The sequence below is a fragment of the Gemelliphila sp. 1F1 genome (assembly GCF_056897515.1).
On the sequence record NZ_JBXHBE010000005.1, the window covers coordinates 57672 to 139975 of the forward strand.

Sequence of the window (82304 nt, forward strand, 5' to 3'; positions counted from 1 at the left end):
GAAGTAAACACAGCTAAAGATAACGGAAAAGAAGCAGTAAACAATATTGATACAAATTCAAAAGTCAAAGAAGCAGCAAAAGCGGAAATCGCCCAAGTAGCTAATGATAAAAAAGCGGAAATTGAGGCTTCAAATATGACAGACGAAGAAAAATCTAAGGCAAAAGAAGAGGTTAATAAAGAAGTAGACAAGGCAAAACAATCAATTGACCAGGCGACAACAGATTCGGAAGTTACTAACGCAAAAGATATTGGCAAAGCCTCAATCAATAACGTTAATACAAATTCAAAAGTTAAAGAAGCAGCAAAAGCGGAAATCGCCCAAGTAGCTAACAATAAAAAATCAGCAATTGACTCTTCAAATATGACAGTTGAAGAAAAAGACAAAGCTAAGTCAGAAGTTGAAAAAGAAGCAGATAAAGCAAAACAAGCAATCGACAATGCAACAACAGATGAAGCAGTCAATACAGCTAAAGATAACGGTAAAGAATTAATCAATAATATTGATGTCAAATCAACTATTAAAGAAGAAGCAAAAGCAGAAATCGCCCAAGCAGTTAAAGATAAAAAAGCAGAAATAGATGTTTCAAATATGACAGAAGAGGAAAAAGAAAAAGCCAAAGCCGAAGTTAATAAAGAAGCAGACAAGGCAAAACAATCGATTGACCAAGCGACAGCAGATGCTGAAGTTACTAACGCTAAAGATAGTGGAAAAGAATCAATCAACAATGTAGATACAACATCAACTACTAAAGAAAATGCCAAAGCAGAAATAGATAAAGTAGCTAACGATAAAAAAGCCGAAATCGATGCTTCAAATATGACAGCCGAGGAAAAAGCCAAAGCTAAGTCAGAAGTTGAAAAAGAAGCAGACAAGGTAAAACAGACAATTGACAATGCGACAACAGATGCAGAAGTTACTAACGCTAAAGATAGTGGTAAAGAAACAATCAATAATGTTAATACAACGTCTAAAGTCAAAGAAGCAGCAAAAGCGGAAATCGCCCAAGTAGCTAACAACAAAAAAGCCGAAATCAATGCGTCAAATATGACGGACGAGGAAAAAGCTAAGGCAAAAGAAGAGGTTAATAAAGAATCAGACAAGGCAAAACAAGCAATCGACAATGCGACAACAGATGCCGAAGTAAACACAGCTAAAGATAACGGAAAAGAAGCAGTAAACAATATTGATACAAATTCAAAAGTCAAAGAAGCAGCAAAAGCAGAAATCGCCCAAGTAGCTAACAACAAAAAAGCCGAAATCGATGCGTCAAATATGACGGACGAGGAAAAAGATAAAGCCAAAGCCGAAGTTGATAAAGAAGTAGACAAGGCAAAACAATCGATTGACCAAGCGACAACAGATGCAGAAGTTACTAACGCAAAAGATAGTGGCAAAGCCTCAATCAATAACGTTAATACAAATTCAAAAGTTAAAGAAGCAGCAAAAGCGGAAATCGCCCAAGTAGCTAACAATAAAAAATCAGCAATTGACTCTTCAAATATGACAGCCGAGGAAAAAGCTAAAGCAAAAGAAGAAGTTAATAAAGAAGCAGATAAGGCAAAACAATTGATTGATAATGAAAAAACAGATACCGAAGTTAATAACGCAAAAGACAACGAAAAAGACTCAATCAACAACGTTAATACAAATTCAAAAATCAAAGAAGAAGCAAAAGCAGAAATCGCCCAAGTAGCTAACGATAAAAAAGCCGAAATCGAGACTTCAAATATGACAGATGAAGAAAAAGAAAAAGCTAAGTCAGAAGTCGACAAAGAAGCAGGTAAGGCAAAACAAGAGATTGACCAAGCGACAACAGATTCGGAAGTTACTAACGCAAAAGATAGTGGAAAAGACTCAATCAATAACGTAGATACAACGTCAAAAGTCAAAGAAAATGCTAAATCCGAAATCGACCAAACAGCTAACAATAAAAAAGCAGAAATTGATGCTTCAAATATGACAGACGAAGAAAAAGCTAAGGCAAAAGAAGAAGTCGAAAAAGAAGCAACTGAAGCTAAAAACGCAATTGACAATGCGGCAACAGACGAAGCAGTCAATACAGCAAAAGATAACGGCAAAGAGTCAATTAATGATATTGATACGACATCAACTACTAAAGAAAAAGCGAAAGCAGAAATTGACCAAGTAGCTAACGACAAAAAAGCCGAAATCGATGCGTCAAATATGACGGACGAGGAAAAAGCTAAGGCAAAAGAAGAAGTCGAAAAAGAAGCAACTGAAGCTAAAAACGCAATCGACAATGCGACAACAGATTCTGAAGTTACTAACGCAAAAGACAACGGAAAAGACTCAATCAACAACGTTAATACAAATTCAAAAGTTAAAGAAGCAGCAAAAGCGGAAATCGCCCAAGTAGCTAACAATAAAAAATCAGCAATTGACTCTTCAAATATGACAGTTGAAGAAAAAGACAAAGCTAAGTCAGAAGTTGAAAAAGAAGCAGATAAAGCAAAACAAGCAATCGACAATGCAACAACAGATGAAGCAGTCAATACAGCTAAAGATAACGGTAAAGAATTAATCAATAATATTGATGTCAAATCAACTATTAAAGAAGAAGCAAAAGCAGAAATCGCCCAAGCAGCTAATGACAAAAAATCAGAAATCGATGCGTCAAATATGACAGCCGAGGAAAAAGCTAAAGCAAAAGAAGAAGTTAATAAAGAAGCAGATAAGGCAAAACAATTGATTGATAATGCAAAAACAGATACCGAAGTTAATAACGCAAAAGACAACGAAAAAGACTCAATCAACAACGTTAATACAAATTCAAAAATCAAAGAAGAAGCAAAAGCAGAAATCGCCCAAGTAGCTAACGATAAAAAAGCCGAAATCGATGCTTCAAATATGACGGATGAGGAAAAAGCTAAGGCAAAAGAAGAAGTTAATAAAGAAGCAGACAAGGCAAAACAAGCTATTGATAATGCGGCAACAGATTCGGAAGTTACTACTGTAAAAGATAACGGCAAAGAAACAATCAATAACATTAATACAAATTCAACAGTTAAAGAAGAAGCAAAAGCAGAAATCGATCAAGTAGCTAACGATAAAAAATCAGAAATCAACGCGTCAAATATGACTGCTGAAGAAAAAGCCAAAGCAAAAGCCGAAGTTGAAAAAGAAGCAAATAAGGCAAAACAAGCAATAGATAATGCGACAACAGATTCTGAAGTTAATACTGCGAAAGATAACGGAAAAGACTCAATCAATAACATAGATACAACATCAACTGCTAAAGAAAATGCTAAATCAAAAATCGACCAAGTAGCTAACAACAAAAAATCAGAAATCGATGCGTCAAATATGACAGAAGAAGAAAAAGCTAAGGCAAAAGAAGAAGTCGACAAAGAAGCAAACAAGGCAAAACAAGCAATAGATAACTCGACAACAGATTATGAAGTTAATACTGCGAAAGATAACGGAAAAAAATCAATCAATAATATTGATACAACATCAACTGCTAAAGAAAATGCTAAATCAGAAATCGACCAAGTAGCTAATGACAAAAAAGCGGAAATCGACGCTTCAAATATGACAGCTGAGGAAAAAGATGAAGCAAAATCAGAAGTCGACAAAGAAGCAAACAAGGCAAAACAAGCAATAGATAATGCGACAACAGATTCTGAAGTTAATACTGCGAAAGATAACGGAAAAGACTCAATCAATAACATAGATACAACATCAACTGCTAAAGAAAATGCTAAATCAAAAATCGACCAAGTAGCTAATAACAAAAAATCCGAAATTGATGCTTCAAATATGACGGCAGAAGAAAAAGAAAAAGCTAAGGCAGAAGTTGAAAAAGAAGCAAACAGGGCAAAACAAGCAATCGACAATGCAAAAACAGATGCCGAAGTTACTACTGTAAAAGATAACGGAAAAGGCTCAATAAACAATGTTGATACAAATTCTAAAGTTAAAGAAGAAGCCAAATCAGAAATCAACAAAGTAGCTGACGACAAAAAAGCAGAAATCGATGCTTCAAATATGACAGTTGAGGAAAAAGACAAAGCTAAGGCAGAAGTTGAAAAAGAAGCAACTGAAGCTAAAGACGCAATCGACAACTCTATGACAGATGTCGAAGTAAACACAGCAAAAGATAACGGAAAAGAATCAATCAATAACATTAATATAAATTCGACAGTTAAAGAAAAAGCCAAAGCCGAAATCGATCAAGCAGCTAATGACAAAAAAGCAGAAATTGATGCGTCAAATATGACAGATGAAGAAAAATCCAAAGCAAAAGCCGAAGTTGAAAAAGAATCAGATAAAGCAAAACAAGAAATTGACCAAGCAACGACAGACGAAGCAGTCAATATAGCCAAAGACAACGGAAAAGAAGCAATCAATAACATAGATACAACTTCAAAAGTGAAAAAACTAATTAACGATGAAGAATTAGTAAATTCTAGCATTAACAAAAATAATAAGTCTAAAGTTTTATCAAAAACAGGTCAAACAGAAAATTCTCTAGGTATCGTGGGAGTTTCGGCTCTCTTATTAGCAGGGCTAATAGCAAGTCGTCGCAGAAAAGAAAAATAAAGTTTCTAAAATCACCCTTATTCATTAGATATTATCTTTTGAATAAGGTGATTTTTTGTAAAAATGTGCTTAATTCATTACTCGCTTTACAATATTTATACTATATAGCCTAAGAAATATTGATTAAATAATAATTAGTAAATTAAATTAAGTTAATATTTAAATTTAGTTAAAATATTCTGAAAACTTACTTGACTTTTTTATTTTTTGATGTTAGAATATCTATAAATTATTTTAAAATCATTTAAATAATGTATTTTAAGTATTTAGGAGGAAAAGAATGAAAAAAAATAAATTTTTAAAAGTTTTTAGTTCGGCTATGGCTTTATCAATTGTTTTGGCTGGGTGTTCTTCTTCATCATCTAGCAATAAGTCTGATGGAACTAAGCCAGCAGTAGAATTTAAATCTACGGTAGATAATGGTGGTTCAGCAGTATCATCAACGTTAAAATATGGTATTTTGACAGCTGATTCATTTACAGGTCTGTTTAACCCTGTATTTTCTTTACAATATACTGATTCTACAGTAGCTGGTTTGTTTACTGGTAGAACATTTGCACAAGATGATTTATATCGTTACAAACAAAATGATAGCAGCGCGGCTGTATCTTTTAGCTTAGATAGAGATGCTAAGAAAGTAACATTAAAAATTAATGACAAACTTACTTGGAGTAACGGACAACCATTTACATCAAAAGATATCGTTGCTACTTATGAATTAATGGGTAACAAAGATTATACTGACAATGTTCGTTACGACGAAACTTATGAGAGAATAGAAGGAATGGCAGCGTACCACAAAGGTGAAGCTGATAAAATTTCTGGTATTAAAGCAGTAGATGACAAAACTGTTGAAATTCAATTTACAGAAGTAACACCTTCACTACTTTGGGGAGATGGATTTATAGGAGATGGATTCTTAAATGCTGATCAAGTAGCAGAAGCATCAAAAGACTTTACTAAATTTGCAGAAGCAGAATTAAATACAAAACCTTTATCTTATGGACCATACGTAATTGACCAAGTAGTAGCTGGAGAAAGTGTTCTATTAAAGGCTAATGAACACTACTTCAAAAAAGATGAAGTAAAAATAAAAACTGTAGAAGTTAAACGTGTAACACCAGCTCAAGCTAGTAACGTAATGAAAGCTGGAGATGTAGATGTTATGGGAGATTTAACAGCAGATATTTGGGAAAATACAAAAGATTTAAGTAATGGTACTATCTTAGGAAGACCAGCGTTTTACTTATCTTATGTAGGATTTAAATTAGGAAAACTTAACAAAGAAACAGGAATGGTAGAAGTAGACCCTAATGCAAAAGCTGCTGATGTAAAAGTGCGTGAAGCATTCGGTTACGCAGTAGATTGGGATCAAATCAATGCGAAAATCTACAAAGGAATTCGCTTTACACCAACAGCATCAGGATTCTATCCACCAGTAGTAGATTTTATCTACAACAAAGATAATACAGGATTTAAAGTTGATCAAGAAAAAGCGAAAAAACTTCTTGATGAAGCAGGTCTAAAAGACGTTGATGGAGACGGATTACGTGAAGACAAAAATGGACAAAAATTAACATTTAACTTCGCTATCCGTGACGTAGGTCAATCATTTGACCAAGCATTAGCAGATACATTTATTAAATCTTGGAAAGATGTAGGATTAGACGTTAAATTAGTAGATGGAAAACTAATGGCACCAAAAGAATTTAGTCAACGTGTTCAAGCTGATGATCCGGGAATTGATATCTTCCAAGGAGCTTGGGTATTAGGAACTAATCCAAACCCTAGTGCACTAGTAGGAGAGAAAGCACCACTTAACTTACAACGTTATACAAATGATACATTAAAAGCAGATTTAGCTAAAATTAACTCTAACGAAATGTTCGATGATGCTAAATTAAAAGCAGCTTATCAAGATTTCGACAAACACTTCGCAGAAGCTAGAGCGTGGTTACCATTTAGCTGGAATACAGATATGGTATGGGTAAACAAACGTGTTAAATCATTTGATTTTGATAAACTAAAGAAAAATCAAATAGGTATTGAAAGTATCGAATTAACAGCGGATAAAAGTGCTCAAGGATAATTAAATATTAGTAAGAGATTGATTTCTGGGAACAGAAGTCAATCTTTTTTGGTTATATTATTATTTTTATAATTTTACTTTAGTGTATATTTGCTAATAACTAGAATATTTAGAATAATTTTTGTCGTTATAAAATAAATATTAATACAAGAACTTCTATGAATATACTTCGTATGCTATAATAAAGATGAGTAGGTAATAGGAGGAAGTTATGCGTAGATATATATCAGAAATATTGTTATTAATAGCAACTACCATTTGGGGATTGGCGTTTGTTTGGCAGAGTATAGCTAGTAAAGAACTAGGTGCTTTGACAGTTGTCGGTGTTCGTTCTATTATAGCTGCTATTTTTTTGACATTTTTGGTAGTTTGTGTCCCGACAATCTATCGTAGTCAAGAACCAAAAATAAAATTAACGTCTAATAAGTATCAAGGATTATTTCTAGCATTGATTTGCGGAGTAGTCTTATTTTTTGCGATGTATGTTCAGCAAGTAGGTTTAGAGCACACTACTGCTAGTAAAACGGGTTTTATTTCTGTTCTATATATTTGTATTGTTCCATTAATAACAGTATGTTTTGGGCAGCGTCTTAATAAGTTCTTTTTGATAGGACTTGTTATATCTTTAGTAGGTCTTTATTTTTTGTCAATAAAAGGTGATTTTACATTAGAATATGGAGATTTAATAGTTTTGGCTAGTGCATTTCTATATGCTATTCATATTCTTGTTGTAGGATATTCGGCAGGTAGAGTTAATGCAATGTTCCTATCAATAGGACAACTTTTTGTCGTAAGTATTTTGAGTTTGACTACTGCATATTTTAGGGAAGGATTTAACTTAGTTAGTATAGCAAGTGTTATTATTCCATTATTAGCTCTAGGTATTTTGTCTAGTGGGGTCGGTTATACATTCCAAATTATTGCCCAAAGAGAAGTTCCGTCGCACACTGCTTCATTAATTATGAGTTTTGAATCTGTTGTTGCAGCAATAGGAGGAGTAATCATCTTAGGAGAGGTATTATCTCATAGAGAAATTATAGGAATGGTATTAGTTTTTGTTGGAATTATTTTATCCGAGAAGAAATAAAAAAATTCAAAAAATAGATGAATATCATTTGTAATTTTCATTTGAAAGCGTTATAATAGAATTAATAAAAAAGGAAATATAGTATAGTAAATTAACATAGTAAATGGAGAGAAAATTTTTAGTATATTTTTAATTTAAAAATATATAATTTTATAAATAAGGAGTAAAAACTATGTATAATTTTACTTATGAAGAAGAACAAGAGTTTGAGAAAATTTTAGAGGAATATAGGGATAAAATCGACCTAGCAATGTATAAATGTAATATAGCCAAGAAAAATTATGATGATTTTAGACATTATGCGTATATTGGGTTGCTGGATAGTTACAAAATTTTATTAAAAGGTGATATTACTAGAGAAGATTTTGATAGATTTGCTTTTGTAACTATGAAAAGGAAGATAATTGATGAACTTAGAAGACGAAATAGAGAAAAATATGTAACTGTTGAAAATCTTGAGAATTTAAAAATCTTTAAAAGTAATGACTCAAGCATAGAATACATTGACCTTGTAGAAAGTGTTAAGTTAGAATTATCTAAAGAAGAATTGATAGTATTTAATAGCTTGTTAAATTGTAAAAGTGTTAAACAAATTATGCTTGAATTAGATATTTCTAAAAGTAAGACATACTATTTAATCGCAAGTGTTAAAGATAAATGTAAAAAGATTATTTATAATTCTTGATTTTCATTTCTTAATGGACTACAATATAATAAATAATAAACTTAATTGTTAAGGAGTAATTAGATGAAAAATATTGATAGACTTTTGAGAATTCTTGTTATAACCGCAATAGGAATAGTTGTTTTTGTTGGAGCGGTTTTTGCGATATTGAATTTTACAGGATCGGACTCTGATTCTGCGAAGAAAAATAATACAACAACTAACTCTACAACAAAATCAAGTACAAGTAGTGAAAACAAAGATTCTTCAAAAAATAACAATAATGAAAATTCGAATAGCAGTACTAGCAATAGCAGCAGTAGTACGTCATCTACTTCAAGTAGTAACAGTAGTTCAAATGATAATAGTAATAAAACAAATAGTAACTCTAAATCAAGTACTAATTCGAACTCTAATTCGAATTCTAACTCAAATTCGACTTCAAACAATAACTCTTCAAGCCAAGGTAATAACAACGTTAAGAATGAAGCTGGAAATGTAGATACAAATGGTAAGAAATTAGCCACTCCTATAGGAAATACAGGAAAATTATTTAATAGCCAAAGTGAAGCTCACAACTACGGACGTTCAGAAGTTAAATCTTTAGTTGAATCAACTAAAAAATATACAGAATATGAAGTTAGAAGAGTTGATTATACTGACGGAACAGTTGCTGGCTGGACGATAAACATTTATCAAAACGAAAAATCAACTACAAATTAAATAATAGAACAAGAAAGTAGTTTCTTTCTTGTTCTTTTTTGTTCGGTTATCTATTGAAAAAAAAGTAAAAATACGATAGTATAGTATATTATAGATATTAATATTATAAAGAAAGAGAGAAATATAATGGGTCGTAAATGGAATAACATTAAAGAGAAAAAAGCAGCCAAAGATGCAAATACTAGTAAGATATATGCTAAATTTGGGCGTGAAATTTATCAAGCAGCGAAAAGTGGTGAGCCGGATCCAGAAAGTAATAGAAATTTAAAAGTTGTTTTGGAAAGAGCGAAGACATATAGAGTACCGAAAAATATAGTTGACAGAGCTATCGAAAAAGCAAAAGGTGGAGCAGAAGAAAACTATGACGAATTACGTTATGAAGGATTCGGTGTCAATGGAACTATGGTAATAATAGACACATTGACAAATAACGTTAATCGTACAGCGGCAGAGGTAAGAACTGCTTTAGGAAAAAATGGTGGTAATCTAGGAGTAACAGGTTCTGTAAATTATATGTTTGATAATACTGCTGTAATAGGTGTATTAAATAAGAGCGAGGACGAACTCTTAGAAATTCTTATGGAAGCAGATGTAGATGCTAGAGATATTTTGGTAGAAGATGATATGACTATAATATATGGAGAACCTGAAAACTTCCACGATATTCAAGAAGCACTAAAATCATCAGGTATTGAAGAATTTGAGATTGCAGAGATATCAATGATACCTCAAAATGAAGTTACACTTAACGAAGAAGATAAAGCTAAATTTGAAAAGATGTTATATATGCTTGATGATTGCGAAGATGTTCAACAAGTATATCATAATGTTGATTTAGAGGCTTAATATATTATGGCAAAAAAGTTAAAAAAAAGTAATTCTTACTCTTACGGAAGTAATGTTATAAAAAAAGAAATTGTAAATAGTGAAAAGAAAGAAGAAAAATTTTTTGTAGAAGCAAAAATTTCAAAAAGAGTATGGGCAACAATAATAGATGCTATAACATTTTATCCTTTTGCTTATGTTATGATATTAGCTATTAATATTTTTAGGACAAAAGGTATTGTTGAAGGAAATGCAGAAATGTTAAAAAATGCTAATTATTTAATGGGCTCTGTAATTTGTTTAGCATTAGTGCTTTTTGGTTTTTTACCAGACAGATTTGGTGGTCAAACTTTAGGAAAGAAAATTTTTAAAATTCAAGTTGTTGATAAAAATGGAAATAATCCTGGAATTTTGAAAAGCTTTTTGAGAGATTTTATTTTTAAATTTTTATTTGCTATGGTAACACTACCTTTGAGTATAATAACATCTATAATAGATAGTAGAAAATCAAACAAGGTAGTTATGAGCTGTATTTATGACAAAACATTGAAAACCAAAGTAGTCGAAAAATAGTAGGGAGGTTCTTGATATGAAAGTAGATAGGCATATGTATATTTTGAATGAGCTTAGTAAAAGACATTTAGTAAAGGTACATAATTTGGCTAGTGAACTTAATGTAACGGAGATGACTATTCGCCGTGATTTGCAAGAGTTGGAAGAGTACGGTCATCTTACTAGAATACATGGTGGTGCTAAGTCTAATCCAAAAAATTTTTTTCAAGAAGATAATTATAACAAGAAAATCTCTATTAATGTCGATGAAAAACGAGAAATTGCTCAGAAAGTAGCTAACATAATAAAAGAAAATGAAACTATTTTTATAGGGCCTGGGAGTACAACAAGTTATTTGCACGAGTATATAAAAAATAAGCATATAAATATAGTAACTAATTCTATAACTATTTTTGAACAATTTAAAGAATCTGAAACTATTGATTTGATTTTTGTAGGAGGACGTTATCGATCAAAAACAAAAGGATTTGTCGGTTATTTCACACAGGAAACTTTGAGTAAAATAAGTGTGAACAAAGCGTTTATAGGAGTTAATGGCATTGATATTGATAATGTAACTATTTCTGATGAAGAAGAAGGAAAGTGCAATGACATTATTTTGAACAATGCAACAGAAAAATATGTCTTAGCTGACAATACAAAATTTTTCACTCACGCTTTTTATTCGTTTTACAAACTTTACAATATTACAGGGATAATAACAGATTCAAAATTAGATGCTAATATAAAAGAACAGTACAAAAAAGTAGTAGAGATAATATAGTTTATAAAATAAGAAAGAGGTATGATTTTTCATACCTCTTTTTGTTGTTCTAATTATTCAATTTCTTATTTATTAGTTCTATTTTTCTTTTTTCGTTAATGTATGTAAGTGTATAGAATATAATATAAAGAATTGTAAATATTAGGAAAAACATTATCATTGATGTTTTAGAGAAGCTAAACCAATGCAAAATAATTCCTACAATCCATAGTGGTACTAATATTAAGAAAAAGTGAGCGATAGTTCTTGTTGAAAGAGAAAGATTTTCTTTTCTAAAGATATACGAAGAATATCCTTGTAATATCCCTAAGATTGCAAAAAGAAGTAATTGCACGCCTACTGCATTAGACAGATTATCGAATTTGTGTGCAAAACTTGGTACGGTAGGGTAGAAGCCTTTGTTTATTAAAATTGTAGTTATGTAATGAATTAAAGTTCCCCAGCCTACTCCGATAAAAGCATATTTAATAGTTGTTATTATATAATCTATTATTTTCATTTTATTCCTCCTATATTCCTAATTTATCTTTGAATGTTTTTAACGATCTCCTTGAAACAAATGATTTATCTCCGTTTTTGAATATTAACATTATTGTTCCTGTATAGCTAAAGTCTAGTTTCTTTATATATTTTATATTAGCTATTTCGCTTTGAGAAATTTTTATAAAATCATTTCCTAGGGAATTTTCTATTTCGTATAATCTTTTTTTGCTAGAGTAAATATCATCTACAGTTTTTATAAAGACTTTTTTATCTTCAATATATATTCTTATAATATTTGCTTCTTCAATTATAAACGCTTGATCGTTCTTAAAACCTATAATAGAATCTTGATTTTTGTTTAATAATGATATTATTTTCTGAACGTCATCGTTTATTTGCTTAGCAAAGATTTTTACTAGCAGTTCTTCTTCATTTGTATCAGTGATTATTTCTATTTTCATAGCTATCTACCTCCTTTTCTATATTTTATATTAAATTTTTGTATTATTCCATATATTGTATATATGTGGAAGAAAATATTATCTATTTGGTAATTATTAATTATTTTTTTACATTTTTTAAATTTTGTATGTTGTATTTATTATTTTTTAGCGTTAAAATATATCAGTGTATTATAAATTTTTGAAAGGAGAAGTTGTTAATGATAAAAAAAGAAGTGAAATCAGTCTTTAGAAATAAGAAGTTAGTTATTTCTCTAATAGCAATATTATTTTTACCGATGATATATGCAGGAATATTTGCTAAATCTATGTGGGATCCTTACGGAAGAACTGATAAAGTTCCGGTAGCCGTAGTCAATGAAGATTTAGGAGCAATGAGTGGTAGCGAAAGTATTAATATAGGAAATACTTTAGTTGATAAATTAAAAGATAGCAATGATTTTGAATGGCACTTTGTTAGTAGAGAAGATGCTGATAAAGGCGTTGAAGGAAATGGCTATTATATGGCTTTGTATATAAATAAAGATTTTACGGATAAGGCGTTAAATAAAGGTACGGAGACAATACCTTTAGAGTATAAAGTTAACCCTGCTAAAAATTATGCAGGATATATGATGACAAGAAGTGGAGCTAATGCTATAAGTTCAAATCTTAATAAGCAAATTACTGAAAAATATGTTACAGCAATCTCTGATAATCTAAATACTCTAAAAGGTAAACTAGGAGATGCTTCTTCAGGTACTGCTCAATTAGTCGATGGTAGTAGTAAATTAGGAGAAGGATTGACCTCTTTGAGTACAGGACTTATTACGTTAAATAATGGACAAACGACGATGATGTCCAAAGTTAATGATGCTTCTTTGCAATATGCCAAAATTAATGACGGTTTAGCAACTGTATCAAATAAAATTCCAGAATTATCTTCTGGACAAGTAACTTTAGCAGAAGGCTTGGGAACATTAGCAGAGGGGATTACCAAATTGGTAGAAAATGGCTCGTTGTTTCAAAATGGAATAAATGATTTGAGCAAAGGATTAATAACCCTTGATAGTAGTTTGCAAGCTAGCTTAGATAGAGCAACTGTACAAGAAAATCAAAATAAATTGCTACAATTACAAACTGGTAGTGCGTCAGTTCAAGAAGCCATAAATAAATTAAGTGCAGGAGCTAGTCAGCTAAATACTGGTATTCAATCTATGGATAGTAGTGTTCCTTCTTTGGAGCAATTAGCTATAATAAAACAAACTTTGCAAAATTCTGGAATAAGTTCACAAATAGATTTTTCAAAACTTGCTATTACAAGAGAACAAATGACGAATATTAACAATGTATATGCGCAAGCGTTGAGTAATAATCAAACATTTGCAAATTTATCACAAGCAGACCAAAATTCTATTTTGGCTACGATAAATGCAACAAATGCTCAAGTAATGACTACAACATTACAAGGATTAAAAAGAGAAATAGATCAAGCATTGATAAATGTTCAAAAACAAGCAGAGCAACAAAAAGCAGAAGTTCTTAAATTAGTAACAGGTCTAGAAAAAATTAGAAGCGGATTAGACAACGGTTTAGTAACTGGAATGGCGAGCTTAGATTCAGGGTTAAGTAGCCTAAACAATGGTTATCAACAAGTGAATTTAGGTACTAACCAATTAATAACAGCTACACAAAATAGTAAGAAGTCAATAATGACTATGGCAGAAGGTGTTAGTAAGTTGAAAGATGGTAGTACACAGTTAAGTGATAAATATATTGAATATAATAACGGTGTTGCAAAAGTAAATAATGGAGTACAGTCAGCATTTAGTGGAACACAGAAATTAGTTAATGGTGTTAATACTTTAGAGTCAGGGGTAAATGAATTAGCGTCGGGAAGTGATATGTTCAATAGTATGTTTTTCCCACAAATAAATGATGGATTATCACAATTAATTACAGGAAGTAACAAGTTAGTATCCGGTTCTGGAGAGTTATCTAATGGTAATAACAAGATTACAGATGGATTATCTACTTTGAACGACGGTATTATATCTGGAGTTTCTGCATTAGAACAAAATAATCTTTCAGAAAAAGTGCAATTTATAACCACGCCAACTAATACGGAAAAAACAGCAATAAATGATGTTGCTAATTATGGTATGATGTTTGCAGCTTATTTAATACCTTTAGGATTTTATATAGCAGCCATTGCATTTAATACAATATATTCTATGACATCATCTTCAGATTATAGTTTGAGTAGAAAACGTAAGTGGCACAGAGGTAAAATAGGAGTTATGCTTATTCAAGCATTTGTTCAAGCAATAATTACAGGGTTCTTGATGCAGAAGTTAGTAGGATTGCCAGTAGAAAATGTAACACATTATTATTTAATATTAATTATTATTTCATTAGCATATATGGCATTTATTACATTATTAACTATAACTATGGGTAATATAGGACGCTTTGTTTCTATTATATTGCTAGTTTTACAACTTGCTAGTGCAGGAGGGACTTTCCCAATAGAAACGTCAAATTCATTCTTTATGAAGTTACACGATATATTACCAATGACAAAAGCTTTACAAGGATTACAACACGCTATAGCAGGCGGATTAAACGATAACTATCGTTCGGCATTAGTTTATTTAACTATTATGTTTGTAATAATGTTACTTCTTATTAGATTATATTACTTGTACAATGAAACAAATAGAGAAAAATATAAAAAACTTTTAAATATATAGTAAAAGGACAATAGGAAATTAAAAATTAAATTTACGACCAGAGATGATATATCTCTGGTTTTTCTTTTAATATAACTTATATATATTTTAATTTTCTACATTTTGTAAGGGTTTGATATCTTAATTTTACTTTTTATTTTATCTTATTTATGATAAAATAGTTGACATACAATGTTTTTAGGAGTGTTTATGATTGAGTGAAATAAATTTTAAACAATTAAGACAAGGTATATTTATTTTATTAATAGGTTTAATACTTTGGATAATAGGTTTAGAAGCTGCTAAAAGTTTTTATTATTTTTCAGCATTAATATTCGTATTTTTATCGTTAAAATTTCTAATAAAATCATTAAGAGATAGAACAGGAAAAAATATTTTTTATTCCGTAATATATTTGATAATAGGTATTTTTTGGTTATATAATTACGGATTTGCAGCATTACTAACGGTAGTGTTTATCGGAATTTATCAATTATTTTTGGGGATAGTATGTATTTATAATTTTATTCTACAATATATGGATAAAGCAAAAGGTGCTATTTATATTTTATTTAGAGGTATTTTTCATTTAATAGTAGGATTGTCATTGTTTATTAATTTTAGGTATTCTTTTGAGAATAATATATATTATAAATTAGGTTTATACTTGGTATTATTAGGATTTATGTATATTTTTGATGCATTGAGCATATCAAAAAAATATAAAATTACTACTAAGCGTAAATTTAGAGTTAGATTACCCGTAGTATTTTCTGCATTGTTTCCTATGTATTCTTTGCGTAAAGATAATTCTCAGGCTGATACATATAACGCTGATTTTTTGAATAAGAAAAAGTTAGCAACTAGAAATAAAACCGTTGATTTGGAAGTATGGGTTCATACAGCAGAAAAAGGTGCCTCAATAGCAGGTCATGTAGATATTTCTTATAAGGGATATACATATTCTTATGGGCATTATGATGTAGATTCTCACAAACTTTTTGGTAGTAAAGGGGACGGTGTATTATATATCGTTAAAAGTGAGGATTACGGAAATTGGCTTAGTGATTATCATAGTTATAAAGGAGTTTATCGATATGGACTCCATTTAACTAATGAACAAAGATTGATTGTAGAATATCAAATTTCTGAACTTATGAGTAATGTTTATCGTTATGAATTAACATCTAAGGCTCAATTAGAGAGTTATTTGGGAGATTTATCACAAAAAATTCCAACGAGAATCTATAAATTTAACCGTTCAAGATTTAAAACTTATTTTGTACTAACTACTAACTGTGTTCTACTCGCGGACACAATAGTAGGTAAGACAGGTTTTGATATAGTAAGTGTATCTGGTATATCTTCGCCAGGATCTTATAAATTATATTTAGACAAAGAATATGCTAAACTATATTCTAATGTTATAACAAAAAAATTATATAGTAATAAATGTAAAGGAGAGAATTAATGAGTCAAGAAAAACTAATTAAAGATAAATTAGGAATAGAAGCAGAAAGTACCAAAGAACAAAAAATTATTCAATTCTTAGGTGGCAAATTAAGTGCATATGTTCTGTCAATGGTAATTTTAGTTTTTATAGCTATTTGGCTTTATAGACAAATTTACGGAGTATTAGAACCAATTAATATTATTGTAGATAGTATGATTACACCAGTATTAGTTGCTTATATATTCTTCTATGTTTTAAGACCGGTTAATAATCTTTTGGTTAAGAGATTTTCACTAAATCGTTCATTAGCTTCTATACTATCTATGGTTTTTGGAATTGTTGTTATAATTGCTATTTTTGTAGGAGCAATACCGGTAATAGTTGAACAAACTCAACATCTTATCGGAGCAATACCGGGATATGTTAATACGATAAAAGGTTACTTAGAATCAAATGCAGATAATGCAATAGTTAAAAGCATAACGGATTATATTAATAATAATTTGAATACGACGCAATTAAGTGCTAAAGCATTTGATATTTTTGGAAACTCGGTATCCGGAGTAGCTTCGGCATTCTCATCTACAGCGACTGTTCTTATGACTGCTCCTTTTGTTTTGTTTTACTTATTAAAAGATTCTACAAAATTCCAAAATTTTGTTATAAGTAAACTACCTAGCAAATTCCAGCAACCTGTAGAAGAAACATTAGACGAGATTGATAATAAATTAGGTGCATATATATCGGGACAAATGTTAGTTTCATTATGCATAGGTGTACTATTATTTATAGGTTATCAAATTATAGGATTATCTTATGCTGTTTCTTTAGCAACATTAGCAGCGATATTGAGTATTGTTCCTTACTTGGGGCCTATATTAGCTATAACTCCTGCAATGTTGGTAGCTTTTGCGACGGATTGGGTAATGGTAGTAAAAATGCTTATAGTATGGTTTGTTGTACAATTTTTGGAAGGGAACTTTATCTCTCCAAATATAATGGGAAGAAGTATGAATCAACATCCTCTAACAGTAATTTTTGTAATTATTATAGCGGCTAATATGATGGGAATTGTAGGTGCGATAATAGGAATACCTGTCTATGCAATTTTGAAGATATTATTTGAAAAAATATTATTCTTAATAAAAAGTAGATATAACAGAATTTATAAAGGAGAATAGCTTCTCCTTTTTATAATATAATTTTGTAAGGAGGTATATTATAAATATGTTATCAACTAAGCAGAAAATAGCAGAAGCTTTGAAAAATAAGATGATAACAAAACCTTTTGAAAAGATAAAAGTTAGTGATTTAATAAAGGATTGTAACATTACTAGACCAACATTTTATTACCATTTTACAGATATATATGATTTACTAAAATGGGTGGTAGAAACTGATATAGTTAATGTGTTAAAAGTAGGACTGAATAATGAAGAGTGGGAGAATAGCTTACTAGACCTAATTAATTATTTATATAATAATAAAGAAATATGTAGCTGTTTTTATACTATTTCTGATAGGGCACAGGTTCAAGATTTTTTATTTTCTGAAATTAGACCGATAGTCCTAAATTTTGTATTAGCGTACAATGATATGTCATATGAACAAGATGATAAATTAGATTTTATAATTGATTTTTATGTAGGAGCAATTATAAATACGTTAGAACGCTGGTCTATGGGGGGAATGAAAATTACTCCAGAAGAATTAGGAGAGTTGCTTATTATAACTATTGAAGGTAATATAAAAATCTCTTTGGATCGAATGAATGTTATTAATAAAATATAAATTATAAATTTAGTATGAGTTAATATAATTTTTGAAAATTCATACTAAATTTTTTTATTTTGCTATTTACAAACAAAAATGTTTCGTGTATAATATACACATGTTTTTTCTAAAAATACAATTAAAAGAAAGGAATGAAAAATATGAGTTTTTATAAAAAATTACCATTATTAGTTAAGTTAATTATAGCTTTAGTTCTGGGTGTCTTATTAGGTAAAGTCTTACCCGTATCTATTATAAAAATATTAGTAACATTTTCTAGTATATTTAGCTCATTTTTAGGATTTGCAATACCTTTAATAATTATTGGCTTTATAGTACCTGGGATTAGTCAAATTTCTGGAAATGCAGGAAAATTATTAGGAATGTCTACTTTACTTGCTTATGTGTCAACGCTAATTGCAGGAGGGCTTGCATATTTTGTAGCTCAAGGAGTATTACCTAATGTTCTAAAAGGATCATCATTACAAAGTTTAGAGAATCCAGAAGATTTATTACTTTCAGGATATATTAATATAGAGATGGCGCCAGTATTTAGTGTAACTACTGCCTTAATTTTATCATTTGTTGTTGGAATTGGTATTTCATCATTACAACTAGATTCTATGAAGAGAGCATTTGACGAATTTGGGAAGATAGTTGAATTATTATTAAATAAAGTAATCATACCATTATTACCATTCTACATCTTAGGTGTATTCTCTAATATAACTGTATCTGGAGAAGTATTTAAGATATTAAAAATATTCTTGTTAGTATTTGTTCTTATTTTGGTATTACATTTTGTAATTATTTGTATTCAATATTTAATAGGTGGAACACTAAATGGACGTAATCCATTTAAGATGATTTCTAAGATTTTACCAGCATATTTCACTGCGATAGGAACACAATCATCTGCAGCAACAATTCCAGTAACTTTGGATTGTACAAAGAAAATGGGAGTAAATCCATCGGTAGCTAATTTTACAGTTCCGTTATTTGCGACAATTCATTTATCAGGAAGTACAATTACACTGACAACTTGTGCAACTGCAGTATATTGGTTACAAAATGGTGGAGAGTTCCCATCGTTAGCATTAATGATTCAATTTATAATTATGCTAGGAGTTACAATGGTAGCAGCACCTGGAGTTCCTGGTGGAGCAGTAATGGCTGCATTAGGACTTTTACAATCTGTCCTAGGATTTAATGAAATTATGATTTCATTAATGATAGCATTATACATTGCTCAAGATAGTTTTGGAACTGCGTGTAATATTACTGGAGATGCAGCATTGTCTTCAATAGTAGATAAAATTAATCAAAAATTTTTCAAAAAAGCATAAAATAAAAAGCAACTGAAATTTTTTCAGTTGCTTTTTTGTATATCTATATATGAAAAAGAAATCTTAATTATTTATGAAATTTATAAACTCATCTATTTGATTATTTACTTCTTCTTTTTGGTCATCAGATAAAGTAAATTTGCCTGTTTGCCACGCTTCTGTTGGTATTTGAAGACCTACTCCCTCACCTGGCATAACATTAGTACGTATATATGCTAAAAGACCTAGTATTTGTGCGCGAACAAATTTTGCTTTAGTTGAACCTGCAGCAGCAGAGACTGTAGTTGGTAATGAATTTATTACAGTAGGTGTTTCAAAATCAAATGGTTTTGCTGGTCTTGATAACCAATCTAATAGATTTTTTACTAAAGCAGGATAAGATCCATTATATTCTGGTGATACTATCCAAAGTCCATCTAAATTCGCTACTTGTTCACGAACATCTGTTACTTCTTTTGGTGTAGGGTATTCAGTGTCTTGTTCTAAAATAGGTATGTTGCGATATTCTACAAATTCAGCATCTATTCCCTTGTTTTGTAAAGTTTCAAATATGTAATCTGCCAAATTTTTATTGAAAGATCCATTTCTAAAAGATCCTAATACTATTCCTATTTTTTATTAGCCATTATAATATTCCTCCGGTATTAATCTAAATTTTTGAATTTTTTGAGAATACTAATTAGTGTTTGTTTTTCTTCTTTTGAAAGAATTCCATAGACATTTTCTATTTCATTTCTATGTTCAGGTAATATTTGTTCAAAAAGCCTTTTACCTTCTTCTGTAAGACCTAGAACGAAGGCACGTTTGTCTTTTAAATCTTTGTGTCTATATATTAGACCGTCACGTTCCATATTTTTGAGAATTACCGTCATATTACCAGAAGTAGCTAGACTTTTGGCTATTAAATCACAGACACGCATTTCTCCTTTTGTATAAAGAACATCTAAAACTGAAAATTGAGGATTAGTTAATCCAAATTCGCGGATACTTTTCCCTATTTTATTATTTATAGTTCGTTCAGCTTTTTTAAAAACTATTTGAGCGTGTATTGATGAATTTCTTTCCCATGATGTATCCATAAAGACTTCCTCCAAATATTACTAATTAGTTATATTTGAATTTTATCACTAGTTATTACAAATGTCAATATTAAAATTTAAAAAATATATCTTCTTGCATAGAAAATAAATAAATATATAAACTGTTGATATAACTGTATTTATGACTTTGTGATTTTAAAAAAGTATACGAAATGTATACGATTATCACAAAGATATATATTTTTTGAATTTCTCTGCTAGTTCTTCTTTTTTATTTTTAGTAACGTGCGTATAAATATTCATAGTTGTTGTTATGTTATTATGCCCTAAACGAATTTGAACATCTTTTAAGTCTGCACCGGCTTCAAATAATAAGCTAGCGTGAGTATGTCTAAAACCATGAATTGTTATTATTCTTAATTTTGGATATTTATTATATATACGTTTCAATTCATCATTAGGAAACGTTAGGTAATGAAAATTTTGCCTTTTATCACAAAATAACACATTGTTTTCGGTTGTATTTTTGTATTTTTTTAATATGTTTTTTGTAAAATCATCAAGACTTATTATCCTATTACTATATTTATTTTTAGGAGTACTTATTATAGGTTTTCCGTTTGTTCTAGAAAGAGTTTTGTTTATCATTATTGTTTCGTTTTCAAAATCTACGTCTTGCCAAGTTAAAGCTAATATTTCGCCCTTTCTTGCCCCAGTAAAAGCAAGCAAGTAAAATAATGCCTGAGTTCTTATTGGTTCATCTTCTATCTTATTTAGAAACTCTTTTAACTCTTGTTTGGAGTAGAAGTTATCTTTATTTTCTAATTCTTCTTTTTTATTTATTATTTTAACATATGTTACAGGATTATAATTTAATACTCTAATTTCTATTGCATACTTTATTATCATTGATAGTATAGATTTAAACTTTTTTATTGTACTATTTTTATAGTTAGTGGTTAGACTGTTTATAAAATCCTGTACAATGGGAGTTGTGATATCTTTTATTTTTATGTTATTAAAGTGATTTGCTATAGTCTGTAACATTTTTGTATTTGATATAATAGTTGAATCTTTTACACTTTTTTTATAAACATCAAACCACATGTTATATATATCCACAAATTTAGGTTCTTTTGAACGTGCTATTAAATTATTTTCTTGAAATTCATTTTGCATTTTTGCTATATATAATTTAGCGTCTTTTTTAGTTTTAAAACCAGCTTTATTTTTTCTGATTTCTTTATTTGTTATTGGATCTAATCCTAAATATAGATTAACTACTTTGTAATGTTTTTTTCCTTTTTTTTCATACTCTTTTATATTCATAAAAAAAATACGCTCCTTTCAAAATTTGCATTATTAAGAAACGTATAGTATAATATTAGTTGGTTAGACTAGTGTATTTAACTATACGCTATATAGACTCTTCCACTTTTGGCGAAGTGGGGGAGGTTTTTTATTTTATTTTTAAATATTTATCATACTGGCCCGGATTTATTCTTTGAGAAAAGAACATGTATTCTATCCCTTTTATAGGTTTACCAGCAGAATAATTTAAGTAATATTCTATTTTATTGTAATTTTTGTACATATCGGATATTTCATTAACATTATCATAGGTTAGTATCCATATCTTATCACACAATGATTTTTTTATGGTGTTGGCCAAACTTTTATGATTATCATGTCTGTAGAAATTAACGTATAACTCAGGTCCTTTATTGTAATAAGGCGGATCTAAAAATGTTAAAGAGTTTTTAGTTTTAGTAACGTTTTGTTTAATAAAGTTTTCCGCATCTTTATTGTATAGTTTTATTCTATTTTTGTACTTGGCCACGTCTTTTATTTTTTTTATTATACTAGTTTTATTAAATCTACAATCTAGTTTATAATTACCTTCTTGATTTAATCCTCCGATAACACCTGCTTTAATTATACCCGATCTATTCGTTCTATTAAGAAATAGTGTAGAAAAACCTATTTCTAATAAATTATCATTTTGTTCTTTATTCTTATTTATTTCTTTTTGTCTATGCCATTCTTCTATTGTTATTTTAGTATGTTCTATAAGGTATACTAATTCTTCAGTATGATTTAATACAGAGTACCAAAAAGCATATATAGCTTTATCGTAATCATTTATTATAATTTTTTTTACGTCGTTATGGAGTAATAATTTTATGGCCACACTACCTCCGCCTACAAATGGTTCAATATATGTGATACATTTATTTATTTGTATTAAATTCTTTACATATTCATACGTTTTATTTTTACTACCAGGATATCTTAATGGAGACATATTTTTACTCATAGCTAATCACCTCTGTTTAATTATAGCAGATTAATTTACTATTGGCCAGTATTTAATAATTTTTAGATTTAATATATTTACTTGTTTTTTCTATGGCTTCTTTTGTATATGAATAAAATTTTTCCAGCTCTTCTATATTATGTTCATAATAGAAATTAAATAGCTGAGTTTCAGTAATAAGTTCTTTTAAATCTATTTGGGTTTCATTTTTAAAATTAGATATAATATCTTTTATATCATTGTTCGATGTATTCTCTGTAATATTAATTTTGTTCAAAAAATTGTTTTCTAATTTAGAAGATGTTAAAATATTAAAATTAGTATGACTTAAATTATTCCAATAATTTCTGTATTTTTTATTTTTACATATATCATTCAATAATAAGTATATGTATGATTCTGGTGCTAAGAACTTAGGCAAATATATGAAATTTTTATTAATCTTTTGAGATTGACAACCAATACTGTTATTATTAATATATTTGTGTAAAAAATTACATTTGTTTTAGTTCTGGAATCACCGTCTAGAACTATGATAACTTGTCCGAAATACGAGTCTTTCTTAGGGAGTTCCTTTAAATTATCACATCCTAAATGAATCGGTATTATTTCATATTTAGGAAAATCTTTTTTTAAAATATCTTTAACAGTTGCAGCTAATGTTTTAAATATAAAATATGTGAAATCATCCTCGCAATATATCTTTGGGAGAGGTTTATATACATTTATTTTATCAAATAAATCTGCTTTCAAACTTATATAATCGTTATACTTTTGAAATCTAGGGTTATTGTAATCGATTAGATACGCTAATCTATAATCATTAGAATTTTCATTTTCCATATCAATTATTTTTTTTAAAATAGTTAAAGAGTGTGTAGTGATGAAAATTTGTAAATTTAATTCATTAGATGCTTCTTTTAAAAGATCTAATATGTTAACCTGTGCACTGGGATTTAGAGAAGAATCTAACTCATCTATACAAAGAATTCCACCTTGATATCCCTTAGGATCAGATATTTTTAAGTTATAAAAATCTGTTAATGCAGTTACTATATTACCTAAACTATCTTGTCCGACCGATTGGGTTTCTTCGTTACCGAATTTTAAATCAGTATAAATATTATTTTTCTTTGTTACAGATTTCTCCATTAATTTTATACTTTCTGCTTTATAATCAATGGAATTAGGGAGTACAAAATTATAATATTCTATAAATTTATCTTTCACTTTAAGATTATTTTCTTTTCGCATAACTTTTTTAGTTATTGTTGTTTCACCAACAGGATATAACCTAGATAATGTAGAAATAATAGTAGGTATTGGTATTCTAGCATCTGGTCCTATATTGTATTTTTCTTTAATAAATTCATTAACTTCTTTTACAGTATATTCATCATTATAAAAATATGTAGAATTTCTAGGAATTAATCTTATTGCTCTATTTCCCTTAGTATCATTTTTAAAACTCTGTCTCTTACTTATTATAACATTAGAGTTATCATGACCTATTTCTAAATGTGTTTCATAGTCTTTATAACTTTCGTTTTCAGAGATAGTAAAAAAATCATCGAAGAGAGGGTGAAAATTTCCAGAAGAAAATCTTTTGGTTTTTGTTCCAAAGTTAGCTGCAATTAAAGCCATCATATTTGATTTTCCTATACTGTTTTGTCCGGATATTACATTTATTCTTCTCCCTAAAGTCAGTTCTTGATCTTCGATTTTTCTAAATTTTTTAATATATAATTTTTTAGCGAAAAAAGACATCATTTACTCCTTTTATTAAAAATTTATTTATGCTATAATAAAAGAGAGTTTTCATTAGAAAATTTTTCAATCTTAACCATTACACTATGTCGCCAAACAGGAGTGTAGTGGTTTTTATTTTTTTAACTATTATATTGATTGTATCAGGGATGTTATTTAACTGCACTTGTTTTTGGTAATGCTTTAGTAGATGTTTTCATATTATTAACTTTTTTATTTTCTACTTTAGATTTTTTGTTTTCTGATTTTGGTGCTACATTAGTTTTATCTTCGTTACTTATTTTGTTTGCATTAGCAGTACTGATATCGTTAGGGTTTGTTGAAGGGGTATCAGATGACGAGTTTATATTAGTGTTGTCATCAATAATACCGTTATTATTCATAGCTTCATTTAAATAAGCATCAAATATTTTATCTCCTTCATTTTCATAGTAATTTAATAATTTTGTAGACCATTGATTGTACAACGAACCTTCTTCAAGGTCTGCTACTGGATCGCCACTAACTAATGCCATTTCAAATACACCTTCAGTAGTTACTTCGGCTAAATCAAAAATTTTTTTGACAGCTAATTCAGCTTTTTCTTCTGTACTAGCATTAGGTTTTACTTCTTCTAAGTATTCTTTAACTAATACTTTAGCTTTTTCATGAACTTTATCAACATATCTGTTGTAAATATTCTCATAATCATTGCTTTGTACGGCAAATGCAGTTTTATCAACGCTAACATTAGAGTACAATGGGCTTGATAATAGCCCTAAAGATAAAGCTGTTCCTATAATTAATTTAGATTTTTTCATAATAAAATCTCCTTTAAATTTTTATTTTGGCGTTCTTTTGAACATAATAGATAGCTAGTGCTATCTTAAATACCTCATTCGTTCTTCACATATTCTATAATCTAAATTATAGTTAATTGCAATAGTAGGAATGTGGTTTATTTCTTTTAACTCATCATCACTAATTATAAAATAACTAGCGAATAAGTCAGCTTCATTTTCATATTTTTGTGTGTTGTAGTATGTGTTATGTTTTAAAAAATGAATATTATAATCGTTATGTAGCATATAATGTCCTAATTCGTGAGCACAAGCATATAATTGCTCGTGATAAGGTAACTCACTATTGATATGTATAAACTTAAAATTTCCAATAGTGTGATAGAAGCCAGCTACATTTAATAATTTTGAATATATGATTTTAATATTCAAAGCGTGTGCTATTTCAAAAGGATTACTTGTTTGATGTTCTTTGATTAATTCTTTAGCAAGTTTCAAATTAGTTACTCCTTTCTGTTATTTTAGTAAAAAAAAGACACCTATAAAAAAGGTGTCTATAAATATTCCGGATATATTTTATGCCGCTCTACGCCCGGCTACAAAACTATTATATCATTTTCACCTTATGTTTAGCAATATTCTTTATTTAATTCTTTTTTAATTTTGTTTTGATATTCTATTGGTAGTACAGTTGAATTAATAGGGTCTAATGAGTTTACTTTATCCAATATTCTTCTTTTATCAATACTTCTTATAGAATCTAATCTAACATACGATTGTTTATTATATTTTTTGTACCATTCCATAATTTCTCTATATTTTTTGTAGTCTTCATCAATCCAATTGTTAATTAATTCGCTATTAACTTTTATTAATAGCTTATTTTTTGACAATATGTATTTGTTTAATAGTTCATCATAAATAGGAATTATTTCTCCTATTTTATGATTTTTATCTAAAAAATAAATTAATCTTCTAAAAGCCATCATATTAAGAAAGTCCTCAAATACATTTGATATCAAAGAAGATATAACAGAATAACCAATGTACAAATGTTTTCCTTTTTTGTTCTTTGATGTTAAAGGAAGTACGGTTATGTTTTTTGAATTCGAGTTATCTTTTTTACCAACTGTTATGGCAAAATGTTTCCCTCTAAATTCATAACCTTTAGTATCTCCAAAATCTACCATTACTATAGTTCCATATTCATAAACTCCAGTCATTTTTATTCCCCCTTATCATCCTCCTGTTTCTCCCTAAGAGATAATTCAACAATTTTCATAGCTTGTTGCATTGACATTAAAACAGCTTCTTTTGTTTCATCATCTAAAAGTTGACCTTTAAACATTAACGCTTGTTTCTGTTCTGCCAGTTCAGACATCATTTTTTCTAATTGAATACTTATGTCGGATTCTTGGTTTGAGTTTTTTTCTTCTATTAAGTCGGACTTTTCTATGTTAAAATAATCTGCTAATGTTTGTATTTTCCCCATTCTTGGAATAGCAATTCCTTGTGTCCAAGTGTTGAACGTCTGAGGTGATACGCCTATTCTTTTTGCGATTTCATTTTGAGGTAGGTTGCTTCTCTCTACCAAACGTTTTAGATTGGAGCTAAAAATTTCTTTTTGTCTATTGTCTTTCATAATTATCACCTCTTCTATATATTATCAAAAAAAAATTTAAATATCAATACTAAAAATCAATTTTTTTTTGAAAAAAGTATTGACATCAAATTAAATTTGATTTATAATAAAGATACAAAGTTAAGAAAGGAGGATAGACTTGAAAGATAAAATAAAAAAACTCAAGCACATTAACGACCAGCTTGAGTTAATAGAATCAATCTTAACCAAAATATTAAAAATAATAATATTAATAAGATTGTTTGTTTATCTAGTTGTAGGAGTTTAACTCCTACCTAGATTATATATTAATTCAAGTCTTAAGTCAACATATGAAAAAAGAAAATAAACTTACTATAAATATAGTAGCCAAGTCAATTAGTATAGTGGCTTTAATTGTTGCTATTATTTACGTAATAATTAGCTTCTTTTAATCATAGAAAATATCTACGAGGAGGGTGGTATAATGACAAAAATAACATTAAAAGCAGCACGAGTTAATGCTAATTTAACACAAGATGTAGTAGCGAAACTTATGAAAATTAGTAAAAATACTCTTGTTAGTTGGGAAAAAAACGAAACAGAACCTAGTGTAAATCAAGCAAGACAATTGTCAGAAATATATAATTATCCTTTGGATAATATAATTTTTTTAGAAAATAAATCAAATTAAATTTGATAACAAAAAATAAATTTAAATTAAGGAGGTGAAATTTATGTGGTATTTTCAAGGAGAAGATGCTATTACGCACACTTATTTAAATGGAGATACAGAAAAAGAAATTATAAAAGAGGTATGTTTAGTTTTTCAAAAATATGACTTATCTCTTATAGATATGCAACGTATTATGAGTGTTTTACCGATATATATAAGAGATAATTGTAAATTAGAAGTTCCTGCGGAATAATTCAGCAGCAATTCTAGAAAGTATTTCAGGTAACTCTATACTTTTTGGCGGAACTGGAGTTGAGTGATTGTTTCTAGTATAAGATGCAAAATTTAAATTAGTTTGCTCTTTATATACTTTATCCATATATTCATATTCTATAGTGCAAATTACATTTTGCAGAGAAGTCTTATTACTAGATAAACTGCTTGTAAAAGATTGATTGGGAGCGATATATACGTTTTGGTAATTGCAAAAAGGTTGGTCTGATACCAATAAGTTATCTTCGATATCGGGGTAAAAAGATATGTTTTTTATAACAGCCCCACTCTTTCCAAAATTTTTAATTACTAGAAAATGAGTTGTGATTTTTGTAATCTCTACACGCTCGTAAAATATAGTTATGTAAGGTCTATTTGCATCTTCTATAGATTTCTTAGTTAGTCTTAAACTAGATAGTGCAATCCATAAACTAACTCCACTTAAAAGTAAACTAGATATTATAGATATTAAAGATAATATATTTTCTGTACTCACATTGTTAATCTCCTTTCTATAGATTCTAATATTTCTATTAGTAAGGATATTATAACAATTATTAATGCTAAAAAACAACACAAATTTAAACTAATGAGATGAGGAGTTGAAAATAAACCGCGATAGATTTATGAGTTTAGGAATTACACCGCTTGAGGAGGAAACTATGGAAGAAAAAATTGATAATTTAATTAAATATTTAATAGATGAAGCATTAAAAAATAGTAATACATATGATGAAGCAATGTGGTACCTTGATAAAAATATGCCGCTTGACTCTGTTGCAACTGAGATAAAAAAAGAGGCTCGAAAACAAATCACTAGACTTGCTTTGAGCCAAAAAATTTAAATTTTATATTTCTGTAATTTTTACTACGGATTGAACAGAATATACTATATCAGGATTTTCTATATCAAAAAAATATAGACCATTAGTTAACATTGTTAAAAAGCTAGGAATTAATCCTGATTCGGAATGGCTCCATAAAGTAAAAGCATCACCAAGAACAGCTTGTTTATTGTTGTAAATAATGGTTCTAAAAGCTTGTTCTTCGTGAAAAATAACCTCTGTACCGTCAGAGAATGTTACTTTTATTTTTGGCATTATAATTCACCTCCTTTGAGGTAATTATATCATATAGAAAGGATAGGTTATGAGAGATTTCACACATATTATTAATTATTTAAAAACGAGAAAAGCACGTTATGATGCTTACAATGAAGTTAATAAAAGGAGATGAGAACAATGAGCATTTCAGTTGTTCTAACTGAAGAATATAAACAACAAATTTTTGAAGAATTGTTAGAACTTAATAGAAAAGCAGTTCAACAAGTCAAAGAAGAACAAATGCCTTTTAAAAGGTACCTTAATCAAAATGAGCTTATGAAGTTTTTTAATACTCATATTAGAGAAATAGAGAAGTGGAGAATGCATGGTCTTAGGAGAGTCCGAAAAGGTGGGAGTTGGTTATATGACATTCAAGAAGTTTACGAAGTTTTGGAAAAGTTAAAGGAGGTATAGTAATGAAAAAATTAAAAAAACAGAAATTAAATGCGATTTATATTGCCATTTTAACAACTGTAGTTTGTGCAATATTATGGACTAGTGCGGGGTGGAAAGATATTGTTTCAATAGCAATCATACCGCTTATAGTAATAGCATCGTTGTTTGACGAAAGATACGGGAGGCTTTTTTAAATAGTGGAGAATAATTGGACTATTGAAGAAGATATCTATTTATATAAATGTTGGGAGTTTTACACAGTTAGCGAATTAGCTAAGAAATTGAATAAATCTAAAGAGGATGTCAAGCAACGGATATTTGACCTTAAATTAAGACAAAATCCTGATGGAGTTTTACCAGCATATATATTCTTATTCATCATCACGATGTGGCACGGATTTACAGATGAAGTTATAGATATTCTTAGTAGGAAATTTAACGTAACTCAACAAAATATTAAATCAAAAATAAGACATGGAAAGCGCGGTTATGTAGATTTTACAAATAAAATAAAAAGCAACTGAACAAGTCAGTCACTAAAATAAAAGATTAATTAAATTATATCACAAGGAGGAAATAAATGGAACCACTAACTCGAGTAAGAAAAGTACAATCAATAAATAATTTAGATGATGTGATTAATGAGCATATTGGAGAATTAGAAAGTCAAGGAAAAATAATAAAACATATAAAATTCATAGATGAATGTGTAGCATTTATTATATACGAAATTAGAATATTAGCTGAATCAATAAAACCGGAGGTAAGTAGTTAATGGGAAAATGCAACAACACTAAAGAAATAATATTTAGGAAAAATAAATGTAATAGTGTAGCTCCATTTACTAAATTGAAAGAGTTAAAAAATAAAAGGAGAAAATTATGGTAAAAATAGTAAGTTTTCAAGCAGAGAACGTCAAAAGGATAAAAGCTGTAGAAATAAATCCTAATGATAAAGGATTAACTATTGTTGGTGGTAGGAATGGGCAAGGTAAGACAAGTATACTAGACAGTATCGCTTGGGCATTAGGCGGAAACAAAATGAAACCATCTAAAGCTAAAAGAGATGGTAGTGTAATTCCACCTACTATTAATATTACTTTATCTAATGGATTGAAAGTGGAAAGAAAAGGCACTAATAGTACACTTAAAGTTACTGATTTAAATGGCAATAAACAAGGTCAAGCATTATTGGATAGTTTTATTGAAGAATTAGCCATTAATTTACCTAAATTTATTGAAAGTAAAGATAATGAAAAAGCTAAAATATTACTACAAATTATAGGCGTAGGAGAAGAGTTAGCTAGATTAGAAATTGAAGAAAAAGAATTATACAATGAACGTCAAGCAATCGGACGTATCGCAGACCAAAAGAAGAAATTTGCCGCAGAACAACCTTTTTATGATGATGTACCACAAGAGTATATTAACGCAAGTGATCTAATTAAAGCACAACAAGAAATACTTGCTAGAAACGGAGAAAATCAACGTAAAAGAGACAAAGTAGCACAATTAACAAAGGAAAGTATATTTTTATCTAATAAAATTAATAGTTTAAAAGAAGAACTAGAAAAAACGCAACTTGAATATGATAGGGTATTAGATGATTTAGATATTGCAAATACTGATATCAAAGATTTAGTTGATGAAAGCACAGAAGAACTTGAACTTAACTTAAAAAATACAGAAGAAATAAATAGGAAAGTTCGAGCGAATAAAGATAGAGAAAAAGCGGAAGAAGATGCGGATAAATATAAACAAGATTATGATGAACTTACTGAAAAAATAGAAGATGTTAGAAAAGCGAAAGTAGACTTACTTACTAATGCAGATTTACCTTTACCTGGATTGTCTGTTGAAGATGGTAATTTAATATACAACGGGCAACGTTGGGATAATATGAGCGGTAGTGAACAATTAAAAGTGTCTACTGCGATTGTTAGAAAACTAAAACCAGATTGTCAATTTGTGCTTATCGATAAACTAGAACAAATGGATAATGATACATTAAAAGAATTTAACGAGTGGCTAATTAAAGAAGATTTACAAGCAATCGCAACGAGAGTATCAACTGGCGATGAATGCTCAATTATTATTGAAGATGGATATGTTAAAGAATTTAAAAATCCAAGTGAAGAAATAGCAGAGGGAAAATTTTCGCCGTCTAAAGATCAAGAAAATAATTTTAATTGGGAAGGAGGATTTTAATTATGCAAATTATAAAAGGTAAAAGAGCAAGAGCTCAAAGAGTAGTATTGTATGGAGTAGAAGGTATAGGTAAATCTACTTTTGCTGCAAATTTTCCAGATCCTTTGTTTATAGACACAGAAGGGTCTACTGACAACATGGATGTATCAAGATTAGAAAAACCTACTAGCTATGAAATGTTAAAACAACAATTAATATGGGTTAAATCTAATCCAACATGTTGTAAGACGTTGATTATAGATACTATTGACTGGGCAGAAGCTTTAGTCATTGAAAATATTTGTGCAAAATATAAAAAAACAGGTATAGAAGAATTTGGATATGGAAAAGGATATACCTATCTAAAAGAGGAAATGGGAAAAGTTTTGAATTTACTACAAGACATAATAGAAGTAGGTATAAACGTTGTACTAACAGCACATTCACAAATTAAACGATTTGAACAACCTGATGAAATGGGCGCTTACGATAGATGGGAATTAAAGCTTGGAAAACAAACCTCTCCATTAATTAAGGAATGGGCGGATATGGTTTTGTTCGCTAATTATAAAACAATAATAGTATCTAGTGAAAATAAGAAGAAAGCACAAGGTGGAGAAAGAATGTTATATACAACACACCATCCATCTTGGGACGCAAAAAATCGTCACGGATTGCCTGATGTAATTAAATTAGATTATAACGAAATAGCACATATATTCAATAATAGTAATTCTGATAACGAACTAAAACAAAAAACGAAACAAAAGGTAGAAGAAGTTTTTGAAGATATTATTGTAGAAGATGTAGAAAATATGGTCAACCCTTTTACAGAAGAAGAAAAACCTAGCAATATGCCACAAGGTTTGTGGGACTTAATGCAAAAAGATAATGTTACTATTTTGGATATTCAAAAACTTACCGCAAGCAAAAATATTGCACCAGTGGAGATGCCGATTGAGAATTATCCAGATGAGTATTTAAAATATATGGAAGCAAATTGGAGTGTAGCACTTCAAGAAATTAAAAATTTATAAATTATAGATAGGAGAATAAAAAAATGACAAATATTAATGAAATAGAATTAGATTGGGATAGCGAAATTTTAGAAGATGGTAGTAGTTTTACTTTATTAGATCCAGGAGAGTACGATTTTACAGTCGAGAAGTTTGAAAGGAAACTTTCTAAAAATGGTAATAAAATGGCAAAACTTACATTAAAAGTTACTGATGGAAATGTATCAACAACTGTTTTCGATAATTTAACATTAGTTAAAAGTGCCGAATGGAAGTTATCTAGTTTCTTTGGAGCGTTAGGTCTTAAAAAGAAAAATGAATCATTAAAAATGGATTGGCAAGCTATTTATGGAAAGACAGGTCGTTGTAAGATAAAAATTGAAGAATATGACAAAAAAGATGGAAATATTGGAGAAACTAACAGAATAGACGCTTATATTTATAAAGAAGATGTAACAAATAATAACAATGATAATACTGAAAAAGTTGTGCAAGGTAGTTTCCCAGAAGAAAAATCAGGATTTAGTGGCGGTTTTAACTTTGGTGAGTTCAAAGGTAATTAATTATGAAACTTAGACCCTATCAAACAGAAGCAATGTTAGATGTATTTAGTGAATGGGACAAGGGAGTTCGTAAAACTCTCTTAGTCCTACCCACTGGGTGCGGTAAGACTATTGTTTTCTCAAAAATAATTGAAGAACTAGTAAAACAAGGTAAACGAGTTTTAGTATTAGCACATAGAGCAGAATTGCTTGAACAAGCGTCAGATAAGTTGTTGAAAGCAACTGGTATAGGTAGTGCATTAGAAAAAGCAGAAAGTACCGCAAAAGATAGTTGGTTTAGGGTAACGGTTGGTAGTGTGCAGACTTTGCAGAGAGAAAAACGTCTTAAACAATACGATAAAAACTATTATGACGTTATTGTTATAGATGAAGCACATCACGCAGTATCTAATGGATATACTCAAATATTAGATTATTTTGATGAAAGTAAAGTGCTAGGAGTTACCGCTACTGCAGATAGAGCAGATAAGAAAAACTTAGGTACTGTTTTTGAAACATTAGCATACCAATATACTATTATCAAGGCGATAAAAGAAGGGTATTTAAGTCCGATAAAAGCACTAACTATACCATTAACACTTGATTTGAGTAATGTATCAATGAGTGCAGGGGATTTTAAAGCAAGTGAAGTATCTAGTGCGTTAGACCCATATTTAGAACAAATAGCTGATGAAATGAAAAAGCATTGTTTAAATAGAAAAACAGTAGTATTCTTGCCGTTAGTTTCTACCAGCAAGAAGTTTAGAGATATTTTGATAAAAAAAGGATTTAAAGCTGCAGAAGTAAACGGCGAAAGTGAAGATAGATCAGAAATTTTAAAAGATTTTGATAATGGAAAATACAATGTATTGTGTAATTCTATGTTGCTAACAGAGGGTTGGGATTGCCCTAGTGTTGATTGTGTAATCGTGCTTAGACCTACTAAAAGTAGAGGACTATATACACAAATGGTAGGGCGTGGCACAAGATTAGCACATAATAAACAAGATTTATTATTGCTAGATTTTCTATGGCACGTCGAAAAACATGAATTATGCAGACCTGCTTATCTGGTTTCTGATTCTCCAGAAGTTACTAAAAAAATGACGGAAAGATTAGAAGAAGTAACTGATATGGCATTTGATATTCTTGACGAATTAGAAGTATCAGAAAAAGAAGTGATTAAAGATAGAGAAGAAAGTTTGAAAAAAGAACTTGAAAAAATGCGCAAGAAAAAACGTGCATTAGTAGACCCACTTCAATTCGAAATGAGTATTGATGCCGAAGATTTAACAGGATATGTGCCATCATTTGGATGGGAAATGCAACCCGCAAGTAAAAAACAGATAGATACATTAGAGAAATTTGGAATATTTGCCGAAGAAGTAAGTAATGCAGGGAAAGCTGCTTTATTATTGGATAGACTTAATAAGAGACAAAACGAAGGTCTTTGCCGACCTAAACAAATAAGATTACTAGAAAGATATGGATTTAAAAAAGTAGGTCTTTGGACTTTTGATAGTGCAAGCAATATGATTAGTAGAATTGCAGCAAATGGTTGGAGAGTTCCAAGAGGTGTTAATCCAAGTGAATATATACCAGAATAATTAAAAGGAGTGATTTTAGATGAATGAAAAATTAAAAAAAGGAGATAAAGTATGGGTTGTTTGTGACAATAACCCTAACTTATCCCCTCTTAATACACTTGCTGTATTTAAGACAAAGAAAAACGCACTTGAATTTGTTGGTAAGTACGTTTGTCAATTAAACAAATCTACATACACAGGATACATCAATATTGTAGAAATGTCAATAGGTGTGTATGAAGAAGATAAAAAAATTCTAGGAACGGAGATAATAAAAAATGGAGAATAAACAAGATTTAATTAATCTTCTTAAATATATTAATCCTTCACTTTTAGATTATCAAGAATGGGTAAATGTTGGTATGGCACTTAAAGAAGAAGGCTATACAGTGTCTGATTGGGACTTATGGTCGCAATCTGATAGTAGTAGATATGTTCCTGGAGAATGTGAACGCAAGTGGATTGGTTTTAATAAGAGTAATTTATCTAAAGTAACTGGAGGAACTATTTACCATTTAGCTTGTGAACATGGATATCAACCTGTTTCTAATTTAGAAGATGTTGAACTTGATTGGGATAGTACTATTACTTATGATGCAAATTATAAATTTGTCGATAAAACTTGGATACAAGGTAAAGAAATTACCGAACCTAAATCGTGGAATCCAACAAGTGAAATTGTTAGATATTTAGAAACGCTGTTCCAACCAAATGAATATGTTGGATATTTGATGGAGTTTTTCGAGTTTGAAGATAAATCAAAAGGGACTATTTATAGACCTAAGAACAAAGGTCAATTCAGTAGGACAGCGGGTAAGTTAATTGATGAATTAAATAAATATAAAAATGATATAGGTGCGGTATTAGGAGATTATAACCCAAATGCAGGTGCGTATATTAGATTTAATCCACTCGATGGTAAAGATGTAAATGATACAAATATTACTGATTATAGATATGCATTAGTTGAAAGTGATGGAATTTCTATCGAAAAACAAAATGCCATTATGCGTGAGTTAGAATTACCTATTGCTTGTTTAGTATACAGCGGAGGTAAAAGTATTCACGCGATCGTTAAAATCAATGCTACAAGTTATCAAGAGTACAAAAAAAGAGTGGAATATTTATATAATGTTTGCGACAAAAATGATTTAAAAGTTGATAGACAAAATAAAAATCCATCTAGGTTTAGTAGAATGCCTGGTGTTGTTAGAAACGGTAAAAAACAATTCATTATTGATACTAATATAGGTAAGGAGTCATTTGAAGAGTGGCAAGAATATATTGAAGAACTAAATGATAATTTACCAGATTTTGAAAGTTTAGCAACTTATAAAGATAATATACCTGATTTAGCGCCAGAACTTATAAAAGGAGTGTTAAGACAAGGACATAAAATGCTTATTGCTGGTCCTAGTAAGGCAGGGAAATCTTTTGCATTAATGGAGTTATGTGTAGCTATTGCAGAAGGTAGTAAATGGCTAGGATTTGACGTTGTTCAAGGTAAGGTATTGTATGTCAATTTAGAATTAGATCATAATTCTTGTATTAATAGATTTAGTGAAATATACAAATCAATGGGATTTGGTAATAGTAATTGGAATAATATTCAAATGTGGCCGCTAAGAGGTAGGACAGTTCCAATGGATAAGTTAGCTCCAAAATTGATTAGGCGAGCAGTTAAAGAGAAATTTGCAGCAATTATTATTGACCCTATATATAAGGTATTAACTGGAGATGAGAATAGTGCTGACCAAATGGCTCACTTTACTAATCAATTTGATAAAGTAGCTACTGAACTTGGATGTAGTGTTATTTATTGTCATCACCATTCTAAAGGTACTCAAAATGGTAAAAAGTCAATGGATAGGGCTAGTGGTAGTGGAGTATTTGCACGCGATCCAGACGCATTACTAGATTTAATTGAGCTAGAGATAACAGATGAACTTATGGAGCAACAAAGAAATGAAGAGTTAGCAAAAGTTTACTGTGCAACTTTAGAGAGATTTAACAATAAGTATTATACAAGTAAAGTAACTATTGATGATACTTACAGTGAAAGCAAAATGAAAAACCATTGTTCTATCGCTTTTAAAAATCAAGAAGATGCCAAAAGTATACTGATAGATAGAATAAAAGAAGTAGAAAATATGTTGACAAATAGGACTGCTTGGCGCGTTGAAAGTATTCTGCGTGAATTTCCTAAGTTCAAACCTATAAATTGTTGGTTTAATTACCCTATACATAGTGTTGATAATACTGGAATACTAGCAGATATTAAACTTGTAGACGATAAACCAAATTGGAAAAAAGCTCAAAACTCTAAAAAAACAAAAGAAGAATTAATCAAAGAACGCAACGAAAAATTAGAAACTGCTTATAGTGCGTTATTGATAGATGGGGTAGTTAAAACAGAAGATATAAGAAAATATTTAGGTGTTAAAAGTACTAAAACTGTAGAGAATTATATCAATGAACACGATAAATTTACCCACGAAAAAGGTATAGTTGTTAAGTTAGAAAATTAGGGAAAAAAAGAAAAGATAAGAAGTTTTTCTAGTTTTCCGAAAGAAAAAGTTATAAATTTTCCTTACTTTTTCCGAAAGAAAAGTTGTTTTTCCTTACTTTTTCTTTTCCGAAAAAGTTATACTTTTCCTTACTTTTTCCGAAAAGAAAAGCACTACATATACTACGTATATGTATATAGGGTTTTCTTTCTCAAGAAAAAGAGAAAAGGAAAAGGGGCTTATGAGCTTGCCCCTTTATCCTTTATCTCTACTTTTTCTAAAAGCACTGTTTCTCAAAAAATATAAATAATAATTATTTCGATTTAGGAAAAGGAGAATATTTATGGTATTAGAATTTTTCATTCCACTAAAAGAAATACCTACTGTGACTCATCAACAAAAAAGAGTTGGGGGTAAAAGTAAAAATGGCAAAACTATTTTTTACGAAGATGAAAGGTTGAGTGGAGCTAGAGAATTGTTTATGAGCAGACTTCATAATTTTAAGCCTAAAACCCCATTAACAGGTAATATCGAGCTAATAACTACTTGGTGTTTTTCAGAAACTAAAAATAAAAAACACGGAACACCTATGGTCGATACTCCAGATTTAGACAATATTCAAAAATTGTTTAATGACTGTCTTACTAAAAGTGGTTTTTGGAAGGACGATAAACAGGTGTTTAGGATGATACTTGAAAAATATCATAGTGAAGTAGTGGGGATTAGAATTAAGATAAGGGAGGTAGAATGACTAAAGAATTTAGTAAAATATCAAAAATTAGAAGATTAGAAAATCTATTAAAAGAAGCTATTGAAATACTAGAGGATTATACATTTTTTAAAAATGGAAAGATGATGGCTATTGTATTATCTTATGTTTTAGAGAAATTAAGAGAGGAGAACAAGAAATGAAACCTTGGGAAAAATTTGAAGATACTTATAAAACGATTAATGGATACATTTGTAAGATTAGGAAAAATGATTTTGATTGTTTGTGCGGATATGTATTTATCCCAAAAGAAAATAGAGCATATAATGAATTAGAACAGTATTCAGAAGATATTGAATGCCACGGCGGTATCACATACGATGAATTTGGAAAACTTGGAGATACAGAATATCGTGTAATTGGATTTGATTGTGCACATTCTTGTGATTATGTACCAGCCTTTGATAAAGATTCTCCTAAGCTTAACAAAGGAAAAGTATGGAGAGATGAAGAATATGTTGAAAATGAACTTGTTGAAATTATAGAGCAATTATCAGAAATAGATCCATATCCTGAGTATATTGCAAGATTATTGGGTAGGGATTAAAAATGTACTTAGGACAAGCAAGACCTACTGATAATGTTAAGCATCAGAATATATACACTAATTCAATATTAGATGAGTTAAAGGATAACATAAGAAACAGAACTTATCCTAATTACAAATTTAAGCAAGAGCATCTAAGAATGCTTAATAAGATTAAGAATGATTTGAGGAGGATGGAGGATTGAAGAATCATGCGGTAATAACTGGCGGTAAAGGTATCAGAGAAAGAGTTGAATATGACTTTTATGCGACACCAGAAAATGCAACTAGATTGTTTTTAAAAAACCATAAATTGAAAGGGACTAATTCAATATTAGAACCTGCTTGTGGACAAGGTCATATCTCAGAAGTATTAAAAGAACATTTCCCAAACGCAAATATTATATCAACAGATTTAGTCGATAGAGGATATGGGATTGGAGGAGTAGATTTTTTGAAAGATAGATTTGACAAAGTGGAAACTGTAATTACTAATCCGCCTTTCAAAATAGCTGTAGATTTTATTAAGAAAGCTTTGGAAATTGCGACAAAAGAAGTTGTAATGTTTGCTAAAATTCAATTTTTAGAAACAGAGAATAGAGCTAAATTATTTAGTGAAACACCTTTAAGATATGTATATGTTCATAGTAAAAGAGTAAGTCCTATGAGAAATGGCGAGCGAGTAAATGAGCAAGGAAAACCTTGGTCAAGTGCAATGTGTTTTGCCTGGTATGTTTTTGAAAAAGGTTATACAGGCGAGCCTATTGTGAGATTTTTAATATAAAAATTAGGAGAGGAGTGGAATAAGTGAAACGAGATGATGTTGCTTTATTTATGATCGTATTATTAAGTACATTACTAGTAGTCCTTTTTATTATAGGTATAAATTTACAAACTACTGTGGATGAATTAAAAAACGAAAATGAGAGATTAAAAATGGAAATTAGATTGTTACGCTTTAGGGATGACATCAACACTAAACACATTGAAAAATTGCATTTATTAGGTGGAGAAGAGCTTATGAAAAAAGTTTATGCAGAACACGCAAAGGAGGACAAATAATGGGTTATAATTTGCAAAAAGATAGAAATAGAAAAAGACAAAAGTTGAAAAAAGCTAGATACATTAATGGTTTAATTGAGTCAAATAATGAAGAGTTGAAGAAATTAAGGCTTATATCTGAAAGTGTTCGAGGGACTAATTATTTTAGTAAAGAATCAAAATCTTTAAATAGAGTAAAAGGTAGGGATTTTGAAGTAGTTGAAGATATTGTTTTGTTAGAAAATAAAATTCAAGAAGATAATAATAAGTTAATATCAGCTAAAAAAGAAGTAAAAGAGCTTATTGATACAGTAGTAGATTATGAATGTAAACTACTTTTACAGTATTACTATTTGAACTGTAAAGATTGGAGAGAAATAGAGCACTTATTCGGCCGTGGAAGAGATAGTTTGAATAAGATACATGCAAGAGGTATTGATATGATACGTATTTAGCATTTATTTACAGATTTTTACATAACTTTACACGTTTTTACATAACGATACATACAATTACATAGGGGTCTATGATATAATGGTATCATGTAGAAATTAAACACATTGCTACATTTTTCATAAAAGTATCCTTTTTATTAAATAATTTAGTTTTGAGGCAACCGAGAGGTTGTCTTTTTTAATGCAAAAATAGAGAAAGTAGGTGGTGGAAAATTGAATAAATTGACGTTAAAGCAACAACGTTTTGCAGATGAGTACATCATCTGTGGGAATGCTACGGCTGCTGCGATAAAGGCTGGATATAGTAAGAAAACAGCTGGCAGAATAGGCGAGCAAAACTTGAAAAAACTTGATATAAAAAACTATATAGCAGAACGACTCAAAAAGTTAGAATCCGAAAAAACTGCAACTCAAGACGAAGTACTGCAGTATTTAACATCTGTAATGAGAGGAGAACAAACAGAACAAATTCTTAGGGGAGAGGGTGAAGGGTATCAATCTATTATTGATATTGATGTAAGTGCTAAAGATCGGATAAAAGCAGCCGCTTTACTTGATAAGATATTAAGTTCAGGTAATCCAGCATCTAGTTCAAATAATGATATACAGATTGTTGATAGGTGGATAGATGGTTAAAATATTTGATGTTCAGAAAAATATCAACCCTAATTTTAAAAGTGTTTGGTTGACTGATAGACCATATAATGTATTAAAAGGCGGACGTAACTCATTTAAAAGTTCAGTTATTGCATTAAAACTTATTTATGATTTAGTACCTTTTTTGAATAAAACAGAGAAAGCGAATATTGTAGTAATTAGAAAGGTTGCTAATACTATTCGAGATAGTGTTTATAATAAAATGCAATGGGCTATTAATACGATAGGTTTATCAAATAGATTTAAGTCAACAGTAAGTCCGTTCAAAATAACCGACTTAGTAACGGGATCCTCTATATATTTTTACGGTCAAGACGATTTCCAAAAATTAAAATCTAATGATATAAATAACATAATAGCTGTTTGGTATGAGGAAGCTGCAGAATTTGATAGCTACGAAGAATTTGACCAAACGAATATTACTTTTATGAGACAGAAGCATAACTTAGTAGATTTTGTAAAATTTTATTGGAGTTATAACCCTCCTAGAAACCCTTATAATTGGATAAATGAGTGGGTGGAACTTGTAAAAGATGATGATAATTACTTAGTTCATGAGTCAAGTTATTTAGATGATGAATTAGGATTTGTAACCGAACAGATGCTAGCGGATATTGAGCGCATTAAGACAACGGATTTTGACTATTACCGTTATATTTATTTAGGAGAGCCGGTAGGTTTTGGTAACAATGTTTATAATATTAATACTTTCAAGAAAATTACCGAGTTGCCTGAAGATGATAAGATACTAGGTTTATGTTATGCGCTTGATACAGGGCACCAACAAAGTGCTACAGCTTGTCTGTGTATAGCAATAACAGCTAGAAAGAAAGCAATATTGTTAGATACCCTGTATTATGACCCTAGTAATAAAGCTAGAAAGAAAGCACCTAGCGAGTTATCTACGGATATACGTAATTTTGTATTAAGTAATACTAAAAAATATCAAAAGCCAACCTTAAAAAAGACCATTGATAGTGCAGAGGGTGCATTGCGTAATCAATATTTTTATGATTATGGTGTAAGGTGGCATCCTGTTGCAAAAAGAAAAAATCAAACTATGATAGATATGGTTACATCTTTACTAGCTAAAGGTGTTTTTTATTATTTAGATATAGACAACAATAAAATATTTATTGAAGAACATAAAACGTACAGATATGACGAGAAGTCTTTGAATACATCCGAGCCTAAAGTTGTAAAAGAGGACGATCATACTGTTGATGCTTTTAAATATTTTGTGCTAGATAACGCTAGTCTATTAGGATTAAAGGTGTAAAGATGAGAGTAATAGAGATAATTAAGAATTTTTTTAAAAGGAGTAGATACGCTATGACAAGCGATAATTTAACTAACATTTTAGATCACCCTAAAATACCTGTTACAAAAGATGAGTACAATAGAATTTTAGATAATTTAAAATACTTTAACAGTACGTTTAAAGATATACAATTCTTAAATTCAATGGGTGATACTAGAAGCAGAAAATTTAATCATCTACCTATCGCAAAAACGGCGTGTAAAAAGATTGCAAGTTTAATTTATAACGAACAAGCGGAAATAGTGGTAGATGATACTGTTACTAACGAATTTATTAATAACATATTGTTAAATGATAATTTTAATAAGAATTTTGAAAGATATTTAGAAAGTTGTTTAGCGCTGGGTGGAATAGCTATGCGACCTTACTTTAATGGTAAAGAGATTAAGATTGCATTTATCCAAGCACCAGTATTTTTCCCTTTGCAAAGCAATACTCAAGATGTATCTAATGCGGCAATAGTTACTAAGACTGTTAAGAGTGAAGGTAGAAATAATAAATACTACACGCTAATTGAATTTCATGAATGGCAAGGAGATAATTATATAATTACAAACGAGTTATATGTTTCTAGCAATTCAGAAACAATTGGAACTAGAACGCTATTAACTGATTTGTATGACGATTTAGAAGAGAATGTAGTTATAAGAGGGTTAAGTCGACCGCTATTTACGTATTTAAAACCTGCAGGTATGAATAATAAAGATATTAATAGTCCGTTGGGTTTGAGTATTTATGACAATGCAAAAACCACAATAGATTTTATAAATAGAACTTTTGATGAATTTATGTGGGAAATTAGAATGGGGCAACGCAGGGTGGCCGTTCCAGAAAATCTAACAGCTTTGAATGTTCATAAATTAAATGGCGAGGTAGTTTTAAAACCTAGATTTGAAACTGACCAGAATGTATTTGTCCAGATAACTACTGGAGATATGGACTCACAAAAAATTACGGATTTAACTACTCCTATAAGGGCTGATGATTATGTCAAGTCTATAAATAAAGGCTTAAGTTTATTTGAAATGCAAATAGGTGTATCTAGTGGGATGTTTAGCTTTGATGGTAAATCAATGAAAACCGCAACAGAGATAGTTAGCGAGAATAGTGATACATATCAAATGCGTAACAGTTTAGCATCACTTGTAGAACATAGTATAAAAGAATTAGTAGTTAGTATTTGTGAATTAGGTAAAGCAGTCAATATATATTATGGTAATATTCCTGAATTAGACGAAATAAGCGTAAATCTTGATGACGGGGTGTTTACTGACAGAAATGTTGAACTGGAATATTGGACTAAAGCGTTAGCTAGCGGAATTGTTAGTAAGCATTATGCTATTGAAAAAATTCTAGGCATTACAGAATCAGAAGCTTTTGAAATGTTAAATAAAATAAAAGAAGAACAACAACCTATTTTAGATAACACTGACCAAGATATATACGGAGATGATTAATATTGAAAAATAATGACGGTAAATACTTTTTAAAAGCAAAAGAAGTTGTTAATATATACGATCAGTTAGTGGTAGAACTATTTGAGAATATGATAAAAAGATTAAAAGCTCGAGGCAATCAAGACCTGATTGATAATCCGTATATTTGGCAATTAGAAAAATTAAACGATATGCATTTGCTTACAGAAGATAACGTGAAATTAATTGCTAAACGTTCTGGTATTGCAGAAGATATATTTAGAGATGTTATTGCTAACGAAGGATTTAAAATGTATAAAGATCTTCATGAGCAATTACAAAATGATTTAGGGATAGAACAAGAAATCAATTATAAAGTCCAACAATCATTAAATGCTTTAGTAGACCAAACTATGTTTGATATTAATAATCTTTTAAATACTACTTTACCTAATAGTGTGCAATCTTTGTATAAACGCATTGTTGAGCAGATATCCGCAAATGTTATAGCTGGTACAAAATCACAAGATAAAGCTATATCAGAAGCTATAATGCAAAGTTTTGAAAATGGATTTATTGGCTTTAGAGATAAAGCAGGTCGTAATTGGCGTGCTGACAGCTATATAAGAACCGTAATTAATACTACAACTAGACGAGTGTTTAGAGAGATTAGAGAGCAATCTGCAGAAGATTTAGGTATAGACACTTTTTATTACTCATTTAAAGCAGCAGCTAGGGAAATGTGCTTGCCTATTCAACACAGGATAGTTACCAAAGGGATAACAAGAAAAATAAACGGAGAAACTGTTTATAGTCTATCAGATTATGGATACGGAACTCCTGCCGGGTGTCTTGGTATTAACTGTGGACACTACTTAACTCCTTTTGTAGTAGGTGTAAATAAGAAACCTGATTTACCTGAGCATTTAGCTAAACTAACTGATGAAGACCTATTAAACAATGCTAAAGCACAAGCGAGGCAAAGGGCTTTTGAAAGAGAAATAAGAAAGTCGAAAGAGAAGATATATTTAGCAAAAGCTCTAGAAGATAAAGAGCTTATACAAAAACATACTCTTAGGTTAAAAAATTTAAAAGGTGGACTAAAAAAGCTTATAGAAGATAATCCTTTCTTATACAGAGATTATGCAAGAGAAAGAAATCATTTTAATAATAAAAGATTTGTAAAAGATAATAATAAGATATATAATAAATATATGAAAAATTACAATCTAGATTTAATGGCAAAATCAAAAGAATTTTCAACTAAAAATGCCGAAGGAGAAAGGGTTAGATTTAGCGCTAAAAAAGTTCAAGGCACATCATATGATATTTGGGTACAAGGTAGAAATAAGAAATACCGAGGTACTTTGGAGTTATTAAAAGCTGATTTGGATTATTTTAATAATGTCCCTAGAATAGTAGTAGTTGACGAAAATAAATTAAAAGGTTTTGCTGGATATAACTATAAGCAAGATGTACTTTATGTTAGCAATGCTCTTAATTCCTATGAGGTAGTTGAAGATTTATTATCAGACAGATTTTTTGCAGCCGAAAACTTCAAAGACGTGTTAACTCACGAACTGGCACATAAGAAACATTGGGACTCTGCCAAACGGCTTTACAAATCTAAGAAAAAAAGATATAATAGCATTGAAAAAGCTAAAAAAGTTTTAGATGAACGACTTGTTTCTTACGTAAATATGCAGGTATCACAAGATCCATTATATTTACATAGAATTAGCAATAATGCTTTAATTGCTTATCATAAAGGGAATATAAATGAATTAGTAGCAGATGTTGCTGTTCTGGATAATAAACTAGAGGACAAGGAATTATTAAATAAAGTGAAAGGAGTATTAAAATGGAAGTAATGGCACGCCCATCTAATGAAATTCTAATATTTTGTAATAATATTATGCCTTATGTGAAAGAGGTCATAGTTGGAAATAAACCTGTTGTTATTTTTAAAGATGATGCTCCTAATGAAATCATTTTAGAGTTTGAATCAATAAAAGAAAAAATAGGTTATGAAAGTTAAGAATATTTAAGTTTTAAATTAAATAAAAGATAAAGTCAATCAGTTAGTTTTGATTGGCTTTTTATATTTCTTTTGTCCTAGACATGACGTTAAAAGGTCTTTTTATTATGCCCTAAAACAAGGCGTAAAACTGTTAAATGATGTCTACCGGACGTAAAACAAGGAGAAACAATATGAGTTTAAAACGAGAGATGTTAATTGAGGCAGGTATAGAGAATAAAGGTGTTTTAGATAACATTATGCAAGCGTACGGTGCAGGGATTGAAAATGCTAAAACACAAACCAAGCAAGAATTAGAAGCCGAAAATACAACTCTAAAAGAGCGACTAGAAGCTCAAGAAACTAAAGTAGCAGAATTGTTAAGTGCTAATAAAGATAGTGAAGATGCTAAAAAAGCATTAGCTGATTTACAAGAAGAGTTCGCCAACTACAAGACTGATAGTGATAATAAGTTGGCAACTCTTCAAAAATGTAATGCTATAGCGTTAGCGTTGAAAGATACCAAAGCACATGACAGTGATGTTCTAATGAAATTGATTGATATAGATAGTATTGAACTAGATGATAAAGGAAATCCTAAATTGGAAGATACTATCAATCAATTAAAAGAAGAAAAGCCATTTTTATTTGAAAATGAGCAAAATACTCAACCAATTATTACAGTTGGGGGTAATCCAGAAGGAACGGGATCTAATGATAATGATCCATTCCAAGACATTATAAATAATTACAAGTAAGGAGAAAAATAATAATGACAAATCAAAATTTACCAGTAAGACAATATCAATCACAGTATAGACAAATGCTTTCAACGGTATTTGATGTTAAAAAAGCATTCTCAGGAGTTCTAGCTCCTATTCAGGTACTAGATGGAGTGGAAAATAATGCAAAAGCCTTTTTTGTTAAAACTAACGCAACTCCAGTAGTTATAGGAGAATATAACACTAATGCTAATACTGCATTTGGTACAGGAACTTCAAATTCAAGCCGTTTTGGAAACTTAACAGAAGTAATCTATCAAGATACACATGTTGATTACGACTACACATTGGCAATTCATGAAGGTATTGACAGATATACTGTTAATAATAATTTAAATGCAGCAATTGCTGACCGTATGAAGTTACAATCAGAGGCTCAAACACGTAGGATGAATAGAGAAATTGGGAAATTCTTATCTACTAATGCAGGTAAAACAGAAGCATTGGCGGATTTAACAGAAGCGAGTATAAGAACTCTATTTAATAAAATAAATACTTATGTTACAAATACAGAGATAAACGCTTCTATTACAGCTTATGTCAAAGCAGATGTTTATAATGCTATTATAGATATGGCAGCTAATACTAGCGCAAAAGGATCTAGCGTGTCAATTGATAATAACGGACTAGCTAAATATAAAAATGTTAAATTAGAAGTAACTCCAGACCAGTATTTCGATAATGGTGTAGTTGCTATATTTTCGCCAGACAACATAGTAATACCTTTTGTTGGTATTCAAACTGCGCGTACAATCGAAGCAATTGACTTTGACGGAGTGATATTCCAAGCGGCAGCTAAAGGTGGTACATATGTTTTAGAAGACAATAAAAAAGCTATTGTTAAAGTTACAGGGAACATAGCTTAGGGAGGTTAAAATGAAGTATAAAGTATTACAGGAATTTACTGACAAATATACAGGGAATGCTTGTAGTGTTGGAGATATCATTGATATTTCCGAAGATAGAGCAGAAGAAATCAATAGAAATATGAGTTATACAAATCAAACTACAGTAGAATTAGTAGTTGAGAAAAAAACTACTCGAAAAACTAAGGCGAGTGAGTAATATCCTTGCCTTTTGACAAGGAGGGATATTATGTATTTAACATCAAGTGATTTCGAAAATTTAGAGATGTTTGATGAAATAGATGATGAAGAGTTTGATAAGCTTTGTAAAATAGCGGAACTCAACGTTAATCTATACACTAAAAATTATTATAAATATAGAGATTTTAAAAGTGAAATAAAATTTAAAAAAGATATATTTAAATTAGCAGTTGCGTACCAAGTGGACTACCTAAATAGAAGTGGAGTTCTAACATCTGATGATAAAGTTAGTATGTCGAGTTTATCAATAGGAAGAACTAAAATAGATTATAATAATCACCAAAATAGTAATACTAGTGGTACAAAATATAATCTGTGTGTAGATACTATAAATTTATTGAATTCAATAGGTTTCAGTTACTCGGGGGTAGCGTATGATAGATAAAAGATTATTAACTGATTCTGTAAAAGTAGAATTAGTAGAAAGTAAAGATGAGTGGGGTGATAGAAAACATTCCGCTCCTATTACTTTGAATAATGTAAGGTTTGACAGAACTACTCAAATAAGAAACAATCAAAATTTAGGCAAGAATACTTTAAAGAATAAAGTTGGTACGATATTCATATATCCTAAAATCACAGAAATTGTCATAGATGATTCCTGGATAGGTGCTAAGGTAACTGATGAATATGGAGAATACAAAGTGCAAGGATATTCCGTGAATAAACTTAATGGGCAACTATTCTCAATTGAATTGGAGGTAATCTAATGAGTGTATCAGTTCAAATAGACATAAGTGAAATTGAAAAATTACTTACTGCTGAAAACGAAAAAAAAGCTAAAATCGCAGTGGCTAATCAAATGCTTATCGATATGGATAAATTTGTGCCTATGAGACACGGGACTTTGAGAGCTAGCGGTCATGTACAAAGCAGTGGAGATATAGGAGTTGTATATACTACGGTATATGCTAGAGCTCATTTTTACGGTACTAATGGAATTGTTAGGTTTAGAAAATATACAACAAGCGGTACTGGTAAGCGTTGGGATGAAAAAGCACAAAGTAGATACTCTGAACAGTGGGCAGAAGTAGCTAAGAAAGGATTAGGATTATGATTAATAATGATTTCCAAATAGTGTTATTAAAGTATATTAATAGCCTAGATTTACCAATAACTGCAAGAATGGATTACTTTACTCCAGATAATGATTTAGTTGTAAATGCTATCCCAGGGGGGAAAGTAGACCTAATATATATGGATGGTACTAAAGAAGTAAGTTTGCCTTTTGAAATAGCTGTAAAAAGTAAATATAATCAAAAAGCTAGCAATATAATATGGCAAATCAATACTGCACTATCTGAATTTGATATAGATTTACCGAGTATCAATGGTAGTTATAAATTTTTAGATCTAACTGTAGATAAGCCTTCTATAAATGGTAAAGATGAACAAGATTATTTTATTTACACTTTGGTAGTAACTGCAAAATTAGAAACAAATTAAAGGAGATGTAAACAAATGGCAAGATTAAAAAACGCATTGAGAAAACATTATGTAGCAGATTGGACGGATAACAACACAGAGCCAACAGCTAGTGATTATAAGTTATTAGCAAAATATATAAAAACTGTAAATGATGAGACAGATGAGAATACAAATGATGATGCTTTTTATGATGGAGATGGAACTCCAGAAACAACAATCGTAAGTGTTGCAGCAGGGTATGCCTTTGAAGGTCAGTACGATCCTGAAGATGATGCTCAAAAATTAATAGCTGGTAAAAAATATAGAACTGGTGATGATAGAAAAGTTTGGTTTAAAGTAGTATCATCAGACGGTAAAAAACAATGGACTGGTGTAGCTACAGTAACAGGTATAAAAGCAGGTGATGGTGATGCAGGAGAGTACGAAGGTTTTGAATGCACAATTAAGTGGAATACTTTACCTAAAGAATCACCGGTAGCTTAAAAATATTTAAAGGAGAATAAACATGGTAGTAATTAAAAAATACGCTAATATAATTCCTATAGATTTTGGAAGTTTTACTTTAGAATATAACGCAAATGATGATAGCATAAAAAAACTTCAAAGAATTCAAAAAACTTTTGAAACAGAGGTATCTAAAATTCAAGATTCTGATGATGAGTCAGCGTTAATAAGTTTAAATGAATTTTCTAAGAAATATTGGACAGAGTTATTTGATTTAGATACATTTGATAAAGTTTATGAATTTTCAGGGCAATCAACGTTAGCTACGGCTAATTACTTATTGCAGACTATTTTAGGTATAATCAATGAATTTGCTGAACGAAACAGTGAGGATAAGTTTTTGAAATACTTAGATAAGTAATATGATTGATTTAACTAGAAAATTAAAAGATGAATTAATTATTTCAGATAAGAGATATCCTCTTAACTTATCTTTTGACAATGTATTAAGGCTTTTAGAAATGTGGCAAGACGGAGATATTGAATCGTATATAAAACCGTATCTAGCATTAGGTATGTTGACAGGAGAAAGTTTTAAAGATTATTCTGTTGAAGATGTCGTAGAGATAAGTGAAGCTATATTCGACGAGCATATCAAAATAAAAACGCCAGCGGACTATGTAGTGGAATATGATTTAATGGGTAATATTATTCCTAAATTAGATCGTAAAAAAGGTGATGAAGATGAAGAAGACGAAATATATAACATTAAATATGATAGTGATTATATATTTTCGTCTTTTTTTCAAGCCTATAATATTGATTTAATCGAAGAACAAGGAAAGTTACACTGGCAAAAATTTAACGCATTATTAAACGGACTTCCTAAAAATACTAAATTTAGAGAAGTACTAGAAATTAGGAGCTGGAAACCGTCAAAAGGAGATAGTTCTGAATACAAAAGTGCTATGCGCAAATTACAAGAGGTTTATAAACTACCTTAAATATTAAAGAAAGGAGGTAAATTATGGCTCAAGGTAAAGTAAAAATTTCAGTGGACTGGACTGCGGATAAAGCGAAGCAAGGTATTAATGGTCTTAAACAAAATCTACAAAACTTAAAAGGTGCCGGTGAAAAAGTAGGCAGTACTTTTAAAAGTGTTTTAGGAGCTAATTTAGTTAGTAATGCTATAATTGGAACAGTTCGAAACATAACTAATAGCGTTAAAGATTTAGCTTCGGAAGTAAATAATAGCGCTAAAGCTTGGAAGACTTTTGAAGGTAATATGCGAATGTTGGGTAAAAGCGAAGAGGAGATAGGAGTAGCTAAAAAAGCAATGCAAGATTATGCTACTCAAACTATCTATTCTGCATCTGATATGGCTTCTACCTACTCACAATTAGCTGCAGTAGGTGTAAGTGAAGTAGACAAATTAGTAACAGGTTTTGGTGGATTAGCTGCTTCTGCAGAAAATCCAGCTCAAGCGATGAAAACATTAAGTGTTCAAGCTACTCAAATGGCAGCTAAACCGAAAGTAGCATGGCAAGATTTCAAGCTGATGTTAGAACAAGCACCTGCAGCAATGAGTGCTGTTGCGCAAGAAATGGGAATGGATATGCAAACCCTAGTTGCAAGAGTTCAAGATGGAGAAGTAGCTACTGAAGATTTCTTTAACGCAATTAAAAAAGTAGGTAATTCGGAAGCTTTCTCAAAAATGGCTACTGAATTTAAAACAATAGATCAAGCAGTAGATGGTCTTAGAGAAACAATAGCAGTAAAATTACAAGGTGCTTTTGAAAAATTTAATGTGTTCGGCATTAAAGTTATCACTAAAATAGCGGATGCATTTGAAAAAATTGACGTAGACGGACTTGCTGAAAGATTAGGTAATTTCTTAAATAGTATTGATATTGATAAAGTTTTTGAAAATATACTATCTGCAGTAAGAGGTGTTTGGGAAATATTAGTAAAAGCGCATAACGTAGCAAAAGATTTTATTGACGGATTTAAAGAAACAGGAGCGTTAGATACTTTTAGTAATTTAATCAAAGAGATAAAAGATAACATAAAAAAAGTGCTTGATGCTGCAAAAGAAAGTGGTTCGTTAAAAGATATTGGACATATTGCAGGTGATATATCTAAATTAATTTTACAGTTAGTCAGAGGCTTGAATAAACTATCAGGTGCCCTATTGCAACCATTTGTGATTAGAGGTATAACTGCTATTTGGTTAGCATTTAAAGGGTATAAAATTGTAACAATGGCTACAGGAGCCATTAAAGGTTTCACATCCGCATTTAAGAAAATTCCTAAAAAGTCTCTTAAATTACCTACTCTAGATGTACCTACTGATAAGCCGATTAAAAATGCAAGTAAGTTGGGAGCAGTTTTTAGTAAAGTTGGCTCGCTTATTAGTAGGGTGTTTAGTGGAATAAGCAGTGTGATATCAAGAGTGGCAAGTGCTACAGGAAGATTATTACAAAGTTTAGGGCGTAGTATAGCCACTGTTTTTAAAGGTTTAGGGCAAGGAATAAGTATAGCAGCAAAAGGTATAGGAACTGGACTTGCCACAGCTTTTAGAGGTTTAGGAATGGCAATAGCAATGGTACCGCCACCTACTTGGCTTGCGCTAGGAGCAGGTATAGCTATAGCAGCTGCAGGATTAGCGTTGCTTGCAACTCAAAGCGAAGGGGTAAGTGAAATATTATATGCTTTAGGTGATGTAATAAGTCAAATTATAGGCTCGATAACTGAATTTGCCGTAGCGGTATTGCCATTGCTTATACAAGCGCTGAGTACATTTGGCGATATAGTAGTCAACGTTATTGGTGCGCTAGGTGGATTAATCATAGATGTGGGTACTTCTATTAAAACAGTACTTGAAGGTATAGGTGTAGTTATAGAATCAGTTGGCGCTGCTATTCAATCTGTTCTTGAAGGATTAGGATCCACATTTGAAGGTTTTGGAAACGGAGTTCGCTTAGCATTAGAAGGTGTAGGTAGTGTAGTACAATCTGTAGGGTCTGCAATACAGTCAGCATTACAGGGTGTAGCGTCGGTAGTTGAGTCCGTAGGTAATGCTATTAAGTCAGTGCTTGAAGGAGTAGGTTCAGTAATAGAATCTGTGGGTACAGCAGTAAAAACAGTCCTAGAGGGTCTAGGTACTGCCTTTGAAAAATTTGGTAATGCAGTAAAAACTGTATGCGAAGGTGTATCAGGAATTATTGACTCTATAGGAGAAGCAATAAAGAATGTCCTTGACGGTGTAGCTAATATATTCCAATCGATAGGTGATGCTGCGTATGATGCAGGATATGGATTTAAATTATTTGCCGAAGGTATAGAAAAATTGACTAATTTAAATCTTGGGGATATGGTAGCAACTCTAGTAAGTCTAGGTGCAGCGATTGGAGATTTAACATATCATGCAGGCAGTTTATCGCTACTTGGTAATTCTATGGTTACGTTCGGTCAAGGATTTATGGGAGTTGCTCAAGCCAGCCAAATAGCTCAAGGATCTTTACAAACACTACCTAATATATTAAGTACTTTTAAAACAGCTATAGATAGTTTACCTACAAGTTTATCTAGTGTAGCTACTTCTATGTCTACATTTGTTTCGGGAGTTATGACATCCTTAGGAGGACTTGTAGGCGCTAATGCTTTAATATTTACGTTTAATGCGGCTTTGAATAGCATAAGTTCTATTGCGATAACAGTTGCTTCTGGTGTATCAATGTTTAGTTCGCAACTACTTGCTTTATCAGGTAATCTATCATCAGTAACATCTGTGATTAATTCATTGATAGGGGTTGCTTCATCATTAGCGAGTTCTTTTGACTCAATATCTTCAAGTGCAAATTCTACGGCTAATACAATATCTACTATGGCTAGTACAATAAATTCAAGTATGTCCAGTGCTTTAAGTACAATACAAAATATTTGTAATTCAATAACTTCAACCTTGCAACAATCAGCTAATAAGATGATTGAAGAAGGAAGAAGAGCAGGTAGAGAAGTAGTTCAATCTATAGTTGACGGACTTAGAAATGGAGAAGGTAGTGTTAGAAATGCCACTGAAAATATTTTTAATGCTATTAGGAGAATAGGAGAGTCTGCCCCTAGTATTATGCAAAATATAGGAGCACAAATATCAAATGGAGTGGCTAGTGGTATGTGGAGTGCAGTTGGTTCGGTAAGAGCTGCTGCAAATGCTATTGTAGCCGAAGTAGAACGAGCTATGAGAGCGAAAGCTCAAATCCATTCACCGTCAAGATTATTTGCTAATAGCGTAGGTAGGTATATTCCGGAAGGTATTGCTATGGGTATTGATAAAAATGCGCATGTGGTAGAAAATAGCTTAGATTTCATTAAAGGCGTTAAATATAGGGCGGAAAACGTACTGAATTTAGGAAAAAATTATGCCGTACCAACAATGCAATCTAGCAATAATAATGTAACAAACAATAAAACTAATAATTATGAGGCATTATTACATATTGAAAATTTTGAAAATAATGGAGATCAAGATATTAGAGACATATACGAACAAATTAAATTCTTAATAAAAGAAGAGGGGGATAGATTGTCATGATAACTAAATTCATAAAATATAATGGGATTACTTCAAAAGACTTAGGGTTGAGATTGATTGATGATATATCCTTCAATTCTCCTGAACACTCTTTAGATTTAATTGAAATAGACGGTGTAGACGGTGCAAAAATTAAAGATAATAAAAGGTTATCGTTAGTTGATATGAAGTTCCCCTTTGTGCTTTATCAAACAAACAACAGCACTGCTCAAAATCTTATCTCAACTATTCAAAATTGGTTATTATTAGGAAATCCTTCTTGGAAAGATTTTGAATTAAGTTGGGATGAGGAGTATCTTTATAAAGCTTTGTTTTATGAAACTTTTTCTGTTGAAGGTAGTATAAACGCTCGTAAGAGATGTATATTAAATTTTAAAGTGCACCCGATTAAATACTTAAAATCAGGATTTCAAAAGATATCAATTACTAAAGGTCAGGTGTTGAATAACCCTGAGAATAGAGCTAGTAAACCTATTATTAAGTTGATAGGTTCGGGTGATGTTACCCTAATAATAGGAACGCAAATATTTAAGTTGAAAGGGGTACAAGGTCATATTGTACTAGATTGTGAGACACAAAGCGCTCACTATGATAATAAAGAGCCACAATATGATAAAGTTTATTCATATCCTTTCCCTATTTTAAAACCTGGAACAAACTTAATTAATTGGAACAATGCAGATTTTAAAGTTGAAATAATACCTAGATGGGAGGCGATAGTGTGAGTTATCCTATTTTATATGCTCAAAACGAAACAAATTTTGAACATTTAGGAATGTCTGTTTTATCAGACGCGACAAAGTGTTTAGTTACTAAAGAGCGTAATGGTATATATATTCTTGAAATGGATTATCCCATTAATGGAAAAGATGTCAATCTTATTAAAGAGGGACTAATTTTAAAAGTTGATACTGGCTACAGGAGCAAAAATCAAAGGTTTATTATCTCTCAAATAACTAAAAAGAAAAATAAATCAATAAGTGTATATGCAAAACATATATCACAAGTGAAAACAACTATGAATGCAATAAAGCCGAATGTAACAGCTTCAGGTAGCGCATATTCTGCATTAGAGATGTGGCGTAGTAATTTGCTTATTGATAAAACAGAATTTAGTGTATGGTCTGACATCACAACTTATAACTCGACTACTTGGGATATAGAAAATATTGAAAATGCAAGAGAAGCATTAGGAGGTACTAAAGGTTCTATCTTAGATGTATGGGGCGGTGAATATGAGTTTGATAATTTAGATATAAAACTCCATAAACAAATGGGTAGAGATAGCTCCATAATAATCGCATATGGACGAAACTTGATTGATTTAGAACAAGAGAAAAGTATTTTAGAAACATATACCTCTATATATCCGTTTAAAAAATTATTAGATGGAGATAATGAAACTCTTATAACACTTCCAGAATATTTTGTTCATAGTGAGCATGTGAACTTATTTCAAAGTCCTAGAGTGTTAAAAATAGATTTTTCTAGTGATGAGAACATTAAAACAGTAGATCAACTTAGAAATGAAGCTATTAAATATATTAGGAACAACAGTGTTGGAGTTCCTAAGGTAAGTTTAAAGATAAAATATCAAGATTTATCTAAAGTAAAAGGTATATTTGACAATAATTCTTTAGAAGAGATAGATTTGTGCGATACCGCAAAGGTTTATTTTGAAGAATTAGGAATAATGAATGAAACTGCTAAAGTTTCTAAAATTGTCTGGGATGTTATCTTAGATGAGAATCATGAAATCGAAATAGGAGATACTAGAACAGGGTTAACTGATACTATTCTTGGAAATAGATTTGAAGAAGTAGATAATCAAGTAAAAAGATTTTACAATTCTATATCTGCTCAAATAGATCGTCAAGCAGAAGAACAGCATTTAATTTATGATCGTAAGTTTAAAGAAAAATCTAAGGAATTAGAGACTAGTATTAAGAACGGCATTGAACAACTCAAGGCAAAAAATGAAGAAAATGCTCATAAGTTGAAAACTGAAATAGAAAATACTCTATCAACTGAAATTCGAAATAATATTTCAAGTATTACTGAAAATTTTAATGCTAATTTAGATGCGACTAAGCGAGATTTATTGTCAGCAACTCATAATACTATTGCAGACTACAAACAGACTATTGACGGACAAGTCGCAATAATCAAAGGTATTGCAGATAACGGATTACGTAGAGTAGTTATGCTGAGTGAAGATTTGAACGGCCTTAGAAGTTCAGTATCATCATTAGATAATGATACACTAAAAAAGGCAGATGTTGATGTTACTGCTGACGGTATATTACTAGGGGCAGGTAAGGTAGTTGACGGCAATAAACTTGCTAGTTTAATTAGCGTTAAGCCAGAAGCTGTTAGCATACTTACCGATAAGATGATAATAACATCAGCCAATATGAATTTGGTTAAGTCTGAATTTAGAAACACATCGCACGCCAATAACGCAGCAATATCTATTGTATATACAGGTGAAGCAAGAGAATTTTTAATTAAAGGATATGTAGGATCAGGAATTGTATCAGGCAATCCATTTTTCATTGACGCCTATATTACACATACTGACGGTACTAAAAGATGGAGTAGCCGCTATAAAAATTTCGGTATAGGCGCAATACTAACTGGTACATTTGTTATAACTTCTGACAAACAAATACAATCAATACAATTCCATATGAATGTGACAGGAACTGGAAATTCAGCGTTTATTTCTAATCTTGAGATAATTCCTAAAACTAATGCGATTGTAATTGAAAATGGTTCAATCACAGGAGATCAGTTGAAATTCAATAGTGTAACTACTAGTCATATTCAAACGGGAAGTATAACGTCATCTCTTATTCAAACAGACGCTATTACATCCAACCATTTGAAAGTAGACCAAGCAATGATTAATAAGTTGATGGTTAATGATTTGTTGACTAACAGTCTGTTTGCGAGACAGGCTTTTATCAATAAGTTAAAAGCCATTGATATTGATGCAACTAGAATTACAACTGGATTGTTAAGGGCTAGGAATGGCAATATGACTATTAATATGTTGACGGGAGAAACTGAGTATAGTGGTAGCGCTAGTATTAGGTTTTACAGTTCAGGAAATACCTTACATTACCAAAACGGTACTTCAAGAGCGTTTTTGAATTTTAATGATGCAGAAAAAGGCGGAGCAGCTGCGGTTCTTGGGGTAAATTCTGGGGGTAATTTTAGAAGTGACGTTCCATATTTTGCTGGAATTAAAGTTTTTAGAAATAGTGCAACTCAAGCTGGAGGGTTGTTAGACCAAATCGATGTTGTAGCAGATACAATCACCATAAAAGGTGGTTATAACGAGAGAAACGGTATTTATATTGATACTACAAGGTTTAGTGGAATTAACCTATATGACGTTTTAAAAAGTTTTAGAGATAACATAAAACAACTTCACGACGTTAAGTCCACTGCGAAATCTTATGATTGGGAACTTTTAAATTTGTAGTAAAGGAGACAAAAATGCAAATAAAAATAAAAAATAAAGATTTAGAAACATTACACAGCGGTATATATTCACTAACTATCTCTACTATGAAAGCAAATCGTGGTAGGGTTAAATTTTTAAAGAAATTAGAAGAAAAGTACAGTGATTTTACAGAATTTAAAAAGACCATATTTGATGAATATTTGGTAAAAGAAAATGGGGAGTTTGTTGTTGTTAATGACGAATATGTTATTAAAGATGGCAAAAAAGAACAATTTAATAGTGATATTACTGAATTACTAAATGAAGAAGTGGTAATAACTGGTGGGGAATATTCCAATAGATTTACTGATTTTTTTGTAGCATTACAAAATTATGAAGGTAACATTGAAGTGCAGTACATATCAGTAATTGATGATATATTAGACCAATTTGAAGTACAACAGGAGGAGAAATAAAATGGCATTAGAAATTAAAAAATCAACACAATTAATAGGTAATTTTAAAATAGGAGATGAGATAGTAAAGACAGCTACTGTTAACGTTGATGATAAGGGGATATCAACTTATAGTGAATATATCTCACGTCCTGAACTTTATTCTGCAAATCGAAAAGAAATGAGATCGCAAGAAAAAGAGTTTAGGGAAAAGAGATATGAGCTAGAAGATAGTATTTTAAGCGAGTTAGGAGAAGAAGTATAATGGCAAAATTAATCAATAGTACTAACATTAAACAAGTTGACGGCGGTCAAGTAATAAAATCTGGAGACTTTGGTAGTAATTTTAAATTTAATTTATTGGATGAACGTAACAATTCTGTATCTGATATTAATGGAGAAAAAGCAACTGTTGTGTTATGTGATAGTCAAACGTCAGAAGTCTTTTACAACCGACAATCCGTTGTAGAAGACGGGGCAGTTGAATTTAAAATATTAGAAAGACTACCAGTAGGCAAGTATTACTTAGAAATCCACGCAGGGGGGTATATCTTTCCAAGCAACAATAAATTCAAGATAGTTGTTAATCAAAGTTCTAAATTCGAAAAACAATTCGAAAAAGAAGAAAAGAATTCTTATTTTGATATCGATACAGATAATATAGAAAAAGTAGTTGATACTTATTCTAAGATTAATTACGAAGAATTGCCTAAAATAATTGTCCACAGCTTAAAGTCTAAAGGTGTGTCAGTGGATGATTTAAGGCAAAATTTATCCAAAAAAATAAACGCTTTGTTGGAAGAAGAAGTTTATGATTTGGAGCAAAATATAAATATATCTAAGTTAGATTTTGCGAATTATGAAGAAATGTTAAAAATGCTTAAGGCTCTCGACGAATCAAAAATATCATATGGACAAATTATGGAGTTTATGACAATTCATAACGACGCCATTTTGTGTAATATCCGTTCTCAAGCAGAGCTTGATTCACTGGTACAGAGAGTTGAATCTGGTGTGTCTGAGATTAAATTTGACGCAAATCGTGAGTGTATTTACGAGCATAATACTGAGATTAGATTTAGCAATGACAATACTTATATTAATATTAATGTACCTGACTTGTCTGAGATTAGCGAATTATGTGCAACTTTTGATGTTGAATATCTAAAAGGTAGTACAGTTAGATTATTGGAACAAGGTCAAATTACATTTGAAAGCAATGATGCATTTGTACCTAATGTTTTTGATAAAGTGAGAGAGGTTATCTCCTTTAGCAAAACAGAAGATTTTAATAATATATACATTGGGTGTTACAACGAAGTAATTTTATCAAATTTAAAAATTTGGGGAATTAGGGGGTAGAGTATGACTGATGCATGGGTAGTAGGGATTAGCACGGGAGTTGCAGTTCCTCTTTTATTACCAATATTAAATTATTGGTTGCAAAAGAAAAACAAAAAAAATGATGATATACTTTCAGAATTAAAAGAAATGGGTATAAAAATTGAAGCAACTGCTGAAGGTACAAAAGCAATACTTCGCTACCGTCTAATAAAAAATATGTCGTACGATATCCATATAGGGTATACATCTTTTAAACATAAAGAAGAAATTGTGTTAATGTACAATGCTTATAAGAGTTTAGGTGGCAATTCAGTAGTTGATGATTTATTTTTGCAGTTTAAAAAATTAGAAATTAAGGAGAAGAAAAATGGATAATTTACAAGCATATATTAATTTAGAAATTGTAGCATTTTGCCTATTAGTTGGTAAAATTATCAAAGATAGCACGCCGATTAAAAATAATTTAATCCCAATAGTTTTAGGATTTATTGGAATTATTTTTTGTATTGGGCTTAAACAAGAACTATCATTTCAGGTAATTATTACTGGACTAGTGAGTGGATGGATGTCAACAGGTGTCCACTCAGTAGCTAAGGGTGTCAATGATTTAAGAAAATAGGAGGTAAAATTATGGTAACACAAACACAAGCAATTAATTGGGTTAAAAGTAAAGTAGGTGGAAGAGTAGATTGGGACGGATATTATGGCTCTCAATGTGTAGATTTGATAATGGGCTATGTAGGAGAACTTTGGAAAGGGAGAGTTAATGGAAATGCAATAAATTATGTAAGTAATGCATTGCCTGCAGGATTTAAAAGATATAAAAAAGGTCAAGTTCAAATTCAACCTGGAGATATAATTGTATGGAACATGACTTTACCATGGGGTCATATAGGAATATGTACCGCAGTTAATGGCAATTTACTTACTTGCGTTGAGCAAAATGTAGATGGCAATGCTGATGCATTAACTAGGGGTGGACCTGCTAGAGTAATAAATAGATATGACACATTAGTTGCAGCTATTATAAGACCACCATATACTGTTGATTCTACAAATAATAGAAATTGGACTAGAGTTCCAGAAAGTTGGCATTTTACAGTTGAAGTAGAGGACTTAAATGTAAGAGAAGAACCTAGTTTAAATAGTAAAGTTGTTGCAACTTATAAGAAAGGTGATGTAATAAACTATGATAGCTATACAATAGCAAACGGCTATGTATGGATAAGTTATATTGGGGGAAGCGGTAATAGACGTTATGTTGCAACTGGAAAATTTGTAGATAATAAAAATCAAATGGACTTTGGTCATTTTAGATAATTAATTTTTAAGGGAGTAACGATTTGTTACTCCCTTTTTTTATTGACAAAATAAAGGGGTTAATATATACTATATTATATACGATGAATATCATTGTTTTAGCGACCCTTGTGGTTGAGTTAAAATAAACATTTATGTAAATTGTCTGAAAAGACGCCCAAGCGGGCAAAGTTAAAGAGTAGCTTTATTGCTACTCTTATTTTTTATATAAACAATTCGTCATAAATATATGTATCGTCGTTATTTAAACTTTCGTAAACTAACTCCATGATTTCTTCTTTGTAAGATTTCCAATCTTCAAAATCAATTCTTTTGTTGTTTATTTCGATTTCAATACTGTGCGTTGCTGTCAAATTTTCTTCTATTTCAAATTCGACTTCTACCGTTGCGTAATCCACGCTACCCTGTTGCGTTGCATCAACTAACGCTACTACACTATAAGTAACATCCAGCTCGTTATACATTTCTTCTGCGGTTAAATTTGCATCTTCAAACTCTTTAATTTCATTTCCGTTCAAATACAATTTGTTGTTAATAGCATAAATTTTATCGTCAAAGCTTTTAGCAATTTTGATTAGTTTGCTTACAGTCCCAAAATCAGTATCTGTTAGGTTCTCCTTAATTCTATAAAACGACGGCTTATCTAATTTATTATTTCTAATAAACAGTTCTTCGTCTATACCTTTAATTTTAAATAAATCTGATACTTTCATTATTTTTTCCCCTTTAAATAATTTTTATTTTCTTCGAGCAGTTTCGCATATTTGTACAATTTCTCTGCTGTATCTAGTGTGAGATTCCCAACTTTTCTTGTACCTTTCTTCATCGCACGTATATTGTTTACTGATATACCTGTATTTTTGGAAATTTGGTACGCTGTTATCTCACTATTAATTAATTTGGTAATTGTTTCTTTCATTTTACCTCCTTGTGCACAAATAATAAATTACTATTATCAATATTAAATATCCTAATGCAGATAAAAGTAATTCTTTTTTAGTGGTTTTTTCTATTGAAATTTGTATAGTTTTACTAAAAATCTTGAATTTTTTTTTCATCGTTGCTATAATGGTTATAGGAGGAGAGTTATACATCCCCCACTATTTTGATTTTTAGCTTAAAAAATAAGAAATTTAATGTCAAGGTTATTTCTTTTATTTTTAAGCTTTTTTCTTTTTCAACCACTATCTCCTCACCTCCTTATATTTATATTATAACTCATATGAGTTATAAAGTCAATAGTTTTTTAAATTTTTTTTAAAATGTTATAGATTGATAAAAAATAAAACGTATGCTATAATAAAATTCTAAATCTACATAATAATTGAACTTATCTCAATTATTTTAAAGCCTGCAGCCCAGTGGGCTTTTTTTTGTGCCTGAAAAGTGCCTAGTATTTGTAAAAAGTATTTTTTAAAAAACTATACGAAAAAGTATACGAAATTTATTTTTTGATGTAGTTTTATACAACTAGACTGCAATAGAAAATGTTTATAATTAAAGATTTTAATTGTATATAATACTATGTATTTTATAGAAATTGTCTTGCATAGAAAATAAGTTCATAGTAAAATTAAGCTATTATCCTAAGGAGTTATTTAACCATGAACAAAATAGAGTTGTATAAAAAAATTTTTTTAAAATTTAATAAGATGGGGAATGAATCTGCTGTATTGGACGCTTTTAATTGTAATAGTTTGGAAACTCTTTATAACAATTTATTAGAGTTACCTACGTCAAATGAAGTTACGTTACTTTTGGAAGAAATAAGTGAAGATTTAATTATAAACTCTATATCAAAAGTTGAACGTAGTAGTATGAAACTAGGATTGCATCGAATGACAGAAATTTTGAAATTGTTTGGAAATCCAGAAAAAAAATTAAAAGTTATTCATATAGCCGGTACCAATGGCAAAGGTTCTGTAAGTTCTTATATTACAACTACTCTTTCTAAGAGATATAGAGTAGGTATGTATTCTAGTCCCGGTATAGTTAGCTTTAATGATAGAATAAGGATAAATAATCAATATATTAGTTACTACGAAATGTATAATTTATATCGAGAAGTAGAGGATTTATGGCAGCAAAATTTTCCAAACAGTAACGATAATTTATCTTTTTTTGAAATTCTTACGGTAGTTGCAATTAATTATTTTGCTAGAAATGATGTAGATTTTGTAGTTATGGAAGTAGGACTTGGAGGAAGATTTGATGGAACAAATGTATTTTCTAAGAAAGAATTGTCTATAATTACAAAAATAGGTTTGGATCATACAAACATTTTAGGGAATAGTATAGAAAAAATAGCTTTTGAAAAAGCAGGAATTATACAACGAAATGATAATGTTATTTTATATCCTAATTCACAAGAAGTTTGTACCGTTATAGAAGAAGTAGCATCTATTAACAATGTTAATTTGACACTTTTAGATAAAAATAGTGTAGTAGTAAAAGTAGTTACGGCAAAACATAGTATTTTTAATTTTTTGAAATATAAGGATATAAAAATAAAAATGTTGGGAGAACATCAAATATTTAATGCTAGTCTAGCCATATTAGCTTTAGAAAATTTACGTTTAAGAAATAAGATAGTGTTATCCGATGAAGAGATACGAACGGGTATTGAACAGACTGTTTGGGCAGGTAGACTAGAGTGGATAGCTGATAATATCTTGCTAGACGGAGCGCATAATATTGATGGTATTAATAGTTTGGTTCATTATATTGAACGAAGTAAGTTAAAGAATATTAAATTATTGGTAGGTATATTGTCTGATAAAGATTATAAAGATATGGCAAAAATACTTGAAAGCATAAGTAGTGAAATTTTTGTAGTTCCTGTCCCGATAAACATAAAAGAAAGTAGTGTTAATGATTTAGCAGAAGCTTTTACAAGTAATGTAGTAGTGTTTGATAATTATGAGGAAGCTTTGAATAAAATTACAAAAAATTTAAAAGATAATGAAACTTTAGTAGTAAGTGGTTCGCTATATTTAATATCAGCAGTTAGAAAAAAATTATTAGAGCAGAGGTAAAAATTTATGAACAAGTTGCAGAAACAATTAGAAGATAATAAATATTTGGTAATGGGAATTTTGAATTTTACTCCTGATTCTTTTTCTGATGGAGGAGATTTTTATAGTGAAGATAGTGCCATTTTACAAATAGAGAAAATGTTAGAAGATGGAGCGAATATTATTGATATAGGATGTGAGTCTACTAGACCAGAAGCAACTAAAGTTACAGTAGAAGAAGAAATATCAAGATTACAATCTATTTTGCCTACAATAAGAAAGAGATTTCCAGATGTATTGTTGAGTATTGATACTTATAAAAAAGATGTAGCAGAATTTGCATTAGATAATGGTGTGGATATTATTAATGACGTCTATGGTGCAAAGGGTAACGATATGGCAGAGGTAGCTGCTAAATATAATGTTCCTATTATCTTAATGCATAATGATACTGTAAGAGAAGGCAGAGAAATAGACGATGTTATATCTAGTCTTAAAGAAAGCATTGATATTTGTTTAAACGCTGGAGTATCTAGCAAAAATATTATACTAGATCCGGGAATAGGTTTTAATAAAAATGCCGAAAATAATATAGCTATAACTAAGAATTTAGAATATTTGACTGAATTAGGTTTTACTACTCTATATGCAGCCAGTAGAAAAAGAACAATAGATTATATTTTGGGTGGAAATAGCCTACCAAAAGATAGAGATGTAGTTAGTGCAGCCCTATCATTAGAAGCTATCAAAAAAGGAGCTAGCATTGTTAGAATGCATAATGTGAAAGTAATGAATGAGATGTTACTTTCACATAAAGTAATAAATAACTAATAATTTTTTGGTAATTATCTTTAAAGTGTGTTAACAATAAAAGAACCGTTGAAATTAATGTATTTCAACGTTTTTTTTATTAGATGTATCTAATCTGTAAAAAGAGTCTAATATAAGACCCTTTTTAATAGTATATTTTTTATAATTTTTTTATTATTTTTCCTATTATATTGAATATTAATATTAATATAGATATAGATACTATATCCATATGGTTTAATTTAGTTTCTATGTTTAATATTCTACCAAAGAATAAGTATATATATGCAGAAACTATGTAGATTATACTTGGAATGAATATTATATATTGTTTATTTTTTATTATTTCTGAACACTCTATTCTTAATATATTAATAGCGGATATTGAAAAATATGTTATAAGCATAGAACTAGCTATATTCTCTCTATTTATTATATAAAATTTAAAATATATATTTATTAAATTTACTATTATTGTTATTAATATAGCTAATTTTAATATAGTAAAATTGTGAAATTTTTTCAAACTATTCCTTCTTGATATTTCATCGCACATATTTCCCATATTTATACCTATCACTAAGATTAATAGTATTTTTGTAATCATAGTTATGTATCCTTATAATAAATTTTTGGTGTCTTACTACATTTTTAACTACATAAAAATTATAAATGCTTATTAATAAGCTACATTTTAACAATAACATAGAAAACTTTTGTAATCAATAAGAAAAACAGATGGTAAGATAAACATTGTTTATAAGATGTGTATAACAATAAAAAATCAAACTTACTCTTTTATATTGCGGAAGTATACAGAAAAAGAAATTATTAAGAAACAGAAGTAATAATACAAATGAAAAAACAGTTAAAAATTTCTGTTATCATATAGTATTTGTTATAAACTAAAAAGAATCAGATTTTAAACTATGTATTAATTATTACTTTATTTGTATGTACTAGATACTGTATTTTAGATTTAGATTTTTAAAGAAATATCTAGATTTTGAAAATTATTAAAATCCTATTATATCAGTATTTAGATAGGGAGATAGTTTTTCAATTTATATAATCTCTAACAAATTAGTTAAGTTTATAGTTTACTTTTTGGTCGATAAGTTATATACTAATTATTATAAATTTATTAGTAAATTTATAAGTTTACTTATTCTTGAAAGGAATTAAGCTATGAAGAAATATTACAAAATAATTGTAGCATCAATATTAGCTATACTCTTGTTAGGAGGATTATTCACGGGTAATTATTTTTATAATTTTGCTTTAAATCCAAATGTGGATAAATCTGCGGTTGCTTCACAAGATAGTGATGGTGTAGTAGATCCTAGAACAGAAGAGAATCAAAAATGGTTTGATAATAATAAAAAAGAATATGTTAGTACCTCGGTAACAGGAAACAAGATTGTTGGATATAGCTTTGTCCAAAGTGATGCAGAAAATAATAAGTGGGTAGTAGTTACTCATGGATTTACAACTAGTGCAAAGCAAATGTCAAATTATATTAAGTCTTTTTATGATAGAGGATATAACGTATTTGCTCCAGATTTAGTGGCTCACGGCAAGAGCGAGGGAAATGCGTACGCTATGGGAGGATATGATTCTGATGATCTTGTTAATTGGGTAAAAAAAATATCTAACGAGCATAACAATCCACCTATAATGTTATTTGGTATAAGTATGGGAGCAGCTACAACTATGAATTCTTTGAACAAGGGGTTACCTAGCAATGTAGTAGGATTTATCGAAGATAGTGGTTATATAAACTTAAAAGAGGAATTTGTTTATCAGTTAGATAAACTTTTTGGCTTGCCTGAGTTTCCTGTTATTCCGTTATCTAATTTAGTTACGAAAGTTAGAGCAGGTTATAACTTTGGAGATGTAGATGCAACAGAAGCTTTGAAGAGTACAAAACTTCCTGCTTTAATTTTACACGGAGATAAGGACGGATTTGTACCTTTGAGTAATAGTGAAACTGCATATAATTTATTGACGTCAGACAAAGAGATATATATTTTTAAAGGGGCAAAGCATTGCCAAGCAGAAAGGATATACAATGAGGAATATTGGACTTATATAGATAACTTTTTGGCAAAAACTTTTAAATAAATAGAAATAAAAATAACTATCCTTAAAAAATAGAGGATAGTTATTTTTTGTATTATTCTCCAATTATTACTAATTCTTTGTTTAGACTATTTAGATTTTCGTATCCATCTTCAGTTACCAAAATTAAGTCTTCAATTCTCACACCAAATTCTCCCGGTAGATAGATACCCGGTTCAATAGAGAATATCATACCCGGTTCACAAGGAGTTTCATTTATAGAAGATATATCTCCGTATTCATGGCATTCTAGTCCAATATGATGTCCTGTACGATGTGTAAAGAATTCGCCGTAGCCTTTTTCTGTTATGTAATCACGGCAGGCTGCATCGATATCGCAGAATCTAACTCCCGGTTTTACTATAGATACTGCACGTTTTTGAGCTTCTAATACTATATTGAATACTTCTTTTGCTTTTTCGCTAGGAGTTTTCCAAAAGACAGTACGTGTCATATCAGAGCAATAATTATTTTTGACGCCACCCATATCCACAATTATAGCATCTCCATCGTTTAGATATCTATTCCCTGGTTCTCCATGAGGGTTAGCTCCATTAGCTCCGTATCCTATAATTGGATCAAAAGATACTCCGTCAACACCTAATTTTTCGTGAATAGCCATTAAATCTTTTACTATATCTAATTCTGATTTTTCTGCTGATATGCTATTAATTACTAATTGACAGGCTTCATCATTAAGTTTTGAAGCTAGACGCATAGCATTTATTTCATCTTGGTCTTTAATCATACGAATTTTGTCTACGATAATAGAAATATCTGTAAATTTGTTTTCTTTCAAATTGTTTATTAATGGTAATAAAAATCTAGCAGGAAAAACTTTATCTATACCGATAGTAGCTCCGTTTTTAAGGTTATTAGCCAAAATTGATACAGAATCATCTGTGTCTGAGAAAATAACTTTTTCAATTCCTAAGTCTTGTTCTATTGGGAATAACGCATTGACAAAAAGTTTGTGGTCGCCGTTTTGATCTAGAAGTAAGCAAAATAATCTTTCACCCGGATGAAGCATTAAACCACTTAAGTAGAAGATTGACATAGGATCACTGATTATAGCCTGAGAAATATTTTCTTCGGCCATTTTTGTTAAAACTTTATTTACTCTTTCTTTTTTCATAGTAAACTCCTTTAAATTTTAATAATATTGTCATTATTTATTATAGCACTAACGTGTATAGTTTGACAATGTAACTATTGGAAATGTTTTAATTATTTTAAAAAATATTCTATTATTGTTATACCTAAGGCTTGCGGTTTAGTTTTTATTGTTAAATAATTATTTTTTGTAAATTAATAAATAATTGAAAGAACTTTCTAAAATATTAAATACATAGTATAATATTGTTATAAAATGTAAGAAAGGAGAGCTGTATGGAAAACAAGAGTTTAAATATGATAGTTTGTGGAGGTTGAAACTCTAAGATTGGGCCGGGAGCTCTTTCTGACTTGTTGAGTGATTTACCAAAAAAAGAAGATAGCAATTTAATAGTAGGATATGAGTCATCTGATGATGCAGCAGTATATAAAATATCAGATGATAAAGCGATAATCCAAACTTTAGATTTTTTTACGACGATGATTAATGACCCTTATCTTTTCGGGCAAATTGCAGCAACTAATGCGTTAAGTGATGTGTATGCAATGGGAGGAGAGGTTATTTCAGCATTAAATATAGTAGCTTTTCCTGAGAAAATGGATATGGAAATTTTGCATCAAATTTTGAAAGGTGGAGCGGAAAAAGTCCATGAAGCTGGAGGAGTACTGGCAGGAGGACATTCGATACATGACTCAACACCTAAATATGGATTATCGGTAACTGGAACTATTCATCCAGATAAGATACTTATGAATAATAATTGTAAGTTAGGAGATTTACTAATAGTAACAAAGCCTTTAGGTGTTAGTATTATTAATTCAGCACATATGTTAAAAGAGTGTAGTGAAGAAACATTTGCAGAGTGTGTTAAACAAATGACAACTCTTAATAAATATGCAGCAGAAGTAATGAAAGAATATCCTGTTAATAGTTGTACAGACATAACAGGTTTTGGATTTTTAGGACATTTAGTAGAAATGTTAGACGGTAAATACTCTGCGGAAATTTTTGCAAAAGATGTTCCGATGTTACCAGAGGCTTATGACTGTGCTAATAATTTTATAATAACAGCAGGAGGACAATTAAATAGAAATTATTTACAAGATAAAGTGGACTTTCGAGTAAATGACTTTGCTATTGAGGAAATATTATTTGATCCTCAAACTTCTGGAGGTTTATTAATAAGTGTTCCAGAGAAATATGCTTCGGAGATGTTAGACAAATTAAACAAGTTAGAAATAAAAAGTTCAATAGTAGGTAGAGTAATAAATCGCCAAGAAAAAGATGTAATAGTAAATTAATTTAATTAAGGAGTTACTAGTTATGGAAACAAAATTGGATGCTAGAGGTCTAACTTGTCCTCTACCAGTAGTAAAGACAAAAAAATTATTGAATGAATATGACAAAGTTGAAACTATTGTTGACAACTTTGTTGCAACACAAAATTTAGAAAAATTGGCAACGCAATTAGGTTACTACATAAATGTAGATAAAGTTTCTGATGAGGAATACAACGTTACTATCTCGAAAGAAAATATAGGCAATGTCGTAATAGATACATTAGCTGATAGTTGCGTAGTACCGGTTACTCAAGCACGTAGAGTATTAGAAACAGAAAATATAGTAGAAGTTCTTGTAAAAGATGAAAGTAACGTACAAAATTTAGAAAATTTTGCTACAAAAAATAATTATAATATAAATATCGAAAAAAAAGATGAACATTATAAAGTTACACTAGAAAAGGGAAATACTGTTTCTAATGAACAGCAAGAAAAAGTAGTTACCAAAGAGGATGACAGTTATATTGTGGTAATTAATAAAAAAATTATGGGTCATGGTAGCGAAGAATTAGGGACAAGACTTATAAAAGCATACATTTATGCTCTTACTGAACAAGAAGTTTTGCCGAAGAAAATAATATTTTATAATGATGGTTCTGTTCTTGTTGATAAAAAAAGAAGTCATGTATTAGCTGAATTGATAGAATTAGAAAATCAAGGTGTAGAGATAGTATGTTGCGGAGCGTGCATAGACTATCATAATATAGAACTTGCTGTGGGTAACCCAACTAATATGTACTTTATAGTAGAAGATATGAGAAAAGCGAACAGAATAATAAGACCTTAGGAGATTTTAATGATAGAAGAAGGATTAATAGTATTTAACAGTACACACGATTCTATAAAGGCAGATAATTTATGTTTAGAAAAGGCTGTTAATGCTAGTTTGATACCAACACATCCTAGTATATCGCTAGGCTGTGGCTTTATGATGAAAATAGAGTGGAACAATTTTGCAGATTTAATAAGGTTATTAGAAACAGAAAATATACCTTACAAAGCTCTATATTATTCAAAGAAAAAAGGAATTAAAAGAGAAGTAATATTATTATACGAAAATAAAAATTAGGAGAGAGGTTTGTTATGAACAATGTAATAATTGGAACGGCTGGTCATATTGATCACGGAAAAACAACTCTTATCAAAGCATTAAGTGGGATAGAAACTGATACTACTGTAGAAGAAAAAGAAAGAGGTATGTCGATAAATCTAGGTTTTGCGTATTTTGATTTACCTAGTGGTAAACGTTGTGGAGTGGTAGATGTTCCCGGACACGAAAAATTTATAAAGAATATGTTAGCAGGGGTAAGTGGAATTAATCTCGTATTGCTGTTAGTAGATGTTCGAGAAGGAATAATGCCTCAAACTAGAGAGCATATTGATATTTTGTCTCTACTAGGAATAGAAAATTATATAGTAGTAGTTACTAAAATAGATTTAGTAGACGATGAATATAGAGAGTTAGTAGTAGAGGATATTAAAGAATTTATAAAAGGAACAAAATTAGAAAACAGTCCTATTATTGAAGTAGATTCTATAAGTAAAAAAGGAATACCTAAACTACTAGAAACTATAGATAACAAAACAGAAGATATAGCAAAAATAAAGGAATCAAAAAATGCACGATTAAATATAGATAGATCTTTCCAAGTGAGAGGTTTTGGAACAGTAGTTACAGGAACTTTATTAGAAGGGACTATATCCGTAGGAGATGAGCTAGCTATTTATCCTCACAATAAGAAAACAAAAGTTCGAAGTATTCAAGTGCATTCGGAAGATGTACAAACTGCATTTGCAGGACAAAGAACAGCTATTAACCTTAGTAATATAAAATTTGAGGATACACGACGAGGATATACTTTAGCAACACCAAATACTCTTACAAAAACTTATATGATAGATACAGAGATTTCTATTATTAATAATTCTGATTATAACTTAGAACTATGGGATAGAGTGCGAGTTTATATAGGAACTACCGAAGTAATGGCAAGAGTTGTTCCGTTAGGAATAGATTCACTAGAACCTGGCAATAAAGGTTTTGTTCAGTTAAGGTTAGAAGAAGAAATTGCCGTCAAAAATTATGATAAATTTATTATAAGAACATATTCTCCTATGGTAACAATAGGGGGAGGAGTAATATTAGATGTTAATCCGAACAAACATAGCCGCTTCAATGAGGAAGTTTTATCAAAATTAAAAATTCAGTCAGAAGGAAGCATTCAGGATTTAATAGCTAATTATTTATTAAGTAGTCATAGTTATCTAGTAGATATAGAGGATGTAGCAAAGAATTTAGAACAATCAGAAGAAGTAATTAGTGTAGAACTTAATAACCTAGTAAATTCAAAAATAGTCTATAAAATAGCTAATCAATATATACACATTAGAAAGTATGATGATATAAAAGAAAAAATGTTAAATGTTATTGAAGACTATCACAAAAAATTCAAGTTAAAGATAGGAATACCTAAGGTAGAATTGCTATCTAAATTTAAACTTAATGCGAAAGAAGTAGCAACACTAATAGAGTTATTAATAGATAATAAAGAATTGAAAGCAAATAACAATTTTGTTTCTTTATTAGATTTTTCTGTAAAATATGATAGTAAGCAACTTAGCGAAAAGAAAAGAATAGAAAAACAGCTACTTGATGCTAAGTTTACCCCACCAAGTATAAAAGATTTAACTAAAGGGGTACGAGCTACTACTGAATTGCTAGATTCTCTTATAGGAGATAGTATCGTTAAATTAGATGAAGATTTAGTACTGCATATTGATGTTTATAATGATGCTGTTGATAAAGTAACCAATCATTTCAAAAATAGTGATCAGATGACATTGGCTGAATTTAGAGATATGACAGGGTCTAGTCGTAGATATTCTATGGCAATTTTGGAATATATGGATAAACAAGGCTTAACTAGAAGGGTAGAAAATTACCGAGTATTAAATAAATAATATCATTTTAAGAAAGGGCGAAAAGTATGACTTACTATTTTGATTACGGAGCAACATCTTTGAAAAAACCAGAAGCTGTTGCCAAAAAAGTTTATGAAATATTATCTTCTGGAAAATACGCCAATCCATCTCGTGGAAGTTATAAGGAAGCTAACAATGCTTTTTTAGAAATTTACAAAACTAGAAAATTAGTAGCAGACTTGTTTGGGATAAGTGATGAAAAACGAGTAATATTTACTAATAATGCCACAGAAGCGTTGAATATGGCAATAAAAGGTGTTGTTAGGCAAGGAGATCATATTATAACTACTAAAATGGAACACAATTCTGTTTTAAGACCTATTTATCAACTAGCAGCTAACGAAAATATTGATTATTCTATTGTAGCTAGTGATGAGTATGGTGTCGTTCTTTATGATTCCATAGAAAAATATATAAAAAACAATACAAAATTGTTAGCTATAACTCAAGCATCTAATTTAACGGGAAATATTGTAGATTTACAAAAAATAATTTCAATATGTAAAAAACACAATATATTGTTATTAGTAGATGGCTCTCAAGCTGCGGGGGTTATAGATACAAAAATAGAGAAGTTAGGTATAGATTTATATTGCTTTACAGGGCACAAGAGTTTGTTCGCTCCTCAAGGGGTAGGCTGCTTGTGTATAGGTAATACTAATTTAGATATAAAATCTTATAATGTAGGTGGTAGTGGTATAAAGACGTTTGAGAAAAGTCAACCACAAGATTATCCAGAGCGACTAGAAGCGGGAACACATAACACCCCTAGTATAGCAGGACTTGGAGAAGGGATAAAGTACATATTAAACAATGGAATTGATAATTTGTACAATAAACAATTATCTTTTGCCAATAAATTTTACAATAGTATAAAACATTTATCTAATATAGAATTTTATGGCAACTTTAATTCTCCAAAAACTGCCACAGTTGCCCTTAACTTTAAAGGTGTATCATCTAGTGATATTGCAGAAGAGCTATTTGAAAATTACAATATAGCAATAAGGGCAGGTTCACATTGTGCTCCTCTTATGCACGAACATTTTGGTACAGTAGAACAAGGGATAGTTAGATTTTCTTTCTCTAGTATGACGACAGAAGATGAAATTGATTATGCAATAGATGCTATTACAAAAATATCCAGTGAATTAAACTAATTTTGATAAAAGGAGAAGATAATGAAAAAATTGTTATCGCAAGTGCCGTCAATTAATAAAATATTATTAAATGACAAAATAAAAGCATCTTTAGCAAGATATCCTGAAATATTTGTCAAAGATGTCGTAAAAAAAGAAATTGATTTGTTGCGTTCTAATATTTTGAAAGGCTATATAACTGAGCTACCTAGTATAGATTTGTTGATAGATAATTTAGTCGATCAATTAGCTAAGCAAAGTAAACATTCATTAAGAAGAGTAATAAATGCAACTGGAACTATACTTCACACAAATTTAGGGAGAAGTTTACTTAGTGAGAGTGTAAAAAAGAATTTAGTAGATGTAGCTTTTAATTATTCTAATTTAGAATTTAATATAGAAGAAAAATCACGCGGAAGTAGATACGATCACTTAACAGAAGTTATAAAAAGATTAACTGGTGCAGAAGCGGTTTTAGTAGTAAACAACAACGCAGCAGCAGTTATGTTAGCATTGAACACTTTAGCTAATGAAAGAGAAATTATCGTTTCAAGAGGGGAACTAGTAGAGATAGGAGGAGCCTTTAGAATACCTGAAATTATAAAACTTAGTGGTGGAATACCGAAAGAAGTAGGAACTACTAACAAAACACATTTACGTGATTATGAAGAACAAATTAACGAGAATACAGCAGCCCTACTGAAAGTTCATACAAGTAATTATAAAATTTTAGGATTTACAAAGGAAGTAAGTAATCAAGAAATTGCAAGTCTAGCTAAAGAGAATAACTTAGTTTCTATTAATGATTTGGGAAGCGGTCAGTTGGTAGATTTTAGAAAATATGGACTTCCTTATGAACCTACAGTTAAAGAAGTTTTGGACAGTGAAATTGATATAGTTACATTTAGTGGTGATAAATTATTAGGTGGTCCACAAGCGGGAATAATTGTCGGTAAAAAGCAATATATAGATAAAATGAAAAAAAATCAACTAACGAGAGCTTTGCGTGTTGATAAAATGACTATTGCTACATTGGAAGCAACATTAAGCATATATTTAGATGAAAAGAGAGCGTTAGAAGAGATACCTACACTTCATATGATTTCAATTTCAAAAGATAGACTACAAGAAAAAGCTCAAAAATTTGTAGAAAAAGTAGTTAGCTTAAATTTTGATGTAGAAATTATAGAAGATAAAGCAGAAGTAGGTGGTGGAAGTTATCCAGCCAGTTATTTAGATAGTGTGGCGGTTAAATTGACGCATAGAAATAAATTAGCTACAGAATTAGAGAGAAGTTTATTAGTTGATGTAGATATTCCAGTAATTACTAGAATAAAAGATAATAGCATAATTTTAGATATGCGTACTCTTAGAACTAGTGAATTTGATATAGTTGTCAATAATTTAAAAGATATATTGGACGTAAAATAAAGATTATATATTAAAACCATAATAACTAATAAAAGACAAGGCATAAAGTCTTGTCTTTTATTAGTATTAAGTAATAGATTATAAAAAATAACTTTTAACTCTCCCAAGATATGTTCTCGATTTCTAAGCAACTATTGTATTTTATACAAAGTATTTCATCACTTAAATCTGGATCTATCATAAAATCAATGCTTATAAAATTTTCTCCTAGCCATAGAGATATACTATCTATTTTAATATTTTCTATAAAAGAATTAATATTTGTTGGAACGTTTATCTCTAATTCTTCTTTATGAAAAATTATATAATCATTGTTTTCTTTTAAATAATTCTCCAAAGCAATAAGTACATTGTTTTTATATTTTTCAAAATCTATTAAGAATTTTGAAAAAGTGTCTAAAATAGACAATGTTAAATTATATGATTTATCATACCAAAGTGTTGTGGGTATTCCTTTGTATTTATCTTCCCAAATTACAATAACATCATCATCGAAGTTGTTGTCTACTCCTCGTTCTACGTCAATAATACCAAAGAAATAATGGGTAATTTTATTCATTTCTATTTTTCTCCTATTATTTTCATGTGAAACAAAACATGTTATTTTTTAGTTTTTATTGATAATATTATAGGAGCTAAAATCCATATTAATATTATCACAAATATTTTGTAATCAATTGTGTAATGCGCAATTAATATACATATAATTAATATAGAAGTTATAGTTGATATTAAATAGTAGAACTTTAAATTTTTTGTATCTAAAATATATGTGTCGTTTTTTTCTCTAATCTTTTTGTTTGGGAATAAGGTAGAAACTAATCCGGGTATTAACGCAAATAAAATTGTAATATTTTTAAAACTTAAATACCAAAAAACTGTTATTAGAAGTAGTAGTGTTACAAATATAATTATTCTATGGGGTATAGATAGTTTGTTCATATTTTTTACCTCCAAACTTAAAGATAATAAATTCTAACTTTTTATATGATAAAAATATTGGGTACACTTTCATTATATCATAAAATTAAATTTTCAAAAAAATAAAGAACTACCCTTATATATTAAGTAGTAGTTCTCGTAAGTAAATTTTATTATTTTAAGGGATGTTACTATATTATAAAATAGTAGCTTCCCAAATGTCAGGTTTAAATCCTATTAATAAAATGTTTTTATAAAAATCATAAGCTAGAGGACGTTTTATAAGCATTCCATCACTTAATAAAATTTCAATTTGTTCATCTTTTGTAAGTGTTGGTAACTTGTCTTTTAAATTTAATTCTCTATATTTAATTCCACTAGTATTAAATAAATTTTTTAAATCTATATCAAATTGTTCTAAAATTTTGTTGATATCTACTTTTGTAGGTTGTTCTTTTGTTATATCTATAAATTGTGCGTTAATATTTTTTTCAGTTATAAATTTTTTAGCTGCTCTACAAGTAGAACATTTAGGGTATTCGTAAATTTTCATAATTGTTTTTTCTCCTTTAAACTAAAGAATATTTGTAAATAATATAAATAAAAATAAACATAATAGTTATTGAAATAATATTAATAATTTTTTCGGTATATTTTTCGAATAATGAATTTAAAATTTTATAAATTATTATACCTATAATAGCTCCTAAAGTATTATCTATCAGATCAGTAATGTCGCTCATGCCTATGGCGAAAATAAATTGAGTTGTCTCATAAAATAAACTTAGAGAAAATGCTAAAAATATTTTCCAAAAATTACTATTGTTAGGCATAGTTGAACTAGAATATATCCCAAAGGGAATAAATATTAAGATATTTAAGAATACTTCCATAGGATTCATATATTCATAGGGAGTTATATTGATTGTACGATTAATAGGATCTGATAAAAATTCTATTATGTTTGATTCCATTTTGAAAATAATAATCCACGTTAGAAATATTATGTATATAGTAAATAAAATTTTTGTAATTATTAAATCTTTATTGGTTGTCATAAAAATTCCTACTTTGCAAAAATATGTACCATTATAACATAGAAAACAGGATAATTAAAGTTATATATTTACAGAAATAGGTTTAAAATTATCAGATATTTTGTTATAATATATGTAAAATAATTAATAAGGAGTGAGGCTTATGACATTACAAGAAAGAATACAAAATTATGCTGCTGTTGTAGCTAAAATAGGAATAAACGTTCAAAAAGAACAAAAAGTTGTAATTCGCTCAAGTATAGAAGCTAGAGATTTTGCTTTGGCAGTATCTGAAGAATGTTATAAATTAGGTGCAAAGACAGTTGATATAGAGTGGGGAGATAAAAAATTAGCGAAACAGAAATTAACTTATGAAACTAAGGAAACTTTGCAAGAAATACCTAATTGGTTTGTTGAAAAATATGAAGAAGATGCTAAAAATGGAGCTGCATTTATTTCAATAATTAGTGATGATCCAGATATTTTAGCAGATGTTGATAAAGATAAGTTAAAAACATCAATGGTAGCTAGATCAAAAGCGTTACGTAATTATATGAGTGCGATGATGAATAATGAATGTCCTTGGAATGTGGCTGCAGCAAGTTCGGTAGCGTGGGCTAAAAAACTTTTCCCAGAGCTTTCTGATGAAGACGCGTATTTAAAATTATGGGATTTAATATTAAGTGCTTGTCGAGTTGATGGAGATGGAATAGAAAATTGGGAAAATCATATTAAAGTTCTGGATGAAAAAGGACAATTCTTGAACAATAGTAAATTTAAACAAATCCATATTACGAGTGAGAATGGAACAGATTTATATGTAGGATTACCTAAAGGTCATATTTGGCAAAGTGCAGGAAGTATTGCAGGAAAAACAGGTCAAAGATTTGTTGCTAATATACCTACTGAAGAAGTGTTTACATTGCCACACAAAGATGAAACTAACGGTATAGTTTATAATACAAAACCTCTAAATTATGCTGGGGTTATTATTGACGACTTCTGGGTTAAATTTGAAAATGGAAAAGTTGTGGATGTAGCCGCGAAAAGAGGAGAAGAAGTATTAAAAAATTTATTAGATACTGATGAAGGTGCTAAACGTATCGGAGAGATAGCATTAGTTCCGTTCCAATCGCCCATATCAAATACAAATATCCTATTTTTAGAAACGTTGTATGACGAAAATGCGTCTTGTCATATAGCGCTAGGAAAAGCTTATCCTACTTGTTTAGAAAATGGAGAAAATATGTCAGAAGAAGAGTTAGCTAATGCAGGAGCTAACGATAGTTTAATTCACGTTGATTTTATGATTGGAGATGCTACTACTAATATTGTAGGTATTACAGAAGACGATAGAGAAATACCGATATTTACTAATGGAAATTGGTCATAAAAGAAATAAAGTCGAAGTATGAGAGTAATCTTATCTTCGATTTTATTTTAGAAAATAAGAAAAATATTTGCGTAACTTTTACTAATATGTAATAATTATATAGAGTTTAATTTTCGTAGTTAAGGAGTTTCAAGTGAGAGTAGATAAATTTTTAAAAGTTTCGAGAATAATAAAACGCAGAACTGTAGCAAATGAAATTTGTCAAAAAGGTTATATTTCTGTAAATGGTAGAACAGCTAAAGCGTCAACTCCGCTAAAGATAGGAGATATAATTACAATATTTTTTGCGAAAAAAGAGGTAGAATATGAAGTATTGGAACTAAAAGACAGTACAAAAAAAGAAGATGCTTCAAAAATGTTTAAAATTATATCAGAAAAAACTAAAGAAGAATAGAAAGGAGAGTTCTTAATGGCTGATAATAAAAAGACAACTATAAATCGTAATGACAAAAGTTTTAGACAAGATGTACGTAGAGCAAAAGAACAATATAGAAAAAGACGTGTATCTATTATTTTAACTGTATGTCTAGTAATATTGTCAGCAACATTAATAAGAACTTTTTTCTATTATCAAGAGAAAAAGGATGTAGAATCTAATATAAAATCTCAACAACAACAGTTAGAACAACTGCAACAAGATAAGAAAAATAATGAAGTGATTATTAGCAAACTAAAAGATCCATATTTTATTACTGATTTAGTTCGTCAAGAGTATTCTATAAGTTATTCTGGAGAAATTATTTTTAATTTACCGATAAAAGAAAATTCTGTAATGAGTAATAACTATAATGGAGAAATAGATACTTCTAAACAATTAAATGAAGATGCTATTGATAAATTGTTAAAAGCAAAAGAAGAACAGAAGAAAAAAGAAGAATCCAAAAAAACTACAAACAATAACAACGATAATACTAATACTTCTAATAATGCTGACGATAAAAACAATAAAAATAATAATGAATAATAAAGATAATAAAGAAGACTACTTGGTCTTCTTTTTTGGTATCCATATTAAAATTATACCGATAAATAATAAAATACGGCCAACATATTCATTATATCTATGATAAATCGTAAAAGAAAATAGAAGATAAAATGTTAGAAATATCTTTCTAGTAAAATCAGACATTTGTCATCAACTCCCTATATTATTTTTACATATTGATTTTTCTTTTATGTGTATATATTAAGAGAACTATCATTGATATAGCGTACAATATATAATATTTAAAATTAAACAATTTTTCGCAAAAAAGTAATGTTATGAAATATGTTGCAGTTACTATACTAAATGATATATAAACTTTCTTTTTGGAAGGTTTGTATATAAGTGATATATTTAATGCTATGAAAATAACTATATATAAAAAATATTCATTTACAAAAGTTGTCATATTATACACTCCCTTGAATACAAATAATAAATATTTATTTTTATCTATATGTTAAAAATTAGCGGATAAATTTATCTGCGTTATTATACCTTTAGATTAGCATAAAATTTAAATGGTAACAATAAGAAAAAGATAGAAAACTAGTGAAAACATACTTTCTAAAGATAGAGAAAGAAAATGTGGTATAATATAAAATATCAATAAAGAAGCGAGAAATACTGCTCCCAAAAGTTCAATATAGTAACTTAACGGGGTTATTTTTATAGTTATAATAAGGTATTTTAAATAAGTTATAGAAAAATTGTACTAAAATTAAGAAAATGTGATAAAATAGCAATATAAGTTTTTATTGAAAAATGGAGATACTTAGTATGGATAAAAAATATGACGGATATGCATTACATACAGATCTTTACCAAATAAATATGGGGTATGTTTATTTTAAAGATGGAATACACACTAGAAAATCTTATTTTGATGTATATTTTAGGAAGGCTCCTTTTGGTGGAGGATATGCGGTGTTTGCTGGCTTGGCAAAAATAATAGACTATTTGAATGAGTTTGAATTTACTAAAGATGATATAAGTTATTTGTCTACTTTAGGTTATGACAATGATTATTTAGATTATCTAGCTAATTTAAGGTTTACAGGAAGCGTCCGTTCTGTAAGAGAGGGCGAGATTGTTTTTGGTAACGAACCATTAATTAGAATGGAAGCACCACTTATTCAAGCACAATTAATAGAAACTGCAATTTTGAACATTGTTAATTATCAAACATTAATAGCAACAAAAGCAGCTAGAATTAAACATATATGTCCTAACGAAGTTTGTATGGAATTTGGAACTAGACGTGCTCACGAATTTGATGCAGCTATTTGGGGGGCTAGAGCAACAATTATAGGAGGTTTTGATGCTACTAGTAATGTAAAAGCGGCAAAACTTTTTGATATTCCTTGTAGCGGGACGCATGCTCATTCATTTGTACAATCTTATCAGGATGAAAAAGTGGCATTCAAAAAATATGCAGAATATCATAAAGATTGTTATTTTCTAGTTGACACTTATGATACGTTGCGTTCAGGAGTTCCTAATGCAATAGCAGTCGCTAATGAATTAGGAGATAAAATTAATTTTAAAGGTATTAGATTGGATTCTGGAGATATAGCTTATTTATCAAAAGAAGCGAGAAAAATGCTCGATAAAGCAGGATATACTGACGCAAAAATAGTAGCTTCTAATGACTTAGATGAAGATACTATTACACACTTAAAACAACAAGACGCCAAAGTTGATGTTTGGGGAGTTGGAACTAAATTAATTACAGCTTATGAAAATCCAGCTTTGGGATGTGTGTATAAACTTGTCTGTTTGGAAGATGATAATGGAAATATGGTAGATAGATTGAAAATTTCAGAAAATCCAGCAAAATTAACAACTCCAGGAATAAAGAGAGTTTATAGAATAATAAATAATAAAAGTGGGATGGCAGCAGGAGATTATATTGCTTTAGAAAATGAAGATGTTACTTCTTATGATAGTATTAAATTATTCCACCCTACACATACCTATTTATCAAAAGAGGTCGAAGATTTTACAGCTATAGATTTACATCAAGATATTTTTGTAGATGGACAGCAGGTTTATAATTTGCCGAGTGTTGAAGATAGCAAAAAATACTTTGAAAGTAGCAAAGGAAAGTTTTGGATGGAGTACACACGTATTTTAAATCCAGAATTTTATCCGGTTGATCTTAGTTATAAGTGCTGGGAAAATAGAAGTAAAATTCTAAATGAGTTGAAAAAAGATATTAAGTAAAGGGGTATGTTATGACTTTACAACAAGAAATAATAAAAAAATTAAAATGTAATTCAACTATTAATTCGATAGAAGAAATAGAAAGAAGAAAGAAATTTTTAAAAGATTATTTGCTACAAAATCCTTTTATAGAAAGTTTAGTTCTTGGAGTATCTGGAGGGCAAGATTCAACTTTATGTGGAAAAATTTGTAAATTAGCAGTTGATGAACTCCGCAATGAAACTGGCAACAGTAATTATAAATTAATAGCAGTGAGATTACCTTACGGTAAGCAATTTGATGAAGAAGATTGTGAAGATGCATTGGAATTTATGCAACCTGATGTAACATATACTGTTAATATAAAAGAAGCGGTTGATGCTAGTTACAATAGTTTATTAAAGTCTGGGATAGAAATTAGCGACTTTGCCAAAGGTAATGAAAAAGCGAGGGAGCGTATGAAAGTTCAGTACTCTATTGCTACTATGAATAGAGGAATTGTTGTAGGAACAGATCATGCTGCAGAGGCAATAACTGGATTTTATACTAAGTATGGAGATGGAGGAGTAGATATAATTCCTCTTTATGGTCTAAATAAAAGACAAGGAAAGCAACTTTTAAAGGAATTGGGTTGTCCAGAGCACTTATATACGAAAACACCGACAGCAGATTTGGAAGATAATAAACCAGCATTAGCTGATGAAGTTGCTTTAGGAGTAACTTATGATAATATAGATGATTATTTAGAAGGAAAAGATCTTCCAAAAGAGATAACAGATATTATAGAGAAACACTATATTAAATCAGAGCATAAAAGAAACTTACCAGTATCGTTATTTGATTTTTATCAACAATAGTATAAGCCTTACAAAAGTAAAGTTTATAAAATTTAATTACTGCTCCATAGCTTTTTTTCTATATTAATAATTAATGAAATAGTTAAATATTAACACAAGTAAATTTATTTGAATAATGGATTTTCTTGTGTTTTTTCGTTAAATGTATGATAACTATTGACAAAGAAAAATAAAAACTATATAATTATGAACATCTTCTTAGAAATGTTATATATTTTTCAAAAAAATTAGAAAAAATAAAAAAAGATATTGACAAAAGAAAAAGAAGATGATAGAATAATAAAAGTCTTGACGAGAGACGAACAATAAGAAAGAAAAACTTATTGAATGTTAAGAAAAAAAGATAGAAAAAGTTCTTGACAAAAAAAAAGAAAAATGATAAACTATAAAAGTTGCAAAAAGCAACGTTTGAACATTGAAAACTAAACGAAAAGTCAACGTTAATTCCGATAAAAGAAGTTGAAGAAAAGACAACTAAAAAAACTTTTTTAAGAGAGCTAATCAAGCTAACAAGTAATTTGGAGA

Annotated in this window: 92 protein-coding genes (1 of these 92 only partly in view); 71 read left to right on the forward strand and 21 right to left on the reverse strand. The window is 29.8% G+C overall.

Annotated features, from left to right (window positions below; all coding sequences use genetic code 11):
* From AC1XWJ_RS05705 to AC1XWJ_RS05740, 8 genes are all read left to right on the forward strand, one after another.
* Nucleotides 1-4566 carry the 3' portion of a DUF1542 domain-containing protein gene (locus tag AC1XWJ_RS05705; RefSeq protein WP_483334924.1) on the forward strand. Its footprint begins 3441 nt before the window's first position, so only the last 4566 of its 8007 coding nucleotides appear in the window; the start codon falls outside the window, past its left edge; the stop codon is at nucleotides 4564-4566.
* A gap of 280 nt (nucleotides 4567-4846) precedes the next feature.
* Entirely contained in the window at nucleotides 4847-6655 is a 1809-nt protein-coding gene (locus AC1XWJ_RS05710) for an ABC transporter substrate-binding protein (protein WP_483334925.1), read from the forward strand.
* Nucleotides 6656-6866: 211 nt separating this feature from the next.
* The gene (locus tag AC1XWJ_RS05715; protein ID WP_483334926.1) at nucleotides 6867-7742 is read left to right on the forward strand and encodes a DMT family transporter; all 876 of its coding nucleotides are present in this window, start codon (nucleotides 6867-6869) and stop codon (nucleotides 7740-7742) included.
* A 172-nt stretch (nucleotides 7743-7914) separates the two neighbouring features.
* Nucleotides 7915-8427, forward strand: coding sequence for a sigma-70 RNA polymerase sigma factor region 4 domain-containing protein (locus AC1XWJ_RS05720; protein ID WP_483334927.1), 513 nt, complete (start codon nucleotides 7915-7917; stop codon nucleotides 8425-8427).
* Nucleotides 8428-8490: 63 nt separating this feature from the next.
* On the forward strand, nucleotides 8491-9129 hold the full coding sequence (locus tag AC1XWJ_RS05725) for a hypothetical protein (protein WP_483334928.1): 639 nt from the start codon (nucleotides 8491-8493) through the stop codon (nucleotides 9127-9129).
* A gap of 126 nt (nucleotides 9130-9255) precedes the next feature.
* Entirely contained in the window at nucleotides 9256-9975 is a 720-nt protein-coding gene (locus AC1XWJ_RS05730; protein WP_483334929.1) for a YebC/PmpR family DNA-binding transcriptional regulator, read from the forward strand.
* Between the two features lie 6 nt (nucleotides 9976-9981).
* Nucleotides 9982-10527, forward strand: a complete 546-nt coding sequence (locus AC1XWJ_RS05735) for an RDD family protein (RefSeq protein ID WP_483334930.1) — start codon at nucleotides 9982-9984, stop codon at nucleotides 10525-10527.
* A 16-nt stretch (nucleotides 10528-10543) separates the two neighbouring features.
* On the forward strand, nucleotides 10544-11290 hold the full coding sequence (locus AC1XWJ_RS05740) for a DeoR/GlpR family DNA-binding transcription regulator (protein ID WP_483334931.1): 747 nt from the start codon (nucleotides 10544-10546) through the stop codon (nucleotides 11288-11290).
* 49 nt (nucleotides 11291-11339) lie between these two features.
* Here the strand turns inward: AC1XWJ_RS05740 and AC1XWJ_RS05745 are convergent, their stop codons facing one another.
* Complete coding sequence (locus tag AC1XWJ_RS05745) at nucleotides 11340-11789, reverse strand: DUF3021 domain-containing protein (RefSeq protein ID WP_483334932.1); 450 nt, start codon at nucleotides 11787-11789, stop codon at nucleotides 11340-11342.
* 10 nt (nucleotides 11790-11799) lie between these two features.
* Nucleotides 11800-12234, reverse strand: a complete 435-nt coding sequence (locus tag AC1XWJ_RS05750) for a LytTR family DNA-binding domain-containing protein (protein WP_483334933.1) — start codon at nucleotides 12232-12234, stop codon at nucleotides 11800-11802.
* Nucleotides 12235-12434: 200 nt separating this feature from the next.
* Between AC1XWJ_RS05750 and AC1XWJ_RS05755 the strand changes: the two genes are divergently transcribed.
* The 5 genes from AC1XWJ_RS05755 to AC1XWJ_RS05775 all read left to right on the forward strand — a co-directional run bounded on the left by AC1XWJ_RS05755 (nucleotide 12435) and on the right by AC1XWJ_RS05775 (nucleotide 19517).
* Nucleotides 12435-14966, forward strand: a complete 2532-nt coding sequence (locus tag AC1XWJ_RS05755) for a YhgE/Pip domain-containing protein (protein WP_483334934.1) — start codon at nucleotides 12435-12437, stop codon at nucleotides 14964-14966.
* Nucleotides 14967-15159: 193 nt separating this feature from the next.
* Entirely contained in the window at nucleotides 15160-16416 is a 1257-nt protein-coding gene (locus tag AC1XWJ_RS05760) for a hypothetical protein (RefSeq protein WP_483334935.1), read from the forward strand.
* On the forward strand, nucleotides 16416-17579 hold the full coding sequence (locus tag AC1XWJ_RS05765) for an AI-2E family transporter (RefSeq protein WP_483334936.1): 1164 nt from the start codon (nucleotides 16416-16418) through the stop codon (nucleotides 17577-17579). Before AC1XWJ_RS05760 ends, AC1XWJ_RS05765 begins: the two co-directional genes overlap by 1 nt.
* A gap of 46 nt (nucleotides 17580-17625) precedes the next feature.
* Entirely contained in the window at nucleotides 17626-18189 is a 564-nt protein-coding gene (locus tag AC1XWJ_RS05770; RefSeq protein ID WP_483334937.1) for a TetR/AcrR family transcriptional regulator C-terminal domain-containing protein, read from the forward strand.
* A 143-nt stretch (nucleotides 18190-18332) separates the two neighbouring features.
* Nucleotides 18333-19517: a dicarboxylate/amino acid:cation symporter gene (locus tag AC1XWJ_RS05775; protein ID WP_483334938.1), complete on the forward strand. Its 1185-nt coding sequence runs from the start codon at nucleotides 18333-18335 to the stop codon at nucleotides 19515-19517.
* A gap of 63 nt (nucleotides 19518-19580) precedes the next feature.
* Here AC1XWJ_RS05775 and AC1XWJ_RS05780 read toward each other — a convergent pair whose 3' ends face one another.
* The 10 genes from AC1XWJ_RS05780 to AC1XWJ_RS05825 form a co-directional block, all read right to left on the reverse strand.
* Nucleotides 19581-20129 (reverse strand): NADPH-dependent FMN reductase, encoded by a 549-nt coding sequence (locus AC1XWJ_RS05780; protein ID WP_483335015.1) that lies wholly within the window; start codon nucleotides 20127-20129, stop codon nucleotides 19581-19583.
* 32 nt (nucleotides 20130-20161) lie between these two features.
* A complete protein-coding gene (locus AC1XWJ_RS05785) occupies nucleotides 20162-20596 on the reverse strand; it encodes a MarR family winged helix-turn-helix transcriptional regulator (RefSeq protein WP_483334939.1) in 435 nt (144 codons plus the stop codon).
* Nucleotides 20597-20782: 186 nt separating this feature from the next.
* Nucleotides 20783-21886 carry a tyrosine-type recombinase/integrase gene (locus AC1XWJ_RS05790; RefSeq protein ID WP_483334940.1) on the reverse strand — a complete coding sequence of 368 codons (1104 nt, stop codon included), beginning with the start codon at nucleotides 21884-21886 and terminating at the stop codon, nucleotides 20783-20785.
* 130 nt (nucleotides 21887-22016) lie between these two features.
* On the reverse strand, nucleotides 22017-22874 hold the full coding sequence (locus AC1XWJ_RS05795) for a DNA adenine methylase (protein ID WP_483334941.1): 858 nt from the start codon (nucleotides 22872-22874) through the stop codon (nucleotides 22017-22019).
* A gap of 52 nt (nucleotides 22875-22926) precedes the next feature.
* Nucleotides 22927-23151 carry a hypothetical protein gene (locus AC1XWJ_RS05800; protein ID WP_483334942.1) on the reverse strand — a complete coding sequence of 75 codons (225 nt, stop codon included), beginning with the start codon at nucleotides 23149-23151 and terminating at the stop codon, nucleotides 22927-22929.
* A gap of 128 nt (nucleotides 23152-23279) precedes the next feature.
* Nucleotides 23280-24641, reverse strand: coding sequence for an AAA family ATPase (locus AC1XWJ_RS05805; RefSeq protein WP_483334943.1), 1362 nt, complete (start codon nucleotides 24639-24641; stop codon nucleotides 23280-23282).
* Between the two features lie 152 nt (nucleotides 24642-24793).
* Complete coding sequence (locus AC1XWJ_RS05810) at nucleotides 24794-25441, reverse strand: hypothetical protein (RefSeq protein WP_483334944.1); 648 nt, start codon at nucleotides 25439-25441, stop codon at nucleotides 24794-24796.
* Nucleotides 25442-25501: 60 nt separating this feature from the next.
* Nucleotides 25502-25918 carry an ImmA/IrrE family metallo-endopeptidase gene (locus tag AC1XWJ_RS05815; protein ID WP_483334945.1) on the reverse strand — a complete coding sequence of 139 codons (417 nt, stop codon included), beginning with the start codon at nucleotides 25916-25918 and terminating at the stop codon, nucleotides 25502-25504.
* Between the two features lie 131 nt (nucleotides 25919-26049).
* A complete protein-coding gene (locus AC1XWJ_RS05820) occupies nucleotides 26050-26643 on the reverse strand; it encodes a type II toxin-antitoxin system PemK/MazF family toxin (protein WP_483334946.1) in 594 nt (197 codons plus the stop codon).
* A gap of 2 nt (nucleotides 26644-26645) precedes the next feature.
* Nucleotides 26646-27062 (reverse strand): helix-turn-helix domain-containing protein, encoded by a 417-nt coding sequence (locus AC1XWJ_RS05825; RefSeq protein ID WP_483334947.1) that lies wholly within the window; start codon nucleotides 27060-27062, stop codon nucleotides 26646-26648.
* Between the two features lie 445 nt (nucleotides 27063-27507).
* Between AC1XWJ_RS05825 and AC1XWJ_RS05830 the strand changes: the two genes are divergently transcribed.
* A complete protein-coding gene (locus AC1XWJ_RS05830; RefSeq protein ID WP_483334948.1) occupies nucleotides 27508-27714 on the forward strand; it encodes a helix-turn-helix transcriptional regulator in 207 nt (68 codons plus the stop codon).
* Between the two features lie 43 nt (nucleotides 27715-27757).
* Complete coding sequence (locus AC1XWJ_RS05835) at nucleotides 27758-27949, forward strand: hypothetical protein (protein WP_483334949.1); 192 nt, start codon at nucleotides 27758-27760, stop codon at nucleotides 27947-27949.
* Here the strand turns inward: AC1XWJ_RS05835 and AC1XWJ_RS05840 are convergent.
* Nucleotides 27929-28465: a hypothetical protein gene (locus AC1XWJ_RS05840; protein WP_483334950.1), complete on the reverse strand. Its 537-nt coding sequence runs from the start codon at nucleotides 28463-28465 to the stop codon at nucleotides 27929-27931. The two genes, AC1XWJ_RS05835 and AC1XWJ_RS05840, sit on opposite strands and share 21 nt — an antisense overlap.
* A 106-nt stretch (nucleotides 28466-28571) precedes the next feature.
* Between AC1XWJ_RS05840 and AC1XWJ_RS05845 the strand changes: the two genes are divergently transcribed.
* A complete protein-coding gene (locus AC1XWJ_RS05845; protein ID WP_483334951.1) occupies nucleotides 28572-28814 on the forward strand; it encodes a hypothetical protein in 243 nt (80 codons plus the stop codon).
* A 3-nt stretch (nucleotides 28815-28817) separates the two neighbouring features.
* Here AC1XWJ_RS05845 and AC1XWJ_RS05850 read toward each other — a convergent pair whose 3' ends face one another.
* Nucleotides 28818-29069, reverse strand: coding sequence for a hypothetical protein (locus tag AC1XWJ_RS05850; protein ID WP_483334952.1), 252 nt, complete (start codon nucleotides 29067-29069; stop codon nucleotides 28818-28820).
* Between the two features lie 141 nt (nucleotides 29070-29210).
* Here AC1XWJ_RS05850 and AC1XWJ_RS05855 point away from each other — a divergent pair, with 141 nt between their 5' ends.
* The 41 genes from AC1XWJ_RS05855 (at nucleotide 29211) to AC1XWJ_RS06055 (ending at nucleotide 60430) form a co-directional block, all read left to right on the forward strand.
* Nucleotides 29211-29486, forward strand: a complete 276-nt coding sequence (locus tag AC1XWJ_RS05855) for a hypothetical protein (RefSeq protein WP_483334953.1) — start codon at nucleotides 29211-29213, stop codon at nucleotides 29484-29486.
* Nucleotides 29487-29488: 2 nt separating this feature from the next.
* The gene (locus AC1XWJ_RS05860; RefSeq protein ID WP_483334954.1) at nucleotides 29489-29662 is read left to right on the forward strand and encodes a hypothetical protein; all 174 of its coding nucleotides are present in this window, start codon (nucleotides 29489-29491) and stop codon (nucleotides 29660-29662) included.
* Between the two features lie 3 nt (nucleotides 29663-29665).
* On the forward strand, nucleotides 29666-29992 hold the full coding sequence (locus tag AC1XWJ_RS05865; RefSeq protein WP_483334955.1) for a hypothetical protein: 327 nt from the start codon (nucleotides 29666-29668) through the stop codon (nucleotides 29990-29992).
* Between the two features lie 56 nt (nucleotides 29993-30048).
* Nucleotides 30049-30243 carry a hypothetical protein gene (locus tag AC1XWJ_RS05870; RefSeq protein WP_483334956.1) on the forward strand — a complete coding sequence of 65 codons (195 nt, stop codon included), beginning with the start codon at nucleotides 30049-30051 and terminating at the stop codon, nucleotides 30241-30243.
* Between the two features lie 106 nt (nucleotides 30244-30349).
* Nucleotides 30350-31675, forward strand: a complete 1326-nt coding sequence (locus tag AC1XWJ_RS05875) for an AAA family ATPase (RefSeq protein ID WP_483334957.1) — start codon at nucleotides 30350-30352, stop codon at nucleotides 31673-31675.
* Between the two features lie 2 nt (nucleotides 31676-31677).
* Nucleotides 31678-32691 (forward strand): ATP-binding protein, encoded by a 1014-nt coding sequence (locus AC1XWJ_RS05880; RefSeq protein ID WP_483334958.1) that lies wholly within the window; start codon nucleotides 31678-31680, stop codon nucleotides 32689-32691.
* Between the two features lie 23 nt (nucleotides 32692-32714).
* Nucleotides 32715-33233: a DUF669 domain-containing protein gene (locus AC1XWJ_RS05885; RefSeq protein ID WP_483334959.1), complete on the forward strand. Its 519-nt coding sequence runs from the start codon at nucleotides 32715-32717 to the stop codon at nucleotides 33231-33233.
* Nucleotides 33234-33235: 2 nt separating this feature from the next.
* Nucleotides 33236-34819 (forward strand): DEAD/DEAH box helicase, encoded by a 1584-nt coding sequence (locus AC1XWJ_RS05890; RefSeq protein ID WP_483334960.1) that lies wholly within the window; start codon nucleotides 33236-33238, stop codon nucleotides 34817-34819.
* A 19-nt stretch (nucleotides 34820-34838) separates the two neighbouring features.
* Nucleotides 34839-35087, forward strand: a complete 249-nt coding sequence (locus AC1XWJ_RS05895) for a hypothetical protein (protein ID WP_483334961.1) — start codon at nucleotides 34839-34841, stop codon at nucleotides 35085-35087.
* Nucleotides 35077-37326 carry an AAA family ATPase gene (locus AC1XWJ_RS05900; RefSeq protein WP_483334962.1) on the forward strand — a complete coding sequence of 750 codons (2250 nt, stop codon included), beginning with the start codon at nucleotides 35077-35079 and terminating at the stop codon, nucleotides 37324-37326. Before AC1XWJ_RS05895 ends, AC1XWJ_RS05900 begins: the two co-directional genes overlap by 11 nt.
* Nucleotides 37327-37648: 322 nt before the next feature.
* On the forward strand, nucleotides 37649-38056 hold the full coding sequence (locus tag AC1XWJ_RS05905) for a RusA family crossover junction endodeoxyribonuclease (protein ID WP_483334963.1): 408 nt from the start codon (nucleotides 37649-37651) through the stop codon (nucleotides 38054-38056).
* On the forward strand, nucleotides 38053-38217 hold the full coding sequence (locus tag AC1XWJ_RS05910) for a hypothetical protein (RefSeq protein ID WP_483334964.1): 165 nt from the start codon (nucleotides 38053-38055) through the stop codon (nucleotides 38215-38217). Before AC1XWJ_RS05905 ends, AC1XWJ_RS05910 begins: the two co-directional genes overlap by 4 nt.
* The gene (locus AC1XWJ_RS05915) at nucleotides 38214-38621 is read left to right on the forward strand and encodes a hypothetical protein (RefSeq protein WP_483334965.1); all 408 of its coding nucleotides are present in this window, start codon (nucleotides 38214-38216) and stop codon (nucleotides 38619-38621) included. Before AC1XWJ_RS05910 ends, AC1XWJ_RS05915 begins: the two co-directional genes overlap by 4 nt.
* A gap of 2 nt (nucleotides 38622-38623) precedes the next feature.
* Nucleotides 38624-38806: a hypothetical protein gene (locus tag AC1XWJ_RS05920; protein WP_483334966.1), complete on the forward strand. Its 183-nt coding sequence runs from the start codon at nucleotides 38624-38626 to the stop codon at nucleotides 38804-38806.
* Nucleotides 38803-39384: a class I SAM-dependent methyltransferase gene (locus AC1XWJ_RS05925; RefSeq protein ID WP_483334967.1), complete on the forward strand. Its 582-nt coding sequence runs from the start codon at nucleotides 38803-38805 to the stop codon at nucleotides 39382-39384. Before AC1XWJ_RS05920 ends, AC1XWJ_RS05925 begins: the two co-directional genes overlap by 4 nt.
* 23 nt (nucleotides 39385-39407) lie before the next feature.
* Nucleotides 39408-39662, forward strand: a complete 255-nt coding sequence (locus AC1XWJ_RS05930; protein WP_483334968.1) for a hypothetical protein — start codon at nucleotides 39408-39410, stop codon at nucleotides 39660-39662.
* Nucleotides 39662-40096 (forward strand): hypothetical protein, encoded by a 435-nt coding sequence (locus tag AC1XWJ_RS05935; RefSeq protein ID WP_483334969.1) that lies wholly within the window; start codon nucleotides 39662-39664, stop codon nucleotides 40094-40096. Before AC1XWJ_RS05930 ends, AC1XWJ_RS05935 begins: the two co-directional genes overlap by 1 nt.
* A gap of 213 nt (nucleotides 40097-40309) precedes the next feature.
* Nucleotides 40310-40732 carry a terminase small subunit gene (locus AC1XWJ_RS05940; protein WP_483334970.1) on the forward strand — a complete coding sequence of 141 codons (423 nt, stop codon included), beginning with the start codon at nucleotides 40310-40312 and terminating at the stop codon, nucleotides 40730-40732.
* Nucleotides 40725-42032 (forward strand): PBSX family phage terminase large subunit, encoded by a 1308-nt coding sequence (locus AC1XWJ_RS05945; RefSeq protein ID WP_483334971.1) that lies wholly within the window; start codon nucleotides 40725-40727, stop codon nucleotides 42030-42032. Before AC1XWJ_RS05940 ends, AC1XWJ_RS05945 begins: the two co-directional genes overlap by 8 nt.
* A 53-nt stretch (nucleotides 42033-42085) precedes the next feature.
* The gene (locus tag AC1XWJ_RS05950; protein ID WP_483334972.1) at nucleotides 42086-43531 is read left to right on the forward strand and encodes a phage portal protein; all 1446 of its coding nucleotides are present in this window, start codon (nucleotides 42086-42088) and stop codon (nucleotides 43529-43531) included.
* A gap of 2 nt (nucleotides 43532-43533) precedes the next feature.
* A complete protein-coding gene (locus tag AC1XWJ_RS05955; protein WP_483334973.1) occupies nucleotides 43534-45360 on the forward strand; it encodes a phage minor capsid protein in 1827 nt (608 codons plus the stop codon).
* Complete coding sequence (locus AC1XWJ_RS05960; RefSeq protein WP_483334974.1) at nucleotides 45351-45527, forward strand: hypothetical protein; 177 nt, start codon at nucleotides 45351-45353, stop codon at nucleotides 45525-45527. The genes AC1XWJ_RS05955 and AC1XWJ_RS05960 overlap by 10 nt, the downstream gene beginning before the upstream one ends.
* A 173-nt stretch (nucleotides 45528-45700) precedes the next feature.
* Nucleotides 45701-46264, forward strand: coding sequence for a phage scaffolding protein (locus tag AC1XWJ_RS05965; protein WP_483334975.1), 564 nt, complete (start codon nucleotides 45701-45703; stop codon nucleotides 46262-46264).
* Between the two features lie 14 nt (nucleotides 46265-46278).
* Nucleotides 46279-47154 (forward strand): phage capsid protein, encoded by an 876-nt coding sequence (locus AC1XWJ_RS05970; protein WP_483334976.1) that lies wholly within the window; start codon nucleotides 46279-46281, stop codon nucleotides 47152-47154.
* Nucleotides 47155-47164: 10 nt separating this feature from the next.
* Nucleotides 47165-47353 (forward strand): hypothetical protein, encoded by a 189-nt coding sequence (locus tag AC1XWJ_RS05975; protein WP_483334977.1) that lies wholly within the window; start codon nucleotides 47165-47167, stop codon nucleotides 47351-47353.
* Nucleotides 47354-47383: 30 nt separating this feature from the next.
* The gene (locus AC1XWJ_RS05980) at nucleotides 47384-47779 is read left to right on the forward strand and encodes a hypothetical protein (RefSeq protein WP_483334978.1); all 396 of its coding nucleotides are present in this window, start codon (nucleotides 47384-47386) and stop codon (nucleotides 47777-47779) included.
* Nucleotides 47769-48104 carry a putative minor capsid protein gene (locus AC1XWJ_RS05985; RefSeq protein WP_483334979.1) on the forward strand — a complete coding sequence of 112 codons (336 nt, stop codon included), beginning with the start codon at nucleotides 47769-47771 and terminating at the stop codon, nucleotides 48102-48104. Before AC1XWJ_RS05980 ends, AC1XWJ_RS05985 begins: the two co-directional genes overlap by 11 nt.
* Nucleotides 48104-48451, forward strand: coding sequence for a minor capsid protein (locus tag AC1XWJ_RS05990; RefSeq protein ID WP_483334980.1), 348 nt, complete (start codon nucleotides 48104-48106; stop codon nucleotides 48449-48451). Before AC1XWJ_RS05985 ends, AC1XWJ_RS05990 begins: the two co-directional genes overlap by 1 nt.
* The gene (locus AC1XWJ_RS05995) at nucleotides 48448-48840 is read left to right on the forward strand and encodes a minor capsid protein (protein ID WP_483334981.1); all 393 of its coding nucleotides are present in this window, start codon (nucleotides 48448-48450) and stop codon (nucleotides 48838-48840) included. The genes AC1XWJ_RS05990 and AC1XWJ_RS05995 overlap by 4 nt, the downstream gene beginning before the upstream one ends.
* A 15-nt stretch (nucleotides 48841-48855) precedes the next feature.
* The gene (locus tag AC1XWJ_RS06000; RefSeq protein WP_483334982.1) at nucleotides 48856-49305 is read left to right on the forward strand and encodes a phage tail tube protein; all 450 of its coding nucleotides are present in this window, start codon (nucleotides 48856-48858) and stop codon (nucleotides 49303-49305) included.
* A gap of 22 nt (nucleotides 49306-49327) precedes the next feature.
* Entirely contained in the window at nucleotides 49328-49687 is a 360-nt protein-coding gene (locus AC1XWJ_RS06005) for a hypothetical protein (protein WP_483334983.1), read from the forward strand.
* A gap of 1 nt (nucleotide 49688) precedes the next feature.
* Nucleotides 49689-50270 (forward strand): Gp15 family bacteriophage protein, encoded by a 582-nt coding sequence (locus AC1XWJ_RS06010; RefSeq protein WP_483334984.1) that lies wholly within the window; start codon nucleotides 49689-49691, stop codon nucleotides 50268-50270.
* A gap of 23 nt (nucleotides 50271-50293) precedes the next feature.
* On the forward strand, nucleotides 50294-53860 hold the full coding sequence (locus AC1XWJ_RS06015) for a tape measure protein (protein ID WP_483334985.1): 3567 nt from the start codon (nucleotides 50294-50296) through the stop codon (nucleotides 53858-53860).
* Entirely contained in the window at nucleotides 53857-54585 is a 729-nt protein-coding gene (locus AC1XWJ_RS06020) for a hypothetical protein (RefSeq protein WP_483334986.1), read from the forward strand. Before AC1XWJ_RS06015 ends, AC1XWJ_RS06020 begins: the two co-directional genes overlap by 4 nt.
* Entirely contained in the window at nucleotides 54582-57350 is a 2769-nt protein-coding gene (locus tag AC1XWJ_RS06025) for a phage tail spike protein (RefSeq protein WP_483334987.1), read from the forward strand. Before AC1XWJ_RS06020 ends, AC1XWJ_RS06025 begins: the two co-directional genes overlap by 4 nt.
* Before the next feature lie 14 nt (nucleotides 57351-57364).
* Nucleotides 57365-57787 (forward strand): DUF1617 family protein, encoded by a 423-nt coding sequence (locus tag AC1XWJ_RS06030; RefSeq protein WP_483334988.1) that lies wholly within the window; start codon nucleotides 57365-57367, stop codon nucleotides 57785-57787.
* A 1-nt stretch (nucleotide 57788) separates the two neighbouring features.
* Entirely contained in the window at nucleotides 57789-58031 is a 243-nt protein-coding gene (locus tag AC1XWJ_RS06035) for a hypothetical protein (protein ID WP_483334989.1), read from the forward strand.
* Nucleotides 58031-59128: a hypothetical protein gene (locus tag AC1XWJ_RS06040; protein ID WP_483334990.1), complete on the forward strand. Its 1098-nt coding sequence runs from the start codon at nucleotides 58031-58033 to the stop codon at nucleotides 59126-59128. Before AC1XWJ_RS06035 ends, AC1XWJ_RS06040 begins: the two co-directional genes overlap by 1 nt.
* A gap of 3 nt (nucleotides 59129-59131) precedes the next feature.
* Entirely contained in the window at nucleotides 59132-59485 is a 354-nt protein-coding gene (locus tag AC1XWJ_RS06045) for a hypothetical protein (RefSeq protein ID WP_483334991.1), read from the forward strand.
* Nucleotides 59478-59729 carry a phage holin family protein gene (locus AC1XWJ_RS06050; protein ID WP_483334992.1) on the forward strand — a complete coding sequence of 84 codons (252 nt, stop codon included), beginning with the start codon at nucleotides 59478-59480 and terminating at the stop codon, nucleotides 59727-59729. The genes AC1XWJ_RS06045 and AC1XWJ_RS06050 overlap by 8 nt, the downstream gene beginning before the upstream one ends.
* A gap of 11 nt (nucleotides 59730-59740) precedes the next feature.
* A complete protein-coding gene (locus tag AC1XWJ_RS06055) occupies nucleotides 59741-60430 on the forward strand; it encodes a CHAP domain-containing protein (RefSeq protein WP_483334993.1) in 690 nt (229 codons plus the stop codon).
* A gap of 203 nt (nucleotides 60431-60633) precedes the next feature.
* On the opposite strand, the gene AC1XWJ_RS06060 is transcribed toward AC1XWJ_RS06055, so the two are convergent.
* Nucleotides 60634-61143, reverse strand: coding sequence for a hypothetical protein (locus tag AC1XWJ_RS06060; RefSeq protein ID WP_483334994.1), 510 nt, complete (start codon nucleotides 61141-61143; stop codon nucleotides 60634-60636).
* Nucleotides 61143-61349, reverse strand: a complete 207-nt coding sequence (locus tag AC1XWJ_RS06065; protein WP_483334995.1) for a hypothetical protein — start codon at nucleotides 61347-61349, stop codon at nucleotides 61143-61145. The genes AC1XWJ_RS06060 and AC1XWJ_RS06065 overlap by 1 nt, the downstream gene beginning before the upstream one ends.
* A gap of 685 nt (nucleotides 61350-62034) precedes the next feature.
* Here AC1XWJ_RS06065 and AC1XWJ_RS06070 point away from each other — a divergent pair.
* Nucleotides 62035-63465, forward strand: coding sequence for a bifunctional folylpolyglutamate synthase/dihydrofolate synthase (locus AC1XWJ_RS06070; RefSeq protein ID WP_483334996.1), 1431 nt, complete (start codon nucleotides 62035-62037; stop codon nucleotides 63463-63465).
* Nucleotides 63466-63471: 6 nt separating this feature from the next.
* Nucleotides 63472-64275, forward strand: a complete 804-nt coding sequence (gene folP / locus AC1XWJ_RS06075) for a dihydropteroate synthase (RefSeq protein ID WP_483334997.1) — start codon at nucleotides 63472-63474, stop codon at nucleotides 64273-64275.
* Between the two features lie 139 nt (nucleotides 64276-64414).
* Here the strand turns inward: folP and AC1XWJ_RS06080 are convergent, their stop codons facing one another.
* On the reverse strand, nucleotides 64415-64861 hold the full coding sequence (locus AC1XWJ_RS06080; protein ID WP_483334998.1) for a hypothetical protein: 447 nt from the start codon (nucleotides 64859-64861) through the stop codon (nucleotides 64415-64417).
* A gap of 581 nt (nucleotides 64862-65442) precedes the next feature.
* On the opposite strand from AC1XWJ_RS06080, the gene AC1XWJ_RS06085 reads away from it, so the two are divergent.
* Entirely contained in the window at nucleotides 65443-66378 is a 936-nt protein-coding gene (locus AC1XWJ_RS06085) for an alpha/beta hydrolase (protein WP_483334999.1), read from the forward strand.
* A 52-nt stretch (nucleotides 66379-66430) separates the two neighbouring features.
* On the opposite strand, the gene AC1XWJ_RS06090 is transcribed toward AC1XWJ_RS06085, so the two are convergent.
* Nucleotides 66431-67510 (reverse strand): M24 family metallopeptidase, encoded by a 1080-nt coding sequence (locus tag AC1XWJ_RS06090; RefSeq protein WP_483335000.1) that lies wholly within the window; start codon nucleotides 67508-67510, stop codon nucleotides 66431-66433.
* 305 nt (nucleotides 67511-67815) lie between these two features.
* Here AC1XWJ_RS06090 and selD point away from each other — a divergent pair, with 305 nt between their 5' ends.
* Genes selD through selA form a run of 6 tightly spaced genes read left to right on the forward strand, consistent with a single transcriptional unit; the run spans nucleotide 67816 to nucleotide 74381 of the window.
* Nucleotides 67816-68790 carry a selenide, water dikinase SelD gene (gene selD, locus AC1XWJ_RS06095; protein WP_483335016.1) on the forward strand — a complete coding sequence of 325 codons (975 nt, stop codon included), beginning with the start codon at nucleotides 67816-67818 and terminating at the stop codon, nucleotides 68788-68790.
* A gap of 22 nt (nucleotides 68791-68812) precedes the next feature.
* Nucleotides 68813-69616 (forward strand): sulfurtransferase-like selenium metabolism protein YedF, encoded by an 804-nt coding sequence (gene yedF, locus AC1XWJ_RS06100; protein ID WP_483335001.1) that lies wholly within the window; start codon nucleotides 68813-68815, stop codon nucleotides 69614-69616.
* Nucleotides 69617-69625: 9 nt separating this feature from the next.
* Nucleotides 69626-69898, forward strand: a complete 273-nt coding sequence (locus AC1XWJ_RS06105) for a putative Se/S carrier protein (RefSeq protein ID WP_483335002.1) — start codon at nucleotides 69626-69628, stop codon at nucleotides 69896-69898.
* A 14-nt stretch (nucleotides 69899-69912) separates the two neighbouring features.
* The gene (gene selB / locus AC1XWJ_RS06110) at nucleotides 69913-71790 is read left to right on the forward strand and encodes a selenocysteine-specific translation elongation factor (RefSeq protein WP_483335003.1); all 1878 of its coding nucleotides are present in this window, start codon (nucleotides 69913-69915) and stop codon (nucleotides 71788-71790) included.
* A gap of 26 nt (nucleotides 71791-71816) precedes the next feature.
* Entirely contained in the window at nucleotides 71817-72971 is a 1155-nt protein-coding gene (locus tag AC1XWJ_RS06115; protein ID WP_483335004.1) for an aminotransferase class V-fold PLP-dependent enzyme, read from the forward strand.
* Nucleotides 72972-72992: 21 nt separating this feature from the next.
* Nucleotides 72993-74381, forward strand: a complete 1389-nt coding sequence (gene selA / locus AC1XWJ_RS06120) for an L-seryl-tRNA(Sec) selenium transferase (protein ID WP_483335005.1) — start codon at nucleotides 72993-72995, stop codon at nucleotides 74379-74381.
* 94 nt (nucleotides 74382-74475) lie between these two features.
* Here the strand turns inward: selA and AC1XWJ_RS06125 are convergent, their stop codons facing one another.
* The 3 genes from AC1XWJ_RS06125 to AC1XWJ_RS06135 form a co-directional block, all read right to left on the reverse strand.
* Nucleotides 74476-74940, reverse strand: coding sequence for a DUF2004 domain-containing protein (locus AC1XWJ_RS06125; RefSeq protein WP_483335006.1), 465 nt, complete (start codon nucleotides 74938-74940; stop codon nucleotides 74476-74478).
* Between the two features lie 558 nt (nucleotides 74941-75498).
* The gene (locus AC1XWJ_RS06130; RefSeq protein ID WP_483335007.1) at nucleotides 75499-75855 is read right to left on the reverse strand and encodes a Spx/MgsR family RNA polymerase-binding regulatory protein; all 357 of its coding nucleotides are present in this window, start codon (nucleotides 75853-75855) and stop codon (nucleotides 75499-75501) included.
* 16 nt (nucleotides 75856-75871) lie between these two features.
* The gene (locus AC1XWJ_RS06135; RefSeq protein WP_483335008.1) at nucleotides 75872-76360 is read right to left on the reverse strand and encodes a VanZ family protein; all 489 of its coding nucleotides are present in this window, start codon (nucleotides 76358-76360) and stop codon (nucleotides 75872-75874) included.
* A 142-nt stretch (nucleotides 76361-76502) separates the two neighbouring features.
* Here AC1XWJ_RS06135 and AC1XWJ_RS06140 point away from each other — a divergent pair, with 142 nt between their 5' ends.
* The 5 genes from AC1XWJ_RS06140 to nadE all read left to right on the forward strand — a co-directional run bounded on the left by AC1XWJ_RS06140 (nucleotide 76503) and on the right by nadE (nucleotide 81779).
* Complete coding sequence (locus AC1XWJ_RS06140) at nucleotides 76503-77732, forward strand: aminopeptidase (RefSeq protein WP_483335009.1); 1230 nt, start codon at nucleotides 76503-76505, stop codon at nucleotides 77730-77732.
* Between the two features lie 133 nt (nucleotides 77733-77865).
* Nucleotides 77866-78126 (forward strand): RNA-binding S4 domain-containing protein, encoded by a 261-nt coding sequence (locus AC1XWJ_RS06145; protein ID WP_483335010.1) that lies wholly within the window; start codon nucleotides 77866-77868, stop codon nucleotides 78124-78126.
* Nucleotides 78127-78141: 15 nt separating this feature from the next.
* Nucleotides 78142-78696, forward strand: a complete 555-nt coding sequence (locus AC1XWJ_RS06150) for a septum formation initiator family protein (protein WP_483335011.1) — start codon at nucleotides 78142-78144, stop codon at nucleotides 78694-78696.
* Nucleotides 78697-79497: 801 nt separating this feature from the next.
* Nucleotides 79498-80943, forward strand: a complete 1446-nt coding sequence (locus AC1XWJ_RS06155) for a nicotinate phosphoribosyltransferase (RefSeq protein WP_483335012.1) — start codon at nucleotides 79498-79500, stop codon at nucleotides 80941-80943.
* 11 nt (nucleotides 80944-80954) lie between these two features.
* Nucleotides 80955-81779: an ammonia-dependent NAD(+) synthetase gene (nadE, locus tag AC1XWJ_RS06160; RefSeq protein ID WP_483335013.1), complete on the forward strand. Its 825-nt coding sequence runs from the start codon at nucleotides 80955-80957 to the stop codon at nucleotides 81777-81779.
* Nucleotides 81780-82304: the final 525 nt, after the last annotated feature.

What these genes read in the sequence shown, in the direction of transcription:
- AC1XWJ_RS05710 (WP_483334925.1), top strand. Translation starts at nt 4,847, where the DNA reads ATGAAAAAAAATAAATTTTTAAAAGTTTTTAGTTCGGCTATGGCTTTA.
- AC1XWJ_RS05715 (WP_483334926.1), top strand. Translation starts at nt 6,867, where the DNA reads ATGCGTAGATATATATCAGAAATATTGTTATTAATAGCAACTACCATT.
- AC1XWJ_RS05720 (WP_483334927.1), top strand. Translation starts at nt 7,915, where the DNA reads ATGTATAATTTTACTTATGAAGAAGAACAAGAGTTTGAGAAAATTTTA.
- AC1XWJ_RS05725 (WP_483334928.1), top strand. Translation starts at nt 8,491, where the DNA reads ATGAAAAATATTGATAGACTTTTGAGAATTCTTGTTATAACCGCAATA.
- AC1XWJ_RS05730 (WP_483334929.1), top strand. Translation starts at nt 9,256, where the DNA reads ATGGGTCGTAAATGGAATAACATTAAAGAGAAAAAAGCAGCCAAAGAT.
- AC1XWJ_RS05735 (WP_483334930.1), top strand. Translation starts at nt 9,982, where the DNA reads ATGGCAAAAAAGTTAAAAAAAAGTAATTCTTACTCTTACGGAAGTAAT.
- AC1XWJ_RS05740 (WP_483334931.1), top strand. Translation starts at nt 10,544, where the DNA reads ATGAAAGTAGATAGGCATATGTATATTTTGAATGAGCTTAGTAAAAGA.
- AC1XWJ_RS05745 (WP_483334932.1), bottom strand. Translation starts at nt 11,789, where the DNA reads ATGAAAATAATAGATTATATAATAACAACTATTAAATATGCTTTTATC.
- AC1XWJ_RS05750 (WP_483334933.1), bottom strand. Translation starts at nt 12,234, where the DNA reads ATGAAAATAGAAATAATCACTGATACAAATGAAGAAGAACTGCTAGTA.
- AC1XWJ_RS05755 (WP_483334934.1), top strand. Translation starts at nt 12,435, where the DNA reads ATGATAAAAAAAGAAGTGAAATCAGTCTTTAGAAATAAGAAGTTAGTT.
- AC1XWJ_RS05765 (WP_483334936.1), top strand. Translation starts at nt 16,416, where the DNA reads ATGAGTCAAGAAAAACTAATTAAAGATAAATTAGGAATAGAAGCAGAA.
- AC1XWJ_RS05770 (WP_483334937.1), top strand. Translation starts at nt 17,626, where the DNA reads ATGTTATCAACTAAGCAGAAAATAGCAGAAGCTTTGAAAAATAAGATG.
- AC1XWJ_RS05775 (WP_483334938.1), top strand. Translation starts at nt 18,333, where the DNA reads ATGAGTTTTTATAAAAAATTACCATTATTAGTTAAGTTAATTATAGCT.
- AC1XWJ_RS05785 (WP_483334939.1), bottom strand. Translation starts at nt 20,596, where the DNA reads ATGGATACATCATGGGAAAGAAATTCATCAATACACGCTCAAATAGTT.
- AC1XWJ_RS05790 (WP_483334940.1), bottom strand. Translation starts at nt 21,886, where the DNA reads ATGAATATAAAAGAGTATGAAAAAAAAGGAAAAAAACATTACAAAGTA.
- AC1XWJ_RS05795 (WP_483334941.1), bottom strand. Translation starts at nt 22,874, where the DNA reads ATGAGTAAAAATATGTCTCCATTAAGATATCCTGGTAGTAAAAATAAA.
- AC1XWJ_RS05805 (WP_483334943.1), bottom strand. Translation starts at nt 24,641, where the DNA reads ATGTCTTTTTTCGCTAAAAAATTATATATTAAAAAATTTAGAAAAATC.
- AC1XWJ_RS05810 (WP_483334944.1), bottom strand. Translation starts at nt 25,441, where the DNA reads ATGAAAAAATCTAAATTAATTATAGGAACAGCTTTATCTTTAGGGCTA.
- AC1XWJ_RS05820 (WP_483334946.1), bottom strand. Translation starts at nt 26,643, where the DNA reads ATGACTGGAGTTTATGAATATGGAACTATAGTAATGGTAGATTTTGGA.
- AC1XWJ_RS05825 (WP_483334947.1), bottom strand. Translation starts at nt 27,062, where the DNA reads ATGAAAGACAATAGACAAAAAGAAATTTTTAGCTCCAATCTAAAACGT.
- AC1XWJ_RS05830 (WP_483334948.1), top strand. Translation starts at nt 27,508, where the DNA reads ATGACAAAAATAACATTAAAAGCAGCACGAGTTAATGCTAATTTAACA.
- AC1XWJ_RS05835 (WP_483334949.1), top strand. Translation starts at nt 27,758, where the DNA reads ATGTGGTATTTTCAAGGAGAAGATGCTATTACGCACACTTATTTAAAT.
- AC1XWJ_RS05850 (WP_483334952.1), bottom strand. Translation starts at nt 29,069, where the DNA reads ATGCCAAAAATAAAAGTAACATTCTCTGACGGTACAGAGGTTATTTTT.
- AC1XWJ_RS05855 (WP_483334953.1), top strand. Translation starts at nt 29,211, where the DNA reads ATGAGCATTTCAGTTGTTCTAACTGAAGAATATAAACAACAAATTTTT.
- AC1XWJ_RS05860 (WP_483334954.1), top strand. Translation starts at nt 29,489, where the DNA reads ATGAAAAAATTAAAAAAACAGAAATTAAATGCGATTTATATTGCCATT.
- AC1XWJ_RS05870 (WP_483334956.1), top strand. Translation starts at nt 30,049, where the DNA reads ATGGAACCACTAACTCGAGTAAGAAAAGTACAATCAATAAATAATTTA.
- AC1XWJ_RS05875 (WP_483334957.1), top strand. Translation starts at nt 30,350, where the DNA reads ATGGTAAAAATAGTAAGTTTTCAAGCAGAGAACGTCAAAAGGATAAAA.
- AC1XWJ_RS05880 (WP_483334958.1), top strand. Translation starts at nt 31,678, where the DNA reads ATGCAAATTATAAAAGGTAAAAGAGCAAGAGCTCAAAGAGTAGTATTG.
- AC1XWJ_RS05885 (WP_483334959.1), top strand. Translation starts at nt 32,715, where the DNA reads ATGACAAATATTAATGAAATAGAATTAGATTGGGATAGCGAAATTTTA.
- AC1XWJ_RS05890 (WP_483334960.1), top strand. Translation starts at nt 33,236, where the DNA reads ATGAAACTTAGACCCTATCAAACAGAAGCAATGTTAGATGTATTTAGT.
- AC1XWJ_RS05895 (WP_483334961.1), top strand. Translation starts at nt 34,839, where the DNA reads ATGAATGAAAAATTAAAAAAAGGAGATAAAGTATGGGTTGTTTGTGAC.
- AC1XWJ_RS05900 (WP_483334962.1), top strand. Translation starts at nt 35,077, where the DNA reads ATGGAGAATAAACAAGATTTAATTAATCTTCTTAAATATATTAATCCT.
- AC1XWJ_RS05905 (WP_483334963.1), top strand. Translation starts at nt 37,649, where the DNA reads ATGGTATTAGAATTTTTCATTCCACTAAAAGAAATACCTACTGTGACT.
- AC1XWJ_RS05910 (WP_483334964.1), top strand. Translation starts at nt 38,053, where the DNA reads ATGACTAAAGAATTTAGTAAAATATCAAAAATTAGAAGATTAGAAAAT.
- AC1XWJ_RS05915 (WP_483334965.1), top strand. Translation starts at nt 38,214, where the DNA reads ATGAAACCTTGGGAAAAATTTGAAGATACTTATAAAACGATTAATGGA.
- AC1XWJ_RS05920 (WP_483334966.1), top strand. Translation starts at nt 38,624, where the DNA reads ATGTACTTAGGACAAGCAAGACCTACTGATAATGTTAAGCATCAGAAT.
- AC1XWJ_RS05935 (WP_483334969.1), top strand. Translation starts at nt 39,662, where the DNA reads ATGGGTTATAATTTGCAAAAAGATAGAAATAGAAAAAGACAAAAGTTG.
- AC1XWJ_RS05945 (WP_483334971.1), top strand. Translation starts at nt 40,725, where the DNA reads ATGGTTAAAATATTTGATGTTCAGAAAAATATCAACCCTAATTTTAAA.
- AC1XWJ_RS05950 (WP_483334972.1), top strand. Translation starts at nt 42,086, where the DNA reads ATGACAAGCGATAATTTAACTAACATTTTAGATCACCCTAAAATACCT.
- AC1XWJ_RS05960 (WP_483334974.1), top strand. Translation starts at nt 45,351, where the DNA reads ATGGAAGTAATGGCACGCCCATCTAATGAAATTCTAATATTTTGTAAT.
- AC1XWJ_RS05965 (WP_483334975.1), top strand. Translation starts at nt 45,701, where the DNA reads ATGAGTTTAAAACGAGAGATGTTAATTGAGGCAGGTATAGAGAATAAA.
- AC1XWJ_RS05970 (WP_483334976.1), top strand. Translation starts at nt 46,279, where the DNA reads ATGACAAATCAAAATTTACCAGTAAGACAATATCAATCACAGTATAGA.
- AC1XWJ_RS05975 (WP_483334977.1), top strand. Translation starts at nt 47,165, where the DNA reads ATGAAGTATAAAGTATTACAGGAATTTACTGACAAATATACAGGGAAT.
- AC1XWJ_RS05980 (WP_483334978.1), top strand. Translation starts at nt 47,384, where the DNA reads ATGTATTTAACATCAAGTGATTTCGAAAATTTAGAGATGTTTGATGAA.
- AC1XWJ_RS05985 (WP_483334979.1), top strand. Translation starts at nt 47,769, where the DNA reads ATGATAGATAAAAGATTATTAACTGATTCTGTAAAAGTAGAATTAGTA.
- AC1XWJ_RS05990 (WP_483334980.1), top strand. Translation starts at nt 48,104, where the DNA reads ATGAGTGTATCAGTTCAAATAGACATAAGTGAAATTGAAAAATTACTT.
- AC1XWJ_RS05995 (WP_483334981.1), top strand. Translation starts at nt 48,448, where the DNA reads ATGATTAATAATGATTTCCAAATAGTGTTATTAAAGTATATTAATAGC.
- AC1XWJ_RS06000 (WP_483334982.1), top strand. Translation starts at nt 48,856, where the DNA reads ATGGCAAGATTAAAAAACGCATTGAGAAAACATTATGTAGCAGATTGG.
- AC1XWJ_RS06005 (WP_483334983.1), top strand. Translation starts at nt 49,328, where the DNA reads ATGGTAGTAATTAAAAAATACGCTAATATAATTCCTATAGATTTTGGA.
- AC1XWJ_RS06010 (WP_483334984.1), top strand. Translation starts at nt 49,689, where the DNA reads ATGATTGATTTAACTAGAAAATTAAAAGATGAATTAATTATTTCAGAT.
- AC1XWJ_RS06015 (WP_483334985.1), top strand. Translation starts at nt 50,294, where the DNA reads ATGGCTCAAGGTAAAGTAAAAATTTCAGTGGACTGGACTGCGGATAAA.
- AC1XWJ_RS06020 (WP_483334986.1), top strand. Translation starts at nt 53,857, where the DNA reads ATGATAACTAAATTCATAAAATATAATGGGATTACTTCAAAAGACTTA.
- AC1XWJ_RS06030 (WP_483334988.1), top strand. Translation starts at nt 57,365, where the DNA reads ATGCAAATAAAAATAAAAAATAAAGATTTAGAAACATTACACAGCGGT.
- AC1XWJ_RS06035 (WP_483334989.1), top strand. Translation starts at nt 57,789, where the DNA reads ATGGCATTAGAAATTAAAAAATCAACACAATTAATAGGTAATTTTAAA.
- AC1XWJ_RS06040 (WP_483334990.1), top strand. Translation starts at nt 58,031, where the DNA reads ATGGCAAAATTAATCAATAGTACTAACATTAAACAAGTTGACGGCGGT.
- AC1XWJ_RS06045 (WP_483334991.1), top strand. Translation starts at nt 59,132, where the DNA reads ATGACTGATGCATGGGTAGTAGGGATTAGCACGGGAGTTGCAGTTCCT.
- AC1XWJ_RS06050 (WP_483334992.1), top strand. Translation starts at nt 59,478, where the DNA reads ATGGATAATTTACAAGCATATATTAATTTAGAAATTGTAGCATTTTGC.
- AC1XWJ_RS06055 (WP_483334993.1), top strand. Translation starts at nt 59,741, where the DNA reads ATGGTAACACAAACACAAGCAATTAATTGGGTTAAAAGTAAAGTAGGT.
- AC1XWJ_RS06060 (WP_483334994.1), bottom strand. Translation starts at nt 61,143, where the DNA reads ATGAAAGTATCAGATTTATTTAAAATTAAAGGTATAGACGAAGAACTG.
- AC1XWJ_RS06065 (WP_483334995.1), bottom strand. Translation starts at nt 61,349, where the DNA reads ATGAAAGAAACAATTACCAAATTAATTAATAGTGAGATAACAGCGTAC.
- AC1XWJ_RS06070 (WP_483334996.1), top strand. Translation starts at nt 62,035, where the DNA reads ATGAACAAAATAGAGTTGTATAAAAAAATTTTTTTAAAATTTAATAAG.
- folP (WP_483334997.1), top strand. Translation starts at nt 63,472, where the DNA reads ATGAACAAGTTGCAGAAACAATTAGAAGATAATAAATATTTGGTAATG.
- AC1XWJ_RS06080 (WP_483334998.1), bottom strand. Translation starts at nt 64,861, where the DNA reads ATGATTACAAAAATACTATTAATCTTAGTGATAGGTATAAATATGGGA.
- AC1XWJ_RS06085 (WP_483334999.1), top strand. Translation starts at nt 65,443, where the DNA reads ATGAAGAAATATTACAAAATAATTGTAGCATCAATATTAGCTATACTC.
- AC1XWJ_RS06090 (WP_483335000.1), bottom strand. Translation starts at nt 67,510, where the DNA reads ATGAAAAAAGAAAGAGTAAATAAAGTTTTAACAAAAATGGCCGAAGAA.
- yedF (WP_483335001.1), top strand. Translation starts at nt 68,813, where the DNA reads ATGGAAACAAAATTGGATGCTAGAGGTCTAACTTGTCCTCTACCAGTA.
- AC1XWJ_RS06105 (WP_483335002.1), top strand. Translation starts at nt 69,626, where the DNA reads ATGATAGAAGAAGGATTAATAGTATTTAACAGTACACACGATTCTATA.
- selB (WP_483335003.1), top strand. Translation starts at nt 69,913, where the DNA reads ATGAACAATGTAATAATTGGAACGGCTGGTCATATTGATCACGGAAAA.
- AC1XWJ_RS06115 (WP_483335004.1), top strand. Translation starts at nt 71,817, where the DNA reads ATGACTTACTATTTTGATTACGGAGCAACATCTTTGAAAAAACCAGAA.
- selA (WP_483335005.1), top strand. Translation starts at nt 72,993, where the DNA reads ATGAAAAAATTGTTATCGCAAGTGCCGTCAATTAATAAAATATTATTA.
- AC1XWJ_RS06125 (WP_483335006.1), bottom strand. Translation starts at nt 74,940, where the DNA reads ATGAATAAAATTACCCATTATTTCTTTGGTATTATTGACGTAGAACGA.
- AC1XWJ_RS06130 (WP_483335007.1), bottom strand. Translation starts at nt 75,855, where the DNA reads ATGAAAATTTACGAATACCCTAAATGTTCTACTTGTAGAGCAGCTAAA.
- AC1XWJ_RS06135 (WP_483335008.1), bottom strand. Translation starts at nt 76,360, where the DNA reads ATGACAACCAATAAAGATTTAATAATTACAAAAATTTTATTTACTATA.
- AC1XWJ_RS06140 (WP_483335009.1), top strand. Translation starts at nt 76,503, where the DNA reads ATGACATTACAAGAAAGAATACAAAATTATGCTGCTGTTGTAGCTAAA.
- AC1XWJ_RS06150 (WP_483335011.1), top strand. Translation starts at nt 78,142, where the DNA reads ATGGCTGATAATAAAAAGACAACTATAAATCGTAATGACAAAAGTTTT.
- AC1XWJ_RS06155 (WP_483335012.1), top strand. Translation starts at nt 79,498, where the DNA reads ATGGATAAAAAATATGACGGATATGCATTACATACAGATCTTTACCAA.
- nadE (WP_483335013.1), top strand. Translation starts at nt 80,955, where the DNA reads ATGACTTTACAACAAGAAATAATAAAAAAATTAAAATGTAATTCAACT.